99 protein-coding genes and 2 tRNA genes (2 of these 101 cut by a window edge) are annotated in these 114,663 nt (G+C 63.4%); 44 read left to right on the top strand and 57 right to left on the bottom strand.

All coding sequences use genetic code 11. The features are described 5' to 3' along the window. From NKJ28_RS01425 to NKJ28_RS01405, 5 genes are all read left to right on the top strand, one after another. Positions 1-537: the 3' portion of an ABC transporter permease gene (locus tag NKJ28_RS01425; RefSeq protein WP_023675357.1), read on the top strand. 255 nt of this gene lie to the left of the window's left edge; the window shows 537 of its 792 coding nt (coding positions 256-792); the start codon falls outside the window, past its left edge; the stop codon is at positions 535-537. A 16-nt stretch (positions 538-553) separates the two neighbouring features. Then, entirely contained in the window at positions 554-1,618 is a 1,065-nt protein-coding gene (locus NKJ28_RS01420; protein ID WP_023675358.1) for an ABC transporter ATP-binding protein, read from the top strand. A gap of 177 nt (positions 1,619-1,795) precedes the next feature. Continuing rightward, positions 1,796-3,346 carry a cation:proton antiporter gene (locus NKJ28_RS01415; RefSeq protein ID WP_023675359.1) on the top strand — a complete coding sequence of 517 codons (1,551 nt, stop codon included), beginning with the start codon at positions 1,796-1,798 and terminating at the stop codon, positions 3,344-3,346. 89 nt (positions 3,347-3,435) lie between these two features. Beyond that, positions 3,436-4,341: an endonuclease/exonuclease/phosphatase family protein gene (locus NKJ28_RS01410; protein WP_352633689.1), complete on the top strand. Its 906-nt coding sequence runs from the start codon at positions 3,436-3,438 to the stop codon at positions 4,339-4,341. 7 nt (positions 4,342-4,348) lie between these two features. Continuing rightward, positions 4,349-5,194: an EamA family transporter gene (locus NKJ28_RS01405; RefSeq protein WP_023675361.1), complete on the top strand. Its 846-nt coding sequence runs from the start codon at positions 4,349-4,351 to the stop codon at positions 5,192-5,194. On the opposite strand, the gene NKJ28_RS01400 is transcribed toward NKJ28_RS01405, so the two are convergent. The 13 genes from NKJ28_RS01400 to NKJ28_RS01340 all read right to left on the bottom strand — a co-directional run bounded on the left by NKJ28_RS01400 (position 5,195) and on the right by NKJ28_RS01340 (position 19,876). Further along, the gene (locus NKJ28_RS01400) at positions 5,195-5,506 is read right to left on the bottom strand and encodes a Dabb family protein (RefSeq protein WP_352448247.1); all 312 of its coding nucleotides are present in this window, start codon (positions 5,504-5,506) and stop codon (positions 5,195-5,197) included. It abuts the gene before it with no gap. Between the two features lie 10 nt (positions 5,507-5,516). Continuing rightward, positions 5,517-7,145, bottom strand: a complete 1,629-nt coding sequence (locus tag NKJ28_RS01395; protein WP_352633687.1) for a GMC family oxidoreductase — start codon at positions 7,143-7,145, stop codon at positions 5,517-5,519. Between the two features lie 12 nt (positions 7,146-7,157). Beyond that, entirely contained in the window at positions 7,158-7,919 is a 762-nt protein-coding gene (locus NKJ28_RS01390; protein WP_352633685.1) for a 3-ketoacyl-ACP reductase, read from the bottom strand. Next, complete coding sequence (locus NKJ28_RS01385) at positions 7,916-9,430, bottom strand: GMC oxidoreductase (RefSeq protein ID WP_352633683.1); 1,515 nt, start codon at positions 9,428-9,430, stop codon at positions 7,916-7,918. Before NKJ28_RS01385 ends, NKJ28_RS01390 begins: the two co-directional genes overlap by 4 nt. A 5-nt stretch (positions 9,431-9,435) precedes the next feature. Beyond that, complete coding sequence (locus tag NKJ28_RS01380; protein WP_352576144.1) at positions 9,436-10,551, bottom strand: ABC transporter ATP-binding protein; 1,116 nt, start codon at positions 10,549-10,551, stop codon at positions 9,436-9,438. Between the two features lie 4 nt (positions 10,552-10,555). Beyond that, entirely contained in the window at positions 10,556-11,500 is a 945-nt protein-coding gene (locus NKJ28_RS01375) for a carbohydrate ABC transporter permease (protein ID WP_023675367.1), read from the bottom strand. Next, positions 11,497-12,456: a carbohydrate ABC transporter permease gene (locus NKJ28_RS01370; RefSeq protein WP_023675368.1), complete on the bottom strand. Its 960-nt coding sequence runs from the start codon at positions 12,454-12,456 to the stop codon at positions 11,497-11,499. The genes NKJ28_RS01375 and NKJ28_RS01370 overlap by 4 nt, the downstream gene beginning before the upstream one ends. Positions 12,457-12,600: 144 nt before the next feature. Beyond that, positions 12,601-13,854 (bottom strand): ABC transporter substrate-binding protein, encoded by a 1,254-nt coding sequence (locus NKJ28_RS01365; RefSeq protein ID WP_031194023.1) that lies wholly within the window; start codon positions 13,852-13,854, stop codon positions 12,601-12,603. Positions 13,855-13,913: 59 nt separating this feature from the next. Further along, the gene (locus tag NKJ28_RS01360) at positions 13,914-15,425 is read right to left on the bottom strand and encodes an aldehyde dehydrogenase family protein (RefSeq protein WP_023675370.1); all 1,512 of its coding nucleotides are present in this window, start codon (positions 15,423-15,425) and stop codon (positions 13,914-13,916) included. Positions 15,426-15,440: 15 nt separating this feature from the next. Then, entirely contained in the window at positions 15,441-16,217 is a 777-nt protein-coding gene (locus NKJ28_RS01355) for an enoyl-CoA hydratase/isomerase family protein (protein WP_352633679.1), read from the bottom strand. Next, positions 16,210-17,811 carry an acyl CoA:acetate/3-ketoacid CoA transferase gene (locus NKJ28_RS01350; protein ID WP_352454051.1) on the bottom strand — a complete coding sequence of 534 codons (1,602 nt, stop codon included), beginning with the start codon at positions 17,809-17,811 and terminating at the stop codon, positions 16,210-16,212. The genes NKJ28_RS01355 and NKJ28_RS01350 overlap by 8 nt, the downstream gene beginning before the upstream one ends. Then, positions 17,808-18,824 carry a Gfo/Idh/MocA family protein gene (locus NKJ28_RS01345; RefSeq protein ID WP_352568156.1) on the bottom strand — a complete coding sequence of 339 codons (1,017 nt, stop codon included), beginning with the start codon at positions 18,822-18,824 and terminating at the stop codon, positions 17,808-17,810. Before NKJ28_RS01345 ends, NKJ28_RS01350 begins: the two co-directional genes overlap by 4 nt. Continuing rightward, positions 18,821-19,876 carry a LacI family DNA-binding transcriptional regulator gene (locus NKJ28_RS01340; RefSeq protein WP_352454053.1) on the bottom strand — a complete coding sequence of 352 codons (1,056 nt, stop codon included), beginning with the start codon at positions 19,874-19,876 and terminating at the stop codon, positions 18,821-18,823. Before NKJ28_RS01340 ends, NKJ28_RS01345 begins: the two co-directional genes overlap by 4 nt. Before the next feature lie 243 nt (positions 19,877-20,119). On the opposite strand from NKJ28_RS01340, the gene NKJ28_RS01335 reads away from it, so the two are divergent. Together NKJ28_RS01335 and fcl are read left to right on the top strand one after the other, a co-directional pair. After that, positions 20,120-21,271: a dihydrodipicolinate synthase family protein gene (locus NKJ28_RS01335; protein WP_352633676.1), complete on the top strand. Its 1,152-nt coding sequence runs from the start codon at positions 20,120-20,122 to the stop codon at positions 21,269-21,271. Between the two features lie 155 nt (positions 21,272-21,426). Beyond that, positions 21,427-22,389 carry a GDP-L-fucose synthase gene (fcl, locus tag NKJ28_RS01330; protein ID WP_352633674.1) on the top strand — a complete coding sequence of 321 codons (963 nt, stop codon included), beginning with the start codon at positions 21,427-21,429 and terminating at the stop codon, positions 22,387-22,389. 66 nt (positions 22,390-22,455) lie between these two features. On the opposite strand, the gene NKJ28_RS01325 is transcribed toward fcl, so the two are convergent. Both NKJ28_RS01325 and cpdR read right to left on the bottom strand, forming a co-directional pair. Further along, positions 22,456-22,530 (bottom strand) — tRNA-Val (locus NKJ28_RS01325). Positions 22,531-22,634: 104 nt separating this feature from the next. Further along, complete coding sequence (gene cpdR / locus NKJ28_RS01320; RefSeq protein ID WP_006199474.1) at positions 22,635-22,997, bottom strand: cell cycle two-component system response regulator CpdR; 363 nt, start codon at positions 22,995-22,997, stop codon at positions 22,635-22,637. 153 nt (positions 22,998-23,150) lie between these two features. Here cpdR and NKJ28_RS01315 point away from each other — a divergent pair, with 153 nt between their 5' ends. From NKJ28_RS01315 to NKJ28_RS01305, 3 genes are all read left to right on the top strand, one after another. Continuing rightward, on the top strand, positions 23,151-24,092 hold the full coding sequence (locus tag NKJ28_RS01315; protein ID WP_352488728.1) for an N-formylglutamate amidohydrolase: 942 nt from the start codon (positions 23,151-23,153) through the stop codon (positions 24,090-24,092). A 328-nt stretch (positions 24,093-24,420) separates the two neighbouring features. Continuing rightward, the gene (hisN, locus tag NKJ28_RS01310) at positions 24,421-25,194 is read left to right on the top strand and encodes a histidinol-phosphatase (RefSeq protein WP_352568152.1); all 774 of its coding nucleotides are present in this window, start codon (positions 24,421-24,423) and stop codon (positions 25,192-25,194) included. A gap of 102 nt (positions 25,195-25,296) precedes the next feature. Beyond that, complete coding sequence (locus NKJ28_RS01305; RefSeq protein WP_352588141.1) at positions 25,297-25,806, top strand: DUF1579 domain-containing protein; 510 nt, start codon at positions 25,297-25,299, stop codon at positions 25,804-25,806. Positions 25,807-25,826: 20 nt separating this feature from the next. On the opposite strand, the gene NKJ28_RS01300 is transcribed toward NKJ28_RS01305, so the two are convergent. After that, positions 25,827-26,798, bottom strand: coding sequence for an alpha/beta fold hydrolase (locus NKJ28_RS01300; RefSeq protein WP_352633671.1), 972 nt, complete (start codon positions 26,796-26,798; stop codon positions 25,827-25,829). 474 nt (positions 26,799-27,272) lie between these two features. Here NKJ28_RS01300 and NKJ28_RS01295 point away from each other — a divergent pair, with 474 nt between their 5' ends. Beyond that, positions 27,273-27,737 (top strand): Hsp20 family protein, encoded by a 465-nt coding sequence (locus NKJ28_RS01295; RefSeq protein ID WP_023675381.1) that lies wholly within the window; start codon positions 27,273-27,275, stop codon positions 27,735-27,737. Between the two features lie 90 nt (positions 27,738-27,827). Here NKJ28_RS01295 and NKJ28_RS01290 read toward each other — a convergent pair whose 3' ends face one another. Beyond that, positions 27,828-28,880, bottom strand: coding sequence for a threonine aldolase family protein (locus NKJ28_RS01290; RefSeq protein WP_352576130.1), 1,053 nt, complete (start codon positions 28,878-28,880; stop codon positions 27,828-27,830). 475 nt (positions 28,881-29,355) lie between these two features. On the opposite strand from NKJ28_RS01290, the gene gltB reads away from it, so the two are divergent. Next, complete coding sequence (gene gltB / locus NKJ28_RS01285) at positions 29,356-34,086, top strand: glutamate synthase large subunit (RefSeq protein ID WP_352576129.1); 4,731 nt, start codon at positions 29,356-29,358, stop codon at positions 34,084-34,086. A 143-nt stretch (positions 34,087-34,229) separates the two neighbouring features. Further along, positions 34,230-35,684, top strand: a complete 1,455-nt coding sequence (locus tag NKJ28_RS01280; RefSeq protein ID WP_352448228.1) for a glutamate synthase subunit beta — start codon at positions 34,230-34,232, stop codon at positions 35,682-35,684. A 22-nt stretch (positions 35,685-35,706) separates the two neighbouring features. Here NKJ28_RS01280 and NKJ28_RS01275 read toward each other — a convergent pair whose 3' ends face one another. Beyond that, positions 35,707-36,954: an SGNH/GDSL hydrolase family protein gene (locus tag NKJ28_RS01275; protein WP_352633669.1), complete on the bottom strand. Its 1,248-nt coding sequence runs from the start codon at positions 36,952-36,954 to the stop codon at positions 35,707-35,709. A 26-nt stretch (positions 36,955-36,980) separates the two neighbouring features. After that, complete coding sequence (locus NKJ28_RS01270; RefSeq protein ID WP_352588121.1) at positions 36,981-38,207, bottom strand: lytic murein transglycosylase; 1,227 nt, start codon at positions 38,205-38,207, stop codon at positions 36,981-36,983. Between the two features lie 207 nt (positions 38,208-38,414). Between NKJ28_RS01270 and galU the strand changes: the two genes are divergently transcribed. After that, a complete protein-coding gene (gene galU, locus NKJ28_RS01265; protein ID WP_023675387.1) occupies positions 38,415-39,320 on the top strand; it encodes a UTP--glucose-1-phosphate uridylyltransferase GalU in 906 nt (301 codons plus the stop codon). Between the two features lie 132 nt (positions 39,321-39,452). Here the strand turns inward: galU and NKJ28_RS01260 are convergent, their stop codons facing one another. Then, on the bottom strand, positions 39,453-41,192 hold the full coding sequence (locus NKJ28_RS01260; protein WP_502898194.1) for an outer membrane beta-barrel protein: 1,740 nt from the start codon (positions 41,190-41,192) through the stop codon (positions 39,453-39,455). A gap of 177 nt (positions 41,193-41,369) precedes the next feature. Between NKJ28_RS01260 and NKJ28_RS01255 the strand changes: the two genes are divergently transcribed. After that, complete coding sequence (locus NKJ28_RS01255; RefSeq protein ID WP_023675389.1) at positions 41,370-42,371, top strand: KpsF/GutQ family sugar-phosphate isomerase; 1,002 nt, start codon at positions 41,370-41,372, stop codon at positions 42,369-42,371. A gap of 7 nt (positions 42,372-42,378) precedes the next feature. Here the strand turns inward: NKJ28_RS01255 and NKJ28_RS01250 are convergent, their stop codons facing one another. The 7 genes from NKJ28_RS01250 to NKJ28_RS01220 form a co-directional block, all read right to left on the bottom strand. After that, on the bottom strand, positions 42,379-42,843 hold the full coding sequence (locus NKJ28_RS01250; protein WP_023675390.1) for an NfeD family protein: 465 nt from the start codon (positions 42,841-42,843) through the stop codon (positions 42,379-42,381). Between the two features lie 10 nt (positions 42,844-42,853). Next, a complete protein-coding gene (locus NKJ28_RS01245; RefSeq protein WP_023675391.1) occupies positions 42,854-43,804 on the bottom strand; it encodes an SPFH domain-containing protein in 951 nt (316 codons plus the stop codon). A 131-nt stretch (positions 43,805-43,935) separates the two neighbouring features. Beyond that, positions 43,936-45,000, bottom strand: coding sequence for a ferrochelatase (gene hemH / locus NKJ28_RS01240; RefSeq protein ID WP_352633666.1), 1,065 nt, complete (start codon positions 44,998-45,000; stop codon positions 43,936-43,938). Between the two features lie 150 nt (positions 45,001-45,150). Continuing rightward, on the bottom strand, positions 45,151-47,178 hold the full coding sequence (locus NKJ28_RS01235) for a 5'-nucleotidase C-terminal domain-containing protein (RefSeq protein WP_352633664.1): 2,028 nt from the start codon (positions 47,176-47,178) through the stop codon (positions 45,151-45,153). 190 nt (positions 47,179-47,368) lie between these two features. Further along, positions 47,369-47,743: an outer membrane lipoprotein Omp10 gene (omp10, locus tag NKJ28_RS01230; RefSeq protein WP_023720183.1), complete on the bottom strand. Its 375-nt coding sequence runs from the start codon at positions 47,741-47,743 to the stop codon at positions 47,369-47,371. 187 nt (positions 47,744-47,930) lie between these two features. Further along, on the bottom strand, positions 47,931-49,376 hold the full coding sequence (locus tag NKJ28_RS01225) for a homospermidine synthase (RefSeq protein ID WP_352568136.1): 1,446 nt from the start codon (positions 49,374-49,376) through the stop codon (positions 47,931-47,933). 447 nt (positions 49,377-49,823) lie between these two features. Continuing rightward, the gene (locus NKJ28_RS01220; protein WP_352620390.1) at positions 49,824-50,273 is read right to left on the bottom strand and encodes a substrate-binding domain-containing protein; all 450 of its coding nucleotides are present in this window, start codon (positions 50,271-50,273) and stop codon (positions 49,824-49,826) included. A gap of 158 nt (positions 50,274-50,431) precedes the next feature. Between NKJ28_RS01220 and NKJ28_RS01215 the strand changes: the two genes are divergently transcribed. Then, positions 50,432-50,875 carry a DUF6640 family protein gene (locus tag NKJ28_RS01215; protein ID WP_352568134.1) on the top strand — a complete coding sequence of 148 codons (444 nt, stop codon included), beginning with the start codon at positions 50,432-50,434 and terminating at the stop codon, positions 50,873-50,875. 98 nt (positions 50,876-50,973) lie between these two features. On the opposite strand, the gene NKJ28_RS01210 is transcribed toward NKJ28_RS01215, so the two are convergent. The 6 genes from NKJ28_RS01210 to NKJ28_RS01185 all read right to left on the bottom strand — a co-directional run bounded on the left by NKJ28_RS01210 (position 50,974) and on the right by NKJ28_RS01185 (position 57,170). Continuing rightward, positions 50,974-51,912, bottom strand: a complete 939-nt coding sequence (locus NKJ28_RS01210; RefSeq protein ID WP_352633661.1) for a heme-dependent oxidative N-demethylase family protein — start codon at positions 51,910-51,912, stop codon at positions 50,974-50,976. Then, on the bottom strand, positions 51,909-52,196 hold the full coding sequence (locus tag NKJ28_RS01205) for a YciI family protein (protein ID WP_023675400.1): 288 nt from the start codon (positions 52,194-52,196) through the stop codon (positions 51,909-51,911). Before NKJ28_RS01205 ends, NKJ28_RS01210 begins: the two co-directional genes overlap by 4 nt. 17 nt (positions 52,197-52,213) lie before the next feature. Further along, positions 52,214-52,876: an aminotransferase class IV family protein gene (locus NKJ28_RS01200; protein WP_352633659.1), complete on the bottom strand. Its 663-nt coding sequence runs from the start codon at positions 52,874-52,876 to the stop codon at positions 52,214-52,216. Then, complete coding sequence (locus NKJ28_RS01195; RefSeq protein WP_352633657.1) at positions 52,825-53,976, bottom strand: aminodeoxychorismate synthase component I; 1,152 nt, start codon at positions 53,974-53,976, stop codon at positions 52,825-52,827. The genes NKJ28_RS01200 and NKJ28_RS01195 overlap by 52 nt, the downstream gene beginning before the upstream one ends. Positions 53,977-54,133: 157 nt before the next feature. Further along, entirely contained in the window at positions 54,134-54,943 is an 810-nt protein-coding gene (locus tag NKJ28_RS01190) for a helix-hairpin-helix domain-containing protein (RefSeq protein WP_023675403.1), read from the bottom strand. Positions 54,944-55,334: 391 nt separating this feature from the next. Continuing rightward, the gene (locus tag NKJ28_RS01185; protein ID WP_352633655.1) at positions 55,335-57,170 is read right to left on the bottom strand and encodes a M3 family oligoendopeptidase; all 1,836 of its coding nucleotides are present in this window, start codon (positions 57,168-57,170) and stop codon (positions 55,335-55,337) included. Between the two features lie 152 nt (positions 57,171-57,322). On the opposite strand from NKJ28_RS01185, the gene NKJ28_RS01180 reads away from it, so the two are divergent. The 3 genes from NKJ28_RS01180 (at position 57,323) to NKJ28_RS01170 (ending at position 61,271) form a co-directional block, all read left to right on the top strand. Next, positions 57,323-58,885, top strand: coding sequence for a sigma-54-dependent transcriptional regulator (locus NKJ28_RS01180; protein ID WP_352633653.1), 1,563 nt, complete (start codon positions 57,323-57,325; stop codon positions 58,883-58,885). Between the two features lie 359 nt (positions 58,886-59,244). Beyond that, positions 59,245-61,113 carry a peptidoglycan L,D-endopeptidase MepK gene (gene mepK, locus NKJ28_RS01175; protein ID WP_023675407.1) on the top strand — a complete coding sequence of 623 codons (1,869 nt, stop codon included), beginning with the start codon at positions 59,245-59,247 and terminating at the stop codon, positions 61,111-61,113. Between the two features lie 84 nt (positions 61,114-61,197). Further along, positions 61,198-61,271, top strand: a tRNA-Gln gene (locus tag NKJ28_RS01170). A 47-nt stretch (positions 61,272-61,318) separates the two neighbouring features. Here the strand turns inward: NKJ28_RS01170 and NKJ28_RS01165 are convergent. Further along, positions 61,319-61,957 (bottom strand): 2-dehydro-3-deoxy-phosphogluconate aldolase, encoded by a 639-nt coding sequence (locus NKJ28_RS01165; RefSeq protein ID WP_352469543.1) that lies wholly within the window; start codon positions 61,955-61,957, stop codon positions 61,319-61,321. A gap of 169 nt (positions 61,958-62,126) precedes the next feature. On the opposite strand from NKJ28_RS01165, the gene trhO reads away from it, so the two are divergent. Beyond that, a complete protein-coding gene (gene trhO, locus NKJ28_RS01160; protein ID WP_023675408.1) occupies positions 62,127-63,047 on the top strand; it encodes an oxygen-dependent tRNA uridine(34) hydroxylase TrhO in 921 nt (306 codons plus the stop codon). Positions 63,048-63,069: 22 nt separating this feature from the next. On the opposite strand, the gene NKJ28_RS01155 is transcribed toward trhO, so the two are convergent. Next, positions 63,070-63,429: a YybH family protein gene (locus NKJ28_RS01155; protein ID WP_023675409.1), complete on the bottom strand. Its 360-nt coding sequence runs from the start codon at positions 63,427-63,429 to the stop codon at positions 63,070-63,072. A 277-nt stretch (positions 63,430-63,706) separates the two neighbouring features. Between NKJ28_RS01155 and NKJ28_RS01150 the strand changes: the two genes are divergently transcribed. Together NKJ28_RS01150 and NKJ28_RS01145 are read left to right on the top strand one after the other, a co-directional pair. After that, positions 63,707-64,453 carry a tellurite resistance TerB family protein gene (locus NKJ28_RS01150; RefSeq protein ID WP_352576091.1) on the top strand — a complete coding sequence of 249 codons (747 nt, stop codon included), beginning with the start codon at positions 63,707-63,709 and terminating at the stop codon, positions 64,451-64,453. 222 nt (positions 64,454-64,675) lie between these two features. Beyond that, a complete protein-coding gene (locus tag NKJ28_RS01145; RefSeq protein WP_352633650.1) occupies positions 64,676-65,431 on the top strand; it encodes an SDR family oxidoreductase in 756 nt (251 codons plus the stop codon). 23 nt (positions 65,432-65,454) lie between these two features. Here NKJ28_RS01145 and NKJ28_RS01140 read toward each other — a convergent pair whose 3' ends face one another. Further along, positions 65,455-65,835 carry a YciI family protein gene (locus NKJ28_RS01140; RefSeq protein ID WP_254816974.1) on the bottom strand — a complete coding sequence of 127 codons (381 nt, stop codon included), beginning with the start codon at positions 65,833-65,835 and terminating at the stop codon, positions 65,455-65,457. Between the two features lie 22 nt (positions 65,836-65,857). Continuing rightward, a complete protein-coding gene (locus NKJ28_RS01135; RefSeq protein WP_352488769.1) occupies positions 65,858-67,042 on the bottom strand; it encodes a pyridoxal phosphate-dependent aminotransferase in 1,185 nt (394 codons plus the stop codon). Between the two features lie 83 nt (positions 67,043-67,125). On the opposite strand from NKJ28_RS01135, the gene NKJ28_RS01130 reads away from it, so the two are divergent. From NKJ28_RS01130 to denD, 4 genes are all read left to right on the top strand, one after another. Then, the gene (locus NKJ28_RS01130; RefSeq protein WP_352633648.1) at positions 67,126-67,812 is read left to right on the top strand and encodes a GNAT family N-acetyltransferase; all 687 of its coding nucleotides are present in this window, start codon (positions 67,126-67,128) and stop codon (positions 67,810-67,812) included. A 113-nt stretch (positions 67,813-67,925) separates the two neighbouring features. Then, a complete protein-coding gene (locus NKJ28_RS01125) occupies positions 67,926-68,909 on the top strand; it encodes a cation diffusion facilitator family transporter (protein WP_352633646.1) in 984 nt (327 codons plus the stop codon). 62 nt (positions 68,910-68,971) lie between these two features. Next, on the top strand, positions 68,972-69,178 hold the full coding sequence (locus tag NKJ28_RS01120) for a hypothetical protein (RefSeq protein ID WP_352448198.1): 207 nt from the start codon (positions 68,972-68,974) through the stop codon (positions 69,176-69,178). 1 nt (position 69,179) lies between these two features. Beyond that, positions 69,180-70,151, top strand: coding sequence for a D-erythronate dehydrogenase (denD, locus tag NKJ28_RS01115; protein ID WP_352633644.1), 972 nt, complete (start codon positions 69,180-69,182; stop codon positions 70,149-70,151). A 174-nt stretch (positions 70,152-70,325) separates the two neighbouring features. On the opposite strand, the gene NKJ28_RS01110 is transcribed toward denD, so the two are convergent. The 4 genes from NKJ28_RS01110 to NKJ28_RS01095 form a co-directional block, all read right to left on the bottom strand. Continuing rightward, a complete protein-coding gene (locus tag NKJ28_RS01110; protein ID WP_352634304.1) occupies positions 70,326-71,480 on the bottom strand; it encodes a nickel/cobalt transporter in 1,155 nt (384 codons plus the stop codon). Beyond that, positions 71,477-72,145, bottom strand: coding sequence for a DUF1007 family protein (locus tag NKJ28_RS01105; protein WP_352564924.1), 669 nt, complete (start codon positions 72,143-72,145; stop codon positions 71,477-71,479). Before NKJ28_RS01105 ends, NKJ28_RS01110 begins: the two co-directional genes overlap by 4 nt. An 86-nt stretch (positions 72,146-72,231) precedes the next feature. Next, the gene (locus tag NKJ28_RS01100; protein WP_352588045.1) at positions 72,232-73,131 is read right to left on the bottom strand and encodes a LysR family transcriptional regulator; all 900 of its coding nucleotides are present in this window, start codon (positions 73,129-73,131) and stop codon (positions 72,232-72,234) included. A gap of 1 nt (position 73,132) precedes the next feature. After that, positions 73,133-74,332: an amidase gene (locus NKJ28_RS01095; RefSeq protein ID WP_352588042.1), complete on the bottom strand. Its 1,200-nt coding sequence runs from the start codon at positions 74,330-74,332 to the stop codon at positions 73,133-73,135. Positions 74,333-74,894: 562 nt separating this feature from the next. Here NKJ28_RS01095 and odc2 point away from each other — a divergent pair. Both odc2 and NKJ28_RS01085 read left to right on the top strand, forming a co-directional pair. Continuing rightward, positions 74,895-76,028 (top strand): ornithine/lysine decarboxylase, encoded by a 1,134-nt coding sequence (odc2, locus tag NKJ28_RS01090; protein ID WP_023675424.1) that lies wholly within the window; start codon positions 74,895-74,897, stop codon positions 76,026-76,028. A 208-nt stretch (positions 76,029-76,236) separates the two neighbouring features. After that, a complete protein-coding gene (locus NKJ28_RS01085; RefSeq protein ID WP_352588490.1) occupies positions 76,237-76,839 on the top strand; it encodes a GNAT family N-acetyltransferase in 603 nt (200 codons plus the stop codon). 54 nt (positions 76,840-76,893) lie between these two features. Here the strand turns inward: NKJ28_RS01085 and NKJ28_RS01080 are convergent, their stop codons facing one another. Continuing rightward, a complete protein-coding gene (locus NKJ28_RS01080; protein WP_352588487.1) occupies positions 76,894-77,178 on the bottom strand; it encodes an SCP2 sterol-binding domain-containing protein in 285 nt (94 codons plus the stop codon). A 336-nt stretch (positions 77,179-77,514) separates the two neighbouring features. Between NKJ28_RS01080 and NKJ28_RS01075 the strand changes: the two genes are divergently transcribed. After that, entirely contained in the window at positions 77,515-79,248 is a 1,734-nt protein-coding gene (locus NKJ28_RS01075) for a chloride channel protein (RefSeq protein WP_502902159.1), read from the top strand. Between the two features lie 57 nt (positions 79,249-79,305). Here NKJ28_RS01075 and NKJ28_RS01070 read toward each other — a convergent pair whose 3' ends face one another. Next, positions 79,306-80,316 carry a nucleoside recognition domain-containing protein gene (locus tag NKJ28_RS01070; protein WP_352633639.1) on the bottom strand — a complete coding sequence of 337 codons (1,011 nt, stop codon included), beginning with the start codon at positions 80,314-80,316 and terminating at the stop codon, positions 79,306-79,308. A 118-nt stretch (positions 80,317-80,434) separates the two neighbouring features. Between NKJ28_RS01070 and NKJ28_RS01065 the strand changes: the two genes are divergently transcribed. Both NKJ28_RS01065 and NKJ28_RS01060 read left to right on the top strand, forming a co-directional pair. Continuing rightward, a complete protein-coding gene (locus tag NKJ28_RS01065; RefSeq protein ID WP_023675430.1) occupies positions 80,435-80,887 on the top strand; it encodes an Lrp/AsnC family transcriptional regulator in 453 nt (150 codons plus the stop codon). 237 nt (positions 80,888-81,124) lie between these two features. Beyond that, entirely contained in the window at positions 81,125-81,523 is a 399-nt protein-coding gene (locus NKJ28_RS01060; RefSeq protein WP_352633637.1) for a GFA family protein, read from the top strand. 90 nt (positions 81,524-81,613) lie between these two features. Here NKJ28_RS01060 and NKJ28_RS01055 read toward each other — a convergent pair whose 3' ends face one another. The 8 genes from NKJ28_RS01055 to NKJ28_RS01020 form a co-directional block, all read right to left on the bottom strand. Continuing rightward, positions 81,614-82,033, bottom strand: a complete 420-nt coding sequence (locus NKJ28_RS01055) for a GNAT family N-acetyltransferase (RefSeq protein WP_352633635.1) — start codon at positions 82,031-82,033, stop codon at positions 81,614-81,616. Between the two features lie 344 nt (positions 82,034-82,377). Then, complete coding sequence (locus NKJ28_RS01050; RefSeq protein WP_280952086.1) at positions 82,378-82,683, bottom strand: GNAT family N-acetyltransferase; 306 nt, start codon at positions 82,681-82,683, stop codon at positions 82,378-82,380. 60 nt (positions 82,684-82,743) lie between these two features. After that, the gene (locus NKJ28_RS01045) at positions 82,744-83,925 is read right to left on the bottom strand and encodes an arabinose transporter (protein WP_352633633.1); all 1,182 of its coding nucleotides are present in this window, start codon (positions 83,923-83,925) and stop codon (positions 82,744-82,746) included. A 40-nt stretch (positions 83,926-83,965) separates the two neighbouring features. Next, the gene (locus tag NKJ28_RS01040; protein ID WP_352588029.1) at positions 83,966-84,394 is read right to left on the bottom strand and encodes a lipocalin-like domain-containing protein; all 429 of its coding nucleotides are present in this window, start codon (positions 84,392-84,394) and stop codon (positions 83,966-83,968) included. Between the two features lie 58 nt (positions 84,395-84,452). Then, the gene (locus NKJ28_RS01035) at positions 84,453-85,469 is read right to left on the bottom strand and encodes a zinc-dependent alcohol dehydrogenase family protein (protein ID WP_023675436.1); all 1,017 of its coding nucleotides are present in this window, start codon (positions 85,467-85,469) and stop codon (positions 84,453-84,455) included. Between the two features lie 26 nt (positions 85,470-85,495). Further along, positions 85,496-85,891, bottom strand: coding sequence for a (R)-mandelonitrile lyase (locus NKJ28_RS01030; protein WP_352633630.1), 396 nt, complete (start codon positions 85,889-85,891; stop codon positions 85,496-85,498). Positions 85,892-85,903: 12 nt separating this feature from the next. Beyond that, positions 85,904-86,374 (bottom strand): cyclophilin-like fold protein, encoded by a 471-nt coding sequence (locus NKJ28_RS01025; RefSeq protein WP_023675438.1) that lies wholly within the window; start codon positions 86,372-86,374, stop codon positions 85,904-85,906. Next, positions 86,371-87,561, bottom strand: coding sequence for an MFS transporter (locus NKJ28_RS01020; protein ID WP_352633628.1), 1,191 nt, complete (start codon positions 87,559-87,561; stop codon positions 86,371-86,373). The genes NKJ28_RS01025 and NKJ28_RS01020 overlap by 4 nt, the downstream gene beginning before the upstream one ends. A 150-nt stretch (positions 87,562-87,711) precedes the next feature. On the opposite strand from NKJ28_RS01020, the gene NKJ28_RS01015 reads away from it, so the two are divergent. Further along, positions 87,712-88,605 carry a LysR family transcriptional regulator gene (locus NKJ28_RS01015; RefSeq protein WP_352633626.1) on the top strand — a complete coding sequence of 298 codons (894 nt, stop codon included), beginning with the start codon at positions 87,712-87,714 and terminating at the stop codon, positions 88,603-88,605. Between the two features lie 275 nt (positions 88,606-88,880). Here the strand turns inward: NKJ28_RS01015 and NKJ28_RS01010 are convergent, their stop codons facing one another. From NKJ28_RS01010 to NKJ28_RS00995, 4 genes are read right to left on the bottom strand one after another with little or no spacing between them, the layout of a single operon-like run. After that, positions 88,881-89,126: a MoaD/ThiS family protein gene (locus NKJ28_RS01010; RefSeq protein ID WP_023675441.1), complete on the bottom strand. Its 246-nt coding sequence runs from the start codon at positions 89,124-89,126 to the stop codon at positions 88,881-88,883. Continuing rightward, complete coding sequence (locus tag NKJ28_RS01005; RefSeq protein ID WP_023675442.1) at positions 89,126-91,390, bottom strand: xanthine dehydrogenase family protein molybdopterin-binding subunit; 2,265 nt, start codon at positions 91,388-91,390, stop codon at positions 89,126-89,128. Before NKJ28_RS01005 ends, NKJ28_RS01010 begins: the two co-directional genes overlap by 1 nt. 2 nt (positions 91,391-91,392) lie before the next feature. Next, positions 91,393-91,869, bottom strand: a complete 477-nt coding sequence (locus tag NKJ28_RS01000) for a (2Fe-2S)-binding protein (RefSeq protein WP_023675443.1) — start codon at positions 91,867-91,869, stop codon at positions 91,393-91,395. Further along, positions 91,869-92,729, bottom strand: a complete 861-nt coding sequence (locus tag NKJ28_RS00995; protein WP_023675444.1) for an FAD binding domain-containing protein — start codon at positions 92,727-92,729, stop codon at positions 91,869-91,871. Before NKJ28_RS00995 ends, NKJ28_RS01000 begins: the two co-directional genes overlap by 1 nt. 327 nt (positions 92,730-93,056) lie before the next feature. On the opposite strand from NKJ28_RS00995, the gene NKJ28_RS00990 reads away from it, so the two are divergent. Then, positions 93,057-95,357, top strand: coding sequence for a hypothetical protein (locus tag NKJ28_RS00990; RefSeq protein ID WP_352633624.1), 2,301 nt, complete (start codon positions 93,057-93,059; stop codon positions 95,355-95,357). Between the two features lie 221 nt (positions 95,358-95,578). Here NKJ28_RS00990 and NKJ28_RS00985 read toward each other — a convergent pair whose 3' ends face one another. Continuing rightward, positions 95,579-97,222, bottom strand: coding sequence for an MFS transporter (locus tag NKJ28_RS00985; RefSeq protein WP_352633622.1), 1,644 nt, complete (start codon positions 97,220-97,222; stop codon positions 95,579-95,581). 1,145 nt (positions 97,223-98,367) lie between these two features. On the opposite strand from NKJ28_RS00985, the gene NKJ28_RS00980 reads away from it, so the two are divergent. Beyond that, positions 98,368-99,555 carry a TMEM43 family protein gene (locus NKJ28_RS00980; RefSeq protein WP_352633620.1) on the top strand — a complete coding sequence of 396 codons (1,188 nt, stop codon included), beginning with the start codon at positions 98,368-98,370 and terminating at the stop codon, positions 99,553-99,555. Between the two features lie 75 nt (positions 99,556-99,630). Here NKJ28_RS00980 and NKJ28_RS00975 read toward each other — a convergent pair whose 3' ends face one another. Then, the gene (locus NKJ28_RS00975) at positions 99,631-100,662 is read right to left on the bottom strand and encodes a histone deacetylase family protein (RefSeq protein WP_352633618.1); all 1,032 of its coding nucleotides are present in this window, start codon (positions 100,660-100,662) and stop codon (positions 99,631-99,633) included. Between the two features lie 141 nt (positions 100,663-100,803). Here NKJ28_RS00975 and NKJ28_RS00970 point away from each other — a divergent pair, with 141 nt between their 5' ends. The 10 genes from NKJ28_RS00970 to NKJ28_RS00925 form a co-directional block, all read left to right on the top strand. After that, the gene (locus NKJ28_RS00970; protein ID WP_352633616.1) at positions 100,804-102,507 is read left to right on the top strand and encodes an amidohydrolase; all 1,704 of its coding nucleotides are present in this window, start codon (positions 100,804-100,806) and stop codon (positions 102,505-102,507) included. Between the two features lie 102 nt (positions 102,508-102,609). After that, positions 102,610-103,704, top strand: coding sequence for an ABC transporter ATP-binding protein (locus NKJ28_RS00965; protein WP_352586923.1), 1,095 nt, complete (start codon positions 102,610-102,612; stop codon positions 103,702-103,704). Further along, positions 103,704-104,633, top strand: a complete 930-nt coding sequence (locus tag NKJ28_RS00960) for an ABC transporter permease (RefSeq protein ID WP_023675452.1) — start codon at positions 103,704-103,706, stop codon at positions 104,631-104,633. Before NKJ28_RS00965 ends, NKJ28_RS00960 begins: the two co-directional genes overlap by 1 nt. Further along, positions 104,626-105,438: an ABC transporter permease gene (locus NKJ28_RS00955; protein ID WP_023675453.1), complete on the top strand. Its 813-nt coding sequence runs from the start codon at positions 104,626-104,628 to the stop codon at positions 105,436-105,438. The genes NKJ28_RS00960 and NKJ28_RS00955 overlap by 8 nt, the downstream gene beginning before the upstream one ends. Positions 105,439-105,465: 27 nt before the next feature. Continuing rightward, positions 105,466-106,494, top strand: coding sequence for an extracellular solute-binding protein (locus NKJ28_RS00950; protein WP_352568095.1), 1,029 nt, complete (start codon positions 105,466-105,468; stop codon positions 106,492-106,494). Positions 106,495-106,556: 62 nt separating this feature from the next. Further along, on the top strand, positions 106,557-107,753 hold the full coding sequence (locus NKJ28_RS00945) for a serine hydrolase domain-containing protein (RefSeq protein ID WP_352633613.1): 1,197 nt from the start codon (positions 106,557-106,559) through the stop codon (positions 107,751-107,753). Between the two features lie 27 nt (positions 107,754-107,780). After that, positions 107,781-108,962: a serine hydrolase domain-containing protein gene (locus tag NKJ28_RS00940; RefSeq protein WP_023675456.1), complete on the top strand. Its 1,182-nt coding sequence runs from the start codon at positions 107,781-107,783 to the stop codon at positions 108,960-108,962. Between the two features lie 119 nt (positions 108,963-109,081). Further along, complete coding sequence (locus NKJ28_RS00935; RefSeq protein ID WP_023675457.1) at positions 109,082-111,394, top strand: Tex family protein; 2,313 nt, start codon at positions 109,082-109,084, stop codon at positions 111,392-111,394. A 242-nt stretch (positions 111,395-111,636) separates the two neighbouring features. Continuing rightward, positions 111,637-112,827, top strand: coding sequence for an acyl-CoA dehydrogenase (locus tag NKJ28_RS00930; protein WP_352454106.1), 1,191 nt, complete (start codon positions 111,637-111,639; stop codon positions 112,825-112,827). Between the two features lie 446 nt (positions 112,828-113,273). Next, positions 113,274-114,663: the 5' portion of a transglutaminase family protein gene (locus NKJ28_RS00925; protein WP_352633611.1), read on the top strand. 1,982 nt of this gene lie beyond the right edge of the window; only the first 1,390 of its 3,372 coding nucleotides appear in the window; it begins with the start codon at positions 113,274-113,276; its stop codon lies off the right edge, out of view.

Here is a 114,663-nt window from a genome sequence, read left to right as displayed (position 1 = left end):
CCGCAGCTAAGGCCCGTCGTCGAGTTCATCACGCTGTTGCCGCTGGTCATCCCGGCCATCGTTATCGTCTTCGGCTACATCAGAATGTACGGGTCGAACTCACCGCTGCCGTTCCTGGCCAGCGAGACAGGAGCCAATGCCTTGCTGGTCATCGGTTATGCGACACTCGCGCTGCCCTATATGTATCGCGCCGTCGACACCGGGCTTCGCACAATCGACGTGCGGACACTGACTGAGGCGGCGCAGATCCTCGGCGCCGGCTGGGGCACGATCATCACTCGGGTCATCCTGCCCAACGTGCTGATCGCGGTGCTGTCGGGCGCCTTCCTGACCTTCGCCATCGTCATCGGTGAATTTACCATGGCCAGCCTGCTCAACCGGCCTGCTTTCGGACCCTATCTGCAGAACGTCGGCGCCAACCGCGCCTACGAGCCGGCGGCGCTTGCCATCATCGCCTTCGCCATCACCTGGGGCTGCATGTCGCTGATCCAGATCTTGTCGCGCTTCGCGCCGCGATCGGCGAACCGTCCGAACTGACCCGAAGGAAAAAGCCATGACCGAGCCATTCCTCTCAATCCAGCATGTGCGAAAATCCTTCGGCCCCATCACCGTGGTGCAGGATTTCAACCTCGACGTCGAGCCGGGCGAATTCGTCTCCTTCCTCGGCCCGTCGGGCTGCGGCAAGACGACGGTGCTGCGCATGGTCGCCGGTTTCGAGGAGCCAAGCGCCGGCAAGATCGTCGTGGCCGGCAAGGACATCACCCGGCTGAAGCCCAACCAGCGCAATGTCGGCATGGTGTTCCAGGCCTATGCGCTGTTTCCGAACCTCACCGTGGCACAGAATATCGGCTTCGGGCTGAAGGTCGCCGGCATGCCGAAGGCCGATGCCGACAGGCGCGTTGCCGAGATGCTCGACATCATCAAGCTGCCGCAGATGGGCGACCGCTATCCCTATCAGCTCTCCGGCGGTCAGCAGCAGCGCATCGCGCTGGCGCGGGCGATTGCGCCCAAGCCGAAACTGCTGCTGCTCGACGAGCCGCTGTCGGCACTCGACGCCAAGGTGCGCGTGTCGCTGCGCGAGGAAATCCGCTCGATCCAGAAGAAGCTCGGCATCACCACCATCTTCGTCACCCACGACCAGGAAGAGGCGCTGTCGATTTCCGACCGTATCGCGGTGATGTATGGCGGCAAGGCCGAGCAAGTCGGCACGCCGTTCGAGATCTACAACCGGCCGGCAACCAAATTCGTCGCCAATTTCGTCGGCACGCTGAACGTGCTCGAAGGCACGGTCACCGACGCGGCTTCGGGCAAGGTTCGCGTCAATTCGCAAGAGGTCTCGCTCAAGGGCAAGCTCAACGGCTCGAAATCCGGCGACACGCTGTCGTTGGCACTGCGTCCGGAAGCGATTTCGCTCGGGCGTCACCCCGGCCGCGACTCCAGCCTTTCGGGCGAAATCGCCGAGGTGCATTTCCTCGGCTCGGTCATCCGGGTGCGCGTCGGCATCGGTGGCAGCACGGTCTCGCTCGACACGTTCAACAGCCCGGCCACGCCGCCGCCGGCCGTCGGCGAAAAGGCCGAAATTTCGTTCTCGTCGGGCGACATGCTGGTGCTGCATTAGGAGAAGAGTGAATGGTGAATAGTGAATAGTGAATAGTGAATAGTGAGAATGCGCTTTACGCGCCGAAATTGCTCTGCAAGCAACCATTCACCATTCACCATTCACCATTCACCAGCAGCCTAAGCCGTGGCCGTTTTTTGCAGTGCCAATCGCCCGGCTTCACCGCTACGATAAGGCATGGCGCTTTTTGAACTCACCCTTGTCCTGCTTCTCATCGCGGTCGCCCTGACCGCGCTGTCGCGGCGTCTGCAGATTCCCTATCCGTCATTGCTGGCGCTGGCCGGCGCCGGCATCGCCTTCCTGCCGTTTGCCCCGACCATCGAGATCGACCCGGAGCTGGCGCTCGCTCTGTTCATCGCGCCGGTTCTGCTCGACGCGGCCTATGACACGTCGCTGCGCGATCTCAACCGCTACAAGGTTTCGCTCATCCTGCTGGCGCTTGGCGCCGTCATCTTCACCACCGTGACGGTCGCGCTGGTCGGCTGGACGATGGCAGGCCTGCCCATTGCCGCGGCCATAGCGCTCGGCGCGATCGTAGCGCCGCCCGATGCGGTGGCGGCGGCGGCCGTGCTCGGACAGTTCAAGGTGCCGCACCGCATCACCGCCATCCTGGAAGGCGAGAGCCTTCTCAACGACGCCACGGCGCTGTTGATCTACAGGATGTCGGTTTCCGCAGCCGCCGGCTCCATCCTGTTGAGCAGTGCCGTTCCAATGATCCTGCTGTCGACGGTCGGCAGCCTTGCCGCAGGCTATGTGCTCGGCCGGTTGTCTCTCGCCATACTCGGCCGCATCGACGACCCGGCGAGCGGCACCGTGGTGCAATTCGCCTCAACCTTCGGCGTCTGGATCCTGGCCGACAGGATAGGGCTTTCCGCCATCATCACGATCGTCGTCTATGCCATGACGATCGCACGTACATCGCCGCGCCGCATGCCGGCAAGGAATCGTGTCAGCTCCTACTCGGTCTGGGAGACGGCGGTGTTCGTGCTCAACGTGCTGGCCTTCGTTCTGATGGGCCTGCAAGCGCGGTCCATCGTCGGCCGACTTGCCGAGCAAGGACAAAGCGAGGCGTTCGTCTTTGCCCTGGCTGTGCTGGCCGTCGTCATCGTATCGCGGCTCGTCTGGGTTCTGGGCTGCGGCGCGATCCTCAGAGCGCTGGCACGTCTGGGCGACGAGGACAGGCGGAAGGACGCACCGACATTGCGCGGCGGCGTGCTCATCGGCTGGTGCGGCATGCGTGGCCTGGTGACGCTTGCGGCAGCCTTCGCCTTGCCGGCCGACTTTCCGGGCCGTGATCCGATCGTGCTCGCCGCTTTCACGGTCGTGCTCGGCACATTGGTGCTGCAAGGCGTCAGCCTGAAACCGTTGCTGCTTCTGCTCAATCTCGACCTCGACCGGACGGTCGACCGGGAGGTGGCGCAGGCGCGCGTCGCCATCATGCAGGCGGCGCTGGACGTGCTCAGCGGCAAGACATCGAGCGCGGCCGGGGCGGTGCGAGAGCAATATGCCGCCCAGCGCGCCATCGCCGAAAACCCGGAGGATGCCCAGGCGGCGACCGAGTATGACAGATTGCGTCTTTACGCCATCAAGAGCCAGCGCGATGCGCTGGAGCGTTTGCGCATCGACGGGACGATCGGCGACGAAGCCTACCACCGCCTTGAGGAAGAAATCGACTGGTCGGAACTGGCAGCATCCCCGCCCGGTCGGTTCCAGCCGCTGACCACTTAGCATCTGGCCCAAGCTCCCTCCGCCCGGCTGCACATTGCAAGGCTGTCAGCGAACGGCTACTGCCAGCAGGAAACTGAGCCGGATAAGCAATGAAGCTGGTCAGCTATAACATCCAGTACGGCTTCGGCAGCGATGGCCGCTACGACCTGGCGCGTTGTGCCAAGGTCGTGGCCGGCGCCGACATCGTCGCCTTGCAGGAGGTGGAACGGCACTGGTTGCGCAGCAACGAGGACGACCAGCCGGAACTTCTTTCGCAATTGCTGCCCGACTATCATTGGGTCTACGGGCCGGCCTTCGACATGGATGCCAGCCACCGGCGTGGAGGCCGCATCGTCAACCGGCGGCGGCAATTCGGCACCATGGTTCTGTCGAAGCTTCCGATCGTCTGGTCGCGGCTGCATACGCTGCCGCTCAGGCGCACGCTGCGGCCGCTCAACACCCGCAATGCCGCACTCGAATGCATGATCCGCACCCCTGCCGGTCCGGTGCGGGTGCTGTCGTTGCATCTGGCGCATATCGCGGCCGAGGAGCGGCTGGAGCAGATCGACTATTTGCTCGCCGAGCATCGCCGCGCGCCGTCCGAGGGCGGTCCATGGAGCGGCGCCGACGACGAGCCGGCGCGCAACTGGAGCAATGGCGAACAGGAGCCAGAAAACCCCGTAACGGCGATCTGGTTGGGCGACTTCAACATGGAGCCGGATAGCGCCGAGTACCGGCGCATTGTCGGCAGCGCGCCCTATCATCGCGGTGCCGCCTATCTCGACGGTTTTGTCGATGCCGCCGCCGTCGCAACAGCGGATTTCCACACCCATGTGAAGACTATCGATGGTAGGCTGGCAAAGCGCCGGCTCGACCATTGCTTCGTCGGCGGCATGTTTGCCGGGCGCGTGCGCTCGGTCAGCGCCGATATCGGGCAAATCGCTTCCGACCATTTTCCGCTCTGGGTCGATATCGACCTGGAGACGCCGATCGTCATCGGGACGGGCGGCGGATGAACCGCCGATGAGCCTGTTTGTCTTTTTCGCGGTGCTCGCCGCCGCTTCCATGCATGCGATCTGGAACGCGCTGGTCAAGGTCCATCTCGACCGTTTTCTGTCGATCACACTGATGACGCTCGGCATGGGTGCCGCTGCGCTGGTGACGTTGCCTTTCGTCGAGGTGCCGAAGCCGGAAGTGTGGCCATACATCCTCGCCTCGGTTGTCTTCCACATGGGCTACAGGACGTTCCTGATCGGCGCCTACAAGGCCGGCGATTTCGCCCAGACCTATCCGCTGGCGCGCGGCACCGCGCCATTGCTGGCCGCTTTGGGGGGCGTTGTGGTGGTTGCCGAGATGCCGGCGCCGCTCGCCATTCTCGGCATCCTCTTGTTGTCGGCGGGCACGCTGGTGCTGTCGTTTCGCGGCGGCGCGCATCTGGAGAAATTGAACCTGCGCGCCGTCGGCTTCGCACTGGGCACATCGATCTTCATCGCCAGCTACACGCTGTCGGACGGCAGCGGCGCGCGGCTGGCCGCCACCGCGTCGAGTTATGCCGCCTGGCTGTTCGTCTGCGATGCGCTGTGGGCGCTGGTGCTATGCGTCGTCTTTCGCGGCCCACAGGCGCTGCCGGTGCTGGCGCGCGACTGGAAGGCCGGAATCTATACCGGCGTGCTCAGCGGCGGCGCCTACTGGATCGTGATGTGGGCGATGACCAAGGCGCCGATCGCCTCGGTGGCGTCGCTGCGCGAAACATCGATCCTGTTCGCCATGATGATCTCGGTCTTCGCGCTCGGCGAGAAGATGACGGCATGGCGAGGTGCCGCGGTGCTTAGCATCGTTGCCGGCGTCGTTGCGCTGAGAATGGGATAGTCACGCGATCTCCAGATCAAACACCATCAGCCCGTCGGTGCCGCCTTCGAGCGCCGCGACCAGTTTTGCGCCGGCTCGCTGGTGCGCTTCATGCTCCAGATAGGCATCGCGTGCCGCAGCGTCGCGAAAGTCGATGGTGAAGCCGTGCGTGAAGCCGCGGGCGAAGGGTTCCGGGCTGGTATTGGCGCTGAATTCGACCTTGCCCATGCCGTCGATCACAGCCCGCAACGCTTCGAGATCGGCATGGATTGCCGCGCGCTCGGCGTCGGCGACATCGTTGCGAAATCTGACGAAGACACAATGCCTGATCATTCTTTGTCCCTCATGCCGCTCGGTTGGTGGAAAACACCGCCGGCGGCAGCGGCTCGCGGCCAAGGATCAGATCGGCGCCTTTTTCGCCAACCATGATCGTCGGGGCATTGGTGTTGGAGGAGGGGATGCGCGGCATCACCGAGGCGTCGCAGACGCGCAGGCCCTCGATACCGCGCAGCCTGAGATCTGGCGTTACCACGCTCATCGCATCGTGGCCCATGCGGCAGGTGCCGACCGGGTGGTGGTCGGTCTTGGAACTGCGGCAAGCGTAGTCGAACAACTCGTCGCCGCTCTGCAGGTCGGGTCCCGGCAGTACCTCGCGCAGCACATAGGGCTGCAGCGCCTTCTGCCGCATGATCTCGCGCGCCAGCCTCAGCCCCTTGATCGACATGTCACGGTCATAGGGATCGGACCAATAGTTCGGATCGATCAGCGGGCGGTCGGCCGGGTCGGCACTGTTCAGCCGCACCATGCCGCGCGAGCGCGGGCGCAGGAAGGCCGAGTTCAGTGTCACGCCCGGATTGTTCAGCTTCTCGACGCCGGCCTCGATGCCGGAGCCGAGGCCGAGATGCAGCTGGATGTCGGGAGAGGCGGCGGTCGGATCGGCGTACCAGAAGCCGCCGGTCTCGAACAGGCTGGAGGCCACCGGGCCTTTCTTCAGGAGCAGATATTGCAGCCCGGCCCAAGCCGTCCAGTGCAGCTTGGCGTAGTTGTCGTAGGTGTGATCGCCGGTGCATTCGGCGATGACGAACAGGTCGAGATGATCCTGCAGGTTGGAGCCGACGCCGGGCAAATCGTGCACCGGTGTCACGCCGACCGCCTTCAGATGGTCGGCCGGGCCGATGCCCGACTGCAGCAAAAGCTTCGGCGAGCCGATGGCGCCGGACGAGACGATCACCTCGCGCTCGGCGTGCAGGATCGTTGGCTGGCCGCCCGGCCTGTCGACGATCTCGACGCCGACGGCGCGGCCTTTGTCGACGACGATGCGTGTCACTAGAACGCCGGTCCTGATGGTGAGATTCTTGCGCTCCCGGATCGGCCTGAGATAGGCGACCGAGGCGGAGGAGCGCTTCGCGTCCTTCTGCGTCAATTGGTAATAGCCGACGCCCTCCTGGCTGGCGCCGTTGAAGTCGGGATTGAAGGGGATGCCCATCTCCTGTCCGGCACGGAAATAGGCCTCGCAGATCGGCAGCGGCGCGATCGGGTTCGACACGCCGAGCGGGCCTTGGTCGCCGTGGAAATCGTTGGCATAACGCTGGTTGTTCTCCGCGCGCTTGAAATAGGGCAGCACGTCGCGATAGCCCCAGCCGGCAAGGCCTTCTTCCTTCTCCCAGGCGTCGTAGTCGCGGGCGTTGCCGCGCGTGTAGATCTGCGCGTTGATCGACGAGCCGCCGCCGATCACCTTGGCCTGCGTGTATCGGAAGACGCGGTCGTTCATGTGCTTTTGCGGCACCGTCGACCAGCCCCAGGCGGCGATGCCCTTGGTCATCTTGGCAAAACCGGCCGGCATGTGGATCAGCGGATGCCAGTCCTTGCCGCCGGCTTCGAGCAGCAGCACCTGGTGCGACGGATCTTCGCTCAGCCGGTTGGCGAGTACGCAGCCGGCCGGGCCGGCGCCGACGATTATGTAGTCCGTCATGGCGTCACCTGTTCATAGCCTCGGCACCGACAGCGCGCCATCGACATTGATGACCGAGCCGGTCGAAAAGCCGAACTTGCCACCGGCGAGTGCTGCCACGGCGGCACCGATATCTTCGCTCTCGCCCCAGCGCATCGCCGGCACCAGCCCGCCGTCGATCAGCCCGTCATATTTGGCGGTCACACCCGCGGTCATGTCGGTGCGGATGATGCCCGGCCGCACCTCGAACACGGCGATGTTTTCGGTGGCAAGCCGCAGCGCCAGGTTCTTCACCCACATCGAAAGCCCAGCCTTGGAGATGCAGTAATCGGAACGTTCCGGCGAGGCCATGGCGGCGCTGACCGAGGTGATGGTGATGATCGATCTCGCACCATCGCTTGGCAGGCCGAGCATCGCTTTGGCGACGGCCTGGCTGAGGAATACGGTGCCGCGCAGATTGATGCCGAGCACCCGGTCGAAATTTTTGGGCTTGAGCTCGAGCAGATCGCCGCGCAGGACGGCGCCGATGCCGGCATTGTTGACCAGGCAGTCGATGCGGCCGAAGGCGCTTGTCGCGGCATCAATCAGCGCTGCGTGGCCGTCGAGGTCGGCGATGTCGCTGCTGGCATAGGCGAACTTCGCGCCGCGCCCGGTGATGTCGGCGGCGAGCCCGTCGGCGGCTTCGTCGGCAAGGTCTGAGAGGAGGATGTCGAAGCCTGCGTCGGCCAGCGCCTCGGCGCAAGCAAGGCCGATGCCGCGCGCGCCGCCGGTGACGATCGCTGCCGGGCGGCTCATGTTGCAAGCTCCGTCTTGCGGATATGATCGGCGACGCGCAGCGCCTGTGCGGCGATCGACAGCGCCGGATTGACGGCGGCCGAATTCGGCAGGAAGCCGGCATCGACGACGAACAAATTGCTGTGGTCGAAGGAGCGGCAGAACGGGTCGAGCGGCGAGGTCGCTGGATCGTTGCCCATCTTCACCGTGCCGCACTGATGTGAGGGCGTGCGCTTGTCAAACGGACGCGACAGGACGATCGGATAGCCGCAGGCGCGGAAATTCTCGCGCATCACCTTGGTCAGTCCGTCGAGCGACTGCATGTTGGAGCGCCGCCACTGCATGACGATGTCCTTGCCGTCGATCATGATGCGGCTCTCGGGATCGGGCAGGTCCTCGCACATCAGATACCAGTCGACGGCGCGGCCGGCCATGAAATCGAGCGCGAATTTGGGCGCGCGCCTGACATTGGCCTTGAGGATGTTGCCGTCGAGCTTGCCGAGGAGCTGGACATTGCCGAGCGGCTTGCCGCACTTGCCGTCGGACAGATAATAATCGTTCAGCATCAGCGTCTTCTGGTAGACGGATTTGTTCCGGCGGCGTGGATCGATCGCCAGCATGGCGCTCGAATTGTGATTCATGAAGTTGCGGCCGACCTGGTCGGAGCGGTTGGCCAGGCCTTTGCCACCGCCTCTGCCCTGAGGGGTGGGCGAGCGCAGCAGGATGGCGGCGGAATTGACTGCGCCGGCCGATAGGATGACCAGCTTCGGCGCGACTTTCTTCAGCGTACCGTTCTGTCGATAATGGACGGCGATGATCGTCCTCGCATCCGGCGATGCCTCGAGATATTCGACATGGGCGCCGGTCTCGAGCTTGATCTTCTGGTCGGCAAGGGCGGCGGCCAGCGGTCCCGTTTGGGCGTCGACCTTGCCGACGCCGGTGTTGGGAAAAGCGTCCCACGGCGTGCTGCCGTCTTTCAGCCAGGCTTCGATGTCGACGCCGAGCGGCAGCGATGCCGGGTGCAGGCCCAGGCTCTTCAACTCGGCGCGGGCACGCGCGATTGGCGGCTCGTCGGGCACCGGCCCGAAAGGGTAGGGCATCGAGTGGAACGGCTCGGTCGGGTCTTCGCCGAGTGCACCGCGCACGCGGAAAAGCTGCTCGGCCCTGGAATACCAGGGCTCGAATTCCTCGTAGGAAAACGGCCAGGCCGGCGAGACGCCGCCATAATGCTCCATCTCCGAAAAGTCTTCCCTGCGGTAGCGGATCAGCACCGCGCCGTAGAATTTCGAATTGCCGCCGACATAGTAGTAATTGCCCGGGTTGAACGGCGCTCCGCCGGCCTCAAGCCACATCTCCTTCGGCCGATAGTGACCATCGACGAAGATGGCTCGGGTGTCGCGTGTGTGCGGCGTTGCTGGCAGTGGTTCGCCGCGCTCCAGCATCAGGATCGAGGCGCCACCGCCGGCAAGGCCGGAGGCGATCGTGGCGCCGCCTATGCCGGAGCCGATGATGACGATGTCGGGATTTGTCATGGCCGTTAGACGATGCGTTTCTCGGTCGCCGGATCGAAGAACACCGCCTTGGTCAGGTTGAAGGCGAGCGGCGTGATCGTGCCGGGCTGGATTTTGGCATCGGCGCGCAGCCGTGCCACCACCGCCTTGCCGCCGAGATTGGTGACCGCGAACGTATCCGAGCCGGCCGGCTCGATGACCTCGATGTGACAGTCGGCGCGGGCGATGTTCGAGGCGTTGCGTTCGGCACCCTCGGGATCGGTCAATGCTTCCGGGCGAACGCCGAAGATGATCGGTTTTCCCTGGAATGCCGACAGGCCGGCCGGCGCATTGCCCAGCGGCAGCGAGATCGGCTGGCGCGCCTCGCGCTCCATGACGACGGAGAAGCCGCTGCCGTTGCTGCCGATCGTCGCCGGGATCAGGTTCATCGCCGGCGAGCCCATGAAGTCGGCAACAAACAGGTTGACCGGATTGTTATAGATTTCGGCTGGCGTGCCGAACTGCTGCACCTCGCCGTCGCGCATCACCGCGATCTTGGTGGCCAGCGTCATCGCCTCGATCTGGTCGTGGGTGACGTAGACGATGGTGGTGCCGGTGGTGGCGTGCAGGCGCTTGATCTCGATGCGCATGTCGACACGCAGCTTGGCATCGAGATTGGACAAAGGCTCGTCGAACAGGAACAGCTTTGGATCGCGCACCAGCGCCCGGCCCATGGCGACGCGCTGGCGCTGGCCGCCGGAGAGCTGGCTTGGCTTGCGCTTCAGCAAATGGCCGATCTGCAGGACCTTCGCCACCTTGTCGATCGCCTTCTGGCGCTCGCCGGCCGGCACGCCGCGCATCTCCATGCCGAAGGCGATATTGCCGGCAACCGTCATGTTCGGATAGAGCGCGTAGCTCTGGAAGACCATGGCGATGTCGCGCTTGGAGGGGTGGAGATCGTTGATCGTGCGTCCGTCGACGCGGATTTCCCCTTCGGTGATGGTTTCCAGGCCGGCAATAGTGTTGAGCAGCGTGGACTTGCCGCAACCGGAAGGCCCGACCAGCACGAGGAAGCCGCCCTTTTCCAGGTCGAGGTCGATGCCTTTCAGGATCTCGACCGCTCCGAAACGCTTCTTCAGCCCGTCAATTTCCAGAAAAGCCATGCGATTATCCTTTGACGGCGCCGGCCATCAGGCCGCGCACGAAATAGCGGCCGGCGAGCACGTAGACGAGGAGCGTCGGCAGCGCGGCGATCATCGCCGCCGCCATGTTGACGTTGTATTCGACGACGCCGGTCGAGGTGTTGACGACATTGTTCAGCGCCACCGTCATCGGCATCACGTCGCCTGAGCCGGCATAGGCGGAAGCGAAGAGGAAGTCGTTCCAGATGTTGGTGAACTGGTAGATCACCGTCACCACGATGATCGGCAGCGAGTTGGGCAGCATGATGCGCCGGAAGATCTGGAAGAAGCTGGCGCCGTCGATCTGCGCCGCCTTCACCAGCTCGTTCGGAAACGCTTCGTAATAATTGCGGAAGAACAGGGTGGTGAAGCCGATGCCGTAGACGACGTGAACGAACACCAGGTTCACGGTCGGATTGCCGAAGCCGAAGGTGAGGCCGGTCGCGTTCTGCAGCTTGACGCCGAACCGGCCGAGGCTGCCGAGGATCGTTGCCATCGGCAAGAGGACGGACTGGAACGGAATGAAGCAGGCAAACAGCATCAGCCCGAACACCAGCGTCGCCCCGCGAAAGCGCCACTTCGTCAGCACATAGCCGTTGAGCGCGCCGAGCAGGGTCGAGATGATGACCGCCGGAACCACCATCTTGATCGAGTTCCAGAAATAACCCTTCATGCCGACGCAGGTGAGACCCGAGCAAACCTCGCTCCACGCCCTTATCCAAGGTGCGAAGGTCGGCTCCTGCGGCAGCGCCAGCATGTTGCCGTTCTGGATTTCGTCCATGGTCTTGAACGAGGTCACCAGCATGACGAACAGCGGCATCAGATAGAACAGCGCGAATAGCGCCAGCAGCCCGTAGATGACGATACGGTTGACCGTCCTGGCGCTGATACCGCCAGTGCTCTGGCGAGCAGGAGTGGCCACGGCGCTCATCGCGGCTTCTCCCGAAGCTCGGAATAGAGATAGGGAACGATGATCGCGGTGATGGTCATCAGCATGATCACGGCGCTGGCCGAGCCGACGGCCATCTCGTTGCGCTTGAAGGTGTACTCATACATGAAGTTGGACGGCAGCCAGGCCGAACCGCCCGGCCCGCCGCTGGTCAGCGCGACCACCAGATCGTAGGATTTGATGGCGAGATGCGCGAGGACGATCAAGGCGGACAGGAAGATCGGCCGCAGCAGCGGGATGACGATGCGACGGTAGAGCTGGAAGGTGGTGGCGCCGTCGATCTGCGCCGCCTTCAGGATCTCGCCGTCGATGCCGCGCAGGCCGGCCAGGAACATCGCCATGATGAAGCCCGACGCCTGCCAGACGCCGGCGATGACCACTGTGTAGATGACGAAATCCTTGTTCTTGATCCAGTCGAAATGGAAGCTCGTCCAGCCCCATTGGTGCAGCGTCTGCTCGAGGCCGAGGCCGGGGTCCAGAAACCATTTCCAGGCAACGCCGGTGACGATGAACGACAGTGCCATCGGGTAGAGGTAGATCGGCCGCAGCACACCTTCGCCGCGGATCTTCTGGTCGAGCAGGATCGCCAGGAACAGGCCGAGCGCCAGGCAGATGGAAATATAGAGGAAGCCGAAAATCCCCATATTGGTGATCGACGTGTACCAGGAGGACGGCGGATCGCTTTCGAAAGTCCAGCGCCATAGCCGCTGATAGGCGCGTGGCCCGGTGATCGCATAGGAGGGAAAGGTCTTGGAATTGGTGAAGGACAGATAGATCGTCCACAGGATGAAGCCGTAGACGAAGACGATAGTGGCGGCGAAGCTCGGCGCCAGCACGAGCTTCGGCAGCGCGTCCTGAAGGCGCGAGCGCACCGTGGCGCCCGGACGGGCATCGTGCTCCGGCGTCAGCGTGATACTGGTTTCAGCAACTGTGCTCATCTGTCCATTCCGTATGGCGGGTCCGGAATTCTGCTGTCTCGGGCTCTGCGGCACGAAAGCGTGCCGGTCGGCGCAACCGCAAAACCTCGCCGCAGGGGATCTCCCCGGCTTGCGCCGGGGAGATCATTCACATGGGCGGGTGCCTTACTTGGCGTCTTCGATCGCGCTGACCAGTTGGGTCACGGCCTCGTCCGAGGTCTTGATCTGGCCGTGCACGAATTTCGAGACGACATCCTTGTAGGCGTTGGCAACCGCGGGAGGCGCGCCATAGCCCTGCGCCAGCGAACCGAACAGCGTGCCGCCTTCATTGGCGGCCTTCAGGTCGGCCATGCCCTTCTTGCCGCAAGCGTCGAAATCGGTGTCCGGCACGTCGGTGCGGGCCGGAACAGAGCCCTTGACGACGTTGAAGGCCGACTGGAAGCTCTTCGACAGCGTGGCGGTGGCCAGGGCGATCTGGGCGGCCTTGCGGTCCTCCGGAACGTTGAACATGCCGAACATGTCGGAGTTGTAGACGACGCTGCCGTCGGTGCCCGGGAAGCGGTAGCACAGGAAGTCGGTGCCCGGGACCTTCTTGGCGGCGTTGAATTCGCCCTTGGCCCAGTCACCCATCACCTGCACCAGCGCATCGCCCTTGATGACCATGGCGGTGGCGAGGTTCCAGTCCCGGCCCGAGAAGTTCGGGTCGACATAGGTGACGAGCTTGGCGAGATTGTCGAACGACTTCTTCATCGTGTCGGACTTCAGCGACTCCTCGTCGAGGTCGTTGAAGGCCTTCTTGTAGAACTCAGGCCCGCCGGTCGACAGCACGACTGAGTCGAACATTGTCGCTTCCTGCCAGTTCTGGCCGCCCAGCGCGAGCGGGATGACGCCCGCCGCCTTGGCTTTGTCCAGCAACGCAATGAAGTCGTCGAAGGTCTTGGGCTCGGTGCCGCCGATCTTGTCCATCACCGCCTTGTTGATCCATAGCCAGTTGACCGAGTGGACGTTGACCGGAGCCGCGACCCACTTGCCGTCATAGACGGAGAATTTCTGCAGGGCCGCGGGAACGGACTTGTCCCAGCCTTCCTTTATCGCCGTCTCGGTCAGGTCGCCCATAACGCCGGCTGCGGCGTAATCGAGCACGGTATAGCCAAGCATCTGCGAGGCGGTCGGGTAGTTGCCCGCTGCCACCATCGCCTTCAGCGCGGTCATGGCGGCGTCGCCGCCGCCGCCGGCCACCGGCACGTCCTTCCAGGCAAAGCCTTCCTTGGCCAGATCCTGCTTGAGCACGTTCAGAGCGGCAGCTTCGCCGCCCGACGTCCACCAATGCAGCATCTGGACTTCCTTGACGTCCTCGGCATGGGCCGCGAACGCAACGCCCGATGCGAGAGCCGTCCCGATAAGCAGTTTGCGCAACATGTACTTCCTCCCTTGTTGAACTTACACGACCGGCGGATGCCCACCGGGTTCTTCCCAACTCAGCCGACCCACCATCCGGTGCGCTGGCCGCGATGAAACTGGATTGTCTTTTCCTCGGTATAATCCTCGACGGCGCGCTTGCCGAGTTCGCGTCCGAGACCGGACTGCTTGTAGCCGCCGAAAGGCAGTTCGGGGTAACCCTCCATGAACGTGTTCACCCAAACGGTTCCCGAACGCACATTCCGCGCCACCGACATGCAGGTATCGATGCTGGCGCTCCACACGCCCGCCGATAGACCATAGGGCGTGTTGTTGGCGATGTGCAACGCCCTTTCAATCGATTCAAAAGTCAGCACCGAGAGCACCGGACCGAACACTTCCTCGCGTGCAATGGCCATGTCTTCGGTGACGTCGCGAACGATGGTCGGATCAAGATACTGGCCGGCGCTCGAAGCAAGCTGATTGCCGCCGCTACAGATCCGGCCGCCGCCGTTTTCCGCTGCCGTCACGTAGCCGGTGACCTTGGCCATATGGTCGGCGGAGATCATCGCGCCGACCTTGGTGCGGTCGTCGAGCGGGTCGCCGACAACCACCTTGGCGGTGAGGGCTTTGACGGCGCCGAGGAACTCGTCGGCGATCGCCTCATGGACGATCAGCCGGCTGCCGGCATTGCAGCATTCGCCGGCATTGAAGAAGCCGCCGAACACCGCCGCGTCGGCGGCGGCCTCGAGGTCGGCATCGGAAAAGACGATCTGGCCGTTCTTGCCGCCGAGCTCCATCGCGACTTTCTTCAGCGAGTTGGCGGCAGACGCCATGGTCATCTTGCCGACGCGGGTGGAGCCGGTGAACGACACCATCTCGACCAGCGGATGGCTGACCATCGGTGCGCCGACATCGGCGCCCAACCCGGCAAGGATGTTGACGACGCCGTCCGGCAAGCCGGCCTGCATCAGGATCTCGCCGAGCACAAAGGTCGAGGCCGAGGTCATCTCGCTCGGCTTGACCATCGCCGTGCAGCCGGCGGCGAGCGCGAAGGGTAGTTTCTGGCTGACGATAAGGAACGGGAAATTCCACGGCGTGATGATGGAGACGACGCCGATCGGTTCGCGCAACACGACGCCGAGCATGGCATCGCCGAGATTGGCGTAGCTTTCGCCGTGAAGCGTCCGCGCAAGTGCCGCGGCATAGCGCCAGATGTCGACGGCGCCGCCGATCTCGTCGCGCGCCTGCGCAATCGGCTTGCCGGATTCCAGCGCGTCGAGCCGGGCAATCTCGTCCAGCCGCGCCTCGATCAGGTCAGCAGCCTTGAGCAAGATCGTGGCGCGTTCGGCGGCCTTCATGCGCGGCCACGGGCCGGTCTCGAAGGCCTTGTGCGCGGCCTGAACCGCAGCCTCTACGTCCGCCGCGCCGGCGTGTGCATAGCGCGAGACGGTGAAGCCGTGGCCGGGGCTGCTACGCTCCAGTGTGCGGCCGTCCTGGGCGTCGACGAACCTGCCGCCGATCAGCAGCCGGTAGCTTTTCGGCGCTGCGGCTGCCTCGGCGGGCATAGCGATGTTGAGGGGTGCGTTCATGTGATTTCCAGGTTCCTAAGATCTTGAGAACGCCGGCTTCTGCTTGGCCTTGAAAGCCTCGACGCCGGCCCTGAGATCGCTTGTCAGCGCGATGAAGCCGCTGGCCAGCGCTTCGATCGCGGCAGCACTCTCTTCGCCCTCGGCGATTGTAATCATCAGCTTGGCGGCTTCGGTCGAGAGCGGCCCCCGCTCAGCGATCTTGCCGGCCCAGGCCTTGGCTTCGGCGAACGCCTTGCCGGTCTCGACCACCCTGTCGACCATCCCCACTGCCATCGCATCGGTTGCCAGAAACACCTCGCCGCCGAGCGCCATCCGCCGCACCGCCTGCGCACCGAAGCGGCGCACGGCGCGCTGTGTGCCGGACCAGCCGGGAACGACGCCGATCGAGGTTTCGGGGAACCCCAGCTTCACCTGCGTTTCCGCCACGCGAAAGTCGCAAGCCGCCGCCAGTTCCAGCCCGCCGCCCAGCGCATGGCCGGCAAGAACGGCGATCGTCGGCTGCCGCAGCCGCGCCAGCCGGTCGAAGACGCGGTGGCCGTAGCGCACCCATTGCACCTGGAAATCGGCAGCGCTCATTTCTGCCCAAGCCTCGACGTCGCCGCCGGCGCAAAAGCCCTTGCCTTCGCCGCAGACCAGCACGACGCGGACGCGGGTTGCTGTCTCGGCCTCGTCGAGTGCCGCTTCCAGCGCCCGCAGCATCGGAATATCGAGCGCGTTGAATTTCTCCGGCCGGCGCAGCGTGACAATGCCGATGGCGCCGTCGGTTTCAAAGGTTACCAGACGCTCAGCCATGTGCGCCTCCAAGCGACGCGCCGCCATTGAGCGATAGGCCGATCGGCCGGTCCCGGTAGAGCGCATCCGGCGTCACTTTCAGGTCGTTGGCGACGGCGAGCGGGATCTCGGCCTGCGCCAGCACATCGCGCTCGAGGTCGATGCCCGGCGCCAACTCGGTCACCATCAGCCCCGCAGGCGTCAGCTTCATCACGCAGCGCTCGGTGACATAGGTGATATCCTGTCCCTGCGCGACGGCACGCTTGCCCGAGAAGGAGATATGCTCGACCTCGCCGACGACTTTCTTGACCTTGCCCTCCTGGTCGATGCGGATGCCGCCACCGGCAAGCGACAACTTGGCGCCGGCATTGAAGAAACCGGAAAAGACGATCTTCTTCGCCCGCGCGGTGATGTCGACGAAGCCGCCGGCGCCGGCGGTGACATGCGGCCGCGCCGAAAGCTTCGAGACATTGACAGAGCCGTGGCGGTCGATCTGCAGGAAGGACAGCAGCGAGGCGTCGAAGCCGCCGGCCTGGAAATAGATGAACTGGTGCGGCGAAGGCATGAAGGCGTCGGCATTCGACGAGCAGCCGAACTTGAAATCGAGCAGCGGCACGCCGCCGACCGCGCCCTGTTCGATGACCCAGGTGACCTTGCCGTGCTGGCCTTCCTCGAGCAGGATGCGCGGCACATTGGCCGAGATGCCGAAGCCGATATTGACCGCCATGCCGTCGGCAAGCTCCATGGCGACGCGGCGCGCAATGACCTTCTGGACGTTCATCTCGGCGTTGCGAAAGCTCGACAGTGGCCGGAAGATCTCGCCGGAGATGGCCGGATCGTAAGGCGTCAGCGTCGTCTGCAACTGGTCGGGCGCCACCACGATATGGTCGACCAGCACGCCGGGCACGCGCACATCGTGCGGCTTCAGCGTGCCGTTCGCGACGACGCGCTTGACCTGCGCGATGACGATGCCGCCATTGTTGCGGGCGGCCAGCGCCTGTTCGAGGCCGCCGAGATAGGCACCCTCATGCTCATAGGTAAGGTTGCCGCGCTCGTCCGCCGTGGTGGCGCGGATGATCGCGACCTGCGGTACGATCGAGCGGAAATAGAGCCATTCCTCGCCGTCGAACTGCTGCACCGAAACGATCGGCTCGCTGGCGGCAGCATTCATGGCGCAACCCTGATGGCGCGGGTCGGCAAAGGTATCGAGCCCGACCTTGGTCAGCACGCCGGGGCGCTTGGCCGCGGCCTCGCGATGCATGTCGAACAGGATGCCGGACGGCACGTTATAGGCGGCGACCGAATTGTCGCCGATCATCTTCCAGATCTGCGGCGGTTCCGACGATGACGGCCCGGACGGATAGGAGCCGCACAAAGTGCGCTTCAACAGGCCGGGCTTGGCTAGATGGTCGATGCCCTTGATGCCGTACATGTCACCGGCGGCGATCGGATGCAGCGTCGTGATGTCCCTGGGATGGCCTTCCGCGTCGAAGCGCTCGCCGACGGCAGCCAGCACCGCATCCGGACAGCCGAGGCCGCTCGACGATGACACGGAAACGACCATGCCATCCCTGATCAGGCCGGCAGCTTCAGCCGCTGAAACGAGCTTGCTCACGCGGCGCTCCCGAGCTTCGGGTCGATGGCAACGGCGTTTCCGGACCTGGCCGATTGCAATGCCGCCTCGGCTGATGTCAGCGACCAGACGCCGTCCTCGCCGGTGGCGGACGGCTGGCCGTCGCCACGGATCGCTGCGTGGAATTCGCGCAGCGAACGGGCATAGAGGTCTTCGCGGTCGAAGCTCAATTCCTCCTCGCCCTGTGCCGTGCGAAGCAAGACCGAGCCGACCGGCTTCTGCGTCATCACATTTTTGGCGATCAGCGAGCCTTCGCTGCCATGCACCTCGAAGCCGGTGCCGGCGAATTTTGTCGTGAAGCCCTCATGCGATTGGGCGATGACGCCCGATGCGAAGCGCCAGAGGCACATGGCGCCGTCTTCCAGTCCGCCGGCGGCCATGCCGGCCGACTGCGTGAATGCCGAGATCTCGACGGGATCGTCGCCGAGCACGAAGCGCAGCGTGTCGGCATCGTGGACGGTGATGTCGAGCACCACGCCGCCGCCGGCGTCCGGCCTGGTGATGCGCCAGCCCTGCAGGTTTTCCGGCAGATAGACGGAGTGGAAGACGCGCGCGGCGATCAGCCTGCCGATGCGGCCGGCAGCGATCGCTTCGCGCATCGCCCGATGCGAGCCGGCATTGCGCAGATGGTGATTGGTGCCGAGCACGACGCCGGCGGCCCTGGCCGCCGCGACCATCTTGCGCGCGTCGGCGCTGGTCAGCGCCAGCGGCTTTTCGCACAGCACATGCTTTCCCGCCTCGATGGCGGCGAGTGCCTGTTCGAGATGCAATTCGTTAGTGGTCGAGATGTAGACGGCGTCGATATCGGATTTGAGCAGGGCGTCGAGCGTCGAGACCGCCGCCGGAATGCGGTTTTCACTGGCGTAAGTGGCGGCGCGCTCCGGGCTGGAGCTCATCACCGCGGCGATCTCGCCGTCCTTCTGCGCGCGGATGGCGCCGATCATGAACTGTCTTGCGATCGTGCTGGCGCCGATCAGCCCCCAACTGACGGTCATGCCGCGTCTCCCATTCCTGCACAGCCATGCTCGTTGCGATCGGGGCCGCAGCTTTCCCTGACCACGAGGTTGACGGCGCCGATATGATCCTCGGCGCGCGTGGTGCGCGATTGGATCATCTTCAGCACGACATGGGCGGCGCGCTCGCCGAGGCCGGCGGTGTTCACCGCGACGCTGGTCAGCGCCGGCATATAGTGCTCGGCCTCGGCGACGTCGTCGAAGCCGACGACGGCAAAGTCCGCGCCGGGTTCCAGGCCGCGCTTGCGCAGCGCCAGCAAGACGCCGAAGGCGACCGCATCGTTGAAGCAAAGGGCCGCGGTCGGCGGCGCGGCCATGGCAAGTGCGGTTTCCAGGCAGGCAATACCGCCCTTGCGGCTGGTTTCGCCCTCGAAGACCAGCCTGTCGGCCGGTTCGATGCCGAGCGCTTCACAGGCCTCGCGAAAGCCGCCCAGGCGCTCGTGATAGACGACAAGGTCGGACGAGCCGCCGAAGAAGGCCAGCCGGCGATGGCCCTTGCCGATCAGATGGGCGGTGGCGAGATAGGCGCCGCGATGATTGTCGGGCGTGATCACCGGGATACGGCTTTCGGGAAGCCGGCGCATGACGAAGACGACCGGAACGCCTGCGGTCTCAAGGCGACGGAACGCGCCAGGCGTGGTGCCGCGCGCCGGCGACACGACGAGCCCGGCGACACCCTGCTCCATCAACGATTTCAGAACCTCTTCCTGGCGCACCGGGTTTTCAGCCGTATTGGCGATGAAAGGCACGACGCCGGCCGACTGGAAGACGCGCTCCATGCCGACCGCGAGCTCGGCGAAAAACGGATTGGTGAGATCGTTGATGACCATGCCGATGACGTTGGAATGGGCCTTGCGCAGATTGGCGGCGCCGCGGTTGTAGACATAGCCGACGTCCTCGATCGCCTTGCGCACCTTGAGCGCGGTTTCGGGCCGGATCAGCCCGCTGCCTTGCAGCACCAGCGATACCGTCGATTTGGACACGCCCGCCTCACGGGCTATGTCGAGTATCGTTGCCTTGGCCCGGCTGGCCATCCAGATCCGTCCTCCCGGTGGTTTCTTGTGCGATTTTATTGGAACGATCTAATCCCTGCGGCGCATTTGAGTCAATCGCGTTTTTGCGAACCCGGGAAAAATGCGGCTCGGTGGCGCAATTCTCCGGCAAGCAGGGCTTTCGGCTGCTGCGATGCAGCAATTTTCGCTGCACGAGGCAGGGCGGCAAAATATCTTGATTTGTTGGAACGTTCCATTTAATAGGCGTTGGTAAGGGAGAGAGCCATGGACATCACCTTGCCCGGGGAAGGCGCCGGCCGTGTCCGCTACCGGCTTGTCGGCCAGCCGGTGCAGCCTGTGGCCGGCGCTCGCTTCTCGCGCATCGCCTACGCCGCCGCCCATGTCGTTGCCGATCCCCTCGCCATGACCGATCCGTGGTCGAGGCCCGCGGTCGACTGGGACAAGACGATGGCGTTTCGCCATCACCTCTGGCGGCTTGGCTTCCGTGTCGCCGAAGCGATGGACACCTCTCAGCGCGGCATGGGTTTCGACTGGGCGAATGCCAAGGAATTGATCCGCCGCTCGATCGCCGAGGCGCGCAGCGTCGAAGGCGCCGATCTTGCGTCGGGCGCCGGCACCGACCATCTGGCGGGGGGCGCCAGCAGGCTAGACGATGTCATCGCGGCCTATGAAGAACAGCTCGGCTTCATCGAAGGGCTTGGCGGCAAGGCGATCATGATGGCCAGCCGGGCGCTGGCGGCGGTCGCCAAAGGCCCCGACGACTATATCGGCGTCTACGACCGCATCCTGTCCCAGGCCTCCGGCAAGGTCATCCTGCACTGGCTGGGCGACATGTTCGACCCGGCGCTGAAAGGCTACTGGGGCAGCAGCGATTTCGAAACTGCGCTGGAGACGGTGGTCGCGATCATCGAACGCCATGCCGGCAAGGTCGAAGGCATAAAGATATCGCTGCTCGATGCCGGCAAGGAGATTGCGCTCAGGGACCGGCTGCCTGAGGGCGTGCTGATGTTCACCGGCGACGATTTCAATTACCCCGAGCTGATCGCCGGCGACGGCGACAGACATTCGCACGCGCTGCTCGGCATTTTCGATGCCATCGCGCCGGTCGCCAATGCAGCGCTGGCAAGGCTGGCCGACGGCGACCGCGCCGGCTATGACGCGCTGATGGCGCCGACAGTGCCGCTGTCGCGCAAAATCTTCGAGGTGCCGACCGAATATTACAAGGCCGGCATCGTCTTCATGGCATGGCTGAACGGCCACCAGGAGCATTTTTCGATGGTCGGCGGCATGCAATCGGCGCGCGGCATCCGTCACTATGCCGATGTCTTTCGCCTTGCCGACCAGGCAGGGTTGCTGGCCGACCCCGAACTCGCGATTGCCAGAATGACAAGCCTCTGCGCGGTAGCAGGCATCTGATCGCAAACGCTGTCCGATCCAAAGTCAGGTTCGGTAGCTTGCGATTTGCCTTGTCTGGGCAAATCTGTATGCGGTATGCGTCCGGCAACAGAGAAGCCGATCCGGCGCTCCGCCGGCCAACTGGCATAGCTGCCGTTCTGCATTGGGGTAAGCTGATGACCTTCGACCTTCAGGGCAAGCGCGTTTTCGTGGCCGGACATCGCGGCATGGTCGGCTCGGCAATCCTGCGCAGATTGGCCGACGAGGATTGCGAAGTCCTGACCGCCTCGCGCGCCGAGCTCGATCTTCTCGACCAGGCCGGCGTGCGGCGCTGGATGGCCGACCGCAAGCCGGATGCAGTGGTGATGGCGGCGGCCAAGGTCGGCGGTATCCTGGCCAACAACAGGCTTCCCGTCGATTTCCTGCATGACAATCTCGTCATGCAGAACAATGTCATCGACAGCGCCTTCCGCAACGAGGTGCAGAAGCTGCTGTTTCTCGGTTCATCCTGCATCTATCCCAAATTCGCGGCGCAGCCGATCTCCGAGGACGCCTTGCTGACCGGGCCGCTCGAGCCCACCAACGAATGGTATGCGATCGCCAAGATCGCCGGGCTGAAACTGTGCCAGGCCTATCGGCGCCAGTACGGCGTCGACTACATCTCGGCGATGCCGACCAATCTCTACGGTCCGGGCGACAATTTCGACCTCAATTCCAGCCATGTCGTGCCCGCTCTGATGCGCAAGGCGCACGAGGCCAGGCGCGCCGGCCGCAAGAGCCTGGAGGTGTGGGGATCAGGCACGCCGATGCGTGAATTCCTGCATGTCGACGACGCCGCCGACGCGCTGGTCTGGTTGCTGAAGAATTATTCGGGGGACAGCCACATCAATGTCGGCTCGGGAGAAGACATCACCATTGCCGATCTTGCCCGCACCATCGTGTCGGTCGCTGGCGCCGATGCTGCGATAACGTTCGATGCGACGAAGCCGGACGGCACGCCGCGCAAGCTGATGGACGTGTCGCGTCTGTTCGCCACCGGCTGGCGCCCGCGCTACTCGCTGCGCAGCGGATTGGAACAGACCTATGCCTGGTTTCTGGAGCACGTCGAGACCGGCGATCTGCGCCTCGGTGCGGCCTGACGCCGGTATAGGCCGGGAACGTCAGTCGACGAAAAATACCGACGGCCAATTGAGGGATTATCTGGATGGTGGGCGTGACAGGGATTGAACCTGTGACCCCTGCAATGTCAATGCAGTGCTCTCCCGCTGAGCTACACGCCCATCCGAAGCCGCGCATACACCATTTTTGGTTCGGCACGTCAATAGCGGGAAAAGCGAAAGAATGGCTGGCTTGCCGGGTCGGTCAAGACGCGAGAAAAAACGCGTCAGGCGGCCTGCAGCATCTTTTCGACTTCGTTGACGAGGTCGCGCAGGTGGAACGGCTTCGATAGCACCTTGGCGTCTTTCGGCGCCTTGGAATCAGGGTTCAGCGCGACGGCGGCGAAGCCGGTGATGAACATCACCTTGAGGTCGGGATCGATCTCCGTGGCGCGACGGGCGAGCTCGATGCCATCCATCTCGGGCATGACGATGTCGGTCAAAAGTAGCGAAAAAGGTTCCTCGCGCAGCCGCTCATAGGCACTGGCGCCATTGTCGAAATCGCTGACCTGATAACCGGCGCGCTCCAGCGCCTTGACGAGGAACCGGCGCATGTCGTCGTCGTCTTCCGCCAGCAGAATGCGTGCCATCTTGTCCCGTCCGAATCACCCAACCGACAATGCCGTGCGGCAAGCCCGTTAACCATGCTGTATATGAGGAGGTGACGGTAAACATCAAGTGAACGTTGGCCGCACAATCCTGATTTGGCTTGCGCTTCGGCGGCTGGACATGCGGGCGGCGAGGTGGCACTTTCCTATCATGATGCATTGGTATTTCCGGGTTCGTTCAAATTGAAAACGGCAGCCGAGGATTTTTCGGTCGTTCCACCCTTCGAAATCCGATCGGGCGCCGAACAGCGCGTTCCCTTCCTCTTCAACTCGCCGCATAGCGGCCGCTACTATCCGGACCGGTTCATGGCTATGGCCAAGCTGGACCGCAACGCCATCCGCCGCTCAGAGGACTGCTATGTCGAGGAATTGTTCGGCGGCGCCGTCGCGCTCGGGGCGCCGATGCTGGCGGCAAACTTCCCGCGCGCCTATCTCGACGTCAACCGGGAGCCGTGGGAACTCGACCCGCGCATGTTCGCCGAACCGGTGCCGTCATTCTGCAACATCCGCTCGGCGCGGGTGGCCGGCGGGCTCGGCACCGTGCCCAAGCTGGTCGGCGAGGGGCTCGACATCTATTCCGGCCGCTTGCCGCTGGCGGAAGCCGTGGCGCGCATCGAAGCGGTCTACAAGCCCTATCACGAGACGCTGAAACGGCTTTTGACCAGAACCCATGCGCGCTTCGGCTACGCCGTGCTGATTGACTGCCACTCGATGCCGGCAAGCATAAGGGTCGGCGACAGCGGATTGCGGCCGGACTTCATCGTCGGCGACCGCTTTGGCATTTCCGCCGCGGCGGCGTTGACCGAGACGGCGATCGGCCTGCTCACCGGCATGGGCTACAGCGTCGCCCACAACAAGCCCTATGCCGGAGGCTTCATTACCGAGCACTATGGCCGCCCCGTGCGCCATCTGCATGCGCTGCAGATCGAGGTCAATCGCGGGCTCTACATGAATGAGCGGACGTTCCAGAGATCGGCTGGTTTCGACGCCCTGGCCGACGATCTGGCGCGGTTTTCGGCCGAACTGATGGCGATGCCCGATCACAATTTCATGGATCTGCCGCTGGCCGCCGAATAGCCGCGGAATCGCGGTACTCGCCGCTCATGCGGCAGCGTAAAAAAAGACCGCATCGTTTGCACGACACGGTCGAAGTCTAGGGAGGAAACGCCCAAGGAGGGCATGGACAGGAACCCCTGTCCGAGAACAAACGTATTGTGCGCTGCACAAATGTCAAGGCGCGTTCCGGCTTTTTTAATTCATTGTGAAGTGGAAATTGCATTTCCATGACGGCGGCGTTGCATTCGAGCAACAGTTGGCACCATGCGAAAGGCTCCGAACGCCTTTGTTTCGGCATAAATCCGTAGGCAAACGGGCATCTCCAAACATGCTGGAGCGGGAGAATCAGTTGGACATCAGCATCGAGTTCATGCGGCGCATTGCGCGTGCCGCCGCAGCCGAGACCTTGCCGCGCTTCCGCAACCAGGGCGCGGTCACCAACAAGGAGCGCGGCAGCTTCGACCCGGTCACCGAGGCCGACCGCGAGGCCGAGCGCGCCATCCGGGCGCTGATATCAGCGCAGTACCCCGATCACGGCATTCTCGGCGAGGAACATGGCGGCGAAAACATCTCCAGCCGGCATGTCTGGGTGATCGATCCGATCGATGGCACGCGCGCCTTTATTTCCGGCCTGCCGGTATGGGGCACGCTGGTCGGGCTGACGGTCGACGGCGATGCCGTCGCCGGCATGATGTCGCAGCCCTTCACCGGCGAGCTGTTCTACGCCAATGCCTCGGGCTCGCATTATGAAGGTCCCGGTGGCCCGCGAAAACTCGCGACGCGCAAGACGACGAATCTCGCCGAGGCGACGCTGTTCACCACCACGCCGGCGCTGTTCAAGGGAGACGCGCGCCTGCGCTACGACCTGTTCGAGCAACAGGTCCAACTCGCCCGCTACGGCACCGACTGCTATGCCTTCGCCATGGTGGCGGCGGGCAGCGTCGATATCGTCGCCGATCCCGGATTGAAGCCCTACGACATCGTCGCGCTGATCCCGATCATCGAGAAGGCGGGCGGCGTCATCACCACTTTCGAAGGCGGACCGGCGGAAAAGGGCGGCGACATTCTGGCAGCGGCGACACCGGAGCTGCACGCGGCAGCAATGGCGGCGCTGCGCGGCTGAGATTGGCCATTGCTGCCCAGGCAAGATCGTTGCCATACCTCCTGACAGGATGATGTCAGTTGGCATGCGCTATGGAACGCTGTCAGCCGGGGAGGACCATAGATGCCGACGCAGCCAGCAGCCAGCCATTCCGATGCTCCGGCGGACGGGCGGAGCGATTTCGATTTCTTTTTCGGGCGCTGGACCGTCGGCCATCGAAGATTGCAGAAGCGGCTGCAGGGCGACGGCAACTGGGATGTGTTTGGCGGCACGTGCGAGGTGCGGCCGATCCTTGGCGGCCTCGGCAATGTCGACGACAATTGGATTGAATTGCCCGGCGGGCCCTATCGCGCCGCCACCTTGCGGACCTTCGACCCTGCGGCGAGGCAATGGTCGATCTGGTGGATCGACGGCCGCAATCCGTCGACCATCGATGTTCCGATGCGCGGCACTTTCGTGGCGGGCGTCGGCACGTTCCTGTGCGAAGACGTCTTCGACGGCCAGCCGATCCAGGTCCGCTTCCTGTGGTCGCGGATCACGGACGGGTCGGCGCGCTGGGAGCAGGCCTTTTCGCCGGACGGCGGCAAGGCATGGGAGACCAACTGGATCATGGATTTCGCCCGCACGAGCTGAAGCCGGACAAGGTATGTGGCTCAGACGTCACCGGTTCCGGGGATGAAGGCATCGAATGCGGCTAGCAACTGCTCGCGATAGAGATCGGCTTCCTGCAGGATCTCATGGCGGGCGCCGTCGATCATCACTAGCGAGCCGACGCGCAGACGTCTCGCATAGGCCTCGACTGCCCTGGTCGAGACGACCTGGTCGGCGCCGGCGGCGATCATCAGCAAGGGCACGTGGATCTTGGCCATGAAATCCGGGTCGCTGACGATCAAGGACGCCTCCGTCGCCGCCTTCAGCCAGCGGATCGTCGGTCCGCCGAGCGCCAGCTGCGGATAGGTTTCGTAGATCAGCGTATTGCGCCGATAGCGTTCCGGGTCGCTGGTCAGCTTGTTTATGGCGAAGGGCACCGATTCCTTGGGCCGCGGCCCCCATGCGGCATAGAGTCGGCCAAGGCCGAGAAGGCAGAACAGCGAACAGATGCGGCGGACGGTTTTTACCGAAACCGGCAGGTCCGGCACGGTGAAGAACGGTGCGATCAGCACCATGCGGCGCACGCGGTTCGCCATCGAGGGCGCGGCGAGCAGCGCAATCACCGCGCCGGCCGAGTGGGCCAGTATGTAGTAGGGTCCTCGGCAATCGGGCAGCACGATCTCCTCGAAGAACTGCTCCAGATCGCCGGTGTAGTCGAAGAAGCTCCGGACGAAGCCGCGCTGTCGGTCGCCGATCAGCCGGTCGGAAGCGCCCTGGCCGCGCCAGTCGAGGGTTGCCACGCCAAAGCCCCGGTCGGTAAGGTTGCGAATGGTCTCGAAATACTTCTCGATGCACTCGTTGCGGCCGGTCAGGACAACGACGGTGCCCTTCATCGGGCGGGCAACCGCGGCAAACAGCCCATAGCGGATCTTCTTGCCGTCGCGCGTGGTGAAGAAGCCGCCGGCCGTGTTTTCCGGCAGCGGATTGCCCGGAGTTTCGTGGAAGAGAGGGGGCTGGTGGAGAAGATCGGTCATACGGTGTTTGGTTGGTGTCGGTGCCGGCGTGGGCGCAAGTCAGGCATAAACGCCCATGCGCCAAAAGCAAAAGGAATTCGGGACGCCGGGGAGGTCGACCCAGGCAGCGAACAAGTAAGGCCGGAAGCAGCCTTGGCGTGCTTCCGGCCTCTGTCGACCGGGAGGAAGGGACGTTACACCCGGTTCGGCCTCGTCGTGTCGCCTTTTCCGGCGACCTGTTCGTGATCTCGAGAACAGTTTTAGTGCCGCCTGGCTGAACGCTCGCCGAAGCCACGGTTCATCTGCCGTTCATCGGCATCGGGACGTGGGCCGGGACCGGTTCCGTTCGGACGCGGGAAAATCTTGAAATGCCGTCGCCGGCTTCCCAAATTTGTCATGCGGTCGCCAATGTCGGGGCCACTGGTCCATCCGGAACGCCGTCACGGGTTTCGCACCGGCCATACGCAACCTTGTTGCTCAACAGGAGAACACACCATGCGTCACGTTGATTTTTCCCCGCTCTACCGTTCGACCGTCGGTTTTGACCGGCTGTTCACCATGCTCGATTCGCTTGCGCAGCCGGAAGGCCAGACGTATCCGCCTTACAACATCGAGCGCACGGGCGAGGATGCCTATCGCATCTCGATGGCTGTGGCCGGCTTCTCGGAAGATGAGATTTCGATCGAAGCTCACCGCAATGTGCTGACCGTCAAGGGTGAGCGCAAGGAGGAAGGCAATGGCGAAGGCTCCGAACTGCTCTATCGCGGTATCGCCAGCCGAGCCTTCGAGCGCCGCTTCCAGCTTGCCGATCACGTCGAGGTTGTCGGCGCCGCGCTGAAGAACGGCCTGCTCTTCGTCGACCTCAAGCGCAACATCCCCGAAGAGCTGAAGCCGCGCAAGATCGCGATCACCTCGGCTCCGGCCAAGGCCAAGCAGATCGAGGCCAAGACTGCCGCCTAAGCCAGGCAGCTAAACTCCGGGACGCCAACTCCCCGGGAAGAAAGGGCGGTGCAGCAATGCGCCGCTCTTTTTGCTGGTGGGCAAGGCTTGCTATCCGGCGAGCAGGTAGCCGAAACGGTCGACCTCGTCGGGCGTGGTCGCGAAGCTGGTGACAAAGCGATAGAGCGCTTCGTCTTCGCCAATGTAGCTGTCGTAGCCGAGCGGCCTGTGCCAGTCGTGGAAGGCCGCCCCTGCCGCTTGCATTCTTTCGGCCTCGGCCTTTTTCATGACTGCGAAGACCTCGTTCGCCTGCGGCAGCCAGGCCAGCCGGGCCGAAGGGGAATCTTCTATCGCCGCGGCAAGCCGTGCCGCCATCGCATTGGCGTGCCGTGCTGTGTCGAGCCATAGCCCACCCCTGAAATAAGCATCGAATTGCGCGGCGATGAAGCGCGATTTCGAGAACAGCTGGGCCGCGCGCTTGCGCAAAAAGGCCAATTCCTTGGCTCGCTCGAGGTCGAACAGCACGATCGCCTCGGCGCACCAACAGCCATTCTTGGTGCCGCCAAAGGAGAGGATGTCGACACCGTGCTTCCAGGTCATTTCGGCCGGCGTCGTTTCCAGCGCGACGAGCGCATTGGCAAAGCGGGCCCCATCCATGTGCAGCGGCAGTCCATGCTGCTTTGCGATCGCCGAAATCCTGGCGATTTCGTTCAGCGTGTAGACGGTGCCGACTTCGGTCGACTGGGTGATCGAAACGGCAACCGGCCGCCCGGAATGGACGTTTTCGGGTGCGAAACGGTCCACCGCCCGTTCCAGATTGCCGGCATCGATCCTGCCGAGTGCGCCTTCGACTGTATAAAGCCGCGAACCGCCGGTGAAATATTCCGGTGCACCGCATTCGTCCTCGATGACGTGCGATTCGCGATGGCAGAAGGAAATGCCGCCTGGCTTGTTATAGGTAGTCAGCGACAGCGAATTGGCAGCGGTGCCGGTGGCGACGAAAAACACCGCGACCTCGCATTCGAAGATTTCATTGAAGCGCTGGTAAACGGCCTTGTCGAGGGCACCGTCGCCATAGGCGGTGGAGAAGCCGTCGGCATGGCCCGACAGGCCGGCAGCGATACGGGGATGGGCGCCTGCCCAATTGTCGGAAGCGAAAATCATGCGTCTGCCTATGCTGGGGAAATCGATGCGAGCTTGGCCGCTTTCGCATGTCGGCCGCAAGTGGCAGATGCCGAAAATCCGCTAAAGCCAGCGAAACGCATGAGCGTAGATGCGGCGACTGAAGGCTACGCTGACACGGCGTTCCGCGCAATTTTCTGTCGCGAAAGCCTCAAGAATTTTGTGAATCGGTCTTGTGTGCATCCAAAATTTCTGTCATAAAAATTTAGGACAGTAGTGCTGTCTTATTTTGTCGCACAAAACTGGCCGCATTGGCATATGATTGCGCCTCTGCGGCATTGCCGCGAGCGACAGCTAGACAGCCTGGCTCCGGCCTGTACGAATACCATATGCGAACCATGCGGAAAGCCGCACGGTCGGCAAGAACTTCGCAAGACGTGCCGCAAGATTGAAAGGGGAGCCACGCGCTTCCCGACGGAAACCAGCGCCCGAAGGGGACGGAACGGAGGACAGGACGATGACGGACATGACGCCATCTGCGACGAAGGCCGCGCAGACGAAAGCGGCAGCCGTCAAAAATCCGTCCCTGACCAATATTGGGCGAACCAGCACCGGCTATGCCGCGCACGGCCTCTATGATCCGCGCAACGAGCATGATGCCTGCGGCGTTGGCTTCATCGTCAACATGAAGGGCGGCAAGTCGCATCAAATCGTCGAGGACGGCCTTGCCGTGCTCGAAAACCTGACGCATCGCGGCGCCGTCGGCGCGGATCCGCTGATGGGCGACGGCGCCGGCGTGCTGGTGCAGCTGCCGGACCGCTTCTTCCGCGAGGAGATGGCCAAGCAAGGGGTCGAACTGCCGAAGCCCGGCCACTATGCCGTCGGCCATGTGTTCATGCCGCGCGACCCGGAGCTGCAGGCGCATATCGAAGGCATCATCGCCGAGGTGGCGCAACTCGAGGGCCAGCCGCTGCTCGGCTTTCGCGACGTGCCGGTCGATAATTCGTCGCTGTCCAAGGCGCCCGACATCGCCGCTTCCGAGCCGGTGCACCGACAGGTATTCCTGGGCCGCGGCGCCGAGATCGAGAACGACGACGATTACGAGCGGCGGCTCTACATCCTGCGCAAGGTCATTTCCGGCCGTATCCACGAAGAGACCAAAGGCGTCGACAACGGCTTCTATGTCGTCTCGATGTCGTCGCGGACCATCGTCTACAAGGGCATGTTCCTGGCCTATCAGGTCGGCGCCTACTACAAGGACCTCACCGACCCGCGTTTCGAGACGGCGCTGATCCTGGTCCACCAGCGCTTCTCGACCAACACGTTCCCGTCGTGGAAGCTGGCGCATCCCTACCGCATGGTCGCCCACAATGGCGAGATCAATACGCTGCGCGGCAACGTCAACTGGATGGCGGCGCGGCAGGCCTCGGTCGATTCCGAACTGTTCGGCAACGACATCTCGAAGCTGTGGCCGATCTCCTATGAAGGGCAGTCCGACACCGCCTGCTTCGACAATGCACTCGAATTCCTGACGCAGGGCGGCTATTCGCTCGCCCACGCCATGATGATGCTGATCCCGGAAGCCTGGGCCGGCAACAAGCTGATGGGTCAGGACCGCAAGGCCTTCTACGAGTATCACGCAGCCCTGATGGAGCCGTGGGACGGGCCAGCGGCGGTTGCCTTCACCGACGGCCGCCAGATCGGTGCCACGCTCGACCGCAACGGGCTGCGGCCGGCGCGCTACATCGTCACCGACGACGACCGCGTCATCATGGCCTCGGAAGCCGGCGTGCTGCCGGTGCCGGAGGAAAGGATCGTCAAGAAGTGGCGGCTGCAGCCCGGCCGCATGCTGCTGATCGACCTGGACAAGGGCCGCATCGTTTCCGACGAGGAGATCAAGTCGGAGATCGCGACCAGGCACCCCTACAAGAGCTGGCTCGCCAACACACAGCTCATCCTCGAGGATCTGAACCCGGTCGAGCCGCGCGCCCTGCGCAGGGATGTCTCACTGCTCGACCGCCAGCAGGCGTTTGGCTACACCCAGGAGGACACCAAGCTGTTGATGTCGCCGATGGCGACCACCGGCCAGGAAGCGGTCGGCTCGATGGGTACCGACACGCCGATTTCGGCAATGTCGGACAGATCAAAGCTGCTCTACACCTATTTCAAGCAGAATTTCGCACAGGTCACCAATCCGCCGATCGACCCGATCCGCGAGGAGCTGGTGATGAGCCTGGTGTCCTTCATCGGGCCGCGGCCCAACATCTTCGATCTTGTCGGCAATTCGCGCCGCAAGCGGCTCGAAGTGCGCCAACCGATCCTGACCAATGGCGATCTGGAGAAGCTGCGCTCCGTCGGCCACACCGAAGACCGTTTCGACACCAAGACGATCGACATCACTTACGGTTCGAATGAAGGCGCGGCCGGCATGCAGGGCGCCATCGACCGGCTATGCGAGCGCGCCGAGGCGGCGGTCGCCGGCGGCTACAATATCATCATCCTGTCGGACCGTCAGCTCGGCCCGGACCGCATCGCCATTCCGGCACTGCTGGCGACTGCGGCCGTGCACCATCATTTGATCCGCAAGGGATTGCGCACGTCGGTTGGGCTCGTCGTGGAATCCGGCGAGCCGCGCGAGGTGCATCATTTCTGCTGTCTCGCCGGCTACGGCGCCGAGGCGATCAATCCCTATCTCGCTTTCGACACGCTGCTCGACATGCACAAGCGTGGCGAATTGCCGGCGGAGGTCGATGCCTACGAAGTCGTCTCCCGTTACATCAAGTCGATCGGCAAGGGCATCCTGAAGGTGATGTCCAAGATGGGCATCTCCACTTACCAGTCCTATTGCGGCGCGCAGATATTCGACGCCATCGGGCTCAAGTCGGACTTCGTGCAGAAGTACTTCACCGGCACGGCGACGCTGATCGAAGGCGTCGGGCTGGACGAGATCGCCGCCGAAACGGTCAGCCGCCACACCGACGGCTTCGGCAACGACCCGGTGCTGCGCAACAGCCTCGAGGTCGGCGGCGAATACATGTTCCGCATGCGCGGCGAGGCCCATATCTGGTCGCCCGACGCAGTGGCGACCTTGCAGCACGCCGTGCGCCAAGGCTCGTGGGAGACGTTCAAGGACTATTCCGCCCAGATCGACAGCGAGACGGCGCAGGCGCAGACCATTCGCGGCCTGTTCAAGATCAAGCTTGCGCAAGAGACCGGGCGTAAGAAGGTCAAGCTCGACGAGGTGATGCCGGCGGCCGATATCGTCAAGCGCTTCTCGACCGGGGCGATGTCCTTCGGCTCGATCTCCAGGGAAGCGCACACGACACTGGCGCGCGCCATGAACGCCATCGGCGGCAAGTCGAACACCGGCGAGGGCGGCGAAGAGGCCGACCGCTATCTGCCACTGCCGGGCGGCGGCAAGAACCCCGAACGCTCGGCAATCAAGCAGGTCGCTTCGGGACGCTTTGGCGTCACGGCGGAGTATCTGGTCAATTCCGACATGATGCAGATCAAGGTCGCGCAAGGGGCGAAGCCCGGCGAGGGCGGCCAGCTGCCGGGCCACAAGGTCGATGCGACCATCGCCAAGGTCAGGCATTCGACGCCGGGCGTCGGCCTGATCTCGCCGCCGCCGCATCATGACATCTATTCGATCGAGGATCTGGCGCAGCTCATCTACGACCTGAAGAACGTCAATCCGGCGGCCGACGTATCGGTCAAGTTGGTCTCGGAAGTCGGCGTCGGCACGGTTGCGGCCGGCGTCGCCAAGGCGCGTGCCGACCACATCACCATATCAGGCTATGACGGCGGCACCGGTGCCTCGCCGCTGACCTCGCTCAAGCATGCCGGCAGCCCATGGGAGATGGGCCTTGCCGAGACGCACCAGACGCTGGTGCTCAACGGCCTCAGGTCGCGCGTCGCGCTGCAGGTCGATGGCGGCCTGCGCACCGGGCGTGACGTCATTATCGGCGCACTGCTCGGCGCCGACGAGTTCGGCTTTTCGACCGCGCCGTTGATCGCGGCCGGCTGCATCATGATGCGCAAGTGCCATCTCAACACCTGCCCCGTCGGCGTCGCGACACAGGACCCGGTGCTGCGCAAGCGCTTCAAGGGCACGCCCGAGCACGTCATCAACTTCTTCTTCTATGTGGCGGAAGAGGTGCGGGCGCTGCTTGCCGAGATGGGCTACACCCATCTCGACCAGATCATCGGCGACACCGACCTTCTGGAAAAGCGCGAGCTGATCCAGCACTGGAAGGCACGCGGGCTCGACTTCAGCAAGATGTTCTACAAGCCCGATGCGCCGCACGAGGCGGTGCACTGGACCGAGCGGCAGAAGCATCCGATCGACGACGTGCTCGACCGCAAGCTGATCGAACTCGCAAAGCCGGCGCTCGAAGCCAGGCAGCCGGTCAGTATCGAACTGCCGATTCGCAACGTCGACCGTTCGACCGGCGCCATGCTGTCGGGCGAGGTGGCAAAGCGCTTCAAGCACAAGGGCCTGCGCGAGGACACGATCTCGGTCAAGCTCACCGGCACGGCCGGCCAGTCCTTTGGCGCCTTCCTGGCGCGCGGTGTCTCGTTCGAACTGGTGGGCGCTGCCAACGACTATGTCGGCAAGGGCCTGTCGGGTGGCCGCATTGTCATCCGCCCGCCGGAGAACACGAAAATCGTTGCTGCCGAGTCCATTATTGTCGGCAATACCGTGCTCTACGGCGCAACCGAGGGCGAGGCCTATTTCTGCGGCGTTGCCGGCGAGCGTTTTGCCGTGCGCAATTCGGGTGTCGCCGCCGTCGTTGAAGGCGTCGGCGACCATGGTTGCGAATACATGACCGGCGGTATCGTCGTCGTCATCGGCCAGACCGGCCGCAACTTCGCCGCCGGCATGTCGGGGGGCGTCGCCTATGTGCTCGACGAGGCGGGTGATTTCGCCGAACGCTGCAACATGGCGATGGTCGAGCTGGAGCCGGTTCCGGAAGAGGACGACCTGATGGAAAAGCTGCTCCACCATGGCGGCGATCTCGACCATAAGGGCCGTGTCGACGTATCCGGCGATATGACCAGCCATGACGAGGAGCGGCTCTACCAGCTGATCTCCAACCACGTCCACTACACCGGCTCGGTACGAGGTCGCGAAATCCTCGACGACTGGGCGACTTTCCGGCCGAAATTCCGGAAGATCATGCCGGTCGAATACCGCCGCGCGCTGATCGAGATGGAGCGGATGCGCATGAACGTGGCGGCGGAATAGATTTGGAAATTGCCGGGAGGCCGTGCGTCCCGGCAACCCTCTTCATCAACAATCCTGACCTCGGACTGAAGGTTGCCACAGCTGCCTTATGAGGTTAACGGGTGCGTCGCCAGGCGTGCCTTCCGGACAGTAGGGACTGGACTATGGGCAAGGTAACAGGGTTTCTCGAGATCGACCGGCAGGTGCACAAGTACCAGCCGGCTTCCGACCGCATCCGGCATTTCCGCGAGTTCACGCTGCCGATGTCGGACAAGGAGGTCGAGAAACAGGCCGCGCGGTGCATGGATTGCGGCATTCCGTATTGCCATGGACCGACCGGCTGCCCGATCCACAACCAGATCCCGGACTGGAACGACCTCGTCTACAATGGCGACTGGGAAAACGCGATCCGCAACCTGCATTCGACCAACAATTTTCCGGAATTTACCGGCCGCATCTGCCCCGCACCTTGCGAGGAAGCCTGCACGCTGAACCTCGAGGATATTCCGGTCGCCATCAAGACGATCGAGCAGGCGATTGCCGACAAAGCCTATGAAACCGGCCATATCCGGCCCTATCCGCCGGAACGGAAGACCGGCAAGCGCGTCGCGATCATCGGCTCGGGGCCGGCAGGCATGGCGGCTGCCCAGCAACTCGGCCGCGCAGGCCATGACGTTCACGTCTATGAGCGCGAGAGCCGGCCGGGCGGGCTGATGCGCTACGGCATCCCCGATTTCAAGATCGAGAAGCATTATATCGACCGGCGCATCGAGCAGATGCAGGGCGAAGGTGTCAGCTTCCATTGCGGCGTCAATGTCGGCGTCGACAAGCCGGTCGCCGAACTGCTCGCCGAATATGATGCCGTGCTCTATTGCGGCGGTTCCGAAACGCCGCGCCCGGCCAACATCCCGGGCGACGATCTCGACGGCGTGCACGACGCCATGCCCTATCTGGTGCAGCAGAACAAGCGTATCGGCGGCGAGCCGATCCAGTCGGTCGCATGGCCGTCGCGCCCGATCGTCGCCGGCGGCCAGCATGTCGTCGTCGTCGGCGGCGGCGACACTGCCTCAGACTGCGTCGGCACCGCCTTCCGCCAGGGCGCGGTGCGCGTCACCCAGCTCGACATCCGGCCGCAGCCGCCGGAAAAGGAAGACAAGCTGTCGGTCTGGCCCTACTGGGCGACCAAGATGCGCACGTCATCGTCGCAGGCCGAAGGCGCCGAGCGCGAATTCCAGGTGGCGACGCTTGAATTCATCGGCGAGGACGGCCAGCTGACCGGGGTCAAATGCTGCGAGGTCGACGAAAAGCGCAAGCCAATCGCCGGCACCGAATTCGTCATCCGCGCCGATCTCGCGTTCATCGCCATCGGCTTTGCCGGGCCAGCCGCTCGCGGGCCGGTCTCGGAACTCGACGGGCAGATGAAGATCGTCACCGACAGCCGCCGTTCGAAGAATGTCGAGGCCAATGACCGGGACTACAGGACCAGCGTCGAAAGGCTCTATGCGGCGGGCGACGTGCGGCGCGGCCAGTCGCTGGTCGTCTGGGCGATCCGCGAGGGCCGCCAGGCGGCGCGCGCCATCGACGAGGCGCTGATGGGATCGAGCGTGCTGCCGCGCTGAGCCCGTTCCGAAGAGGTTCTGTTTACTGGCGGATCGCCGTCGTCGTATCGGATGCGGCCGCCGTCGCAGGCTGTGTCTTGGGTGGCCACGAGAAATCGTCGGCACGGCCCGGTGAGGCGTCGGGCGCCTTGCCCTCGATGACAAGCCTTTCGCCCGGCAAATGCTTGTCCGCTTTTGCCGGCGGGGCGGCGCCGAGAAGTTCCGAGCCGCCGTCCAGCGCCGGATCGCTGAGCAGCATCGGCACGGTGCGATCGACAGCTATCGGTGCGGCAGCAGGTGACGGCGCCTCGACGGGAGCGCCGGCCGGGGCAGACGCTGTCACCACGCTTCCCGGCGCGGCCAGCCCAAGGATCTTCATCAGCGGCTTTTCGGTATAGAAGGCGAGCTTGCGCTTGCCGGCCTTCGACATGTTGATGCCGTCGTCGGAGCGCAGGCGCACCGATTGGCCGTTGATGTCCGGTCCGCTGGTGATGAAGGCGCCGTTCTCGTCGACGAACCCGTCCCAGACGTCGACGAATTCGCCGCCGTGGCTTTCGGCGGACGAGCGGAAGATGTCGTTGAAGGCCAGCATGTCGGAGGTCATTTTCGAGACCCGGAAGGCCGGCATGCCAACCCACAGATACGGCACCTTGGTTGCTGCGATGGCCTTGCCGAACGCTTCGGTCCGGCGCTCGTATTCCTTGGTCCAGTTTTCGGATCGCGGCTGCTCGCGCACATCGCCGACGCGCATCTGCTGCCGGTCGTTGGATCCGAGCATGACGACGACGGCTGCCGGTTTTTCGGCAGCGATCAGCGACTTGACCTGGTCTGGCCAGTTGTAGACATCGTCACGCACGAAGCCGGACGATCCGTTGGCACGGACGACGATCCTGACGCCGGTGTTCTCGGCAAAGGCGGCGTCGAGCCCCTCAGCCAGCCCAGACGCCATGAAATCGCCGACCACCAGAACGACGCGTGCATCCGGCGCCTTCTCGGCCACCGGGGTTGTCGGCTCGGCCGGCGGCGGCCGGCGAACTGACCGGGGCTTTCTCAGCTTGGGCCTGGGCTTTGTTCTCTGGAATTCTCTCTGGAATTCGGGCGGCGGCTGCTCAAACCGCTCGCTTCTGCGCGGAAACAACAGGTCGCGCAGCGACCAGCCACGACTTTCCGGCTCCTGCGCCATGGCCGAGGTATGAAAGGCACTGGCGGCGCCGACTGCCAGAACGGCGATCGCCAGAACCAGGATCGGCACGCGACGAACGATTAACCGGATGCGCGCAGCCGAAACCAATCACCCTCTCCATCCCGCAACCGGCTCTAGTTCTGCCTGAGCCATTTGAGCACTTCCTTGCTCGGATACCCGTCCTGGGTCAAGCCGGCCTTTGCCTGGAAGGCCATGATGGCGGTTTTCGATCCGTCACCGATCTTGCCGTCGAACTTGCCGTCGTAATAGCCGTGCTCGGAAAGTCGCTTCTGAAGCTCCTGCCTTTCCTCGAAGGAGAGCTTGGTAAACGGTCGCTTCCAGTCCTGCACAAGCCCGCCATAGCCGGCAATTTCGTCGGCAAGAAGGCCCACGGCGAGCGCATATTTGTCGGCATTGTTGTAACGCTTGATGACCGAGAAATTCTTGATCATCAGGAAAGCCGGCCCGCCGCGGCCGCCGGGCAGCTTCAACGTCGCCTTGTCCGCACCGTTCTTGAACGGCTTGCCGTTGGCACGGCTGACCCCCAGCGCCTGCCATTGCGACAGCGACTTCGAGCCTCCGGGCAGCTTCTTGCCGTCCGGAAGGCTGACCTCATAACCCCAGGTCTTGCCTGCTTGCCAGCCGTTCTTCCTCAGCAAATTGGCGGCTGTCGCCAGTGCGTCGGGAATCGAATTCCAGATGTCGCGCTTGCCGTTGCCGTCCATATCGACCGCATAGGACTGGTAGCTGGTGGGGATGAACTGGGTATGGCCCATCGCGCCGGCCCATGAGCCGCTGAGATGGCTTTCGTCGATGTCGCCGGTCTGCAGGATCTTCAGCGCCGCGATCAGCTGGGTGCGGGCAAATTTCGCTCGCTTCGGGTCGGCATAACCAAGCGTCGCCAGCGAGCGCACCACATTGCGCATGATATCATCGCGCTTGAGGGTTTCGCCGTAGTTCGATTCCATAGACCAGATGGCCAGCAGGATGTAGCGGTCGACGCCGTATCTTGCCTCGATCCTGTCCAGCCAAGGCTTCCATTTCCTTGCCATCTGCTGGCCGACGGCGACCGACTGGTCATGGACGCGGTTGTCGAAATAATCCCAAGCGGGTGCGGTGAATTCGGGTTGAGTACGGGCCTTTTCCAGCACCACCGGGTCAGCATCGTTGATGCCCTTGAATGCCTGGTCGTAGACGGAGCCGGAAACGCCGCTCGCCACGGCGGTAGCACGGAAGCTGGCGACCCATTGGCGGAAGCCGGCATCGGCAAAAGCCGGCCCGCTGGGCATGAGCAAGGCAAACGAGAGGCTGGCGGCCGTCAGGACGCTGGTGAAGCGCCTTGCGGCGTTGCGAACGGACATCTTTTCCTCCTTCTTCATCTCAGGAAGACTATTCATCGCCGAACCCGGTTAGCATTTGGTTTACCATAGGTGTCGTCCGGGGTGAAAAGATGCGTCAATGCTTTACCAGCTGAGATTTCTGACCCGCCGTTCAGTAATCCTCGATTTCGGCATGAAAATGTCTCGAATCGGGATTGCCGAACAGTCATGCAAATGGATAATTGGCACATGAAGAGAGTTCGCAAGGCAGTGTTCCCGGTTGCCGGTCTCGGCACGCGCTTTCTCCCCGCCACCAAGGCCATTCCCAAGGAAATGCTGACGGTCGTCGACAGGCCGGTCATCCAGTATGTGGTCGATGAGGCGCGCGAAGCCGGGATCGAGCATTTCATCTTTGTGACCGGCCGCAACAAGGCGGTCATCGAGGATCACTTCGATGTCCAGTTCGAGCTCTACGACACGCTTGCGCAGCGCGGCAAGGACGACCAGCTCGCCCGCCTGCAGCGGCTGCAGCCGGCGCCGGGGCAGACCAGCTTCACCCGCCAGCAGGTACCGCTCGGCCTTGGTCACGCCGTCTGGTGCGCGCGCGAGCTCGTCGGCGACGAGCCCTTTGCGCTGCTGTTGCCCGACATGATCATGCAGTCGGAAAAAAGCTGCATGAAGGACATGGTCGAGCTTTACGCCGAGACCGGCAACAACATCGTCGCCGTGCAGGAATGCGATCCGGCCGAGGCGCACAAATACGGCATTGTCGGCCGCGGCGAGGACGCGCATCACGGTTTCCGCATCACCGGCATGGTGGAAAAGCCGAAGACCGGCACGGCGCCGTCGAACCTCTACATCAACGGGCGCTATATCCTGCAGCCGGAGATATTCAAGATACTCGAAGGTCAGGAAAAAGGCGCCGGCAACGAGATCCAGCTCACCGATGCAATGCTGAAGCTGCAGAAGCAACAGTCCTTCTACGGCTACCACTACCGCGGGCGGACGTTCGACTGCGGCTCGCCCGAAGGCTTCGTCGAGGCCAACGTTGCCTTCGCACTGTGGCGCAGAGACATGAATGCCAGCATGGCCGGTGTCATTCGCACGCTTCTCGACGAACTCGCGCCGTCAGAACGCCGCGGCGTAGCCTTGTAGTTTCAACACCGGTTGCCGCGCTGATCGGCTAAAGCGCGCCGCGTTCGACCGGCCTCATGCGACGCGCTTTAGGTTCTTGTTTTACGCAAGTCGTTATCGCAAAACCGCTGCACACTTTTGCGCGACATGCATTTAGCGCTGCAACTTCAAGCCGACGAAGATACTGTTGGCCGTGTAGTCGCGCCCAACCAGGTTGCTGGTCAGTTTTTCAGTCCTGGCGCGGGTGGTGAGCCCGGTGTAGCGGTTCAGCCACCACGTCAGCCCAGCCTCGGCGCTCAGCGTCAAATCATGATCGTCGGAGCCGGTATAGTCGCGCCATTCAAGGCCGAGAGCGGCATTTCCGGTCAGGTTGGCGCGGATCTGCCGCTCGCCGGTGAGGCTGCCGGAATAGAGCATGTCGCCGCTTTCGCCCGCATTCGTCGTGTTCTCGGCGGTCGTCTGTGCGGTGAGCCCGATCGTGGTGCCGCGTTCCGGCGACCATTTGAGATCGGCATTGACCGTCGCGCCCGAAATAGCCGGCAGGGCATCGTCGTCGATAGCTTCGCGCAGCCAGCCGACCGAGAACTCGCCGCTAAGCTTCTCGCGGAGATCGAGCTCGACGCCGGCCCGTGCGCCAAGCCTGGTCGAGGAGCGCTGGAAGCCGTTTGGATCGACGCGCAAATCATAAGCGCGCCGGCCGATCTCGATTTCGGTGAACGGGGTGATGGCAGGCGAGATCTCGTAACCGGTACGCAAAATGGCCGTGTAGAGCGTCGAGTCGCGGCCCTTCTGCGACAGCGATCCGCCCGACGAAAGCTTGGCGTCGCCAAAGATGTCGTGCTCGACCGCGCCAGTCAGCGCGAAGCGCATTTTGCCGGCATCCTTCTCGACGGCGAGACTGCCGTTCACGGTCTGGCGCACCGGCTGGCCAACGGCGCCGACGACCGCGTCCGGCGCCGAGGCCGATTCGGGCAAGGCCTCATAGCCCAGCTTGGCGATGGCGCGCAGATCATTGTCGAGATCGATGTTGAGTGTGCCGTCGACGCGGCCTTGCGCCTCGTGAATGTCATAGCCGGACAAGGTTTCGCGGAAGATGCCATAGCCCTCAACCGTCGCCGAATTCTCCCGCCAGTCGGAGACGGCGTTGAAGCGCAGCGTCGTTTCCGACAGCAAGGCCGGCTTGCCGAGGCTGCTCGAATCGGCGTTTGTCGAAGACGTCAGGCCTTGCTCGAGCGTCGGCCGGATCACGAAGGAGCCGAGCTTGATGCCGGTGGCGGCGAACGGGTCGTCCTCGTTCTTGTTGTCCTGGCCTTCGATGGCTTCGGTGCGCTCGGCGCCAGGGTCGAGCTTGAGCCTCTCGGCGGAATCGATGGTGACGGCACGGCGGTTGACCGTATCCTGCTCGTCTATGGCGGCGGTATCGGTGTCGTCGGTCGCCGCCGCGGCTGCAGTCGCGGTTCTCTTGCGCTTCTGGCTGTCAGCGGTCTCGTCTTCGGCGTTGGCCGCATTGGCGGCGCGTTGCGTCGCGCTTGGCCGCCGTCGGGGGGGCGGAGCAGGGTTGTCGGGAAATGGATCGCCGCTGGCCGCTGGTTGATCGAAAGTGCCGCCGGTTGTGGCCGCCTCGCCCGTGCCGTCGTCAGGCAACGCCCCTTGGCTGGCCGGGCGATAGGTAGGCAGCGGCGTATTGTCGTTGGCGGTTGCAGCAGCCTGCGCGGCTTGGATTCCGGCTATGCTCGATTGCCTGATCTTGTACTGCTGGTCGTCCAGGATTGTCGATTCCGAAACCTCGCCGCGCAGCTCGGTTTCCTGGGCGCAAAGCAGTGCCGGCCGCGACAACGCAAAGACACTGGTTGCCAGCAGCAAAGCGCAGACCGCCTTGCCCTTTCGTCCCATTTTGTTTTGAGGCTGAAACCCGGACATCGGCACCACTGCTTGCGCGGCGCACGGGCGCCATACTTACGAAACCGTAAATGGGGATGGTTAACGGAGCGTTGAGGCATGGCCCGTCAGGAGGTTCGGGACGGCAATTCCGTTGGACAGGCGCGCGCCGAAGCGCTAATCGCATCGTCCATGGACGTGAAATCCCCAGACAGGAAGCGGCATGACGGGCAGGCCGCGATTGCCTCGGCGCTGAGAACCGTGGCGACGGAGCAGGCCGGCGTCGCGGCACTGGCAGACGCTCTCGAAAACGGGCTGGCCGAGCCGTTCGCACGAGCCGTCGGCATGGTGTCGCAGATCGATGGCCGCGTCATCGTCACCGGGGTCGGCAAAAGCGGCCATATCGGCTCGAAGATCGCCGCAACGCTCGCCTCGACCGGCACGCCGGCCTTCTTCGTCCACCCTGCCGAAGCCAATCACGGCGACCTTGGCATGATCGCCAGAAACGACGCCATAATCGCGCTTTCGTGGTCGGGCGAAAGCCTTGAGCTCAAGGGCATCATCGCCTATTCGAGGCGCTTCTCGATCCCGCTGGTCGCGGTCACCGCGGGTGAAAAATCGGCTCTGGCGCGCGCGGCCGACGTTGTGCTTCTGCTGCCGCGAGCACCGGAAGCCTGCCCGCACGGGCTTGCGCCGACGACCTCGACACTATTGCAAATGGTGATGGGCGATGCGCTGGCCATCGCGCTCCTCGAGGCACGCGGCTTCACCCCGGACCATTTCCGCACGTTCCATCCCGGCGGCCAGCTCGGAGCCAACCTGACGCAGATCCGCGAGATCATGCATGTCGGCGACAGGCTGCCGCTGGTGTCGTCAGGTACCGGCATGCGCGAGGCAATCCTCGAATTGTCGCGCAAGGGGTTTGGCTGCGTGGCCGTGACTGCCGCGGACGGCAAGCTGATCGGCATCATCACCGATGGCGACATCAGGCGCCATATCGGCAGCGATCTCCTGGCAATGAGCGTCGATCAGGTGATGACCAGAGAGCCGAAAATGGCCGCGCCCGACACGCTTGTTGCGACGGCGCTGCAGACGATCAACGACTCGGCTATCACCAGCCTGATGGTGGTCGAAGGCAGGCGGCCGATCGGGCTCGTCCATCTGCACGACCTGCTGCGCATCGGTGCTGCCTAGCGGGCTTCTAGACCGCCTCGACCGTCAGTTCCAGGTCGGTATCAGCGGCGCCCGTCACGCGCACTTGCGTGCCGGCCGGCAGGTCAGGGCCGGAGACGCGCCACAACGTGTCGCCCAGCTTTACGCGGCCGCGCCCGTCCTTGATCGGCTCGGCAAGGGTCGCCGTCCGGCCGACCATCTGTGCGCCGCGACGGTTGAGCAGGGGCTGGTCGGTTTCATCATGGCGCCCGCCCACCAGCCGCTTGCCGACATAGGCCGAGACCAGCGACAGCGCGAGGAAGGCGAGGACCTGGACTTGCCAGGTCCAGAAACCGGCATCCCAGATGAGCAGTGAGACGACGCCGATCAACAGCGCGGCAATGCCGATCCATAGCATGAAAATGCCCGGCGCGATGACCTCCATTACCAGCAGGACGAAGCCGAGGACCATCCAGCTCCACGGGCCGAGTTCGGAAACAATGCGGTCGAGCATGGCTGTGGCCTCAGGTTTCGCTCGGACGAACGACCGGCGGGCGGGCGGCCCGTCGTGCGGCACCGGCGGTGCCTTCGCTTCGGAAAACTTCCTTGGCGATTTCGCCAATACCGCCGAGCGTGCCGATCAGCGATGAGGCCTCCATCGGCATCAGCACGAGCTTGCTATTTGTCGCTGAGCCGATCTTGGTCAGCGCTTCGGTGTATTTCAGCGCGACGAAGTAGTTGAGCGCCTGCACGTCGCCTTTGGAAATCGCCTCCGACACCACCTGCGTGGCGCGTGCTTCAGCCTCGGCCGAGCGCTCGCGCGCCTCGGCATCGCGGAAGGCGGCTTCCTTGCGGCCTTCGGCCTCCAGGATCTGCGATTGCTTGAGGCCTTCGGCGGCGAGGATCTGCGCGCGCTTATTGCGCTCGGCCATCATCTGTCGGCCCATCGATTCGACGAGATTGGCCGGCGGGTTGATGTCCTTGATCTCGACACGAGTGATCTTGATGCCCCAGGGATGCGCCGCCTCGTCAACGACGCGCAGCAGGCGCTCGTTGATGGCGTCGCGGTTCGACAAAAGTTCGTCGAGGTCCATCGAGCCCATCACGGTGCGGATGTTGGTCATCGTGAGATTGAGAATCGCATTCTGCAGGCCGGAGACCTGGTAGGCGGCCTGCGCCGCGTTGAGCACCTGATAGAAGGCGATGCCATCGACGGCAACGGTGGCATTGTCGCGGGTGATGATCTCCTGCGTCGGAACGTCGAGCACCTGCTCCATCATGTTCATCTTGGCGCCGACACGGTCGACGAAAGGCACGATCAGGTTGAGGCCTGGGTTCAATGTCTTGGTGTAACGGCCAAAACGTTCGACGGTATAATTATAGCCTTGCGGAATTGTTCGGATGCCCTTGATAAGCACCAGCACGACAAGGGCGACAAGAACAAGAAGCGCGATATCAAAACCACTGAAACCCATTTGGCTCTCCCCTCAAAGGCCGGCCATGTTGGATATTCCACGCGACCGATTCCCATCAAACACTTAAGTGTGTTTCAGCAATGTTACAATCAGGTGATCACGGATTGCGGGTGCATAGACGGGTGATCTGTTCAGGCCCAGCCGGACAGCTCGCGCCGCACCATCGCCTCGATCACCGCCATGCCCTCGGCACTGTCGTTGAGGCAAGGGATGTGTGCGAACTTTTCGCCGCCGGCATGATGGAAGGTCTCGGACGCTTCCCTGCCGATCTCGTCCAGCGTCTCGATGCAGTCGACGGAAAATCCTGGATTGACGATGGCGACCGATTTCACGCCTTCGCGCCCTAGTCTTTCGACCGTCTTGTCGGTGTAGGGCTGCAGCCACTCCTGCGCGCCGAAGCGCGACTGGAAGGTGGTAATCAGCTTGTTTTCATCCCAGCCGAGCTTTTCGCGCAGCAGTCGGGTCGTCTCGAGGCAATGGGCCTGGTAGGGGTCGCCCTTGTCGGAATAGGGTTTCGGAATGCCGTGATAGGAAGCGATGACAATTTCCGGTTCGAAGTCGAGGCTCGCCAGATGCTTTTCGATCGAACGGGCGAGCGCCTCGATATAGGCCGGCTCGTTGTAATAGGGTGGCACGCTGCGAATGGCCGGGGCGCGGCGCATCTTCATCAGCGCGCGAAACAGCTGGTCGTTGGCAGTCGCAGTCGTCGTCGCCGAATATTGCGGATAGAGCGGGAAAGACAGGATGCGGTCGCAGCCTTGCTCGACCAGTCTCTCGGCCACGCTCTCGGTCGAAGGGTTGCCGTAGCGCATCGCCCAGTCGACGACGACATTGGGTAGCTCGCCGAGCGCGAGCGCGAGCTTCTCGGCCTGGGCGCGGGTGTAGGTTCGCAGCGGCGACTCGTTGCGCTCCCGGTTCCATATCCTGGCATAGTTGGCCCCTGATTTCTTCGGCCGGGTGGTGAGGACCACGCCGTAGAGGATCGGATACCAGATCGCCTTGTTGAGCTCGATGACGCGCGGATCGGACAGGAACTCCCGGAGGTAGCGCCACATCGGCTTGAAGCCGGTGCCGTCCGGGGTGCCGAGATTGATCAGCATGACACCGACCTTGCCGGTCCTGACCAGAGGGCGCCCTGCCGACGGCGAGGCGGCAGTCTTCTCGCCTTTGATTTCAGCAGGGTTGGCAAGCGTCATGAGGTTCTCCAACACCGCGAACCAACGGTGCCGCGGCGAAAGTAGCGATGCCGCGCCGGTTTTCAAATGCTGCGTCTGGCCGCACCTTATCCCAGAAATGCAAGACCCGCCCGGTCTGCCGGGCGGGTGCATTGCGTTCCTGCGGCCGGATTACTTCGAGGCCGCCGGGATCGTCAAGGTTGCGCCGACCGGAAGGCGGCGTGGCTCGTAGGCTTTGTTGGCATCGGAGATTATTTTCCATTTGGTGCCGTCGCCATAAGCCTTCACCGCGAGATCCCAATAGGTATCGCCGGCGACGATTACATGGCTGCTTTCGGCCGGTGCCGGCTCAGCCGGAGCAGGGGTCGCCGGAGCCGGTGTGGCCGGAGCCGCAGGTGCCGCCGGCTGGGCCGGCTCGGCGGGTGCGGGTGCCGGCGCTGTTTCAGCCGGGACGGCCGGCGGGGTCTTGGAAATGTCGCCGGAGCCGGCCGGCATTTCGGGCATTGCCGGCTCAACGGGCTTTGCCGGCGCAGCCTCAGCAGGTTTTGGCGGTTCGGCAGGGTTGGCAGGTTCTGCGGCCGGGGCCACGGTCGCGGCGATCTCGGTGATGCGGCCGTCGAGCTTCGGCGTATAGGGCCGGTGCGCGCCTAGGTAGTCGGCGACGACCTGTTCCAGCCCCGGGCCGTAATCATAGGCGTTCTTGGCCTTCTCGGCGAACACCTTGTAGCCGTCGCCGCCCTGGCGGACATAGTTGTTGGTGGCGACCAGGTAATCCTTGTCCGGCTTAATCGGCGTCCAGGCGCCGCCTTCCATGACCTCGACCGATTTGACTCGCCCGTTAGGCGGCGCCGATTTGTCGAACGCATATTTCAGGCCGGCAACCTGCGGGAAGCGCCCGGCGCCGTCCTCGATCTGGCTGAGGCCGCTTTCGAGGCCGGCAACCAAATCCTTGCCGGAGATCTGGAAGGTCGCCAGCGTATTCTGAAACGGCAGGACGGTGAGAACCTCGCCCATGGTGACGGTGCCCTGGTCGATGGAGGCGCGCAAGCCGCCGCCATTCGAGATGACGATCTCGACACCTTGGCCCTTGACCCGGTCGAGGACGGCGTCGGAGACCAGATTGCCCATCTCGCATTCGCGGGCGCGGCAGTTTTCACGACTGCCGTCGATCGCCTTGGTGGTCTCGGCGACTTCCTTGTTCTTCAAGGCCTCGATCGGCGCGCCGAGTTCCTTGATGCGGGCAAGCACGGCGGGGTCGGGCGTGATCGATTTGTCGAGATGGATGGGATCGCCGCTTGCCTCCTTGACGACGCCGTTGTCGTCGAACACGACCTTGAACTCGCCGAGATATTTCGAATAGGACGCCGCCTGCACGACCGGCACTTTGTAACCGTCCGGATTGTCGACCATCGTCGGATATGGGCCTTCCGCCTTGGGGTCGGTGTTGGACAGCAGCGAATGGCTGTGGCCGCCGACCACCACGTCGATGCCCGGGATCTTGGCGATCACGTCGCGCTCGCGCTTGTAGCCGATATGGGTGACCGCGATGATCTTGTTGACGCCCTCTCGCTTCAGTTTCTCGACCTCAGCGGTGATCGACTTGACGTCGTCTTCGATGGCAATGTTCGGGCCAGGGGTGGCAAGCTCCGGCGTGTCGTTGGTGACCGCGCCGACGATCCCGATCTTCTGGCCGCCGACCTCGACCACGATCGACGGCTTGACGCGGTCGCCGAGCTTGGATTGCGCATTGGCCTTCACATTGGCGCCGAGCACCGGAAACTGGATCATGTCGAGAAACGGCGCCAGCGCCGACTCGCCATCGTCGAACTCATGGTTGCCCAGAGCCTCGGCATCGAATTTCATCTGGTTGAGGAATTCGCCTTCGGTCTTGCCTTTGTAGGTCGTGTAGAAGAGCGAGCCCTGGAAATTGTCGCCGGCGCTGAGCAGCAGCACGTTCTGGCCTTCCAGCTTCTTGCGCTCCTGCGCGATAGCGGTGACTAGGCGGCCGGCGCCGCCGACGCATTCGCCCTTGGTCTCCTCCTCGGCCGAGCAGGTCGATTCGTACTTGTTGTTGCTCTCGATGCGGCTATGCCAGTCGTTGATGTGCAGGATGTTGAGCGTGTAGTCGGCAAAGGATACCCCTGCCGACAGGCCAAGCGCCGATGCCGACAGCGCGGCGATGGCAGCAATCTTCTTCATTCTCGTCTCCCGGATAACCTGACCAGAGGCGTTTAACGCTCTTGTTTGACTGGGATGTAACAGCCCTCTTGGGCTATGTTCACATCGTGTTTCAGTCGATGCAAGCGGAAATCGGCATCAGCTTTGCCGGCGCAAGAAGACGGCGGCTTGAAGCCGCCGCCCTTGTGCAAAGTAAATTCGGAATCGGATTTCAGGTGCGCCTGGTCAGCACAAAATTCTGCCCGCTCGCGCTGGTGCAATTGAGCTGGCTGGTGGAGACCATCAGGCAGTTGAAGCTGATCGGCGTCTGGCGGATCAGCGAAGTGCCATGAATCTCGACCGAGGTGCCGCCGGTCATGGTGTAGCTGCCATCGGCAAGCTTCTGGCCGGTGTCGGTTGCGACGGTCGCGAAGCTGCCGCCCTTGAAGGTGGACAAGCCCGTGCCCTGCGCGTCGATCCAGGAGCCTTCAACCCCCTTGGCCGTGATCACCGGCGGCTCGCCTGGGCCGGTTGTCGTGCAGGCCGCCAACGCGACCGTAGCGGCCGCGGCAATGCCAGCCGAAAGCAGTCTTTGCGCAATCGTCATCTTCAAGATCCTCTCCTCTCGCATCGGCCCGAAAATCGATCCGATTTTCGGAAAGCACGATGCGCACATTCAAAGTGCTAGAGCGTACTTTGTGCGTCCAAATGGACGCACGTCGCTCTAGGCCGCCCCTCTTCAATCGCCCGATTTCCGGGCGATTGCAAGCTGGCGGAGTGTCCAGGCAACGCTGCTATCGAACGAGGATGTTGCGGAATTGCCACGGGTCTTTGGTGTCGAGATCCTCGGGAAACAGACCAGGCCGATTGTCGAGCGGTGTCCAGTCGGTATAATAGCTCCTGACCGGCCCGAGATATGGGTTCTGCACGTCGAGGCAGCGCTTGTAATCCATCTCGTCGGCTTCGACGATGCCGGCCTCGGGATTTTCCAGCGCCCAGACCATGCCGGCCAGCACCGCCGACGTGACCTGCATGCCCGTAGCATTCTGATAGGGCGCCAGCTTGCGCGCCTCGGCCAGCGACAGCTGCGAGCCGTACCAGTAGGCGTTCTTGGCGTGGCCGTAGAGCAGCACGCCGAGTTCGTCGACGCCATCGACCAGTTCATTTTCGTCGAGCACGTGATGCACGGGCTGAGCCTTGCCGGCGACACCGAACATCTCGTGCAGCGACAGCACTGCGTCGTTGCAGGGATGATAGGCGTAATGGCAGGTCGGCCGGTATTGCACCTTGCCCTTCTTGCCGCGCAAGGTGAAAAAATCGGCGATCGAGATCGCTTCGTTGTGTGTCACCAGGAAACCGTATTGCGGGCCGGGCGTCGGACACCATGTGCGCACGCGTGTATTGGCGCCGGGCTGCTCCAGATAGATCGCGGCCTTCGAACCGTTCTTGTGGCTTTTGGCGTTCTTCGGCATCCACGCCTCATGCGTGCCCCAGCCGAGCTCGGCCGGCTGCAGCCCTTCCGAAATGAAGCCTTCGACCGACCAGGTGTTCCAGAACACGTTCATCGGCTTGGGCTTCTTGGTGCGCTGGGTGTCGCGCTCGGCGATATGGATGCCCTTGACGCCGGCCTTCTTCATCAGCCTGGCCCAGCCTTCGCGATCGTGCTGCGCGGGTTCCGAGAAGTCGAAGCCAAGATCTGTGGCGAGATTGACCAGTGCCTGCTTGACGAACCACGAGACCATGCCCGGATTGGCGCCGCAGCACGAGATCGCCGTGGTGCCGCCCGGGCTCTTCGCGATTTCAGTACGTACGGTCTCGCGCAGCGCATAGTTGGTGCGTGAGGCGTTGTCGGCCTTTTCGTCGAAATAAAAGCCGAGCCAGGGCTCGACCACCGTGTCGATATAGAGGACACCAAGCTTGCGGCAGAGCTTCATCAACTCGAGCGAGGAAGTGTCGACCGACAGGTTGACGCAAAAGCCCTGGCCGCCGCCATTGGTCAAAAGCGGTGTCAGCAGCTTCTTGTAGTTCTTTTTGGTCACTGCATCCTGCATGAAAGTGATGCCGCGCTCGTCAAGCAATTTGCGGTCGGCGTCGCGCGGGTCGATGACCGTCATGCGCGACTTGTCGAATTTGAAATGGCGCTCGATCAGCGGCAGCGTTCCCCGTCCGATCGAGCCGAAGCCGATCATCACGACAGGGCCGGTGATCTCACCGTAAACGGGCCAGTTTTCATTCGCCATTTATCGATTACTCCCTCAAAAAACGCTTCGGAACAGCGGCTTGGCCGCGGCGCGACAAACCATAGATCATTGTCACAATAAAGCGAAAAGCGGACGGCCGGCGTTACACCGCGCCATCCCGGCTACGGCTCGACCAGTCTTGCGAATTCAGGCTTGAAGAGGTCACGTGCCTCGGAGACCGCCAGGTCCAGCAGATCGTCGGCGCAGGCCTCGGCTCCGCCTCAGCTGCTATCGACAGTACCAGGATCGCGGCCATGAACGTGACCGGCCTGCCAAGATGCTGGATCATTGTTCCCCCAAGCCACAAGTTACAGTTGTCTTCCGCCGACAGTCACGGTCGGCTGTCAGGCCCTTATAGTCAAGTTGTGCCCCGTTCAGTGCCAGACGCTGCTCAGCGAAAAGACGCTGCCAGCGCCGCCCCAGATGCGGATGGCGCATCCGCGCGTTTCAGCGGATTTTTGCCCTCGGCGCGGCTGTGGAGGCTCGAACCACCAGTTCTACCGGCAGAACGACCTGGCGGGGGGCTTCATTGTCAATAACCATTCGGGCGGCAAGCCTGCCTTTTCCGATCACGTCTTGCGCCACAGTGGTCATCGGAGGCGTGGTGCGTGCGGATTCAGCAGTCCCATCGAAGCCAACGACCGATACGTGGCCCGGCACGCCGATGCCGCGGCGAACCGCCTCGTCCAGTATTGTGATCGCCTGCCAATCCGACATGGTCAGGATCGCGGTTGCTTCAGGCGCCCTGTCGAACACCACTGCTCCGGCAGATGGCTCGCCTGGGATCGTCTCGAGGATCGGGACATCGTCGATCGACAAATTCGCCTCCGCCAAACCCTGTTTGAAACCGTCGAGCCTTTCATCGTCGAGCGGGAAGCCGGCCAGAAGCGGGCGCATTGCCTGTCCGGGCATGTGGACAATCGGTGGGCCGGGAGTCCGTCGCACCGAAAGGATGGCAGGGGATCGTCCATAATTATGCGCGGCTGGCCGATGGGCAGCTCTTCTGTGCCCAGGGTGCCATTCAAGTCGTTCCGGCGTGAGGGGAGGAAAATGCGATGGAACTCGCTTATGACAGTCATCTGCTTGCTCGAATTCTGCTAAGCGTCGCGACTGTGGGTTACGGTGTAGCGACGATCAAAGCCGACTTGAACGCCACACATGCAACCAATCCGTTGTGGACCCCACACGCCCGGTTTCATGTCGTCTGGCAGGTGCTGAGCTACACCGGAGTGGCGCTGATTGCGCTCGGACTTATCTGGATCAAGGGACAACTCGAAGCCGAGCGGCTCTATCTCGCCGGGGGATTGGCCGCGGCTATGTATGGAGCATTCTTCGCGGCCATGCTCTCGCGGCCGATCTATGGCGGCGTGCTGTATGACGAGAACGGCTATCTGCCGTTCCGGCCGCCGTTTGGACCGGCGGGCTGGCGGTGGGACGTCAACGTCACCGTCTTTACCGCGATGTCCGCGATCCTGCTGCTGGGCCTGGCTGCGATTTAGGGCAATTCCAGGAAAGGTGTGAAACGGTTTTCCGTCCGGGATTGCGCAGAAACAAAGAGATAGAGCGGTTCGGCGTTTCCGTGAGACGATGAACTGCTCTAGGACAGCGCCAGCGCCCTGAGCCACGCGACCAGCCGGTCACGGTCGGCGGTCATCCCCTTGTAGTCGAGTTGTGCCTCGTCCAGCGCCAGAAGTTGTTCGGCCAAGGACGCCGCGAGCGCCGCGCGGTCGGGGTGGCGTTCCAGCACGGCGAGCGGGTCGAGATGGATGCGGATGGTGAAGAGTACGTCGCCCGAAACGGGGAGCTTTCTCAGCGTCTGCCGCTCGACCCGGATAAAGACATGGGCGTCGATGTCGCCGTCCGGGAATCTCGACGGGCGACTGCTGGCGCGGTCGATACGTTCGAGGTTGGAGAGCGGATGGTAGAGCGCGTCGCCCGCCTGGATCGACCAGTTGTAGCGCTCGACGGCTTGGCCCTGGAGGCCGTCGAACATGCGGTTGATGAGATCGGCCGGGCGTGTGCCCGGGCCGAAACCCGGTACCGGCGCGTGGATCTGCTGCAGCGGCTTGCCGAATTTTTCGATCAGCGACCATGACGAGGGGAAGCAGAGCGAGCCGGCCGCCAGACGCCAGCCGCTGTCGTCGCGGCGCATCAGGATCAAATCCTCCTGCACAAGCAGCGAGGCCGCGACAAGCGGCGCATCGCTGAAAGAAGCTGCGGTGCCCGAGCCTTCGAGATCGTCGGTGCCGCCGATCACCTCGATCGCATTGTCGGTACGCCTGTGGGTCTCAGGAAAGTTCGCCGCCAGATGCGCACCGAGCAGATCGAGCACTTCGCGCTGAGCGTCGCGCGTTGTTTGCTCCTCGACAAAAACCTTGCCGGGAATTTCCGCATAGAGCCGGCGTTTTTCGGCAAGATAGGGCAGCAGATATTCGTCGACCTCGATCCAGCTATCGAGATTGAGCGGCTTCAGCCCGATGGTGAACAGTTTCGACGAGCCGTCATAGGGTGTGTGGGTCGGTGTGCGGAAACTCATGCTTCTTTGTAGGCTTCCAGTGCGGCAGCGGCCATTCTCGCCGTGAATTCGGTGATTTCGTAATCGGCGGCACCTGCCTTGGCGAAGGGATCGTCCGCCAGTCTGGCATCGAGCTCCTCGCGTGGACCGCGCGCGATGATGATGCCGCCGGTCCTTGGCCGCTTTGGCCCGGAGGCGACAAAGATACCTTGCGCATAGCAGGCCTTCAGCCACTCGACATGCGCTTGCTGCAGGCGGTCGATCTCGGTCAGCGGCACCTTGTAGTTCAGCGAAACCACGAACATTGTTGTCTCCAGATGCCTCAGCCCAGCCGCGCCGGGATCAATCCGCGCAGCGAGTTGCCGACGAACAGCGCCTTGGCCGATTTCAGTTCGTTCCACGTGTAGACCGCTTCACCGGCGCGGCCTTGATCCAGCAGTTCGCCGCGCAGGACGCCAGGCAGCAGGCCGCAATCGAGCCGCGGCGTGGCCAGCACGCCGTCGCCGAAATCGGCAAAGACATTGGTGATCGTGCCCTCGCAGATTTCGCCGCGCTCATTGGCGAGCAGCACCTCGTCGGCGCGCCCGGCGAGATATTCGGCGCGGGCGCGCGTATAGGTTTGTCGGCGGCTGGTCTTGTGGCGCAGCAGCATATCGCTCGAATCAAGCCGCACGCGCGCCAGCTGCAGGGTCCAGACCTTGTCTGCGGCGAGCGGCTCGTAGGGCTGCACCGACACCGCCACTTCGCCCTTGCGCGACAGGCCGAGGCGAGTGCGCAATGCGATGTGCTGGCGGCCGATCGCATTCATCAGCGCTTCGCCGATCCTTTGCGGGTCGCAGGCGAAGCTGAGTTCGCTTGCCGAACCGTAAAGCCGCGCGAGATGGCGGTCGAAACGGAGGAAACCCGAGCCGGGTTCCCAGCGCATAGTTTCGATCAGTTCGAAATCGGCAGTGTTCCCGTCGCGAAACGGGCTTTCAGCAGACACTCCTGGTACTCCTCTTCGGCTGTCGAATCGAAGACGACGCCGCCGCCGACATTGTAGACCGCCTCGCCATTGGCAAAGAGCGAGATGGTGCGTATCGCCACCGAAAAGCGCATCCGGCCGCCGGGCGCGATCCAGCCTATGGCACCGCAGTAGACATTGCGCGGGCCACTTTCCAGCGCGCGCAGAATTTCCATAGCGCGGATCTTCGGTGCGCCGGTAATCGAGCCGCAGGGGAACAGCGCGGCGAAAATCTGGCGGATGGCGAGGCCGGGCAAGAGTTTCGCCCGCACACGGCTCACCATCTGGTGGACGGTCGGGTAGCTCTCGATGCGGAAAAGCTCCGGCACATCGAGCGTGCCAACCTCGCTGATCAGTGAAATGTCGTTGCGCAGGAGATCGACAATCATCCGGTTCTCGGCCTGGTTCTTCTCGTCGTTGCGCAAGAACGCTTTCAGGCGATCGTCCTCGGCTTTTGTTGCGCCGCGCGGCGCGGTGCCCTTCATCGGATGCGTCTCGATCATGCCTTCCGCGTCCACCTCGAAGAACAGTTCGGGCGAACGCGACAAGACGATCGGATCGCCGAGCGCGACCAGCGCCCCATACTTCACCGGCTGGCGTTCGGTCAGCGCGTCGAAGGCGACCAGCGGATCGCCCGACCATTGTGCGTGGACCGGAAAGGTCAGATTGCCCTGGTAGCAGTCGCCCTTGCGGATATGGTCATGCAGCCTGGCAAAGCGTTTGGCGTAGTCGTCCGAAGACCAGGCTGCCTTGGCGTCGAAGATTGGGCCGTTGCTAGCCGGCAGATCGCCTGGCGCGATCGTCTCCTCGACTGGCGCGTCGAACACGCCGAGGCAGAAAAGCGGGGCGCGGCGGCCGGCCGGCAGCAGCGGAACGAGCTTGGGTTCGAGCAGGTAACCGGCCTCGTAGGAGAAATAACCGGCCAGCCATTTGCCGCCGTCATGTGCTACCTGCGCGGCTTCCAGCGCAGGCAAAAAGTCCGCCTCGCCATGCGCTGCGATTATCTCGGCCGGCCGGTCGAAAACGAGCTGCCGCGCGGTCTCGTCGTTCCTGAAAATTGCAAAGGGCAGGGGCAGGGACATAAGGCTCGAATGCTGCGGTCACCAGCGATCGATCTATATGGGGGCTCGACCGTGTGCAATCGAGGGAGCGGCGTCTCAAGACGCAAAGGCGCGGCGGCAAAAACAAATGCGGCGCCAGTGGGCGCCGCCTTGTTCCAAAATGCCACCTTGCGATGGATCAGGTGTTGCTGGCTTCCCCCGCGGTCGGGAAGCGGCGCGCAAATTCCTTCTCGTCACCGGCGGCAAGCAGTTTCGCCTGCTCGATCCAGCGTTCACGTTCGATACGGCCGTCGAAATTCAACGTCGCCTCGATCCGCTTGACATCGTCGGGTGTCCAGGCGGCGATCTGGGCATAGGTCGTGACCCCAAGCCCTTTGAGCAGCCGCTCGTTGGTCGGGCCGATGCCGATCAGGCGACGCAGATCGTTGGCTTTGCCTGCCGCGGTGGCTGTTGCCTTGCCGGTCGCGGCTTTCTTTGCAGATGGCGCTGCCTTGCTTGCCGCCGGCGCAGCCTTGCTTGCCGCTGGCGCGGTCGTCGGCGCGGCGCTCGCTTTCGATGCAGGCGGTTTCGGTGTTGCCGTTTTCGCGGCACTTGCGCGTGGCGCGGTCGCGGCCTTCGCCGTTGCAGATTTCTTCGGCGCCGGTTTGGCCGGTGCGGATGTCGACATCAGCGTTGACGGCGCCTGCATCGCGGCTTTGGTCGCGCCGGTCTTGGCGGCTGGCGCCTTGGCTGTTGCCGCCTTCGCGGTTGGCGCCTGGGTGGTTTTCGCCTCGCCCAGCCGGCGTTCGAGATCGGCGCGGGCGCGGCCGCATGCATCCAACTCACCGGTCAGACGGTCGCTATCGGCCCGCAATCTGTCGCGTTCGCTGCGCGTGCGGTCTAGATCGCCGCGCAAACTGTCGAGTTCGCCACGCAGGCGTCCCCAAATGAACCAGCCAACCAACACACCTACCAGGAACGCCAGGAGCATGTAGAAAAAAGTGCCCATTGTCTTTCTCTCTCCAGTCCGATCCGTCCGCCCTGGCCTGTGGAGCCATGACCTCGGCGAAGGACCATTCGATGGTGGTTCCGCAATTTGCAGAACAGCCGGCTTCGATCGAGCTGTCGGCGACCGGTTTGCCCCTGGCCAACAACCGTTGTCGCATCCGCCGACACGCCATGACCGGTCGGGATTTTCCGACCGGATCCATTCGTGCCCGGCTGAGCTTGAGGGCGGACGCTATCATACAGCTTACGGGAATCTAACGGAAAACTTCCATGGAAAGTTATTTAAGAACAAATATCCAAGACAAGAATAGAACCATCGCCAATATGCATTGCAGCTAAACTGTTCTGGAAAACCCGGTCATCCGGTGTTGCGCATCACCCAGTGTTGCGCATCAATTGTCCAGTGCTTCCAGCTCGTCGATCAGTCCGCTGATCACGCCAAGCCCGATCTGCCAGAAGGCAGGGTCGGCCGCGTCGAGGCCGAACGGCGCTAGAAGCTCGGAATGATGCTTGGTGCCGCCGGCGCGCAGCATGGCAAAATATTTCTCCTGAAAGCCGCGCTCGGCGTTCTGGTAGACCGCGTAGAGCGAGTTCACCAGGCAATCGCCGAATGCATAGGCATAGACGTAGAAAGGCGAGTGGATGAAGTGCGGGATATAGGTCCAGAAAATCTCGTACCCTTCGCGCAGCTTGATCGCCGGCCCGAGGCTTTCCGCCTGCACTTCCAACCAGAACTGGCCGAGCTTGTCGGAGGTCAGTTCGCCGCTCCTGCGCTCGGCATGCACTTTGCGCTCGAACTCGTAGAAGGCGATCTGGCGCACGACCGTGTTGATCATGTCCTCGACCTTCTGGGCGAGCATGGCCTTGCGTTCGCGCTTGTCGGTGGTCTGCTCGAGCAGCGAGCGGAAGGTCAGCATTTCGCCGAACACCGATGCGGTTTCGGCCAGCGTCAGCGGCGTCGACGCCATCAAGGCGCCCTGGCCGCCGGCCAGCACCTGGTGCACGCCGTGGCCGAGCTCGTGCGCCAGCGTCATCACGTCGCGCGGCTTGCCCATGTAGTTGAGCAGCACATAGGGGTGCGCCGAAGGCACGGTCGGATGCGCGAAGGCGCCAGGCGACTTGCCGGGTCTCACCGGTGCATCGATCCAGTTGCGGTCGAAGAAAGATCTGGCGATCTCCGCCATGTCGGGCGAAAAGCGCTGGTAGGCGGAAAGCACGGTGTTCTTGGCCTCGTCCCAGCCGATGACCGCCTGCGGGGTCTCCGGCAGGGGCGCATTGCGGTCCCAGTGGTTCATCACCTCCATGCCGAGCCAGCGCGCCTTCATCGCATAATAGCGATGCGACAGGCGCGGATAGGCGTCGCGAACCGCGGCGGCGAGTGCATCCACTACGCTGCGTTCGACGCGGTTGGCGAGATGGCGGGAATCGGCAATGTCCTCGAAGCCGCGCCAGCGGTCAGAAATCTCCTTGTCCTTGGCCAGCGTGTTGGTGACCAGCGTAAAGACGCGCAAATTCTTGCGGAATGTCGTGGCCAGCGCCTCGGACGCCCGGCGGCGCACCTCGCCGTCTGCGTCCTGCAGGCGATTGAGCGCCGGCTCCAGCGTCAGCTCCTCGCCGTCGACGTCGAAGCGCAAATCGGTCATCGTCTCGTCGAACAGGCGGTTCCAGGCCCCGCGCCCGGTGATCGACTTTTCGTGGAAGAGTTGCTCGATACGGTCTTCGAGCTGATAGGGCTTGTCCTTGCGCAGATCGAGCACCCAGGGCCGGTAGTGGGCGAAGGCGAGATCGGCGGCGAGTGCGTTTTCGATCGCGCCATCCTCGATGAGGTTCAGCTCGAGCGCGAAAAACAGCAGGTGCGCGCTGGCATCGGTCATCTTTTCCTGGATGTCGCCATAGAGCTTGGCGCGCTGTGGATCCGACGTGTTGCCGGCATAGACAAGCCCGGCATAGGAGACGATCCGGCCGATCAGCTCCTCCAGCGCTTCATAGGCCTGAAGCGCCTCGCCCAGCCTGCCGGCGCTGCCACGCCCGGCCTCGGCGGCGAGCGTGCCTTTCCAACGGCTCTCGAAGGCGATGGCATCGGCGGCGGCCTTGGCGATGTCGCGCTTCAACTCGGGCGCTTCCATGCCCGAATAGAGATCGGCCAGATTCCATTCCGGCAGGTCGCCAAGCTCCGCCACGCCCTGACCGGGCGCCGCCGCCAGCTTTCGAGCAAAAACCATGCGCATTGCCGATCCTTCCAGACACAAAAATTCGAGGAAACGAGAAGCCGGTCAAATCCTAAGGAATTCATTCACCGGGTTTTTTGAAAGCTTATTTAGAACCCTGTGCCAAGATGATCCATAGGGCGCATTCTCGGGCGGGCACGGTCGGATCAGTCATGGCAGCTTCCATACTCATAGTCGATGACGATCCCGTGCAGCGCAGGCTGCTCGAGGCGGCGGTGACGAAATTCGGCCACACCGCGATCGTCGCCGATGGCGGCGAGGCCGGTCTCGATCTCGTCGACGGGCCCAATGCGCGCGACGTCTCTGTGGTCATCCTCGACCTTATGATGCCCGGCCTCGACGGCATCGGCGTGCTGAAGGCGATGCGCGAGCGTGGCATCCACATTCCCGTCATCGTGCAGACCGCGCAGGGCGGCATCGAAACCGTCGTTTCGGCAATGCGTCACGGCGCCTTCGACTTCGTCGTCAAGCCGGCCTCTCCCGACAGGCTGCAGGCGTCGATCGGCAACGCCCTCAAGGTCGAAGCGCTCGAAGGCGAACTGAAGCGCTCGTCACGGCAGCGCGGCGGCCATCTGACGTTCAAGGACATGATCACCCACAGTCCGGCGATGGATCGGGTGATCCGGCTCGGCCGCAAGGCGGCGGCGTCCAACATTCCGATCCTGATCGAAGGTGAATCCGGCGTCGGCAAGGAACTGGTGGCGCGCGCCATCCAGGGCAGCGGCGACCGCCGCTCGAAACCCTTCGTCACCGTCAATTGCGGCGCCATCCCCGACAATCTGGTCGAATCGATCCTGTTCGGGCACGAGAAGGGCTCGTTCACCGGCGCCACCGAAAAACATACCGGCAAGTTCGTCGAAGCGCACACCGGCACGCTGTTCCTTGACGAAATCGGCGACCTGCCGCTCGACGTGCAGGTCAAGCTGTTGCGCGCCGTACAGGACGGCGAGGTCGATCCGGTTGGCGGGCGCTCGACCGTCAGGGTCGACATCAGGCTGATCTCGGCAACCCATCGCAACCTGCTGCAGCAGGTCAAGGACGGCAAGTTCCGCGAGGACCTGTTCTACCGGCTGAACGTCTATCCGATCTTCGTGCCGCCATTGCGCGACCGTCGCGACGACATCCCCTATCTGGTCGAGCACTTTATGGAGAAGGTGGCACCCGCCGATCCGCGCCACCGCCTGCGGGGCATCTCGGCTGCGGCGCTTGCCATGCTGCAGGCCTATGATTGGCCGGGCAATATAAGGCAGCTCGAAAATGCCGTCTTCCGGGCTTCGGTGCTTGCCGACGGCGACATGCTGACCGAAGAAGAGTTCCCGCAGATCCGGGCGCAAGTCGAGGGCACGGTCAATCTCGATTCGGGTATCGCCTTGCCAGCTCCAGGGGGGCCAACTCCAGGGTGGCCAGCTTCCGGAGTGGCTTCGGGCAGCCAGCCGCGCGACAACATATCGGCCGCTGGCGGCATCGCAGCCGCCGACGCCGATGCACCAGCCAAGCCTCGTTTCGGCACGCTGCGGGCGCTCGACGAGCGCGGCAATGTGCGTGCGCTGGCCGACGTCGAACTCGAAATGATCAAGCTCGCCATCGATCACTATAACGGCCAGATGAGCGAAGTCGCCCGCCGCCTCGGCATCGGCCGGTCGACGCTCTACCGCAAGCTCAAGGAATACGGCATCGACCCGGAAACCGGCCGCGTCGAACGGCTCGCTTCCTGAGTCATAGGGCCAGGCCGGTTCTCATCCGGACATCATTCCACGCAACTGCGCCTCGAAATGATGTGTTCGCCACAGTGTTCACGTATTAAGGCGGACGGTAACAGATCGTGTTTCGAGCTGGCGCCAAAACATGATCTAAACCAACGGTTTACCAAGATATCCTGCGCAATATTTTTGGCGGGATATCGCCACCGTGTTACCGCATTTCGGCTTCAATAAGCGATGATTAACCATTAGGATCGATATTCGGATGCACACACCTCGCATCCGTTTGGTCAAATCCGGGGACAAAACGGCAGCCTGCAAGGCCTTTTGATTTGAACAGAATCGAACGACACAAAAACGGGCGGCATTATCACATGAGCGTCTGGCCGAGATGGCTGGCAGCGGTGATTGTTGCCGTCGGGTTCCTTGCAGCGGCGGCAACCGGCGCCAGCGCCGAGACACGTTCGCTGAAGCTCTATCATCTCCACACGCATGAAAAGGCGGAGATCGTCTACAAGCGCAATGGCCGCTACGACCAGGCGGGCTTGCGAAAGATCAACATCATCCTGCGCGACTGGCGTCGCAACGAGCCGACCAAGATGGATCCGCGGCTGCTGGACCTTGTCTGGGAAGCGTACCGGGAGAGCGGCGCGACCGACTACATCCAGGTCGTCTGCGGCTATCGTTCGCCGGCCACGAATTCGATGCTGCGCAGCCGCAGCAGGGGCGTCGCCGAAAAAAGCCAGCACATGCTCGGCAGGGCGATGGATTTCTATATTCCCGGCGTGCCGCTGAAGAAGCTGCGCGACGTCGGCCTCAGGATGCAGGGCGGCGGCGTCGGCTACTATCCCAGCTCCGGCTCGCCCTTCGTGCATATGGATGTCGGCAATGTACGCCACTGGCCCGGCATCAGCCGCCAGGAACTGGCGCGCGTGTTCCCCAACGGCAAGACGTTGCATGTGCCGAGCGACGGCAAGCCGCTGCCTGGCTATCAACAGGCGCTCGCCTCCTACAAAGCCCGCAAGGGCGCCGGCGCGCCGGCCATTGAACTCGCCAGCGCAAGCGGCGGTGCCAAAAAATCCCGTGGCTTCCTGGCAGCCCTCTTCGGCGGTGGCGACGACGAGGCGGACGACAGCGCCGACGTGGCGATGGCCGAGCCAGCGCCAAAGCCCCGTAACGTGAAGCCGGCGCCATCCGCCAAGAGCAGCAACCTGCCTGGTATTGCTATCGTCGCGCCTCAGGATGCCAAGCGCGCCGAGATCCCGGAAGTCGCCGATGCTCCAGGGCCTGCGCCAGAACCGGAGAACGACACGCCGGAGACGATCATCGCGGCATTGCCGGCGCGCAGCATCCCGCTGCCGGATTTTGCTCCGCGTCCGAAGACCGACGTCGGCGCTCAGCCGCCTGAGAACGTTCCGTTCGGCGTGGCGGATGCGGCTGGATCGACTGAACAGGCGGTGGCGACCGCGCAAGCGCCGGCAAGCGTGACGCCGGCCAGTGTGGCACCGGCAAATGTTCCGTTCGGCATAGCAGACCCGTCTGCTGCCGCCGGCCCGGTGCAGGTCGTTGCAAACAATATTCCCGTGCCGAGCTGGCGGCCCGATCATTCGCTGCCGGCCGATCTTTCGCCGGCGGGTCTTGCGCCGCAGGACAAGCAAGTGTTGCTGGCGCTGGCAAGTGCGGCCGAGCGGAGCAACACCGCCACCGACGCATTCTCGGTATTGCCGTCGGCGCGGCCCGACAGTTCCCAGCCCGACGAGGTCAAGGCCGTTCTGGAAAGGGTCAGCGCGACCGACGAATACAAGGTCGCGTCGCTTTCCGAGCAAGCATCGGTGTTCGAGGAACCGGCGAGCGACGACGGGGCATTGAGCGACGGGGCATCGCCGCGCGAGGCCATCGTTGCCCGCGCGGCCGGCTCCGATCCGGCCGCCGTCATCGGTGCAGGCGTGAAGACCACACGCAAGGAACCCAGGGCCACCGCCCGCGACCTGAAGCCCGGCCCCAAGCCGGTGGTGGTCGCCGCCGCGCCGCAGGCCGCCCGGTGGGCGCTGCACAGCGGTGAGTATGTCGCAACCGTTTCAGATGCGACAACCGCGCCGCGCTACGCCTACGACTTCGTCCGTACGGCACCGAGCGAGGTCTATACGATAGGCTTCCAACCGGGCAACGAGATGGCCGACGCAAACCGGTTCACCGGCAAAGCCGTCAAGTTCATGTCGGTTGCCCGCTTCAAGACTGAGTAGGCCGCGCTGGGCACCTCGCGTGACTGCCTCCACCGCCGGCACTGGCTTCCTTCATCCAGGGATGCTAACCACTGGTCGGCATTCTCCCGCTTCGTCTAATGGTAGGACAGCGCCCTTTGAAGGCGTGAATCGTGGTTCGAGCCCATGAGCGGGAACCAGCCGGCGAACCAGATCGGCGGCGGCTTTTGATGCAGAAGATGCTAGTCTAGCGCCCGAGCTTGCTTGCCGCGCGCGCCAAGGCTTCGATCTCGTCCCATTTGCCGGCCTTCACCAGATCGTCCGGCGCCACCCAGGAACCGCCGACGCAGATGACGTTGGGCAGGCTGAGGTAGTCGGCGGCGTTCTTGCCGGTGATACCGCCGGTCGGGCAGAATTTCACGTCGGCAAGCGGCGAGGCGAAAGCCTTGAGCGAGGCAATGCCGCCCGATTGTTCGGCCGGGAAGAATTTCAGAAAGCGCAGGCCGGCTTCGCGCGCGGCCATGACCTCTCCAGGCGTGATGGCGCCGGGCAGCAACGGCACGTCGCTGTCCTTGGCTGCCGCGAGAAGCTCGCGGGTGATGCCGGGGCTGACGATGAATTTCGAACCGGCGGCCGCCGCCTCGCCGAACTGGCGGGCGTCCAGGATGGTGCCGGCGCCGACGACGGCGTCTTCGACCTCGCCTGCCACCCGGCGGATCGCCTCCAGCGCGTCGGCGGTGCGCAGCGTGATCTCGATCGCCGGCAGGCCGCCGCGGGCCAGCGCCCGGGCCAGCGGCACCGCGTCGGCGGGATTGGCGATCTTCAGCACCGGTATGACCGGCTGGCCGTTGAGGAGCGACAGGAGCTTTTCGGTCGTGCTGGGCATTCGTCGTCTCTCCTCTGTTGATCAAGTCGACCGGTTAGCAGAAGGCGGTTTTTCTGTCCACGAAACGCGGCGTGTCGCGATGTCACGCGTGGTGTTCGAAACCCGTCGCGAGTGGACCGCTCTCGGCTCTGCCTTGATCCGGCTGTCGTGAGCGTTTAGTGGCTTGGAGATGACACTGTCCAGCCAAGCCTTCCGTGTTGCCGCGCTTTACCGCTTCGCTCGGCTCGACACCTTCGAGGCGCTGCGCGCGCCGCTTGCCGCCTTCTGCTGCGTACGCGGCATCAAAGGCACGCTGCTGTTGGCGCGTGAGGGCATCAACGGCACGGTCGCCGGCAGTGAAACGGCAATCGCGGCGCTCATCGATCATCTCGAATCCATCGACGGTCTCGCCGGTCTCGAGATCAAATACAGCAACGCCGCAACGATGCCGTTCCACCGCATGAAGGTGCGGTTGAAGCGCGAGATCGTCACCATGGGCGTGGACAATATCGATCCGGCGGCAGGTGCAGGCACCTATGTCACGCCGGCCGACTGGAATGCACTGATCTCGGATACGGGTACCATCGTCATCGACACGCGCAACGCCTACGAGGTATCGCTCGGCACCTTTAAGGGCGCTGTCGATCCCGCCACCAGCAGCTTCCGCGAATTCCCGGCCTGGGTCGAGCAGCATCGGCACGAGCTAGACGGGCGCAAGGTCGCCATGTTCTGCACCGGCGGCATACGCTGCGAGAAGGCGACGGCCTATGTGAAGTCGCTCGGTTTGGAGGATGTGTTCCACCTCAAGGGCGGCATTCTGAAATATCTCGAGGACGTGCCCGCCGAACAGAGCCTCTGGCAAGGCGAATGCTTCGTCTTCGACGAGCGCGTTTCGGTATCGCACGGGCTGGTCGAAGGCGAGGCCGAACTCTGCCGCGCCTGTCGGCATCCGCTAGCCGCCGAAGACCGGCTGTCGCCGAGATATGCTACCGGCGTTTCATGCCCGCATTGCTTCGATGCCCGCTCGGACGAAGATCGCGCCCGCTACGCCGAGCGCCAGCACCAGGTCGAGCTGGCGCAAGCACGCGGCGACCGCCACATCGGAAGTTAGCTTCACGTTAAGCAACTTTACGTCAAGCAACAGCGAAGCGATCGATGACCCACAGCCATGTCCCGTCGCTCTGCCGGCGCGCGACCTCGGTGGTGATGGTGCCGTCGGGAAGCCGGGTCGAGGTCAGCGCCAGGTCGCCATTGACGACAGCCGGACGCTGATCTCCGGACTGAAATTTTCGGCCGGTTGCGGTGATCTCCGCGAACAGCCCCCGGATGGCTTCGCGGCCGAACGTCAGCTGTCCGCCACCGCTGTCGATGACGGCATGCTGCTCGAAAAGCGCGGCCATGCCGTCAATGTCTCCGACCCATTGCCGTGAAATCAGCAGGCGCTCCAGTTCCTGGGGATCGCGTGCCGGCTGGCGGTCTGTCTCATCGGTCATGCCAGGCTCCTCTCAAGCGACATGCCGCGACATTAGTCGAAGTCGGGGGCGGTTTCGACACGTCCAATGTCCAGAGCGTCGCGTGTTTTTTGGGCGCGGAAGGAGGCTGCAGCACTGTGATTTCCGCGTGAAATCCCAGCAGATGTCGGTGCGAGGTCATGCGTGGCAGCGGGCAAAAGGATGCGCCGCGTCATTGTAATGTCAAACTGCGGGACCTAGGTCTTCGACGTGCAAACCTGCCCGCGCACCTTCGGCCGGGCCAATTCTGGAGGCATAGATGTTCGATCCCAAGAAGCTCCTCGACGATCTGCTCGGCTCGCAAATTCCCGGCACCGGATCGACCGTCCGCGACAAGGCCGGGCAGGCGGTGCAGATGGCCAAGGACAATCCGCTTGCAGCCGGTGCGCTGGCCGCGGTGCTGCTCGGAACCGGCCCAGGCCGCCAGGTCACCGGTGCGGCGGTGAAGCTTGGTGGGTTGGCTGCGATCGGCGGCCTCGCCTACAAGGCCTACCAGAACTACAAGAACGGCAACGCGCCGGCCGAGACGCAAGCTGCAGGCGAACCGGAATTGCTGCCGCCGCCGGCCGATACCGCCTTCCATCCGTCGCAAGCGCCGCAGGGCGAAGACGAATTCACGCTGACGCTGGTCAGGGCGATGATCTCGGCGGCGAAGGCCGACGGCCACGTCGATGACGAAGAGCGGCAGAAGATCGCCGGCAAGCTCAGCCTCGCCGGCGTCGGCGCCGAAGCGGAGAAATTCCTGATGTCGGAACTCGAGGCGCCGCTCGATCTGGATGTGCTGATCGCCGGCGCCAAGACCGATGCGCAAAAGCTGGAACTCTACACCGCCTCGCGTCTTGCCATCGATCCGGACACGCGGGCCGAACGCGGCTATCTCGACCTGCTTGCCGGCCGTCTCGGCCTGCCGGACGCGCTGGTCGATCATGTCGAGGCGACGGTGACGGCGGCGAAGGTGCCGGCAGCGGGCAGCACGGCCAAGCCGGTGAGCGGTTCGCGCTGGTAGCTTGGGGGAGGAGCCTCGGAGAGCTCGGCGGCATTCGCGTTAGCTTCTCGTTAATCCGGTGGGCGCATGATTCAGGCAGTCGGATCGGCTTTCCTCCTCCCAAGCCCGGTTCGGATCAGGGGCGGTCGCTAATGGCCGCCCTTTTTGCGAGCACAGCCGTTGCGCCGGCTTGCCATGGTTCCCGTCATTTGCGATGCCTCATCCCTTTCAGGGAGTACAGCCATGACCGACTATAAAACCGCCATCGTCACCGGCGCCGGTACGGGCATCGGCAAAAGCGTCGCCACGGCGCTGCTCAAGGCCGGCTGGATTACGGTCTTCTGCGGTCGCCGCAAGCCGGTGCTGGAGGATGCGATCGCCGCGGCCGGGCCGACACAGGCCAAAGCATTGGCCTTCGCCTGCGACATCAGCAAGGCCGATCAGGTCGACGATCTGTTCGAGACGGTGGCTGCGGCTTTCGGGCGCGTCGACCTGCTCTTCAACAATGCCGGCACGAGCTACAAATCGACGTTGATCGACGACATCCCGGTCGACGTGTGGAACGACATCGTCGGGGTCAACCTGACCGGCTCGTTCCTGTGCGCTCGCGCCGCTTTCGGCGCTATGCGCAGGCAGCAGCCGATGGGCGGCCGCATCATCAACAACGGCTCGGTATCGGCCTATGCGCCACGGCCGGGCTCGGTGCCCTATACGGCGACCAAGCACGCCATCACCGGGCTGACCAAGACGCTGGCGCTGGACGGCAGGCCCTTCGACATTGCTTGCGGCCAGATCGACATCGGCAACGCGCTGACCGACATGGCGCAAGCGATGACGGTCGGCGTGCCGCAAGCCAACGGCACCATTGCCGCCGAAGCGGTGATGGATGTCGAGCGCGTCGCCGATGCCGTCCTCCATATGGCCAGCCTGCCGCTCGACGCCAACGTGCTGTTCATGACCGTGATGGCGACGAAGATGCCATTTGTCGGGCGAGGCTAAATTGGTCTCAACCCGGTCCTAAATCAGGGCCGGGTGACCGGAAGCGGCACGCCGGGTAAATATAGCGAAATCGGGCGGATTTCGTAGACGGCGGTCGGATTGACGCGGCGAAGGTCGCGCGCAATGTCGATGGCGGCGTCACGGTTGGCGCAGTCGACGACATAGAGCCCCAGCAATTGTTCCTTGGTCTCGGCGAAGGGGCCGTCGATAACCATTCCGGTGCCTGGCCCGCGCAAGGTGCAGGCGTCTTGTGTCGCGCCGAGCCGGGCCGCCGGCCCAAGGGTGCCTTGCCGGTAGAGCCGATCGTTGATCTGGAGAAGATCGGTCATCAGCGCCGCATCCTGCTCAGGCGTCAGTGCCGTGATTGCTTCTTCCTCGTGATAGGCAAGAATGGCATAGAACATCTGGCGTCTCCTTTCGTCGTCCTCACTTCGCCAGGAACGCCTCGATCCGCTCCAGCGCGCGCAGGATGTTCTCCTCGGAATTGGCGTAGGACAGCCTGACATAGCCTTCGCCGAGAATGCCGAAATCGGGGCCGCCGATCAGCGCCACGCCGGCATCCTCGAGCAGCGCCGAGGCGAGCTTCTTGGCCTTCCAGCCGGTCTTGGAAACATTGGGGAAGGCATAGAAGGCGCCTTTCGGCGTGATGCAGGAAACGCCGGGCAAGGCATTCAACCCCTCGACCACGACCTTCCTGCGGCGGTCGAAGGCGCGCATCATCTTGTCGACGTCGTCCTGCGGGCCGTCGATGGCGGCTATGCCGGCATACTGGCTCGGCGCGTTGACGCAGGACCAGCAATTGACCGCCAGCTTGCGCACCTTGTCGTAGAGATGCGCGCCCTTGTCGCCATTCGGCCAGATCGACCAGCCCATGCGCCAACCGGTCATCGCCCAGGTCTTCGACCAGCCGTTGAGCACGATCAGCCGGTCGCGGATTTCGGGGAAGGCGAGCAGCGAGCAGTGCGTCTCGCCGTCATAGGTCATCACGTCGTAGATCTCGTCGGAGAGGATGGCGACGTCCGGGTGCGCTTGCAGCCCCCTGACCAGCTTTTCAATCTCGGCGCGAGGCGTGACGCCGCCGGTCGGATTGGCCGGCGAGTTGAGGATCAGCAGCCTGGTCTTCGGGGTGATCAGCGCCAAGGTCTCCGCAGCCGAAAAGGCAAAGCCGTTCTCCTCGCGCATCGGCACCGGGATGGGGGCAGCACCGGTGAACTCGATCATCGAGCGGTAGATCGGAAAGCCGGGATCGGGATAGAGAATTTCGGCGCCCGGCTCGCCGAACATCAGGATGGCCGCGAACATGGTCGGCTTGCCGCCGGGCAGGATCATCACCGCTTCGGGCGAGACTTCGACGCCGGTGGTGGCTAGCGTGCGGCGGACCACCGCTTCGCGCGTCGCCAGCAGGCCGTTGGCCGGCGTATAGCCGTGATGGCCGTCGCGCAGCGCCTTGATCGCGGCCTCGACGATGTGCTGCGGCGTCTTGAAGTCGGGCTGGCCGATGCCGAGATTGACAATGTCGCGGCCCTGATGGGCAAGTGCCGTGGCACGCGCCAGCACTGCGAACGCATTTTCCTCGCCGAGGCGGTCGAAGGCCGAAATCGTGTGGAGCATTTTTCCTGTCCGTGTGGTTCTTTCAGCGAGCGTGCGTTTTTGTGAGCGTCCGCCCGCAAAAGTCAAACGGATTGGAGTTTTCGGTGTCGGAAAATCTCAAGAATTGGCAACCGCGCCCGCGGCCCGAACGCAAGGTGCTGGAGGGGCGAACTGTCAGGCTGGAGCCGCTCAACGCCGAAAAGCACGGCGACGGACTGTTTGAGGCCTCGTCGGTGGCCGATGTCGACGGCCGCTTTGCCTGGCTGCCAGACTACCCGCCGGAGAGCCGCGCCGCCTTCCAGCCATGGCTGGACAAGGCGGAAGCCAGCGAAGACCCGCTGTTCTTCACGGTCATCGACAAGGCCAGCGGCAAGGTCGCCGGGCGCCAGACGCTGATGCGCATCGACGCCGCCTACGGCGTCATCGAGATCGGCAACATCTATTGGGGCCCGCTGATCTCGCGTAAGCCGGCGGCGACGGAAGCGCAGTTCCTGTTCATGAAGTATGTCTTCGACGAGCTTGGCTACCGCCGCTACGAATGGAAATGCAACAACCGCAACGAGCCGTCGAAGCGCGCGGCGGAACGTTTCGGCTTCAAGTTCGAAGGCATTTTCCGTCAGCATCTTGTGGTCAAGGGCGAAAACCGCGATACCGCGTGGTATTCGATCATCGACAGGGAATGGCCTGATCTGCGCAGAGCCTATGAGGCGTGGCTCGATCCGGCTAATTTCGACAGCGAGGGCCAGCAGAAGCGGCGGCTCGAGGATTTCCGCGCCGAGTTCGGCGCCTGACCATGATCCCGAAAAGTGGACGCCGGTTTTCGGATAAGATCATGGTCAAACAAGAAGACAGAGCCTCCATCCCAAGTCTGCCGGGATGGATTAGGCTCTAGCAGGGGCTATAGATGGCGCATACCCACGACCACGCTTCGCAGGGCCACGACCACAGCCATGGCGCAGGTCATGTGCACGGCTCGACCGACAAGAAGCGCGTGCTGATCGCTGCCTGCCTGACCGCCGGCTTCATGGTCGCCGAGACGCTGGGCGCCATCTTCACCGGTTCACTGGCGCTGCTGGCGGATGCCGGCCATATGCTTGCCGATTGCGTCGCGCTCGGCCTTGCCTGGTATGCCTTTCACCTTGCGAGCCGGCCGGCGACCGTGCGCCTCACCTACGGCTTCGGCCGGGTCAAGACGCTGGTCGCCTACACCAACGGCATCGCCATCTTCGCCATCGCGCTGTGGATCGTCTACGAGGCTTGGGGCCGCTTGCAAGCGCCGGCTCCGGTGCTCGGCGGGCCGATGCTGGTCGTCGCGATCGCCGGCCTGCTGGTCAATCTCGGCTCGTTCTACGTGCTGCATGGCGGCGACCGCGGCAGCCTGAACATGCGCGGCGCCATCCTGCACGTGCTCGGTGACCTGCTCGGCTCGGCCGCGGCGATCGTGGCGGCGCTGGTGATCCTGGCGACGGGCTGGACGCCCATCGATCCGATCCTGTCGGTGCTTGTCGCGCTGCTGATCCTGTCCACGGCCTGGTCGCTGATGCGCGAGGCAGCTCACGTCCTGCTCGAGGGCGTGCCGGCAAGCCTCGACCGCGACCTGATCGCGAGGGATATCGAAGGCTCGGTCAAGGGCGTGCGCGAGGTGCATCACATGCATGTCTGGTCGCTCGACGGCTCCAGCAACATGGCGACATTGCATGCCTGCCTCAATGACGGCGTCGATGCGCATATGGCGGTAAGCGCGATCAAGAAGCGGCTTGCGGCGGAACATGGCATAGCCCATGCCACGGTCGAACCGGAATTCGGTCAATGTGCAGACAGACATGAGCATGATGACGAGCACGAGCATGCGCATGATACGGCACCGCACCGCGGCCATTATCACTGACTTCGGGAGTTCTGGGCATTGGCAACGATCGACATGAACTCTCGCCACCCTGGCGCCGCGTGATGGACCGCGACACCCGCAATGCGGCAATCGGCGCCGCCTGGGTTTTGCTGCTGTTCGGCATCGCAGCCTATTATCTTCCAACAGTGATGCTGGCGGTCGGCAAGGTCTCGACGGTTCTTGCCGGCGTCGTCGCGGCGATCTTCATGGTGGCAATCTTCGTCGTGTTCTGGCTGCGTAGCCGCAGCCAGCGCAAAAAGGGAAAGTGACATGCGCATTCTGATTACCGGCGCGGCAGGCATGGTCGGCCGCAAGCTCATCGCCAGGTTGGCCAAGGACGGGACGCTCGGCCGCCGCAAGATCGCCGCGCTCGACCTTCACGACATCGTGCCGCCGCAGGCGCCGGTGCTCGAAGGCATCAGCATCACCGCCCACACCGGCGATCTTGCCGCGCCCGGCGCGACGGCAAATCTGGTCGCGTTGCGCCCCGACGTGATCTTCCATCTCGCCGGCGTGGTGTCGGGTGAGGCGGAGGCCAATTTCGATCTCGGCTACCGCGTCAATCTCGACGGCACCAGGGCGCTGTTCGATGCCGTTCGGCTGGCGGCATTTGCGCCGCGCGTCGTGTTCACCTCGTCGATCGCCGTGTTCGGCGCGCCGTTTCCCGACATCATTCCGGACGAGTTCCATCCGACGCCGCTGACCTCCTACGGCACGCAGAAGCTGATCGGCGAGGCCCTGCTTGCCGACTATACGCGGCGCGGTTTCTTCGACGGCATCGGCATCAGGCTGCCGACCATTTGCGTCAGGCCGGGAAAGCCGAACAAGGCGGCCTCAGGGTTCTTCTCCGGTATCATCCGCGAGCCGCTGAGCGGCCATGAAGCGATCCTGCCGGTGCCGCGCTCGGTCGTCCACACACACGCCAGCCCGCGTTCGGCGGTGAATTTCCTGATCCATGCGGCTCAGATCGACGGCGCCGCCGTCGGCCCGCGCCGCAACCTGACGATGCCGGGCGTCGCCGTCACCGTCGGCGAACAGATCGAGGCGCTGGAACGTGTCGCCGGCGCCAAGGCGGCCAAACTGATCCGCGAGGAGCCCGACGAGACGATCTGGGCGATCGTCAAGGGCTGGCCGACGCGCTTCGAGGCGCGGCGCTCGAGGGAGCTTGGCTTTGCCGCCGAAACGAGCTTCGACGAGATCATCCGCGTCCATATCGAGGACGAGTTGGGGGGCAGGATTTAACGTGGCGCCGTCTTCCTTCTCCCCTTGTGGGAGAAGGTGGATTGGCGCGCAGCGCCAAGACGGTTGAGGGGTGCTGGACGGAGCGCTGTTGGCGCCAAGCTGGAACACCCCTCATCCGTCGCCTTCGGCGACACCTTCTCCCACAAGGGGAGAAGGGAGAGTCGCGCCTGGACGTCACCCGCCGGTCGTCAGGCTGGCCGAGAGCAGCAGCAGACCGAACAGGAAGACGAAGGCGGCGCCGCCGATCTCGACGAAGGAATGGATGCGGTTGCCCATGCGGCCGTCGCCGGCGAAATACACCGCCCAGTTCTTGGCGGTCACCGCAAGCGTCGCCAGGGCCGAGACGGTGATTGCGGTGCCGAGCGCCATGGCCAGCACCGAAAGGATGCCGCCGAACCACAGCCCATTCAGCAAGGCGAAGCTCAGCACGATCAGTGCGCCTGAACAGGGGCGGATGCCGACGGCGGCCACCGCCGACCAGGCCGTGCGCCAATCGAAGCGATCACCGGAAAGCAGCGCCGGGTCGGGCGCATGCGAGTGTCCGCACGTCTCGCAGACCTCGCCCGCCGCATGGCTGTGGTGATCGTGTGCAGCATGGGCGTGGTGGTGGTCGTGGGCGCCGTGATCGTGATGGTCATGCGCATGATCGTGGTGGTCATGCGCATCAAGCGCGTGGGAATGTGCCGCATGGGCATGTGAATGGCCGGCGTGTGAATGGCCGGCATGGGCGGCCGAGAGGCTGTAGCCCGGATTTGCGCCGAACAGGCGAAGGATGGCCGGGCCGGCCTTGCGCCACAGCAGCCAGGCGCCGAACAGAGTGACGAAGACATAGCTCATGATTTCGAGGAACCATGCGGCGTCTGTCATCGAGACAGCAGTGCCGCGCAGCAAGAAATAGGCGACCAGCATCACCACGATCGCGGTCAGCGCCTGCAGCAGGGCCGAGACGAAGGACAGCATGATGCCGCGCCGGAGCGCCACTTCATTGGCCACCATGTAGGAAGAGATCACCGCCTTGCCGTGACCGGGGCCGGCGGCGTGGAAAATGCCATAGGCAAAGGACAGGCCGATGAGCAGCCACAACTTGCTACCGTCCTGGCGCATCGCCTTCATCGCGCCGGCAAGCGCATGATAGAATTCCTGCTGGCGCAGATTGATCCACATCAGGATGTGGGCGAACGGGCCGGTGGCGGTTGGAGCCATGCCGTCATTGGTGCCGATGCCGAGTGAACTCTGGGCGTGGGCGGAGCCGAGGAAGTGCGTCATCACAAAGGCGACGGCCAGAAGACCGAATGCCAAACGCAGGGACGGTTTGGTCACTGGATCTATCCTTCCGGCTGACAGGTCAGTTCAAGCTTGGTGGCAAAGATCTTGCTCATGTCGGTGCCTGTCGGATCGTTGAAGAAGGCCTCGGTCAGGGTCTTCTGGTTCTGGGCGATCGCCTCGTCCGGGTTCGGGCGGACAACCTTGCTGGTGCAGGTCGGCGGCAACCCATCGACCTGCAGATTGGCATCCTCGGTGAAATCGATCGCGGTGTAGAAGGTCGGGTCGTAGACGCCGATATCTATCTTGCCGCTCAGTTTGATCGGCACCTTCGGTTCAGATTCAAACAGGATGATCAACTGGTCATTGTCGAAATTGGCCATCAAATGAGGCGGCGGGGTCATTGCCACGTCCTTGCCGTCGACGGTGACGAGCTGGAAATAGTTGAACTCGGCAAGCGAGGCATGGACGGTGTCGGCGACATCCTTCAGCTCTTTGTCGTCGAGTTTCAGGTCGGAATTCTTGTCGAACTCCATCATCACCGTGCTCGAAAACAAATCATCGAAGCGCCAGACATGGCGCAATGCCTTCACAGTTTGGTGATCCGGGCCGAGGACCACTTCGAGGCGGGCTTCAGCGAAGACGTGGGGATGCACCTCAGCCGGTCCGACGGCGGCAAACGTCGCGGTCAAGGCCGAAGCCAGCATCATTGCTTGCCGTTTCAGGTGCATTCTCGGTCGCGATTCAATCGGCTTCGGTGAATTGCCGACAGTTACCAGAAAGCGGGCGAAAATGGGACCGCAACGCGGCTGAAAGCTCATGCGTTGTCCAGCGTCTTGAACCACTGCACCAGGAAGTCGACGAAAACGCGAACTTTTGCAGGCAGATAGCGCCGGTGCGGATAGACAGCAAAAATGCCGCCGCCGGGCAGAATGCGGTCATCCAGCGCAGTCACCAGCTTGCCGCTTTCGATGTCGGGCGCGGCGATAAAATCCGGCAGGATGGAAAACCCCAGTCCAGCCACGGCGGCCGCCCTCGCCGCCATCGGGCTGTTGACCTCGATCGGGCCGGAGACCGAAACACTCACCGTATCGGCACCGTCGCCCTTGAACGGCCAGTTGGTGAGCCAGCGGCCATTGGTGTCGATGATGCAAGGCACGCGGGCAAGGTCTTGCGCCCTGACCGGCATGCCGTGCTTGGCGATCAGTTCGGGAGACGCGCAAAGCCGTACCGAAAACGGCGCCAGGCGCCTGGCGATCAGTGAGGAATTTTCCAGCCGCGAAATGCGCACTGCCAGATCGAAACCCTCTTCGACCAGATCGACGAAGCGGTCGTCGAGATGAATGTCGAGCACGATGTCGGGATGCTGCTTGGCGAAGTCGATCAGCGATTGGCCGATCGGCGCGTCGGCAAAGGTGCGCGGCGCCGACAGCTTGATCCTGCCGCGCACGTCGCCGGAGGATTCGCGCACCGCATCGGCAAGGCTGTCGACCTCGCGCACGATCTCCGAGGCGCGCCGGTAATAGGTGTGGCCGGCTTCGGTCATCGAGAACTGCCTGGTGGTGCGGTTGAGCAGTAGCGCGCCGAGCTCGTCCTCCAGCTCGCGCACATATTTCGACAGCAGCGCCTTCGAGCGGCCGATCTTGCGTGCCGCCGCCGAAAAGCCTTCGGCCTCGACGACATCGATGAAGGCGCGCATGCGGGTCAGCGTATCCATGTCATGCGCCTCCTTGGTGGGCTGAAAGGATGCGGGCGGCGAGCGTAATCAACTGCCGGTCGCTGTTCTTCGGGCCGAGCAGCGAAAGACCGAACGGCGCCCCGCCGGTCTTGCCGAGCGGCAGCGTGATCTGCGGAAATCCAGACAGGCCGGAAAGACACAGCAATCTCAGCGCGCGCTCGCGATAGATCTGCAAATCATCAAATAATTCGGCCTTGAGCGGCGCGGCACCCGGAGCGGTCGGAAGCACAAGAACGCCGTCCTCGCCAAGCAGGTCGGTAAGCTCGAGGCGAAACGAAACGCGACGTTCCGTTTCGTGCTGCGCGGTTGCCGGGCCGACGGTCGCGCCATGCTCGAAGCGCTCCTTGACGCCGGGTCCCAGCATGCGGTCGCCGCCAGCGATCCAGGCGCCGTGGCTTTGCCAGGCTTCATAGCCTTGCAGCTTGCGGAAGCACCAATAAAGATCGTCGGTGGAATGCGACAGCGGGCCAACGCTGCGCGGCGCGCCCAGCACCGAAGCGACACTGCGGACCATGGCGCGATATTCCTCGGCCTCCAGCGGGCCGAGCACGAGGCTGTCCAGCGCGTCGAGGGCAAGAGGGCGTACCAGTTCGTGGCGGTGCGGATCGTCGCCGAGCAGCACCGTGCCGACCTTTTCGTAGGTGACGATATCCCTGGCAAACCAGCCGAACGTGTCCAGCGAAGGCGCCAGCGGCATGGCGCCGTCGAGCGAAATGCGGCCATGCGTGGTCCTGAGGCCGATCAGGCCGCAGAAGCTTGCCGGCGCACGGATCGAGCCGCCGGTGTCGGAGCCGGTGGCGATATCGGCCAGCCCGCCGGCGACTGCAGAAGCAGAACCCGAGGACGAGCCGCCGGTGACGCGGTCGGGTGCCGCCGGATTGATCGGCGATGGGAAATGCGCGTTCAGCCCCAGCAGGGAAAAGGCGAGTTCGTCGGTCTGCGTCTTGCCGACGAAGCGGGCGCCCGAATCAAGCAGCGTCTGGACGGCCGGCGCGGTGGCCGTGGCCGGCGAGGCTTCGCGGTATTTCTGCGGATTGCCGCAACCGGTGCGGTACCCGGCGACGTCGAAGATATCCTTGACGGCCAACCGCAAGCCGGCAAGCGGGCCGGATTGCGCATTGGTAACAGGGACTTGATCAAGATCGAGAAAAGCGTTCAGCGGGCCGCGAGTGCCTGTCATGCGTTCGATATCCGGGTGTGCTTGCCGCAGCATTGTTCTTCTGGTCCCGCAGCATTGTTCGATGCCACAAATTTTACAACCTGCGATACGATTTTTATTGATTGTGAAATCTTTCGATCTTATATCGCGCTTGCCCAAAGTCGCACGTGCCTGTGGGTGTCCGCCGATCCTCGAATGGTGAGGGCAATCGGTAAGGTAACTGGAGCCAACCCCTCCAGTCGGTTTAGCGGCCAACCGCCAACCGAGGACACCTTGAAGCAACGACGGTGCGGGCCTTTCTGGTGTTCTGCCGGTCGTCCAAAGACCGGGGTTACTGAAGAGGCACACCTTCATTGCCGGCAGTGCGGACGGGTCTCCCATCCAAGCCAAGGCAGACAAAGCGAACCGAGGCCGGGCAAGGCCAAGGTTCACCGCCGCGAGACGGCGCTTCATGGTTCCGGGGTCTCCACCGGCTGGTTCCATGGATTTCCGTCCCGCCTTTGTCCACCGCGTGTTCGCGAGGCCGAGAGCCCGCGTCCGCAAGCCTTTGTGCGCGCCGAAAGGCGCTGATGGAGAGACCCCGATGGCTACCCAGCGCATCCTTGACTTTCTCGCCACCCGACGTCCGAACGGCCCGTGCCTCGTCGTCGACCTCGATGTCGTGCGCGACAATTTCCGCGCCTTCGAGAAGGCGCTTCCCGATTCCAAGATCTACTATGCGGTGAAAGCAAATCCGGCGCCGGAAATCCTGCGCCTGCTTGCTGCGATGGGCTCGTCCTTCGACACCGCTTCCGTTGCCGAAGTCGAGATGGCGATGGACGCCGGTGCGCCGGCGGACCGCATCTCCTTCGGCAACACCATCAAGAAGGAGCGCGACATCCAGCGCGCCTACCAGCTCGGCATCCGGCTGTTTGCGGTGGACTGCGTCGAGGAGGTCGAGAAGATCGCCCGCGTCGCTCCCGGCGCCCGTGTGTTCTGCCGCGTCCTGACCGACGGCGAGGGTGCCGAATGGCCGCTGTCGCGCAAGTTCGGCTGTGTGCCGGCGATGGCGGTCGACGTGCTGCGCCATGCCAGGGCGCTCGGCCTCGACGCCCATGGCGTATCATTCCATGTCGGCTCGCAGCAGACCGACCTGACCGCCTGGGATCGCGCGCTGGCCGACGCCAAGAAGGTGTTCGCGACGCTGGCCGACGAAGGCATCGTGCTGAAGATGGTCAATATGGGCGGCGGCTTCCCGACCCGCTATCTCAGGGATGTGCCGGTGGCGCAGGCCTATGGCCAGGCGATCTTCTCGGCGCTCAGGAAGCATTTCGGCAACGCCATCCCCGAGACGATCATCGAGCCGGGCCGCGGCATGGTCGGCAATGCCGGGGTGATCAAGTCGGAGGTCGTGCTGATCTCGAAGAAGGCCGATAACGACAATGTGCGCTGGGTGTTCCTCGACATCGGCAAGTTCGGCGGTCTTGCCGAGACCATGGACGAGGCGATCCGCTATCCGATCGTCACCGCGCATGACGGCAGCGAGACCGCGCCTTGCGTGCTCGCCGGCCCGACCTGCGATTCGGCCGACGTGATGTACGAAAAGACGCCGTACCCGCTGCCCTTATCGCTGACCATCGGCGACGAGGTGCTGATCGAGGGCACCGGCGCCTACACGACGACCTACGCCTCGGTCGCCTTCAACGGCTTCGAGCCTCTCCGATCCTACGTGATCTGAGGGCTCGCAAGAGTTGCTCAGATCATCCCCGGTGGGCGCCTGTCGCCCGCCCGGGCTCGCCTGTGGAACAATCCGCTTGTGAAGGATCGCGGAAATGAACATTGCAGATCTCATCGTTGAAGGCGTGGGAATCTCCCCCCTCGAGGGGGAGATGGCCGCGAAGCGGCCAGAGGGGGTCGGTTCGACTGGACTCGGCCTCCTGCCGCAGATGGAGGCCGGCGCTTCACGCGCGACAACCCCCTCTGTCGCCTTCGGCGACATCTCCCCCTCGAGGGGGGAGATTGCGGTCGTCGCCGAAACCGCCGCCGACGTCCCGGCTCGCGAGGCTTTGCTCGATCGCGCCATGGGGCCGAAGCGCCGGAAGAAGTCGTCGGAAAAGCTGCGGCGCGGCCGCCGGCCTTCGGAGGGCCTGGCCTTTGTCGCGCGCGACGCGTCGGGCACTGTTGCCGGCACGGTGCGGCTGTGGGACGTGGTGCTGGGCGAGGGCAGCACGGCAGCGCTGCTGCTCGGCCCGCTTGCGATCGACCCGGCGCTGAAAAATGCCGGCATCGGCTCGGCGCTGATGCGCCATGCGGTCACTGAGGCCGAGCGGCTTGGCCATGCGGCGATCCTGCTGGTCGGCGACGCGCCCTATTACGAGCGCTTCGGGTTTTCGGCCGCAAAGACCGGCTCGCTGGCCATGCCGGGGCCTTACGAGCGGCACCGCCTGCTGGCGCGGGAACTGGTTGTCGGCGCACTCGACGGCGCGCAAGGCACGCTGAAGGCGGCAGGGCGCAAGCTGAAGGCGCAGAGACTGCCGCTCGCTGCCTGATGGTTCGAAGCAAGCCGCCCGCCATCGTGCGGCGGCTTGTTTCACCTCAAGCGATCAGCCGATCAGTTGGCTGAGCGCCATGGCGACGCTCATGTCGCCTTCGACCTTTATCTTGCCGGACATGAAGGCCATGGTCGGGTTGAGGTCGCCTGATATCAGCGAGTCCAGATCGTCGAGCGAAAGCTTTATGGTGCAGTCGGCCGGCCCGTCGATGGTCGAGACATCAGCGCCGTCGATGACGATGACACCGTCGCCGCCGGTATCGAACTTCACGGAACGGTCGAACCCGGCACTCGCCACGCGCGCGCTGATCTTGTCGGCAATTTCCTGAACGCCCATGGCGGTTCTCCTCGTCTCGTTGCGTTTGTCGCTCATTGGCACTTCGATCCGGGACACTTCGATCTGGCCGAAGTCGCCGTCTTGCGCATTTCGCGATCACGGTCGCCGGCGCATATAGCTTCGGGTTGACGTTTACGTCAACGCGGCTCCCCGAGATGAAGATGGGGTTTATCGCCGCAGCATCACGCGGGCATGACACCTCGGCGGCCTGCATGTTGCCACGCGATGTTGCCGAGGGTATCAGGCACCCACGAATATCGGCGAGCCGCCCCGGTGCTTTCCAGAAACGAACCGCCCAGAAACGAACCGCAAGTCTATGCCCGCCGGTTGCGCGCGGTGCTGATCAGATCGATCCCGCTGCTCGAGGCGCGCGGTATTGCCGTCGTCATTCTGGCTGCCCTGGTCGGGGTGATGGCGGGTGCGCTGGTCACCGGCATGAGCGGACTGGTGCAGGTCCTGCACGGGCTTATGTTCGGCGTTCAGCCCGGCGGTCGGCTTTCGGCGATGTTTTCGCTGCAAAGGCCGGAGCAGGCGCTGATCCCGGCGATCGGCGGCATCCTGCTCGGGCTGACGGTGATCTGGCTGAGAAAGCGGAAGTTCCGCACGCCGGTCGATCCGATCGAAGCCAACGCGCTTTATGGCGGCCGCATGTCGCTGACCGACACCTTCATCATCGCCGGGCAGACGATGATCTCGAGCGGCTTCGGCGCTTCGGTCGGGCTCGAGGCCGGCTATACGCAGGTGGGTTCGGGCCTGGCGTCGCGGCTGGCGCGCTTGTTCAGGCTGCGCCGCAACGATGTCCGCATCCTGGTCGGCTGCGGTGCCGCCGGCGCGATCGCCGCCGCCTTCGACGCGCCGCTGACCGGCGCCTTCTACGGTTTCGAGCTAGTCATCGGCATCTACTCGGTCGCCAATGTTGCGCCGGTGATGGCCGCCGCGATCTCGGCCTCGCTGACCGCAGAGGTGTTCGGCGGCGTGCCGTTTCCGCTGGAGCTCGCCGGTCTGCCGCAGCTCACCGTCAGCCAGTATTTGCCGTTCATGCTGCTCGGGCTTCTGGGCGGCGGTGCTTCCATCGCCATCATGCATCTGGTGAGCCTGATCGAGCGCCTCTTTGCCCGGCTGTCGATCGACGCCTCGCTGCGCCCCGCCTTCGGCGGCGTGATGGTCGGGCTGCTGGGGCTGGTCACGCCGCAGGTCCTGTCCAGCGGCCATGGCGCGCTGCACCGCGAATTCGCGATGAATTACGGGCTGGCCGTGGTGGCCAGCGTCTTCGTGCTGAAGCTGGCGGCCTCGGCGATCTCGCTCGGCTCCGGCTTCCGCGGCGGCTTGTTCTTTGCCTCGTTGTTTCTCGGCGCGCTGCTCGGCAAGATGTTTGCCGGCGCGATGGCATTCGTCTCGCCGGCGACCGGCATCGACCCTGCCATCGCCGCCGTCGTCGGCATGACCTCGCTCGCCGTCGGCGTCGTCGGCGGCCCGTTGACGATGACCTTCCTGGCGCTGGAATCGACCCGCGACCTGACGCTGACCGGCGTGGTGCTGGCCGCCTCGCTCATGGCGGCGATCCTGGTGCGCGAAACGTTCGGCTATTCCTTCTCGACATGGCGCTTTCACCTGCGCGGCGAAACGATCCGCAGCGCGCATGATGTCGGCTGGATGCGGAGCCTGACTGTCGGCTCGATGATGCGAAAGGATGTCCGCACCATCGACGCCTCGACGACGCTTGCGGAATTCCGCAAGCAGGTGCCGCTCGGTGCCTCGCAGCGCGTCATCGCGGTTGACGCCGACCTGCATTATGTCGGCGTGCTGATCGTCGCCGAATTGCACAGCCATTTGTCGGATGACGAGATGCCGGTGCTGTCCTTCGCCAAATTCAGGGATGCGGTGCTGGTGCCGAGCATGAACGTGCAGACGGCCGCCGAGACCTTCCAGCGCGCCGGCGCCGAGGAATTGGCGGTGGTCGAAGATTTCACCGATCGCAAGGTGGTCGGTCTGCTGACCGAAGGCCACCTGATGCGGCGCTATGCCGAGGAACTCGACAAGGCGCGGCGCGATCTGTCGGGAGAGGGGTAGCCGCGTCCTGTCCCGATAGCGATGCGACACACATGTCGGCTGCTGCGTAAGGAGGGCTCACGTCAACGGCCCGCTAATCGCGGGCTCCGAAATCCGATTGCGCGGACTGTCTTCTTCCTTGTGGAAGAGTGTCTTGAAGAAAAGAGCGTCGGGAACCGCCTTGATTACTTTTGCGATCACGGCGGTCGCGAGCACGGCAAACGCTAGGCGACCGAGAAGCACGCTCGTAACATCAGCGCCAAGTGTGACAACGACCAACGTATCCTCAATGAGGCTATGGGCAAAACCCATGAACACGCAGGCGAGGAATATCTGACGCGGCTCCGCGCTAGGCGTGCGCGCCTCGCGGATCAGCAGTCCTGCGCCATAGGAAATCCCGAGAAACAGGCCAACAGCGGCGAAAGGTACCGTCTGCTTTTCGATGCCGGCGAGCCGAAAGAGCGGTGCAAGCCCTCTGTTCATCCACTCCAAAATGCCCGACATCTTGAGAAGCTCGATCACCCAGCTCAGCGCAAGCAGAACAACGAGCATGATGCCCAGGGTTTTGAGCGTACCCAGGAGAAAGCCGCCCCAGTCGGTGCTTTCATTCGTCGGCATCCACGCTGGCTTCACCCGTCCTGACAGCCATCCGGTCACGGTGAATATCTGATGCAGAAGGACAGCAAAGACCAAACCCCCGCCAATACGAAGCGCCGCGGTGACCAGGAAGCTCGGCCCGGCCCTCTGAATGATCCGTTGCTCGATCGGAATGGCATGTGCAAACAGCAAGAGAGCCGAAAGAACCGTCATGTCGGCAGTGCTGAGCGCCGAAACCGGAACCAAGGTGAATACGATCACAAGCGCGCCCCAGATCCCGACCAGCAATCCCGTCAGCCAGGCAAAGGCGAGTTCAGGTGGCAACCCCACCTGCAACATGAGCGGGGAGAAGAACGGAGAAATCGCCTGGATGACGCCAAGGTCCTGCAGCAGCCGCGTGGCAATCGCAACCGGAACGATCACGCGAACCAGTTCCCAATAGATTTCAAGCGTCTCCAATGTCTTGCGATAGAAGGCGGCGCAAATTGCCATCATGCTGCTCCATCATTCCTGGAGCCGTCTGAGTAGCGTGAGACGCTTCGCATTTGTGGTCAAAGTTTGCGATTCCGTGCAATAAAATTGCAACGCACCGACGATGAGCGCGACCGACATGGACAAGATCGACAGAAGGCTTCTCAACCTGCTCCAGGATGATGCCTCACGAACTAACGCCAAACTGGCGGGGTTAGTCGGGCTTTCCCCTTCGAGCTGCCTGCGCCGCATACGACGACTGAAGAAGAGCGGTGTCATCAGCCGCGTTGTCGCGCTTCTCGCACCGGCAAAGGCTGGCCGGGGCTTGAAGGCGATCGTCGCCGTCGAACTGGAGCGTCATGGCGAGCAGTATATGAGGGACTTTCTCGAGTTGGCCGCTCAGGAACCGGCCGTCACTCAGGCCTACAGTGTGAGCGGCGAAACCGACGCCGTCCTCATGCTCCGCCTGACGGATATGGAAGAGTTCGATGCGCTGTGCGAGCGACTGTTCCGAGACCGAAGCAACGTCGCGCGATACCACACGATGTTCGTGATCCGAACGGCCAAGGAAGTGACCGCAATTCCACTGTAGTGTTCGGGTTGCGATAGACCTGCCAGGCCCTGAATTCAGCGGCCCGGCGGAGAAACTCTACGAACATTTCAATATGCCGAAAGGGGGTAGTGAAGGCAGCTTGGAGGCAACGCCTCGCGCACGCGAGGACAATCGCCAGCGCCGAATGTCGGAATTGGGCGCCAGCTCGACGCATTTCATGGCGCCTCCCTCACGCCCAGGCATGAAGCTGTCCTTGTTGGCTCAAGGAGAATTTGCATGCGTGGTCATTGCTTATGTGGCGCTATTGCCTTTGAAGTCGATGGCCCGGCACAGGCCTGCGTGGTCTGTCATTGTGAAAGTTGTCGGCGGCAATGTTCTGCGCCGATGACCTCCTATATTGGCGTCTTGAACGGCCAATGGCGATGGCTGGGCAAGCTACCGAAGGTATTCAACTCTTCTCCCGGTGTGGAAAGAACATTTTGCGATCACTGTGGTACGCCGCTGTCCTTCCGCTCAAAAAACATGTCTGATGTCATGCATTTTTTTGCGGCAGCGATGGAGGAGCCAGAAAAATTTGCACCTACGCTGCATGTTGCTTTTGAGGAGAAGCTCCCTTGGTTGAAACTCGCCGACAACCTGCCGACTCGTGTTGGGCCTGACTATACGAAAGGCTAGGATCTGCTCGCATCGAGACAAACGGTGGAAGCTGCGGACAGCATCCGGAAGCGAGATGATGCCTCCGTCCGTTCAAACGGCGGTCGAACATTATCGATCGCGGCTGCTCTCGACCTGCTTGAGCGGCAGCAGGTAGGCGATGATCTGCTGATCGCCGAGTGCTGGATCAAAGCCAATAATGTCGGAGGCGAAAAGGTCGTGGGCGGGGCGTCTCTCGAAGCCAAGGCTTTCATACAGCTTGTATGCAGACGTCATGGACGAGGCAGTGTGAAGCGCAAGGCCGCCTGAGCCCTGCAGACGCGCTTGCATGACGCACCATTCGCAAAGCGCGCGGCCATATCCGCGGCCCTGTGCCGAGGGAACAACCGCGAGAGTCCTGAGGCCTGCCAGCCCGGGCGGCCAGCCCATGCCGTCAAAGGCGGCATCGGCGTAGTAGGTGACCGTCCCGACGAGGGCGTCCCTCGGCTTCGAGCACCGCGACGCTAGCTTTCGCCCATCGCCCCGCGACATCCCGCGCATCCTTGACGTAGGGCTCGAAGATGTGCGGTGCCAGAACGGGCCGTAACGATGCGAAAGCCTCTGAGACGAGCAACCCAATTCCATCCAGTTCCTGACGGCTTGCCAGGCGGACGCGTGGCTTGGATGCGATCTGCATGCATGTCCTCACTGCTCCAGTAATTCGACCGTATGTAGGGCTCCCTCCGGCTGGCTGGACTTCGCCCGGCTTCGGCCGTCGGCCGTATCCCGCAGCGCGATTCACCCGGAGAGGTTCGCTGCCACAATAATGACCGGTACCAAGATTCCAATGGACCTGAGCCGTCGAGCCGCGACGACGAGTTAATCGGCGGAGCACCTCAAACTTTCGGTAACAGTTTGCTCATGCTTATGCGCTCCTCGACCTCGTATCCGCACTTTCGGTAGAACCCAAGAACCGTCGAATTGGAAGCGACAATTTGGAGGTTGATCTTTATGCAACCAAGGCCGGCGAGCCGCCTTTCGGCCTCATGGATGAGGGCCTCGCCGATCCCTTTTTGGCGATGGGACTGCAAGGTAGCGATGCGCGATATCCACCCTCGATGGCCGTCATACCCGACCATGATCGATCCGACGACCTGATCGGCCTCAATCGCCACCAAAAGCAGGTTCGGCTGATGCCTCAGCTTCCCGCGAAGCGGGAGCGATCGTAGTTGCGCGACATCTCGAGCCCAGACTATCCGGCTCTATAGTGGAGCGTTACGGCGACCCAGCAGCAGAGCGATGCCCAACGCCGGAAGCGTCGCCGTCGCGACGGCGAAGAAGACGAATTGCAGCCCGGCCGACCCAGCGACCAAGCCGAGCGCCGGACTGCCGAAGCCGAGCGCCACGTCGAGGAAGACGGTGTAGAGTCCCATGGCCAGGCCGCGGCTGCGTGGTGGAAGATGGCTTACGGCCTCGGCACCGAAACCGGGATAGACCAGCGAGTAGCCGAGGCCAGTCAGGCCCGGTCCGATGGCGGCGAGAACGGGCCCGGGCGCAAGCCAGATCAGCATCAGCCCTGCCGCCTCGACCGCCACGAAGATCACGGCGACGCGCGCGCCCCCTAACCTGTCAGGCAGGTGGCCGAAGCACAGCCTTGCCGCGATCAGCGACGCGGCATAAGTGGTGAAGGGAAGCCAGACCGACTGCCAGCCGCGTTCGGCAAAGAGCAGCGCGCCAAAGGACAGGATTGCGCCATAGCCAAGGCTGCTGAAAGCAGCTCCGACGCCGGGAAGCCAGACCGCTTGCGCCACGCTCGTCCATGACTGTCGCGCGGCGCTCGCGGCGAGGCTGGTGCCACGCATAGGCAGGATGGCAAGCAGCGTCGCAAGCGGCAGGCCGACCGTCGCGAGTGCGATCGCGGCGAAGCCGCTCGCCGCGTAAAGCGCAGATCCGATCGGCGCGCCTAGCGCGAGTGCTGCGAACATCGCCGTGCCCACCCAGGCTATGACCTTTCCGGAGTTCTGTCCGCCCGCAAGGGAGAGGCCCCAGGCGACGCCGCCTGTGATGATGAAGCTCTCAGACGCGCCCAGTACCGCCCGGCCGGCGAAGAGCGCCGATGCGGACGCTACCGGCCGGTCGAGCAATGCCAGCGAGCCGAGGTAAATGAACCCCGCCAGGGCAGCGGCAATGAGGCCGACGACGACGGCCCGCTTGCCGCCGCGCCCATCGGCATAATTTCCGGCTCCAATGCGCGACAGCATCGAGGCAACGAACTGGCTGCCCGTCACCAGCCCGACTGCGAAGGGGCCGAAGCCGAGCTGCTGGTGAAGATGCAGCGGCAGGACGGGTAGCGCCAAGCCGATCAGGAGGAAGCCGGCGAAGACAGCCGCCATGATTGGCACCAGTTCCGCCATCGCGCCATTTCGGTCAGAAGTCCGCGCCATTGTGGCCACCGATAACACTTTGACAGCCGGGCTGTTCCGATCAGTAACGTTCGTAGGTCACGCGCCAGCCTTCGGCCGGATTGTCCGGCGTCAGGACCAGTTTGTTGTCCGAGACTTCGAATTTGCGTTTCATGCTCTTCCCGACAAGGTTGCGGACCAGGGAGGACTCGATCGTGATGACGAAGGTCTTGTCCTGGTCGTTGATGGCGACCGGCCCGTAATAGGCTTCGTAGCCATTCGCCGTGTAAGGCGTGTCCGGCGCCTTAGCGTCGGGGTTCTGGGCCTGCACCGAGAGGGTGCCGGCCTCGGTGAAGATGACCTGGCCGGAATATGGCACGGGCTTGAGGTTTCCCTCGGCACCGGCCTCGAGCGACCTCATGCGCCATGCGCCGATGATCGGGGACTCTTGGGAGAAAGCCGGCGTGGCGACCGAAAGCGCAAGCGCAGCGATCTTCAATCTCATCGTCATATGTCGTTGTTCTTTTTCTGGTTTGTGGGTGCGGACAGGCCGTCCGCCCAATCTTCGCTTACACCGAAAGCATGACCTTGATGGCGCGCCGCTCGTCCATGGCGCGGTAGCCTTCAGCGACCTCGGCCAACGGCAGCTTGAGGTCGAAGACCTTGCCGGGCTTGATCCTGCCCTTGAGCACACGGTCCATGAGGTCGGGCAGGAAGCGGCGCACCGGCGCGGGGCCGCCCAGCATGCGCTTCTGGCCGAAGAAGAGATTCTGGCCATCGAAGCTCACGCCATGCGGCACGCCGACATAGCCGATGGTGCCGCCGGGGCGAGAGCAGGCCAGCGCCTGGTCGAAGGATTCCGCCGTGCCAACGCATTCCAGCACCGAGTCCGCGCCGACGTCCTTAGTGAGCCCTTTGATCCGGGCCACACCTTCCTCGCCGCGCTCAGCGACGATGTCGGTCGCGCCGAATTCGCGGGCGAGTTTTTGGCGGCTGGCGTGCCGGCTCATGGCGATGATGCGCTCGGCGCCCATCTCCTTGGCCGCAAGCACGCCCATCAGGCCGACCGCACCGTCGCCGACCACCACCACCGTCGATCCTTCTCGGACCTCGGCTGCGTCGGCCGCATACCAGCCGGTGCCGAGCACATCGGACACAGCCAGCAGGTCAGGGATGAGTTCGGCCGGCGGCACCTCGGCGGTGGCGACCAGTGTGCCATCCGCCAACGGCACGCGGGCGTAAGGCGCCTGCGCGCCCGACATGAACTCGCGCTGCACACAGGACGACTGGAAGCCGAAGCGGCAATGCGGGCAGGTATTGTCGGAGAGGCAGAACGAGCCGACGACGAACTGGCCGGGACGGACCGTGCGCACCTCTGCGCCGACCTCGACGACGATGCCACAATATTCGTGGCCCATATGCATCGGGCCGTTGACCGGCTGCAGCCCGCGATAGGGCCACAGGTCCGAGCCGCAGATGCAGCTCGCCGAGAGCTTGATGATAGCATCCGTCGGGCGAAGGATCCTTGGGTCTTCGACTTCCTCGCAGCGGATGTCGCCGGGCTTATGAAGAACGGTTGCGAGCATTTTGCTTTCCTTTCGTTCAATCGATGTCAGGCGCCGTAGTCGGCGTCGCTGACGTGTTCCAGCCAGTCCACCACCTTGCCGTCTTTGACCTCCTGGAGGGCAATGTGGATCATGGCCGTCTCGGGTGAGGCACCGTGCCCATGCTTCTCGCCGGGTGCGAACCAGACAACGTCACCGAGACGGATCTCCTCGACCGGCCCGCCCTCGCTCTGAACGAGGCCGAGGCCGGAGACGACGATCAACGTCTGTCCAAGCGGATGCGTGTGCCAGGCGGTGCGGGCGCCCGGCTCGAACGTCACCTGCGCGCCCTGCACGCGCGCGGCGTCGAACGGGTTGAACAGCGGATCGATCCGGACCGTGCCGGTGAACCAGTCGGAAGGCCCCTTGCCGGAAGGCCTCGTGCCTGCGCGAAGAATATCCATTGTGATCTCCTGTCAGATGCGTTCGATGCGAAGCGGGAACTTGCCGCTTACGTGTAGGGCCTCTTCGCCCGCGTCGAAGCGGCCGAGCCTGATCAGCCCGGGATGGCGGTAGTCGGCGTAGAACATGGCCAGATTGCCCCAGGGCATGAAGTAGCAAAGGTCGTATGGCCGCTCGTTGCCGAACGGGCCGCTGCCCTCCTCCGTCAGCTTGCGCGGCAGATAGGCAATCTTCTCGTTATGCGCGTAGTCGTCGATGGTGAGATCGAGCGGCAGCATGGTGAAGAAGTCGCGCGCCGACGGATTGTCGTAGAGCGTGGCGGTCATGGTCCGGCCATTGAAAATCATCTTGATCTTCATGTCGGTGGGCTCCTGGCTGCCTGGGTCGCTGCCCTGCTGGCTGCGGGCGGCCCGCGGCAGGACCGTTGCCGCGAGCGCGCCGCCGAGCAACGCGCGGCGGCTGAGGTCCGGACGGTCGATCGTCATGGCTGCGACCTCCGGGCCAAATGCGATGCTGCAAAGGCGGCGAGCGCCGATCCACAGAGCAGCACCGCGCCGAAAGTGAATGCACCCCACCAGCCGACCGTATCGAAGAGCGTGCCGCCGATGGCGGCGCCGCCGGTGATGGCGAGCTGGATGACGGCTACCTGCAACCCGCCGCCGGCCTCCGCGTCGTCCGGCAACGTCCGGCAGAGCCACGTGCCCCAGCCAACGGGCGCGGCCGTGCCGAAGAAGCCCCAGGCAACGAGCAGCGGCGCTGTAGGAATCGGCAGCGTACCGAAGGCGATGAGCGCTACGGCCAACGCGGCCATGACCAGCGGGATGACGATGAGGATGCTAAACAGGCGCGTGCGCAAAAGCCGGCCTATGCAGAGGGTGCCGAGCACCCCGGCCAGCCCCATCGCCAGCAGGATCGCCGAGAGAGCAGCGATGTCGAGCTGAGTGACGCTCTCGAGGAAGGGCCGCAGATAGGTGAAGAGCGCGAACTGGCCCATGAACAGCATCATGATCGACGCCATGCCGGTGGCGACAGGAAGACGGCCGAGGAGCGCCAGCGGATTGCCTGGACGCTTCCTCCGGCGCGGGGGCAGCGCCGGCAGGCTTGTCCACTGCCAGACCAGCGCCAGGAGCCCAAGCGGCACGACGAGGAAGAAAGCGCCGCGCCAGCCGACATAGGCGCCAAGAAAACTGCCCAGCGGCGCGGCGATGGTGGCCGCAATGGCATTGCCAGCGTTTAGCATGGCGAGACCCTTCGGAACCATGTCTTGCGGCACGAGGCGCATGACGATCGCGGTCGACATCGACCAGAACCCGCCGATCGCGATGCCGAGCAGCGCCCGGCCGACCATGAGGAACGCGTAGTTCGGCGCGAAGGTGACAGTGAGCCCGGACACGATGAGGAGAAGGGTGAAGCCGGTCACGACCAGTCGGCGGTCGATCCGGCGCGTGAGGCCGGCGACCAGCAGGCTGGTCACGACGGCGAAAGCGCCCGAAATCGAGATCGCCTGTCCCGTGCGGCCCTCGGTGATGCCGAGATCGGCCGCTAGCGGCGACAGCAGGCTGACCGGCATGAATTCCGACGCGATGAGCACGGAAACACACAGAGCCATCGACAGCACCGCGCCCCATGCGGCGCGGTCTTCGACAAGCCTTGTGTCGTAGGTCGTTTCCATAATTGGCATCCTTGCTAGGCGACCGGGCGGATCAGCCGCCAATCCCCGTCGCGATGCCAGAAGATATTGCAAAGGAACCCATTCTATTAGACTAAGTAATTCGCATGGACTTATCTGCTCATGATATAAATGTCCGACCGGAGGTGCCCTATGCAGCGCGATGGCATGAAGGATCTGCTATGGTTCGTGGCGGTCGCGCGGGAGCGCAGCTTCACCAAGGCGGCGGCCAAGCTCGGAACCTCGCAGTCGACCCTGAGTTCGACAATCAAGGAGCTTGAAGCTCGTCTTGGCGTCCGCCTGCTGACGCGTACGACGCGGAGCGTCGCTCCGACCGAGGTCGGCGAGCGACTTTTCCAATCTCTTGTTCCCCGCTTCGAGGAAATCGAAGCGGACCTCGCAAGCCTGGTGGCCTTTCGCGACAAGCCCTCCGGAACGGTCCGTATCACGCTTTCCGACCATGCGCTCCAGACGACCGTCTGGCCGAAGCTGCAGCCCTTGCTCAGCGACTATCCTGACGTGTGCGTCGAACTCTACAGCGACAACGGCATGAAGAACATTGTGGAGGAGCGCTTCGACGCAGGCGTGCGGCTTGGTGAGAGCATCGACAGGGATATGATCGCAGTGCGCATCGGGCCGGATTGGAGGCTCGTGGCCGTGGCTTCGCCGGAGTACTTTTCCCGCCATCCGGTTCCGACCGCACCGCAGGATCTGGTCGATCATGACTGCATTAATATGCGGCAGGCGACGTTCGGCGGATTATATGCCTGGGAATTCGCCAGGGATGGCCGCGACCTTCGTGTGCGGGTGGAAGGCCAACTCACCTTCAATTCGTCCATTCCCATGATCGAGGCTGCGATAAGCGGTTTCGGGATCGCCTATGTCCCGGAAAACCTCGTCAGCCACCACATCGCCAAGGGATGCCTTAGGCTCGTGCTTGACGACTGGAGTCCGCCATTTGCGGGCTATCACCTCTACTACCCGAGCAGGCGACAGCTCTCGCCTGCGATGGCGGTGATCATTGAGACGCTCCGCCATCGCATCTGACTCCCAAGACTGTGCCTATGAATCATGAAGCTGACATTGGTAAATGGTAGGTTCTGACCCAAGCCATTTGACTTCTACGCTGCGGGCGGCTGCTTTCGCCTCAAAGCAGACGTGTAGCTCGCTCGCCTCTATGCCTGTGATTGACACAGAAGCCAGTCATCGAAAAGGAGCCAAACTCGCAGGCTGAACTGGCCAAGAATTCTCGTGGATAGCCGAGGTTTTTCTCGAGCCTAGGCCATGTCTTGGTCGTCAATGGGTAGGACAGGGTTGTTCAGTTATCCCCCGGCAAGGCGCGGCAGCAGGAAAATCTCCGCCCCTTCCGGCAGTTCCTTCGACCAGGTGTCGCGATAGATCGTCCCGTCGATGGCGACGGCGATGCCGCGATCGATGTAGGGCTCGAGGCCGGGATACTGTTCAGCCAGTTTCCTGAACAGCTCCCTTATGTCCTTCGCCTCGATTTCGACCTTGCTCTTGCCTCCGGCGATCGCGCCGAGCGACCCCCAGAGCGTTACTTCGACCATCAGCCTCCCCGTTCCGCCTCGATCGCCGCCAGGATGCGCGGCGGCGACATCGGGATATGCGTCATCCGCACGCCCGCGGCGTTCGAGACCGCATTGGCGATCGCCGCCAGCGGCGGCACGATAGAGGTCTCGCCGACGCCGCGCACCCCGTAAGGATGGTTAGGATTGGGGATTTCGAGGATCTGCGTGTCGATCATCGGCAGGTCCGAGCAGACCGGGATCCGGTAATCGAGGAAGCCAGGGTTCTGCAGCCGCCCGTCCTTGCCGTAGATATACTCCTCGTTGAGCGCCCAGCCGATGCCTTGTGCGGCACCCCCCTGGTATTGCCCCTCGACATAGGTCGGATGCACCGCCTTGCCGGCGTCCTGAACGACGGTGTAGCGCAGCACCCTGGTCGAGCCTGTCTCGGGATCCACCTCGATATCGCAGATATGGGTGGCGAAGGAGACGCCGGCGCCGTCGGCGACGAGCTCACTGTGGCCTGCGATCGGTCCCCCCGTCTTCCCTGACGCGGCTGCGATCTCCTTCAGCGACAATGCTGCAAGGTTGTCGTATTTCTCGCCCTTGGCAATCGCGTGACCTTTTTCCCAGACCACGTCGTCGACGGGAATGTCCCACATCTGTGCGGCGCGTTCCCGCAACACCTTGATAGCGTTGCGAGCGGCGGAGATCGTCGCCATCGAAGACGAGAAGGTGCCGCGGCTGCCGTCCGTCATATCGTTGTAGCCGAGGCTGGAGGTATCGGCGACCACCGCCTTGATTTGCTCATAGGGGATACCGAGCTCCTCCGCCGCCACCAGCGACAGCGACGCGCGCGAACCACCCACGTCCACGGTTCCGACGGCAAGGGAGACCGAGCCGTCCATGCCGATGTTGAGGTCGGTGCAGGTCTGGCCACCGAAATTGAACCAGAAGCCGCAGGCCATTCCGCGGCCCTGGTTCTTGCCGAGCGGCGCCTTCATGTGCGGATGATTCTTCACCGCCTCCAGCGTCGGCCCGATGCCGATCGGGCCGTATACCGGTCCATAGGACGATCTGGTGCCTTCCTGCGCCGCGTTCCTGATCCGGAACTCGACGGGGTCCATGCCGATCTCCTTGGCCAGCTCGTCGACCGCACTTTCCACCGCAAACGCCGCCATCGGAGCCGACGGCGCGCGATAGGCCGCGGTCTTGGGCCGGTTGACAAGCACTTCGTAGCCGACCGTCCTGACGTTCTCGAGCTTGTAGCAGGCAAAGGCCGTCATGGCGCCGATCTCGGCCCACGTGCCGGCATAGGGGCCGCAGCTATAGCGCAGCGTCGCCTCGGCCGCCGTGATCGTGCCGTCCTTGCGGGCGCCGATCCGAACATCGATCGAGGTGGCGCTGGTCGGGCCGGAGGCGCGGAACACCTCGTCGCGCGTCATGACCAGCTTGACCGGCCGCCCGGCCTTGCGTGACAGCGCCAGTGCCACCGGCTCGGCCCAGACATGGGTCTTGCCGCCGAAACCGCCGCCGATCTCCGAGGAGGTGACGCGCAGCTTCGAGGCTTCCATGCCAAGCAGCTGGGCGCAGTGTTGGCGGTAGACAAAATGGCCTTGCGTACAGACCCAGAGGTCGGCGGTGCCGTCGGAGCTGACATTGGCCACGCAGGCATGCGGCTCGATATAGCCCTGGTGCGTCTGCTCGGTCTTGAAGGAGCGTTCGACGACGAAATCGGCCTGGCCGAAACCTTCATGGATGTCGCCATGGCCGTACTGGGTGCGCTTGGTGACGTTTGAAGGCTTGACGGGCTTTTGCTCGAGGCCCTCGGTGAAGATGGCGTCGTTGATCAGGGGTGCGGAGTGCTTCATCGCCTCGTCGACGTCGGTGACATGCGGCAGCACCTCGTAGTCGACCTCGATCAGCTTCAGTGCCTGCCTCGCCGTGCGGGCATCGACCGCAGCCACCGCGGCCACGGCATGGCCGTCATAGAGCGCTTTCTTGCGCGCCATGCAGTTGTCGAGGATGTCGTACATGGCGGCATCGCCGTCGGTGAGGTCGGGCAGGTCGGCCGCGGTGATCACGGCCTTGACGCCGGCGAGCTTCTCCGCCTTCGACGTGTCGATCTTCCTGATCGTGGCATGTGCATGGGGGCTTCTGAGAACGCGCCCGACCAGTTGCCCGGCCATGTTGAAGTCGGCGCCATAGCGTGCGCGGCCCGTCACCTTGTCGACGCCGTCGGGACGGATGGGACGCGTGCCGACAGAGGTGAAATTGCGTCCGGAGTAACGCGGATCGAAATTCATCGTCATGCTCCCTTCATCACGCTGGCGGCGTCCTGAACGGCACGCACGATCTTGTCATAGCCGGTGCAGCGGCAGAGGTTCCCGGCGAGGCCGAAGCGGATCTCCTCCTCGGTCGGATCGGGATTCTTGGCCAAAAGGTCCTTGGCAGCCATGAGGAAGCCCGGCGTGCAGACGCCGCATTGGAGTGCGGCGTGTTCCAGAAATTTCTGCTGCAGCGGATGCAGCCTGTCGCCATGCGCCATGCCCTCGATGGTCTCGACGTGCCGGCCCTCGGCCTCCGCGCCGAGCACCAGGCACGAGCACACCAGCCGATCGTCGAGGATGATGCTGCAGGCCCCACAGTCGCCGGTGCCGCAGCCTTCCTTGGCGCCCGTCAGCCCCAGGCGATCGCGCAGGACATCAAGCAGCGTCTCGTCCGGCTGGCAAAGAAACTCGACATTGTCGCCGTTGATTGTCGTTGATACTGCCACACCAGCCATCATTTGCCTCCTGCGCGTGCATAGGCGGTCGTGGCGGCCCGCTTGGCCAGCACACCCGCGACTTTCCGTCTGAATTCGATAGTGCCGCGCTTGTCGTCGATCGGGCGGCAGGCGCCCGAGCAGACCTTGGCGAGCCTCTCCAGCGTGGCTTCGTCCAGCTTGGAGCCGATGAGAACCTCGGCGGCCTCCTCGACCAGAATCACCGTCGGCGCCACGGCGCCCAACGCCAGACGGGCGGATTTGACGCGACCTTGCTCATCGAGCGTCAAGTTCACGCCGGCGCTTACCACCGCGATGTCCATCTCCGTGCGCGGAATGAAACGCAGATAGGCATCGCCCGAACGCGGCAGACGGCTGTCGAGCAGGATTGCCTCGACGATCTCGCCCTTGGCCAGCGACGTCTTGCCCGGCCCAGTCGGCACCGCTTCCACGGCAATCGTGCGCCTGGTTCCCGGGCCGACGACCACAGCCTTGGCGCCAGCGGCCACCAGCGCCGGCACGCTGTCGGCGGCCGGCGAGGCGTTGCACAGATTGCCGACGATGGTGCAGCGTCCCTGCACCTGCTTCGAGCCGATCAGCTTGGCCGCTTCGACGACGCCGGGCCATGCCTTCTGCAGGGCCGTGTTCTCGCCCAGCACGGCGCAGGGGACCGCGGCGCCGATGCTGAAGCCCTCGGCTGTTTCCCTGATCTCGCCAAGCCCGTCGATCGCCTTGATGTCGACGATCAGGTCGGGTTCGATAAAGCCGCCTTTCATTCGCACCAAGAGGTCGCTGCCTCCGGCGAGGATGGCGGCCGTGCCGGCTGAACCGGCCAACAGGCCGGCGGCGTCTTCAATTGAAAGCGGACGTATGTAACGCATCGTCTCCCCTTAGTGGTCATAGTCACACCAACTGATATAACCGTCTCTCCACAATGGCCATCCTGTTCGTGCATTCGCGGATTGGGCCAGGCGCCGCAATTTCATTTGCTCGCCCAATTGGACGCGCCGCCAGCCACTAATGCTCGATCGGTCCCTTCGGCATGACCAGCGCGGTGCCGGCTGTCGTCGGGCGCTCGATCATGCGACGGACGCGAGCGCAGTCCAGCACCGCGCCGACCCATCCGTAAGTCATCCGTAAGTGCGCTCCCTCTATGTCCTGTTTCGAACCAGGCGACATGTCTGCGCCGTACAGAGAGGGAAACGAACATGAGCACGCTCCTTGCACCAATTGTGATTGGCCCCGTATCGGTCTTGAGTACCTCGGTCCGTATCGATGGGCCGCTTCCCGGCTCGAGCATTTCCCTCCTGGTAAATGGCGTACCCGTCCCTGCGGTAAATGCCGGCGCCACAACCAGTACCTTTGTGCCGGTCGCCGCAGGCTCCCTCAACGTGGGGGATGCATTGACCGCACGTTGGACGCTCGGCGCCGAAACCAGTGATCCAAGCCCGGTCCCGATCGTCGTGCTCGGGTATCCCTCGACGCTAAGCGCATTGGTGTATTTGAGTCAGGTGCACGAGTGCGTCGACTGGGTGCTGATAGGCGCAGCCTATCCTGGCGCCACGGTCGAGATTTTCAACGGCGGCGCATTGATTGGCAGCGATACTGCACGCGGAAATGTCGTACCAGTGCGCATTCGCGGGGCGATCCAGGCCAACGATGTGCTTAGCGCAGTGCAGTCCGTTCAGACGCCTGCCGGACAGGTGAAGAGCAGTCAGACCCCGAGCTTGCCCGCCGAACAGACGCCGTATCGGGAAAATACCATGCCGGCACCAGCAGTCGGCCCGGTTCCTGGGTGCGCGCAAGCAGTACCCGTCAGGGGGTTGGCTCAAGGCGCCACCACGAAGGTCCACTTCAATGGCGACGTGCTGGAATATCCTTTCGTCGGTGCCAACCTCCTGGCGCTGCTTGGCCGTGCCGCGCACAATCCGGATGTCTTCAGCGCCACGCAGCACTTCGAGCGCTGCAATGCATCAAGTCCGTCATCTGCCCCTCCGGTGATCGTCGACGAAACCTTGCCGGTTAGAAAGCCCGTAATCGACGCCTCACAGTACTCCTGCCCGGCAGCCCGTGCTTTGCCTATCTCCAATCTCGAGCCCGGCGCGACATTGACGATCCAACTTGTCGATCCGACTTCGGGTGCAGCTACCGTGCTCGGGAGAATCGGAGTCGGCGAGGATGTGAGTTCCGGCCAATACTGGATTCCCGACGTGTCGGCCCTGATCCCGGCCTCGCCGCCGTTTCCATCGCTCGTCGTCATCCAGGAGCTATGCGGCAAGACATCCACATCGGATAAGTTGCTGGTGGTAGGGTCTTACCAGGGCAGCGTATTTCCGCCGACCGTCATGGAGCCTGCATTTGAATGTGCAAGCGGCGCTTTCGTCAACAGCGTCGACAACGCGGTCGTACGTTTGTACTCGGATGCGCCAGATTCTCCTGTAATCAGCAAGCCCGTATTCAGTTTTGGCGGCCTCGTCTGGGTCGAGACATTTCGGCCGTTGCGCGCCGGCGAGCACATTCACGCCGAGCTGGAGCTTACTTGTCAGCCCCTCGCGCTTCGGGTCGGGGGCCCGATCAAAGTGTCCGACCTGACCCCACTCAAGACCCCGGATATTCAACAGCCCGTCCGGGTCTTCCAGCGGCTAATTTACGTATCAGGCGTGATTCCCGGGGCGCGCGTGCATGTATTCGTGAACGGGAAGTGGCGCGCCAGCGATACGCCACTTGGTTGGACGACGCTCTTCTTCGGGATTTACGTAGGCGAGCTCAAGGTAGAAGACCAAATTACGGTGATGCAGACATTGTGCACGAAGATGTCTCCGCTCACCAGAGTTCCCGTCAATGTCACCCTCGGGGAAATGCTGCTCTCCGCGGCTCCCCCGTCCCTGATAGCGGGCCAGCCGGCGACGATAACCATCAAAGCAGTCGACGCCGATAACAAGTCCCAATCGGTTGGAGGGACCATATCGCAAGGGGGCGCGGTGGTCGGGGCCACCAACACAGCGTTCACGCTATCTCCGCCGACCGGCCAAGCATCGGTCAGCTTGCAAGTTGCAGCCGTTGGCTACAAGACCGAGACCATCAGTATTCCCCTTACTGCGGCGCCGGTCGTCAAGCCGGCGATGCTGACGATAGCAACGGGTCTCTGGTTCAACGCCACCAAGAAAGAAATCACTGAAATCACCTGGCACCTGCAGGGGCCATCCGGCAGCTTTTCAAAGACCGAAAAGCCGAACGCAGAGCCGGCGTTGGTTCAGTTCGCGTTGCCCAAGCCGGCCGGCGGCGGGTTCACGCCGTTCACTCTCAGCTGCGAGGTCACATTCCAGTTCCAGGATTTCAATTTCATCTCAGGCGTATCTGGGACGAGGTCGAGTGACTTTATCGAGGGAGGCCTCATAAAGCCGTCTCCATCAACCGTCGAGATGTATTGGAGCGGTACCGACCTGACGATCAACTTCCTGGTAAAGTGGATACAGCAGGGCGATTATTTCGTCATAGAGCTCATGTAGTCGAATCGCCAGCGGAAGGGCGTCAGGGTGGCTGGAGCGGTTCATCGTTTCACGGAAACGGCGAACCGCTCTGTCTCTTCCGGACGGAAAACCGTTTCACACTTTTCCTGGAATTGCGCTGGAGCGGGATGCGTTCAAATTGAACGGTGCATCCCGCTTTATCTATTTGTTTTAACCGCATTTCTGCGACGTCAAGTGATTCCACTTGGCTGCAAAATGCTTTAATGCTCGATCGGTCCCTTCGGCATCACCAGCGCCGTGCCGGCAGTCGTCGGGCGCTCGATCATGCGGCGGACGCGCGGTGGCTCGTTGCCGCTGTGCAGCGCCCTTATGCGCTCGCCGATGACCGCGTCGGCGTAGGTGGCGCGCCGATTGTGGCGGATATATTCGACCCAGGTCGGCGTGTGGTAGTGCTCGATCCATATCGACGGATTTTCGAGATCGCGCGCCAATGTCCAGTTGCGGGCGCCGTCACGTCGGCGGATGCGGCCGCGCTCGGCCATGGTGGCGAGGAATTCCGGTACGTCCTCGTTGCGGATGACATATTCGATCATGATGGCGATGGGACCGCTGCGCGGCTTGAGATCAAGCGCCAGATGCGGCTCCTGGAAGCGGTTGAGCGGGTCGAGGTTGAGCACCGCCTGCTGCGGCAGCGGCAGCAGCAGGCCGATGGCGCCTCCCGCCAGCATGGCGACGCTGGCCGCCATCAGGGCGACTTCGGCGCCATGCGCGTCGGCAACGACACCCCAGACCCAGCTGCCGAGCGCGATGCCGCCGAAGGTCGCGGTCTGGTAGACCGAAAGCACGCGGCCGACCACCCAGCGCGGCGTCGACATCTGCACGGTGACGTTGAAGTGCGAAAGCGCGGTCACCCAGCAGGCGCCGCCGAGCAGCAGGCCGAGCGACGTCTGCCAGGCATGATTGCTGACGGCGGCGTTGAAGGCGCAGACGGCGAAACCGGCGAATGCCATGCGCACCATGGTTTCGCTGGACAGCAGCTGCCGCAGCCTGACGCTGATCAGCGCGCCGCCGACGGCGCCGATGCCGAAGGCGCCGAGCATGATGCCGTAGCTCAAGGCATCGCCCTTGACGACGTCGCGCGCGACCAGCGGCAGCAGCGCCAGGACCGCGCCGGCGCTGAAGCCGAAAGCCGAGCTCCTGACCAGCACCTTGCCAATGTTGGGCGACATGGCGACGTAGCGCAGGCCGGCGCCCATTGCGGCGCCCAGCGTCTCGCGCGGCAAGGTCGATGCCGGCAGTTCCGGCTTCCAGCGGGCCAGCACGACGATGAGGCCGACATAGCTCAGCGTGTTGACGGCGAAGGCCGCGGCAGCGCCTGCCGCGGCAACGATGATGCCACCGATCGCCGGGCCGACGCTGCGCGTCAGGTTGAAGCCCATCGAGTTGAGCGCGATCGCCGCCGGCACCTTGGTGCGAGGCACCATGTCGCCGACCGAAGCCTGCCAGGACGGGCTGTTGAGCGCGGTGCCGCTGTCGATCAGGAAGGTGAAGGCGAGCAGCGTCCACGGCGTCATCAGGTCGAGATAGGTGAAGACGGTCAGAAGAGCCGAGACGACGAGCATGAAGATCTGCGCGATCAGCATGATTTTGCGCCGGTTGAAGCTGTCGGCGATGGCGCCGGCCAGCAGCGCAAACAGCATGATCGGCAAGGTGGTCGAGGCCTGGACCAATGCCACCTGGTAGGACGAGGTGGCGATCGTCGTCATCATCCAGGCGGCGCCAACGCCCTGGATGAGGCCACCGAAATTGGAGACGAGGCTGGCGGACCACACCGCCCGGAAGATGCCGTGCCGGAACGGCGCCAGCGCCGAGGCGCTTTCGCTTTCCGGTGTGTCGTCGTTCATAAATGCTGTCCCGGGCTCAAATGCGTTTGTTCTTCCGATCAATCGGCCCCGCAAGCCGTGGGTTCAAAAAATAGAACATCATTTCGCAAAGGGCGAACGCATTCTGGAAAAACATCATGGTCCAACAACAAGATAACGAGTGCGGAGCCGGTCAGCGCACGTCACTGCGTGCGCCGATTCAGATGCTGGCATGAAGGTAATTCGGCCCTTCAGGCTCCACAGCTCGGACTTGATCAAACTGCGGTCCGTACGTAGGAAAATTGCCAGAAGGAAATTACCGAGGGACTGAAATGAAAGCGCGAGCTCTCAAGGTGATGTCGATTGCCATTCTCATAGTGGCTATACCTCACGTATTTTTTAGACCGCTTGCGAGCATGAGCGGCCTGGCTTTAATACAAATATTTACATGTGCTATTTTGTACACATATCTTATGTTGAACATACTTGGTGACAAATTGTATGAAAAGAACGTAGTATTGTATATTATCGCTTGTCTAATAACTACATTTTACCCATATGAGAACGTATTTTTGATAGCCGGCAGCATATATGGATTTATTGTCTTATTTATTTTTCCTATATCTCTCCTTTTTATACTGAGATCCGTCCGAATCGAACTACGATGATGGTGCACTTTTTGCTGCCCAACCGACAGGCTCTGTGTTCGGATTGATCGCATGCCTCGCCTTGCCCGCATTGTCGTTCGCCGTCTGCCGCACCACGTCACGCAACGGGGTTACGGGCGCACCAAGGTGTTTTCGCGTACGAAGACTACGCACTCTGCAAGAGCCTGCTGGTGGAGCATTGCCCACTAGCCGATCTGATTCCGGAATAGTTGCGGACCATCAAGCTTTGGTGATTGCCGCGCCCCCCAAGGAACGGCTGATTCGGCTACAATCCAACTGCAGACGAATCTGACATCAACGCGATTTGACGGAAACGAATTCAATGAATTGGCGGTGAGCGATGGGCTTTACGGCCGCGAAACCGGGTCGGATCGCAACTGTGGCGGCTCGCCGATTGCGATAAGCTCCCGGTGCCGAGACGGATGGGCGTCCGCCCCGGTTTGGGGTGACGCTGGTTGCTTGCCACTGCGCGGCAGAGCGCGGATTTCGCGAGACTGGTTTCGGGGGATGGGGGAAATAATGAGCGATTCATTTCAGGAAGTGACGTCCGTCTCGTGGTTCGGGCGGATCAAACGCGCGCTCGCCGGGGTCGTCTTCGGGCTGCTCCTGATCGTGCTGATGGTGATCGGCCTGTTCTGGAACGAGGGCCGGGCCGTGCAGACGGCGCGCTCGCTGGCCGAGGGATCGGGCGCGGTGGTCTCGGTCGGCGCCGACAGCGTCGATGCCGCCAATGACGGCAAGCTCGTCCATGTCACCGGGGCGGTGACGGCGAGCAGCGGCCTTGCCGATCCGGACTTCGGTATTTCGGCGCAGGGGTTGCGGCTGTCGCGCGGCGCCGAGATGTACCAGTGGAAAGAAGAGGAGAAATCCGAGACGACGAAGAAGCTGGGCGGCGGCGAGGAGACGGTGACGACCTACAGCTATTCGAAGGTGTGGGACGACAGCCAGATCAATTCGTCGGAGTTCAAGAAGCCGGACGGCCACGAGAATCCGCCGATGGAGATCCACAGCAAGCAATTCCAGATTCCGGACGGCAAGCTCGGTGCTTTCACGCTCGACCGGCCCGTGCTGGACCTGATCGGCGGCGACAAGACGTTCTCACTGTCTGCCGATCAGTCGGCCGCCATAGACGCCGCCTATACCGGCACCAAGCGGGTCAACATCGTCGACGGAAAAATCTATCTCGGTTTCAACACCACGTCGCCGGCGCTGGGCGACTACCGCATCGGCTACGAACTGGCGCCGCTCGGCGTGGTCAGCGTCGTCGCGCGCCAGACGGGGGGCGGCTTCGAGCCATACCAGACAATCGCCGGCGACCAGTTGCTGATGGTCGACACCGGCAATGTTCCGGCGGAAAAGATGTTCGCCGAAGCGGTCAGCGCGAACACGCTGATCACCTGGCTGCTGCGCGCCGCCGGCGTGCTGCTCCTGGCCATCGGCTTTGCCCTGCTGCTCGGGCCGATCGGCGTCATCCTCGACGTCATTCCTTTGCTCGGCAGCATGGCGCGGATGGGTACCGGCATCATCGCGTTCTTCCTGGCGATCCTGGTCGGGGCGACGACGATGGCCATCGCCTGGTTCTGGTACCGGCCGGTGCTGGCGGCGGGCATCCTGGCAGCGGGCGTCATCGCAGCGGCGGCGGTCTATTACCTCGGCCGCTCGCGCAGGCCGGCTCCGCCGGTTGCAGCGCCGAGCGCGGCCACATGATTTGCAGGCGCCGGCGGTTCTAGCGGTTCATCGTTTCACGGAAACGACGAACCGCCCTATTTCCTGGAATTGCTTCTAGCGGTCCTCGAAGCCGGTCAGCACGCCGACGGCGTTGATGCCGATCTCCTCGACGGCGTAGCCGCCTTCCATGACGAACAGCGTCGGCAGGCCGAGCCTGGCGATGCGGCGGCCGATCCTGGGGTAGTCGGGGGTCTTCAGCTTGAACTGGCTGATCGGGTCCTTCTCGAAGGTGTCGACGCCGAGTGAAACCACGACGACGTCGGGAGCATAAGCCGAAAGCCTCGTGCAAGCGTCCTCGAGTGAGGCGTTCCACACGTCCCAGCCGGTGCCGAAGGGCATCGGGTAATTGTCGTTGAAGCCTTCGCCGTCGCCCTCGCCGCGTTCGTCGGCATGGCCGAGGAAGAAGGGATATTCGGTCATCGGATCGCCATGCAGGTTCAGCACCTGAACGTCACCGCGGCGATAGAATATCTCCTGGGTGCCATTGCCGTGGTGATAATCGACGTCGAGGATCGAAACGCGCCCGGCGCCACGGTCGCGGAACCATTGCGCGGCGACGGCGGCGTTGTTGATGAAGCAATAGCCGCCCATGAAGGCCGCCCCTGCATGGTGCCCTGGCGGTCGGCAGAGGGCGAAGGCGGAAGGCTCACCGGCCTTGACCAGCGCGGCGGCGGTCAGCGCGACGTCATAGGACGACTTGATCGCATCCCATGTGCCTTTGACGAACGTCGCGCCGCCGTCGAAGGAGTAGAAGCCGAGCAGCGCATCGATGCCTTTCGGGCGCACGTCGCCGCGCAGTCCGCGCGTCGGCCAGGTGAAGGGAATGGCCGAACCGCTGCGGCCCGATGCTTCCCAGAGCGGCCACACGGTCGGCAGGAAATCGATGTAGTCGCTGGCATGCACCTTCCTGGCGGCGGCGAGGTCGTGGCTTTCCGGTGGCAGGATCGGACCGAGCTTCTCGCTCTCCACCCGCGCCCTGATGAACTCGGCGCGCGAAGGCTTTTCAAAAGCCGGCACGATGGCGCCGGCGATCAATTCGACATTGCCGGCATGACCGGCATGGAAAGGCGAAAAAACAGTCTTCATGAAATTGTTCCGTGGTGAGACGCGGCGACCCTAACCGTCCTGCACTGCCTTTCACAAGGCGCTGGGCCAACCGCCCATGGCTTGCTGGCCCGGCAGCCGGTCGTCTAGCCTGCCGGCAGCGCAACCGAACCGCGGGTAATCATGAGTTCAAATGCCGACCTGATCGTCACCAATGCCCGTGTGCTGACCATGGACGAAGGCAATCCGACGGCCGAGGCGGTGGCGATAAAGGACGGCAACATCCTGGCGGTTGGCGATCGCCGGACGATCGAGGCGCTGAAAGGGCCGGCCACGAAGATCATCGATGCGCAAGGCGGTTCGGTGGTGCCGGGCTTCATCGAAGCGCATATGCACCTTTTCGGCGGCGCGGCCGAACTCGACAATCTGCATCTTCAGGGCGTGCATGGCTTCGATGCGCTGAGCGACGCGATCCGCGCCTACGCTGCGGCACGGCCGAACGCCAAATTGCTGCTTGGGGCCGGCGTCGACTACACCATCCTTTCCAAGGAAGAGCCGGTCACCCGCCATCATCTCGACCGCATTATCCCCGACCGGCCGTTCGCCATGTCTGCTTCCGATCACCACACGATGTGGGCCAACACCAAGGCGCTGGAACTGGCAGGCATCCTGCACGGCAAGCAACTCGGCCCCGGCAACGAGATCGTCATGGGCGCCGACGGCCTTGCGGCGGGCGAATTGCGCGAGGGCGAGGCGTTCGGGCCGATCCTCGAGCTTTCCGGGCAGAATCGCGTTCGGCTCGGCCTCGCGACAGGCGGTGAGCCCGACCCATACCCTTCCGCCGCTGAAATCGCGGCCGACCGCGACCTGATGCATCGCGGGCTGGAATGGTGCGCCCGCCACGGCATCACCTCAATCCAGAACATGGACGGCAATCTCTACCAGCTCGAACTGCTTGCCGGGTTGGAGCAGGAAGGCCGGCTGCTCTGCCGCACCAAGATACCGTTCCACTTCAAAAATTTCATGTCGCTCGACAGGCTGGAAAAGGCATCGAGCATGGCCAGCTCCTACCAATCGGAATGGCTGTCGTCCGGCATGGTCAAGGTGTTTTATGACGGCGTGCTGGAAGGCTGGACCGCGGTCATGGTCGACGACTATGCCGACCGGCCGGGCTGGCGCGGTGAGCCGCTGTTTACGCCGGAGCATCTCGCCGAGGTGGCGGTGGAGGCCGACCGGCGCGGGCTGCAGGTCGCCGTGCATTCGATCGGCGACGGCGCGGTGCGCGCGGTTCTGGACGGTTACGAGGCGGCGCAGCGGAAGAACGGCAAACGCGACAGCCGGCACCGGGTCGAGCACATCGAGGTCACCACTGCCGCCGACGTGCCGCGCTTCGCCGAACTCGGCGTCGTCGCCTCGATGCAGCCGCCGCACCCGCCCGGCGCCATGGACTTCCCGCTGGAGCCGACGCTCTCGCGCATCGGCCGCGAAAGATGGCCGCTCAGCTATGCCTGGCGGACGCTGAAGCAGGCGGGTGCGCATGTCGTCTTCGCTTCCGACTGGCCGGTGTCGCGGATCGAGCCGATCCTGGGCATTCAGGCGGCGATGCTGCGCAAACCTTGGGCAGACGGCGTTCCCGACCAGAGCTTCTCGCTGTTGGAAGCGCTTGCGGGCTATACAGTCGAAGGCGCTTATGCCGAATTCATGGAGCACCGCAAGGGCCGGCTGAAAACCGGCTATCTGGCCGATCTGGTGGTGCTGTCGGCCGATATCGAGACAACTGAACCGGGTTTGTTACACAAGGTGCATCCGGTGACTACCATCTGCGGCGGCAAGATCAGTCATCAGGTTGATGATGGGGCTGACGATGGCACGGAGCTTGCGTTCTGAACCGAGATTCAGATGCATGGTTGCCAAGCCGACCGGCATATGCTGACAATCGAATGGGAACTGGATCCGCCAACAAGAGCGGACATGAAAATGGGGAAGTGCGTGCCGGATCAGCCGGGTAAGAGTGCAATCGAAGTCCGCGGCGTCCGCAAGGTGTTCGGTACCGGGGACGCACAAGTCGCCGCTCTCGACACGGTTTCGGTGTCGATCCGCGAGAACGAGTTCTTCACGCTGCTGGGGCCGTCGGGCTGCGGAAAGACGACGCTGCTGCGGCTGATCGCCGGCTTCGACTTCCCCAGCGAAGGCGAAATCCTGCTGCACGGCCACGACATCGCGCCGCTGCCGCCGTTCAAGCGGCCGGTCAACACCGTCTTCCAGTCCTATGCGCTGTTCCCGCACATGACGGTCGCCGAGAATATCGGCTTCGGGCTGGAGATGCTGGGCAAGCCGAAAGCCGAAATCAAGGCGCGCGTTGCCGAGATGCTGAAGCTGGTCAAAATGGAGGCGCTCAGCGGCCGCCGCACCAGCCAGATCTCCGGCGGCCAGCAGCAGCGCGTGGCACTGGCCCGCGCGCTGGCGCCGCAGCCAAAAGTGCTGTTGCTCGACGAGCCGTTGTCGGCGCTCGACTACAAGCTGCGCAAGGAGATGCAGATCGAACTGAAACGGCTGCAGCACCAGACCGGCATCACCTTCATCTTCGTCACCCACGACCAGGAGGAAGCGCTGACCATGTCGGACCGCATCGCGGTGATGTCGGCCGGCAAGATCCTGCAGGTCGGCACGCCCTGGGACATCTATGACAAGCCGGCCGAGCGCTTCGTCGCCGACTTCATCGGCGAAACCAATTTCCTGACCGCAGCCATCACCGACATCGGCAACGGCAAGGCTCGCGCGACCCTCAAATCCGGCGCAACGATCGACGCGACCGTGGCTGAAGGCTTCCAGCCGAAGGATAATGCTACCGTGGTGGTCAGACCGGAACACGCCAAGCTGACCAGCGGCAAGGGCGACCTTTCCGGAACCATCGAAAACATCGTCTATTTCGGTACCGACACGCATATTCATGTCCAACTGGACAGCGGCGAAGCCTTCACCGTGCGCCAGCAGAACACGCGCAGCGCAGGCTGCGGTTTCGAGCGGGGCGACAAGGTCGGCGTCTCGATCGGCAACGACGCCGCGCAAGTGCTGAGGGATTGATGGCGAGCGCGTTTTCCCAAGCTGCATTGTTCGAAGCAGAGGCGGAGAAGGCCAGCGCCAGGCGCCACCGCCTGCTTTCGTTGCCAGCTTTGATAATCATCGGCATTTTCGGCGTGCTGCCGCTTCTCATCATCGTCATCTATTCATTTCTTGCCGCAGCACCCTATGGCGGCGTGCAGTGGCAATTCTCGACCGACGCCTATCTGAACTTCCTGTTCCAGCGCGACATCTTCGACGACACGCTGCAGTTCACGCCGGATTTCCTGATCATCTATCTGCGCTCGTTCGTCTTCGCCGTGGTGACGACGGTCATCTGCCTGCTGCTCGGCTTTCCGACAGCCTATTTCATGGCCACGCGACCGCCAGCGCAGCGCAACTGGTGGGTGCTGCTGATCACCATCCCGTTCTGGTCGAACCTGCTGGTGCGCACTCTTGCCATCATGTTCATCATCCGCGACGAGGGCCTCATCAACAACGCACTGATGGCTCTGGGGGTGATCGAGAAACCGATCACCATGCTCTACACCAACTTCGCCATCCAGCTCGGCCTGCTCTATTCGTTCCTGCCGTTCATGGTGCTGCCGCTCTATTCCAGCCTGGAGAAGCTGGATTTCCGGCTGGTCGAGGCCGCCTACGACCTCTACGCGACACGTCGGCAGGTGCTATGGCGGGTGATCATCCCGCTGTCGCTGCCCGGCATCATCGCCGGCTGCCTGCTTGTGTTCATTCCGGCCCTCGGCGCCTATGTGACGCCGCTGATCCTCGGCGGCGGTATCCACCTGATGATCGGCGATCTCATCGCCCAGCAATTCGGCTCCGGGCGCAACTGGCCGCTCGGCTGCGCGCAGGCGCTGATCCTGATGGCAGCGGTGCTGGTGGCGCTCTACTTCTATGTCCGTAACACGTCGGGGAAGATGAGGCATGGCTGACCCCCGCAGCGCCGATATCAAGGACCAACCGGGCTTCCGCTCGATCGCCATCATCTGCCTCTGCGTGCTCTACGCGCCGATCCTGATCCTGATGATCTTCTCGCTGAACACCGGGTCTCTGGTCACGCGTTGGGAAGGCATCGGGCTCGGTTGGTATGGCAGTGCGCTGCTCAACCAGGAATTCCACAACGCCGCCAAGAACACGCTGATCATCTCTGTCACCGCCACGATCATTTCGACGATCGCCGCGACGCTGGCGGCGATCGGCATGACCCGGGTCAAGCCGTGGCGCGGGCTGTCGGCCGCCTTCATGGTCATCAACCTGCCGCTGATGGTTCCGGAGATCATCACGGCGGTGGCGACGCTCTCGTTCTTTGCGCTGATCGCGGGCACTCTCGGGCTCAATTTCGGCATCGGCAATCTGATCCTCGCCCACACCGTCTTTTGCATTCCTTTCGCCTATATGCCGATCCGGGCGCGTCTCGAGGACATGGATCTGACGCTCGAAGCTGCCGCGGCCGATCTCTATGCCACGCCCTGGCATGCTTTCCGGCGCATAACGCTGCCATTGCTGGTTCCCGGCATCCTGTCGGGTGGGGCGCTCGCCTTCATCGTCTCCTTCGACGATTTCACCATCACGCAGCTGGTCGCCGGCCCCGGGCAGACGACGCTGCCCCTCTACATCTGGAACCAGATCAGGCGGCCGATGACGCCGGAGATCAATGCCATCTCCACCATCCTGCTGCTGGTGTCGATCCTGTTCGTCTCGATATCGTTCCTGATCGCGCGCCGCCGCGCCAAGTGAGTCAATGGGAAGGCAAAGGAGACTGTGATGTCTAGGAAACTTATGGCTGCCGTTTCGACGGCAGCACTTTTATGGGCAGTACCTGCACTCGCCGATGGTGAGCTGCACATCTACAATTGGGGTGATTACACCAACCCCAAGCTGATCGAGAAATTCGAAAAACAATACAACGTCAAGGTGACGCTGGACGACTACGATTCCAACGAGACCATGCTGTCGAAGGTGCGCGCCGGCAATTCCGGCTACGACATCGTCGTCCCATCCGACTACACCGTGAAGATCATGATCGATGAGGGCCTGCTCGAAAAGACCGAGCCCAATGCGATGCCGAACGGCAAGAACCTCGACCCGCGCTTCGTCGACATCTACTGGGACAAAGGCCGTCACTACACCGTGCCGTGGCAGTTCGGCACCACCGCGTTCGAAGTCAACACCGACAAATACAAGGGCGACATCGACACGCTGGCAATCCTGTTCGACCCGCCGGACGAGTTGAAAGGCCAGATCAACATGCTCGACGATGTCAACACCGTGATGCACGCGGCCGAGCGCTATGCCGGTGTGCCGCGTTGCGGCGCCGACAAGGCCAATCTGAAGAAGGTCAACGACATTCTCATGGCCGCCAAGCCGTCATGGAAGACCTTCAGCTACGACACCATCACCAAGATCACCTCGGGCGATGTGATCGTCACGGAGGCGTGGAACGGCGCAACCTATCGTGCGCGCCAGAAAATTCCGGCGATCAAATACGCCTATCCCAAGGAAGGCATCGAAGGCTGGATGGACAATGTGGCCGTGCTGAAAGGCGCGAAGAACCTTGAAAATGCGAAGCTGTTTCAGGATTTCGTCATGGCCCCGGAAAACGCCGCGCTGATTTCGGAATTCGCCGGTTACGACAACGGCATTACCGGGAGCCACAAATTCCTGCCGCCGGACTTCGCCAGCGCGCCGGAAATCAATCCGCCGGCCGGTGCGCCGACTGCGGAATTTGTGCCACCTTGCCCACCGGAAGTGGTCGAGATCTACAACAAGATCTGGACCAATCTGCGCAAATAGGCTCGACGTGGGATCGATCGAAGGGAGGCTTCGGCCTCCCTTCTTTGCGACAAGGGGATTGGATGAAATCTTATCGCAACAGCGAACCGGCGCCGCCGATCATGCAGGGTTCGCCGCCGCGGATGGTGCCGCCGAAGCTCGACTGGGACCGGCCGCCATGGAACCGCTGGGCGTTTCAGCACATCCGCGAATTTCTGCCGACCGTCGAAGTCTGGCGCGGCAATGGCCATCGGCATCGCTTCGAGCGCGCCGAGGTCGATCTCGACGCGCTGCCCGTGAGCGACAGCATGGGGCAGCCGACGACGCTCGCCGGGCTGCTCGACGAGACCTATACCGACGGGTTTCTCGTGCTCAAGGACAGCAAGGTCGCCTATGAGCGCTACTTCAACGGCATGACCGAGCGCACGCTGCATTTGTCGCAGTCAATGGCGAAGTCGGTCACGGGCTCGGTGTTCGGCATATTGGTCGGGCACGGGGTGATCGATCCGGACTTGCCGGTGACGGCCTATCTGCCGGAGCTGGAAGCGACCGGCTGGGCAGGCGCCAGCGTGCAGCATGTGCTCGACATGACGAGCGGGGTGCGCTTTTCCGAGGAATACACCGACCCCTATTCCGACATCGGCCAGGTCGATGTCGCCACCGGCTGGAAGCCGGTGCCGCCGGGCAGCGATCCGGCCTTCCGCTGGCCATCGCATATGTTCGAACTGATCCTGGGGCTCAAGGAAAAGAGCCGGCCGCACGGCGCTGCCTTCGAATACCGCTCGATCGAGACCGACGTGCTTGCCTTCATCATGGAGCGGGTGAGCGGCAAAAGGCTGGCGCAGCTGATTTCGGAAGAGCTCTGGCAAAAGCTCGGCGCCGATGAAAGCGCCTGCTTCACTGTCGACAGCGCCGGTTATGCGGTCGCCGACGGCGGCTTCAACGCCACGCTGCGCGATTATGGCCGCTTCGGCCAGCTGATCCTCGACAATGGAGGCGGCATCGTGCCGGCCGACTGGATCGAGGCGACGCGCAATGGCAGGCATGGACCGGATTTCAGTCCCAGCCTGCCGGAAGGCAGCTACCGCAACCAGTTCTGGATCGAGGACCCGCGCTCGCGCGCGTTGATGTGCCGGGGCGTGTTCGGGCAGCTGATCCATATCGACTGGGATACGAAAATGGTCGTGGTGAAGCTTTCGAGCTATCCGGATTTCACCAACATCGGCTATTCGGTGGCGACCTTGAAAGCCGTGCATGCCATTGCCGCTGCGCTCGCCTGAACCTCAAAGAAAATCCGCAGGACCACCATGACCGGCAAGACCGCGTTCGAGACCAGATACGGCTTTCGCCGCAATGAGGTTCTGCTCGGCAACTGGCGGGAAAGCCCGTTCAGCCGGTGGTCGTTCCAGAATGTCGGCGAGCTGGTGCCGAGCGCTGCCGTGGCGGCACAGCCGGGCAGCAGCGAGGCGCCGGCGCAGGATTTCGGCGGGCTACTTGGCGAAAAGGTCGCTCTTGCAGGCGGCGCGGAGACGGTCGCGGCGTTTCTCGCGCGCTCCGATACCGACGCGCTGACGATCATGAAACGCGGCAAATTCGTCGGCGACTGGTTCGCGCCGCATATGGAGTTTGGGGCGCGCCACATCGTCTTTTCGATCAGCAAGTCGCTGACCGCCATTGTTGCCGGCACATTGGAAGGCGAGGGGATTTTCGATCCGCAGGCACCGGTAAGCCTCTATCTGCCCGAAGCCGCCGGCTCGGCCTATGGCGATGCGCGTGTGCGGCACGTGCTCGACATGAGTGTCAGCCTCGATTTCGAAGAGGCCTATCTCGATCCGGAAAGCGCCTTCGCCCGCTACCGCCGCGCCATGCTGTGGAATCCAGGCGGGGGCATCGAGAGCCTGGCCACTTTCCTCATGACGCTGCAGGGCCTGGCCGAGCCGCATGGCCGGACTTTCCGCTACCGCTCGCCCAATTCCGACCTGCTCGGCATCCTGCTCGAACGCGCGTCGGGCCGGCGCTTCGCCGATCTGATGCGCGAAAAATTATGGGCGCCGCTCGGCGCCGTCGGCGATGCCTCGGTGACAGTCGACATGGAAGGAACGGCGCGCACCGCCGGCGGCATTTCGGTGACACCGCGCGACCTCGCACGCGTCGGCGAGATGATGCGGCAAGGCGGCACGGCCAATGGCCGCCGCGTCGTGCCGGAAGCCTGGGTGCGCGACACGGCCGAAACTGGCGGTGACGCCGAGGCCTGGCGGCGCGGCACGATGGCGTTCCTGTTTCAGCGTGGCCGCTACCGCAACAAATGGTACCAGACGGGCGCCGCAAGCGGCGCCTTCTGCGGCATCGGCATCCACGGCCAGTGGCTTTACGTCAATCCGAAGGCCGAAATGGTAATCGCAAAAATGTCGTCGCAGCCGGTACCGGTCGACGATCCGCTCGATCTGGACATGACTTCTTTCTTCGAGGCGCTGAGCCGGATGGTCTGATCCATCCAGACAGCCCGACCTTTCCTGTGGACCTCTCGCCGGGTTGAAAATGGCGCAGTTGGCGCGGCAGTGCTCTGCGCCTATGGTCGCTGCTCGTTTCGACTAGCGACAGGTACGACATGGCAGCCGACATCAAGCGCATCGCAACCATCATAGCCGCCGAAATCGGCGCGCGGCCCGAACAGGCTGCGGCGGCGATCGGCTTGCTCGACGACGGCGCGACCGTGCCGTTCGTGGCGCGCTACCGCAAGGAGGTCACCGGCGGCCTCGACGACACGCAGCTGCGCGACCTTGCCGAGCGGCTGGCCTACCTGCGCGAACTCGACGCGCGCCGCGACACCATCCTTGGTTCGATCCGCGAGCAGGGCAAGCTGACCGACGAGCTCGAGGCAAAGATCGCTGCGGCCGGCACCAAGGCCGAACTCGAAGACATCTATCTGCCTTACAAGCCGAAGCGCCGGACCAAGGCCGAGATCGCACGCGAGCGCGGGCTCGGGCCTCTGGCGGAAGCTATTCTCGCCGACCGTACGGCTGTACCCGCCGAGCTGGCGCTGGCCTACATCAGCGAAGACGTGGTCGATACCAAGGCGGCGCTCGAGGGTGCGCGCGACATCCTGTCCGAACAGTTCGCCGAGAATGCCGATCTGGTCGGCAGATTGCGGACCTACATGAAGGAACGCGCCTTCCTGCGGTCGCGCGTCGTCGACGGCAAGCAGGAGGCGGGCGCGAAATTCTCCGACTATTTCGACCATGTCGAGCGCTGGGCCAACGTGCCGAGCCATCGCGCGCTGGCCATGCTGCGCGGCCGCAACGAGGAGGTTCTGTCGCTCGACGTCGAAGTCGATGCCGATGACGCCTCTCCGGTGAAACCGGTTGAGCGGATGATCGCCGACGCCTACGCCATCGGCCGCCAGTTGCCGGGAGACCGCTGGCTGATGGAGGTCGCCGGCTGGACCTGGCGCATAAAGCTGTCGCTGCACCTGACGCTCGATCTGATGCGCGATCTGCGCGAGCGGGCCGAAGAAGAAGCCATCCATGTCTTCGCCCGCAATCTCAAGGATTTGCTGCTTGCCGCGCCTGCCGGCTCGCGGCCGACGATGGGGCTCGATCCGGGCATTCGCACCGGCGTCAAGGTGGCGGTGGTGGACGGCACCGGCAAGCTGCTGGCGACGACAACGGTCTATCCGTTCCCGCCGAAGAACGATGTCCGCGGCACGCAGGCCGAACTGGCCAAGCTCATCCGGCTGCACAAGGTCGAGCTGATTTCGATCGGCAACGGCACCGGCAGCCGCGAGACCGAAAGGCTGGTGGCCGACATGCTGGCTGACATGCCTGCCGGGTCCGGGCCGAAGCCGCTCAAGGTGATCGTCAGTGAAGCCGGCGCCTCGGTCTATTCCGCCTCGGCAACGGCGGCGGCGGAATTTCCCGGCCTTGACGTGTCGCTGCGCGGGGCAGTGTCGATCGCGCGGCGCCTGCAGGATCCGCTCGCCGAACTGGTCAAGATCGAGCCGAAGTCGATCGGCGTCGGCCAGTACCAGCACGACGTCGATCAGTACCGCCTCGGCCGCTCGCTGGAAGCGGTGGTCGAGGATGCGGTCAACGCCGTCGGCGTCGATCTCAACACGGCCTCAGCGCCGCTTCTGGGGCGGGTTTCGGGTCTCGGCGCATCGCTGGCCGAGGCGATCGTTGCGCATCGCGATGCCTCCGGCCCGTTCGCCAGCCGTCGCGAACTGTTGAAGGTCTCCCGCCTTGGACCCCGCGCGTTCGAGCAATGCGCCGGCTTCCTGCGCATTCCAAACGGCAGCGAACCGCTCGATGCGTCAGCGGTGCATCCGGAAGCCTATGGCGTGGCCAAGAAGATTGTTGCGGCCTGCGGGCGCGACGTCCGCTCGCTGATGGGCGACAGCGCCGCACTCAAGGCGCTCGATCCGCGCGTCTTCGTCGATGAGCGCTTCGGCCTGCCGACGGTGCGCGACATCCTGGCGGAGCTGGAAAAGCCCGGCCGCGACCCGCGCCCCGGCTTCAAGACCGCGACTTTTGCCGATGGCATCGACGACATCAAAGATCTGAAGCCCGGCATGCAGCTTGAAGGCACTGTCACCAATGTCGCCGCCTTCGGCGCCTTCGTCGATATCGGCGTGCACCAGGACGGACTGGTGCACGTCTCGCAACTAGCCGACCGTTTCGTCAAGGACGCGCATGAGGTGGTCAAGGCCGGCGACGTGGTCAAGGTGCGTGTCGTCGACGTCGATATCAAGCGCAAGCGCATCGGTCTGTCGATGCGCAAGGATGGCGACGCTGGCGCACCGAAGCCGCGCGACAATGGCAGCAGGCCGGTGCCGCGCGCGCCCGCGCCCCAACGCCAGCCGGAGCGGCCGGTGCAGCAGGGCGCGTTCGGCGCCGCTTTGGCCGATGCGTTGAAGCGGAAGTAATTTCGCGAGCCGGGCTGCGCCGCCAGGTCAGACGGCGGCGCTCGACATTGATCATCCATCACCAATGCTCATGGATCGGCGAAGCTATTTCGTTTGATTTTTTCAGGACGGGAGCCGATAAGCCGCGCGTTTCAAGATTTCTGTTTCGATGCATGTCGTTATCTCCAAGCTGCCGAACACCCTCGGGTCAGGCCCGCGGGCAAGCTTTGGGCGACATGCATGAGTTTGGGAGACCGAGAGCCATGGCCGCCGACAAGAACGCATTCGTCTGGGATGATCCTTTCCTGATCGAGGACCAGCTTTCGGAGGACGAGCGCATGGTGCGCGATGGCGCCGCGGCGTTTGCCGCCGACAAGCTCGCTCCGAAGATCGAGGAAGCCTATCTCGAGGAGAAGACCGACGCCGGGATCTTTCGCGAAATGGGCGAGGCCGGTCTGCTCGGCATCACCATCCCGGAAGAATATGGCGGGCTCGGCGCCAACTACGTCACCTACGGGCTGGTCGCGCGGGAAGTGGAGCGGATCGACTCGGGCTATCGCTCGATGATGAGCGTGCAGTCGTCGCTGGTAATGTATCCGATCCACGCCTATGGCTCGGAAGAACAGCGCAAGAAATACCTGCCGAAGCTGGCGTCGGGCGAATGGATCGGCTGCTTTGGCCTGACCGAACCTGACGCCGGTTCCGACCCGGGCGGCATGAAGACGCGGGCCGAGAAGACCGCGAGCGGCTACAGGATCTCCGGCTCGAAGATGTGGATTTCCAACGCGCCGATCGCCGACGTGTTCGTCGTCTGGGCAAAATCGGCCGCGCATGACAACGAGATTCGCGGCTTTGTCCTGGAAAAGGGCATGAACGGGCTGTCGGCGCCGAAGATCGGCGGCAAGCTGTCGCTGCGAGCCTCGATCACCGGCGAAGTGGTGATGGAGGGCGTCGAGGTCGGCGAGGACGCGCTGCTGCCCAACGTCTCGGGTCTCAAGGGACCGTTCGGCTGCCTCAACCGGGCGCGCTACGGAATTTCCTGGGGCGCCATGGGCGCGGCTGAGGATTGCTGGCACCGCGCCCGCCAGTATGGCCTCGACCGTAAGCAGTTCGGCAAGCCGCTGGCCGGCACGCAGCTTTTCCAGAAGAAGCTCGCCGACATGCAGACCGAGATCGCGCTCGGCCTGCAGGGCAGCCTGCGCGTCGGGCGGCTGATGGATGAAGGCAAGATGGCGCCGGAGATGATCTCGCTCGTCAAGCGCAACAATTGCGGCAAGGCGCTCGACATCGCCCGCCAGGCCCGCGACATGCATGGCGGCAATGGCATCCAGATAGGCTACCACGTCATGCGCCACGCCCAGAACCTGGAAACCGTCAACACCTATGAGGGCACGCATGACGTGCATGCGCTGATCCTCGGGCGGGCGCAGACCGGGTTGCAGGCGTTCTTTTAGCATTGGCAGGTGTCCTCCGCTTCCAGCGCCACTGCTTGGCATCTCCCCTCGCAAGGCGGGAGATCGGCAATTTTCGCCAACGGCGCCACATTTTGTTCTTGCTTTGTGCCGGCAGCTATGCTACTAATTTCGCTATGGTGCTAATTCGCACCGACGACCCGCTCACCGAGGCGGGTTTTTCTTTTCAGCTCTTTTCGACCAAGCATCGCGCGTGCTGCTGACATCAATGTCGGCGGGAAGCGCCCGGTGCTGACCCGCCGGCCTTCGGCTCTGCACCGTTGCAACGTCTTGCCGCCACGCCACGGAATCCCAGGTCGGCGCTCCGTTTCGTGAAGCTGTGAAAGCTGCTTAATTTAGGTGCAGCGCAACATCTCTGCTTGGAGAATGGTCAGCATTCGTGTCAGGGTTCAGCGAACTCCTTTTGAAACGCCGACTTCAGGGGCACCATGGCAATTCTGGCAGCCGTCTATCACCTGACCCACTACAAATACGACCGGCCGGTCGTCTTGGGCCCGCAAGTCATAAGGTTGCAGCCTGCGCCGCATTCCCGCACCAAAGTGCTCAGCCATTCGCTGAAGGTCGGGCCGGCAAACCACTTCGTCAATTTGCAGCAGGACCCCTACGGCAATTTCCTTGCCCGTTTCGTCTTTCCCGAGCCGGTGACGGAGTTGAAGATCGAGGTCGATCTCGTTGCCGACATGACGGTCTACAATCCGTTCGATTTCTTCGTCGAACCGTCGGCCGAGACGTTTCCGTTCGAATACCCCGAAGAGATCCGGGACGATCTGACCATCTACCGAACGCCGGAACCGGCGGGGCCGCTGTTGGAGGCATTCCTGAAAACCCTCGCGCGCCACCCGACCAACACCGTCAATTTTGTCGTCGACCTCAATGCGCGGCTGCAGCGCGAGATCGCCTATATCGTGCGCATGGAAACCGGCGTCTTCTCGCCCGAGGAAACGCTGGCCGCCGGCAAGGGGTCGTGCCGCGATTCCAGCTGGCTCCTGGTGCAGATACTGAGGAACCTCGGCATCGCCGCGCGTTTCGTCTCCGGCTACCTGATCCAGCTCAAACCCGACCTCGTTGCGCTCGACGGGCCGCCCGGCACGGCGACCGATTTCACCGACCTCCATGCCTGGTGCGAGGTGTATCTGCCGGGCGCCGGCTGGATCGGCTTCGACCCGACCTCCGGCCTGCTCACCGGCGAAAGCCATGTGCCGCTCGCGGCAACGCCGCATTTCCGCAATGCCGCGCCGATCTCCGGCATGGCGAGCTTCGCCAATGTCGAATTCGGCTTCGACATGCGGGTAGACCGCATCGCCGAGCATCCGCGCATCACCAAGCCGTTCTCCGACGAGAGCTGGCAGGCGCTGGACGCGCTGGGGGTCCAGGTCGATGCTGCGCTCCAGGCCGGCGACGTGCGGCTGACCATGGGCGGCGAGCCGACCTTCGTCTCGATCGACGATTTCGAGGCTGCAGAGTGGAACACCGCCGCCGTCGGGCCGACCAAACGCGAAAAGGCCGACGCGCTGATCCGCCGGCTGCGCGAACGCTTCGCGCCGGGCGGCTTCCTGCATTACGGACAGGGCAAATGGTACCCCGGCGAAAGCCTGCCGCGCTGGACCTTCTCGCTCTACTGGCGCACCGACGGCGAGCCGGTGTGGAGCGACCCGTCGCTGATCGCGCATGAAAAGAGCGAGGCGGATGTCGGACCGAAGCAGGCCGAAGGCCTGCTGACGGCGATCGCCGACGAACTCGGCATCGACAAGACGATGGTCAGCGAAGCCTATGAGGATCCGGCCGAGTGGCTGCTCAAGGAAGGCAAGCTGCCTGACA

The sequence above is a fragment of the Mesorhizobium sp. M0145 genome (assembly GCF_040322355.1).
Lineage (GTDB): Bacteria > Pseudomonadota > Alphaproteobacteria > Rhizobiales > Rhizobiaceae > Mesorhizobium.
This window is presented reverse-complemented; position numbering and strand designations above follow the sequence as displayed.

Bases quoted from the DNA above. Each gene is read 5' to 3' on its own strand.
- NKJ28_RS01135 (WP_352488769.1), bottom strand. From the start codon at position 67,042: ATGCTCCACACGATTTCGGCCTTCGACCGCCTCGGCGAGGAAAATGCG.
- NKJ28_RS01365 (WP_031194023.1), bottom strand. From the start codon at position 13,854: ATGTTGCGCAAACTGCTTATCGGGACGGCTCTCGCATCGGGCGTTGCG.
- NKJ28_RS01300 (WP_352633671.1), bottom strand. From the start codon at position 26,798: ATGACCGATCTTCTCCACCAGCCCCCTCTCTTCCACGAAACTCCGGGC.
- NKJ28_RS01025 (WP_023675438.1), bottom strand. From the start codon at position 86,374: ATGACGATCGACCGTCCGGACCTCAGCCGCCGCGCGTTGCTCGGCGGC.
- NKJ28_RS01345 (WP_352568156.1), bottom strand. From the start codon at position 18,824: ATGACCGTCAGTTGGGGGCTGATCGGCGCCAGCACGATCGCAAGACAG.
- NKJ28_RS01395 (WP_352633687.1), bottom strand. From the start codon at position 7,145: ATGACGGACTACATAATCGTCGGCGCCGGCCCGGCCGGCTGCGTACTC.
- NKJ28_RS01390 (WP_352633685.1), bottom strand. From the start codon at position 7,919: ATGAGCCGCCCGGCAGCGATCGTCACCGGCGGCGCGCGCGGCATCGGC.
- gltB (WP_352576129.1), top strand. From the start codon at position 29,356: ATGACGGACATGACGCCATCTGCGACGAAGGCCGCGCAGACGAAAGCG.
- NKJ28_RS01250 (WP_023675390.1), bottom strand. From the start codon at position 42,843: ATGCTCGACCGCATTGTTTCCGAACTCGGCCCGTGGAGCTGGATGGTC.
- NKJ28_RS00960 (WP_023675452.1), top strand. From the start codon at position 103,704: ATGGCGAGCGCGTTTTCCCAAGCTGCATTGTTCGAAGCAGAGGCGGAG.
- NKJ28_RS01415 (WP_023675359.1), top strand. From the start codon at position 1,796: ATGGCGCTTTTTGAACTCACCCTTGTCCTGCTTCTCATCGCGGTCGCC.
- NKJ28_RS01360 (WP_023675370.1), bottom strand. From the start codon at position 15,425: ATGAACGCACCCCTCAACATCGCTATGCCCGCCGAGGCAGCCGCAGCG.
- NKJ28_RS01085 (WP_352588490.1), top strand. From the start codon at position 76,237: ATGGAGGCCGGCGCTTCACGCGCGACAACCCCCTCTGTCGCCTTCGGC.
- NKJ28_RS01000 (WP_023675443.1), bottom strand. From the start codon at position 91,869: ATGGCTGGTGTGGCAGTATCAACGACAATCAACGGCGACAATGTCGAG.
- NKJ28_RS01180 (WP_352633653.1), top strand. From the start codon at position 57,323: ATGGCAGCTTCCATACTCATAGTCGATGACGATCCCGTGCAGCGCAGG.
- NKJ28_RS01150 (WP_352576091.1), top strand. From the start codon at position 63,707: ATGTTCGATCCCAAGAAGCTCCTCGACGATCTGCTCGGCTCGCAAATT.
- NKJ28_RS01340 (WP_352454053.1), bottom strand. From the start codon at position 19,876: ATGGCCAGCCGGGCCAAGGCAACGATACTCGACATAGCCCGTGAGGCG.
- NKJ28_RS00955 (WP_023675453.1), top strand. From the start codon at position 104,626: ATGGCTGACCCCCGCAGCGCCGATATCAAGGACCAACCGGGCTTCCGC.
- NKJ28_RS01040 (WP_352588029.1), bottom strand. From the start codon at position 84,394: ATGACGATGAGATTGAAGATCGCTGCGCTTGCGCTTTCGGTCGCCACG.
- NKJ28_RS01185 (WP_352633655.1), bottom strand. From the start codon at position 57,170: ATGCGCATGGTTTTTGCTCGAAAGCTGGCGGCGGCGCCCGGTCAGGGC.
- galU (WP_023675387.1), top strand. From the start codon at position 38,415: ATGAAGAGAGTTCGCAAGGCAGTGTTCCCGGTTGCCGGTCTCGGCACG.
- NKJ28_RS01195 (WP_352633657.1), bottom strand. From the start codon at position 53,976: ATGTCCCTGCCCCTGCCCTTTGCAATTTTCAGGAACGACGAGACCGCG.
- trhO (WP_023675408.1), top strand. From the start codon at position 62,127: ATGACACTGTCCAGCCAAGCCTTCCGTGTTGCCGCGCTTTACCGCTTC.
- NKJ28_RS00970 (WP_352633616.1), top strand. From the start codon at position 100,804: ATGAGTTCAAATGCCGACCTGATCGTCACCAATGCCCGTGTGCTGACC.
- NKJ28_RS01280 (WP_352448228.1), top strand. From the start codon at position 34,230: ATGGGCAAGGTAACAGGGTTTCTCGAGATCGACCGGCAGGTGCACAAG.
- NKJ28_RS00940 (WP_023675456.1), top strand. From the start codon at position 107,781: ATGACCGGCAAGACCGCGTTCGAGACCAGATACGGCTTTCGCCGCAAT.
- NKJ28_RS01380 (WP_352576144.1), bottom strand. From the start codon at position 10,551: ATGGCTTTTCTGGAAATTGACGGGCTGAAGAAGCGTTTCGGAGCGGTC.
- NKJ28_RS01015 (WP_352633626.1), top strand. From the start codon at position 87,712: ATGCAGCGCGATGGCATGAAGGATCTGCTATGGTTCGTGGCGGTCGCG.
- NKJ28_RS00985 (WP_352633622.1), bottom strand. From the start codon at position 97,222: ATGAACGACGACACACCGGAAAGCGAAAGCGCCTCGGCGCTGGCGCCG.
- NKJ28_RS01065 (WP_023675430.1), top strand. From the start codon at position 80,435: ATGGACAAGATCGACAGAAGGCTTCTCAACCTGCTCCAGGATGATGCC.
- NKJ28_RS01245 (WP_023675391.1), bottom strand. From the start codon at position 43,804: ATGGGTTTCAGTGGTTTTGATATCGCGCTTCTTGTTCTTGTCGCCCTT.
- NKJ28_RS01355 (WP_352633679.1), bottom strand. From the start codon at position 16,217: ATGGCTGAGCGTCTGGTAACCTTTGAAACCGACGGCGCCATCGGCATT.
- NKJ28_RS01370 (WP_023675368.1), bottom strand. From the start codon at position 12,456: ATGAGCACAGTTGCTGAAACCAGTATCACGCTGACGCCGGAGCACGAT.
- NKJ28_RS01095 (WP_352588042.1), bottom strand. From the start codon at position 74,332: ATGACAGGCACTCGCGGCCCGCTGAACGCTTTTCTCGATCTTGATCAA.
- NKJ28_RS01145 (WP_352633650.1), top strand. From the start codon at position 64,676: ATGACCGACTATAAAACCGCCATCGTCACCGGCGCCGGTACGGGCATC.
- NKJ28_RS01405 (WP_023675361.1), top strand. From the start codon at position 4,349: ATGAGCCTGTTTGTCTTTTTCGCGGTGCTCGCCGCCGCTTCCATGCAT.
- NKJ28_RS01205 (WP_023675400.1), bottom strand. From the start codon at position 52,196: ATGTTCGTGGTTTCGCTGAACTACAAGGTGCCGCTGACCGAGATCGAC.
- NKJ28_RS01140 (WP_254816974.1), bottom strand. From the start codon at position 65,835: ATGTTCTATGCCATTCTTGCCTATCACGAGGAAGAAGCAATCACGGCA.
- NKJ28_RS00980 (WP_352633620.1), top strand. From the start codon at position 98,368: ATGAGCGATTCATTTCAGGAAGTGACGTCCGTCTCGTGGTTCGGGCGG.
- NKJ28_RS01215 (WP_352568134.1), top strand. From the start codon at position 50,432: ATGGAACTCGCTTATGACAGTCATCTGCTTGCTCGAATTCTGCTAAGC.
- mepK (WP_023675407.1), top strand. From the start codon at position 59,245: ATGAGCGTCTGGCCGAGATGGCTGGCAGCGGTGATTGTTGCCGTCGGG.
- NKJ28_RS01420 (WP_023675358.1), top strand. From the start codon at position 554: ATGACCGAGCCATTCCTCTCAATCCAGCATGTGCGAAAATCCTTCGGC.
- NKJ28_RS01255 (WP_023675389.1), top strand. From the start codon at position 41,370: ATGGACGTGAAATCCCCAGACAGGAAGCGGCATGACGGGCAGGCCGCG.
- NKJ28_RS01295 (WP_023675381.1), top strand. From the start codon at position 27,273: ATGCGTCACGTTGATTTTTCCCCGCTCTACCGTTCGACCGTCGGTTTT.
- NKJ28_RS01290 (WP_352576130.1), bottom strand. From the start codon at position 28,880: ATGATTTTCGCTTCCGACAATTGGGCAGGCGCCCATCCCCGTATCGCT.
- NKJ28_RS01260 (WP_502898194.1), bottom strand. From the start codon at position 41,192: ATGGGACGAAAGGGCAAGGCGGTCTGCGCTTTGCTGCTGGCAACCAGT.
- NKJ28_RS01155 (WP_023675409.1), bottom strand. From the start codon at position 63,429: ATGACCGATGAGACAGACCGCCAGCCGGCACGCGATCCCCAGGAACTG.
- NKJ28_RS01055 (WP_352633635.1), bottom strand. From the start codon at position 82,033: ATGTCGCGGGGCGATGGGCGAAAGCTAGCGTCGCGGTGCTCGAAGCCG.
- NKJ28_RS00975 (WP_352633618.1), bottom strand. From the start codon at position 100,662: ATGAAGACTGTTTTTTCGCCTTTCCATGCCGGTCATGCCGGCAATGTC.
- NKJ28_RS01400 (WP_352448247.1), bottom strand. From the start codon at position 5,506: ATGATCAGGCATTGTGTCTTCGTCAGATTTCGCAACGATGTCGCCGAC.
- NKJ28_RS01070 (WP_352633639.1), bottom strand. From the start codon at position 80,316: ATGGCAATTTGCGCCGCCTTCTATCGCAAGACATTGGAGACGCTTGAA.
- NKJ28_RS01045 (WP_352633633.1), bottom strand. From the start codon at position 83,925: ATGGCGCGGACTTCTGACCGAAATGGCGCGATGGCGGAACTGGTGCCA.
- NKJ28_RS00990 (WP_352633624.1), top strand. From the start codon at position 93,057: ATGAGCACGCTCCTTGCACCAATTGTGATTGGCCCCGTATCGGTCTTG.
- NKJ28_RS01010 (WP_023675441.1), bottom strand. From the start codon at position 89,126: ATGGTCGAAGTAACGCTCTGGGGGTCGCTCGGCGCGATCGCCGGAGGC.
- NKJ28_RS01100 (WP_352588045.1), bottom strand. From the start codon at position 73,131: ATGGATACGCTGACCCGCATGCGCGCCTTCATCGATGTCGTCGAGGCC.
- denD (WP_352633644.1), top strand. From the start codon at position 69,180: ATGCGCATTCTGATTACCGGCGCGGCAGGCATGGTCGGCCGCAAGCTC.
- NKJ28_RS01105 (WP_352564924.1), bottom strand. From the start codon at position 72,145: ATGCACCTGAAACGGCAAGCAATGATGCTGGCTTCGGCCTTGACCGCG.
- NKJ28_RS01220 (WP_352620390.1), bottom strand. From the start codon at position 50,273: ATGCGCCCGCTTCTGGCCGGCTTCCCGCTCGACGATGAAAGGCTCGAC.
- hemH (WP_352633666.1), bottom strand. From the start codon at position 45,000: ATGACGCTTGCCAACCCTGCTGAAATCAAAGGCGAGAAGACTGCCGCC.
- NKJ28_RS00935 (WP_023675457.1), top strand. From the start codon at position 109,082: ATGGCAGCCGACATCAAGCGCATCGCAACCATCATAGCCGCCGAAATC.
- NKJ28_RS00950 (WP_352568095.1), top strand. From the start codon at position 105,466: ATGTCTAGGAAACTTATGGCTGCCGTTTCGACGGCAGCACTTTTATGG.
- NKJ28_RS01410 (WP_352633689.1), top strand. From the start codon at position 3,436: ATGAAGCTGGTCAGCTATAACATCCAGTACGGCTTCGGCAGCGATGGC.
- NKJ28_RS01305 (WP_352588141.1), top strand. From the start codon at position 25,297: ATGCCGACGCAGCCAGCAGCCAGCCATTCCGATGCTCCGGCGGACGGG.
- fcl (WP_352633674.1), top strand. From the start codon at position 21,427: ATGACCTTCGACCTTCAGGGCAAGCGCGTTTTCGTGGCCGGACATCGC.
- NKJ28_RS00945 (WP_352633613.1), top strand. From the start codon at position 106,557: ATGAAATCTTATCGCAACAGCGAACCGGCGCCGCCGATCATGCAGGGT.
- NKJ28_RS01210 (WP_352633661.1), bottom strand. From the start codon at position 51,912: ATGAGTTTCCGCACACCGACCCACACACCCTATGACGGCTCGTCGAAA.
- NKJ28_RS01020 (WP_352633628.1), bottom strand. From the start codon at position 87,561: ATGGAAACGACCTACGACACAAGGCTTGTCGAAGACCGCGCCGCATGG.
- omp10 (WP_023720183.1), bottom strand. From the start codon at position 47,743: ATGACGATTGCGCAAAGACTGCTTTCGGCTGGCATTGCCGCGGCCGCT.
- NKJ28_RS00995 (WP_023675444.1), bottom strand. From the start codon at position 92,729: ATGCGTTACATACGTCCGCTTTCAATTGAAGACGCCGCCGGCCTGTTG.
- NKJ28_RS01035 (WP_023675436.1), bottom strand. From the start codon at position 85,469: ATGCTCGCAACCGTTCTTCATAAGCCCGGCGACATCCGCTGCGAGGAA.
- NKJ28_RS01335 (WP_352633676.1), top strand. From the start codon at position 20,120: ATGGACATCACCTTGCCCGGGGAAGGCGCCGGCCGTGTCCGCTACCGG.
- NKJ28_RS01225 (WP_352568136.1), bottom strand. From the start codon at position 49,376: ATGGCGAATGAAAACTGGCCCGTTTACGGTGAGATCACCGGCCCTGTC.
- NKJ28_RS01125 (WP_352633646.1), top strand. From the start codon at position 67,926: ATGGCGCATACCCACGACCACGCTTCGCAGGGCCACGACCACAGCCAT.
- NKJ28_RS01080 (WP_352588487.1), bottom strand. From the start codon at position 77,178: ATGGGCGTTCAGGAAATTGCCGACAAGATCAGCGCGCGCGTGGCGAGT.
- NKJ28_RS01270 (WP_352588121.1), bottom strand. From the start codon at position 38,207: ATGTCCGTTCGCAACGCCGCAAGGCGCTTCACCAGCGTCCTGACGGCC.
- NKJ28_RS01190 (WP_023675403.1), bottom strand. From the start codon at position 54,943: ATGGGCACTTTTTTCTACATGCTCCTGGCGTTCCTGGTAGGTGTGTTG.
- NKJ28_RS01375 (WP_023675367.1), bottom strand. From the start codon at position 11,500: ATGAGCGCCGTGGCCACTCCTGCTCGCCAGAGCACTGGCGGTATCAGC.
- odc2 (WP_023675424.1), top strand. From the start codon at position 74,895: ATGGCTACCCAGCGCATCCTTGACTTTCTCGCCACCCGACGTCCGAAC.
- NKJ28_RS01030 (WP_352633630.1), bottom strand. From the start codon at position 85,891: ATGGATATTCTTCGCGCAGGCACGAGGCCTTCCGGCAAGGGGCCTTCC.
- NKJ28_RS01385 (WP_352633683.1), bottom strand. From the start codon at position 9,430: ATGACAAATCCCGACATCGTCATCATCGGCTCCGGCATAGGCGGCGCC.
- cpdR (WP_006199474.1), bottom strand. From the start codon at position 22,997: ATGGCACGCATTCTGCTGGCGGAAGACGACGACGACATGCGCCGGTTC.
- NKJ28_RS01005 (WP_023675442.1), bottom strand. From the start codon at position 91,390: ATGAATTTCGATCCGCGTTACTCCGGACGCAATTTCACCTCTGTCGGC.
- NKJ28_RS00930 (WP_352454106.1), top strand. From the start codon at position 111,637: ATGGCCGCCGACAAGAACGCATTCGTCTGGGATGATCCTTTCCTGATC.
- NKJ28_RS01235 (WP_352633664.1), bottom strand. From the start codon at position 47,178: ATGAAGAAGATTGCTGCCATCGCCGCGCTGTCGGCATCGGCGCTTGGC.
- NKJ28_RS01120 (WP_352448198.1), top strand. From the start codon at position 68,972: ATGGACCGCGACACCCGCAATGCGGCAATCGGCGCCGCCTGGGTTTTG.
- NKJ28_RS01060 (WP_352633637.1), top strand. From the start codon at position 81,125: ATGCGTGGTCATTGCTTATGTGGCGCTATTGCCTTTGAAGTCGATGGC.
- NKJ28_RS01165 (WP_352469543.1), bottom strand. From the start codon at position 61,957: ATGCCCAGCACGACCGAAAAGCTCCTGTCGCTCCTCAACGGCCAGCCG.